90 protein-coding genes and 1 pseudogene (1 of these 91 only partly in view) are annotated in these 100,526 nt (G+C 59.8%); 46 read left to right on the top strand and 45 right to left on the bottom strand.

Annotation, left to right across the window (positions count from 1 at the left end; all coding sequences use genetic code 11):
* A protein-coding gene (locus Q4577_RS04195; protein WP_303468539.1) for an SDR family oxidoreductase crosses the window boundary here: on the bottom strand, positions 1–334 show its 5' end (the start). 374 nt of this gene lie to the left of the window's left edge; the window shows 334 of its 708 coding nt (coding positions 1–334); the start codon lies at positions 332–334; the stop codon falls past the left edge of the window.
* 126 nt (positions 335–460) lie between these two features.
* Here Q4577_RS04195 and Q4577_RS04200 point away from each other — a divergent pair, with 126 nt between their 5' ends.
* Positions 461–1,333, top strand: a complete 873-nt coding sequence (locus Q4577_RS04200; RefSeq protein WP_303468537.1) for a LysR substrate-binding domain-containing protein — start codon at positions 461–463, stop codon at positions 1,331–1,333.
* 19 nt (positions 1,334–1,352) lie between these two features.
* On the opposite strand, the gene Q4577_RS04205 is transcribed toward Q4577_RS04200, so the two are convergent.
* The 9 genes from Q4577_RS04205 to Q4577_RS04245 form a co-directional block, all read right to left on the bottom strand.
* Positions 1,353–2,126, bottom strand: a complete 774-nt coding sequence (locus Q4577_RS04205; protein ID WP_303468536.1) for a pyrroline-5-carboxylate reductase — start codon at positions 2,124–2,126, stop codon at positions 1,353–1,355.
* Between the two features lie 4 nt (positions 2,127–2,130).
* Positions 2,131–3,147: a proline racemase family protein gene (locus Q4577_RS04210; RefSeq protein WP_303468535.1), complete on the bottom strand. Its 1,017-nt coding sequence runs from the start codon at positions 3,145–3,147 to the stop codon at positions 2,131–2,133.
* 5 nt (positions 3,148–3,152) lie between these two features.
* The gene (locus Q4577_RS04215) at positions 3,153–4,628 is read right to left on the bottom strand and encodes an aldehyde dehydrogenase family protein (RefSeq protein WP_303468534.1); all 1,476 of its coding nucleotides are present in this window, start codon (positions 4,626–4,628) and stop codon (positions 3,153–3,155) included.
* Positions 4,629–4,641: 13 nt separating this feature from the next.
* Positions 4,642–5,889 (bottom strand): FAD-binding oxidoreductase, encoded by a 1,248-nt coding sequence (locus Q4577_RS04220; protein ID WP_303468533.1) that lies wholly within the window; start codon positions 5,887–5,889, stop codon positions 4,642–4,644.
* Between the two features lie 56 nt (positions 5,890–5,945).
* Positions 5,946–6,836 carry a 4-hydroxy-tetrahydrodipicolinate synthase gene (gene dapA / locus Q4577_RS04225; RefSeq protein WP_303468532.1) on the bottom strand — a complete coding sequence of 297 codons (891 nt, stop codon included), beginning with the start codon at positions 6,834–6,836 and terminating at the stop codon, positions 5,946–5,948.
* 26 nt (positions 6,837–6,862) lie between these two features.
* Entirely contained in the window at positions 6,863–7,603 is a 741-nt protein-coding gene (locus tag Q4577_RS04230; RefSeq protein WP_303468531.1) for an amino acid ABC transporter ATP-binding protein, read from the bottom strand.
* Positions 7,604–7,616: 13 nt separating this feature from the next.
* Positions 7,617–8,717, bottom strand: a complete 1,101-nt coding sequence (locus Q4577_RS04235; RefSeq protein ID WP_303468529.1) for an amino acid ABC transporter permease — start codon at positions 8,715–8,717, stop codon at positions 7,617–7,619.
* Positions 8,718–8,720: 3 nt separating this feature from the next.
* On the bottom strand, positions 8,721–9,887 hold the full coding sequence (locus tag Q4577_RS04240) for an amino acid ABC transporter permease (protein WP_303468527.1): 1,167 nt from the start codon (positions 9,885–9,887) through the stop codon (positions 8,721–8,723).
* Between the two features lie 84 nt (positions 9,888–9,971).
* Positions 9,972–11,003: a transporter substrate-binding domain-containing protein gene (locus Q4577_RS04245; RefSeq protein ID WP_303468526.1), complete on the bottom strand. Its 1,032-nt coding sequence runs from the start codon at positions 11,001–11,003 to the stop codon at positions 9,972–9,974.
* Positions 11,004–11,139: 136 nt separating this feature from the next.
* Between Q4577_RS04245 and Q4577_RS04250 the strand changes: the two genes are divergently transcribed.
* Positions 11,140–11,871 carry a GntR family transcriptional regulator gene (locus tag Q4577_RS04250; protein WP_303468525.1) on the top strand — a complete coding sequence of 244 codons (732 nt, stop codon included), beginning with the start codon at positions 11,140–11,142 and terminating at the stop codon, positions 11,869–11,871.
* Positions 11,872–11,886: 15 nt separating this feature from the next.
* Here Q4577_RS04250 and Q4577_RS04255 read toward each other — a convergent pair whose 3' ends face one another.
* Complete coding sequence (locus tag Q4577_RS04255) at positions 11,887–12,771, bottom strand: LysR family transcriptional regulator (RefSeq protein ID WP_303468524.1); 885 nt, start codon at positions 12,769–12,771, stop codon at positions 11,887–11,889.
* 136 nt (positions 12,772–12,907) lie between these two features.
* Here Q4577_RS04255 and bla point away from each other — a divergent pair, with 136 nt between their 5' ends.
* The 3 genes from bla to Q4577_RS04270 all read left to right on the top strand — a co-directional run bounded on the left by bla (position 12,908) and on the right by Q4577_RS04270 (position 17,151).
* Positions 12,908–13,789 carry a class A beta-lactamase gene (gene bla, locus Q4577_RS04260; RefSeq protein WP_303468522.1) on the top strand — a complete coding sequence of 294 codons (882 nt, stop codon included), beginning with the start codon at positions 12,908–12,910 and terminating at the stop codon, positions 13,787–13,789.
* 309 nt (positions 13,790–14,098) lie between these two features.
* Entirely contained in the window at positions 14,099–15,853 is a 1,755-nt protein-coding gene (locus Q4577_RS04265; RefSeq protein ID WP_303468521.1) for a thiamine pyrophosphate-binding protein, read from the top strand.
* A 29-nt stretch (positions 15,854–15,882) separates the two neighbouring features.
* Positions 15,883–17,151 carry an FAD-binding oxidoreductase gene (locus tag Q4577_RS04270; RefSeq protein ID WP_303468519.1) on the top strand — a complete coding sequence of 423 codons (1,269 nt, stop codon included), beginning with the start codon at positions 15,883–15,885 and terminating at the stop codon, positions 17,149–17,151.
* Positions 17,152–17,157: 6 nt separating this feature from the next.
* On the opposite strand, the gene Q4577_RS04275 is transcribed toward Q4577_RS04270, so the two are convergent.
* Positions 17,158–18,072 carry a LysR substrate-binding domain-containing protein gene (locus Q4577_RS04275; RefSeq protein ID WP_303468518.1) on the bottom strand — a complete coding sequence of 305 codons (915 nt, stop codon included), beginning with the start codon at positions 18,070–18,072 and terminating at the stop codon, positions 17,158–17,160.
* Positions 18,073–18,173: 101 nt separating this feature from the next.
* Between Q4577_RS04275 and Q4577_RS04280 the strand changes: the two genes are divergently transcribed.
* Complete coding sequence (locus tag Q4577_RS04280; RefSeq protein WP_303468517.1) at positions 18,174–18,662, top strand: Lrp/AsnC family transcriptional regulator; 489 nt, start codon at positions 18,174–18,176, stop codon at positions 18,660–18,662.
* On the opposite strand, the gene Q4577_RS04285 is transcribed toward Q4577_RS04280, so the two are convergent.
* The gene (locus tag Q4577_RS04285) at positions 18,659–19,552 is read right to left on the bottom strand and encodes a LysR substrate-binding domain-containing protein (protein ID WP_303468516.1); all 894 of its coding nucleotides are present in this window, start codon (positions 19,550–19,552) and stop codon (positions 18,659–18,661) included. The two genes, Q4577_RS04280 and Q4577_RS04285, sit on opposite strands and share 4 nt — an antisense overlap.
* Positions 19,553–19,653: 101 nt before the next feature.
* Between Q4577_RS04285 and Q4577_RS04290 the strand changes: the two genes are divergently transcribed.
* The 5 genes from Q4577_RS04290 to Q4577_RS04310 are packed head-to-tail and all read left to right on the top strand — an operon-like array spanning position 19,654 to position 27,590.
* A complete protein-coding gene (locus Q4577_RS04290; protein ID WP_303468515.1) occupies positions 19,654–20,706 on the top strand; it encodes a saccharopine dehydrogenase C-terminal domain-containing protein in 1,053 nt (350 codons plus the stop codon).
* The gene (locus tag Q4577_RS04295; protein WP_303468514.1) at positions 20,699–21,880 is read left to right on the top strand and encodes a pyridoxal phosphate-dependent aminotransferase; all 1,182 of its coding nucleotides are present in this window, start codon (positions 20,699–20,701) and stop codon (positions 21,878–21,880) included. The genes Q4577_RS04290 and Q4577_RS04295 overlap by 8 nt, the downstream gene beginning before the upstream one ends.
* A gap of 30 nt (positions 21,881–21,910) precedes the next feature.
* Entirely contained in the window at positions 21,911–23,410 is a 1,500-nt protein-coding gene (locus tag Q4577_RS04300; protein WP_303468513.1) for an aldehyde dehydrogenase family protein, read from the top strand.
* A 14-nt stretch (positions 23,411–23,424) separates the two neighbouring features.
* Positions 23,425–24,795, top strand: coding sequence for a VOC family protein (locus Q4577_RS04305; RefSeq protein WP_303468512.1), 1,371 nt, complete (start codon positions 23,425–23,427; stop codon positions 24,793–24,795).
* Entirely contained in the window at positions 24,795–27,590 is a 2,796-nt protein-coding gene (locus Q4577_RS04310) for an FAD-binding and (Fe-S)-binding domain-containing protein (protein ID WP_303468511.1), read from the top strand. The genes Q4577_RS04305 and Q4577_RS04310 overlap by 1 nt, the downstream gene beginning before the upstream one ends.
* Here the strand turns inward: Q4577_RS04310 and Q4577_RS04315 are convergent.
* Positions 27,579–28,277: an aspartate/glutamate racemase family protein gene (locus tag Q4577_RS04315; protein ID WP_303468510.1), complete on the bottom strand. Its 699-nt coding sequence runs from the start codon at positions 28,275–28,277 to the stop codon at positions 27,579–27,581. The two genes, Q4577_RS04310 and Q4577_RS04315, sit on opposite strands and share 12 nt — an antisense overlap.
* A gap of 236 nt (positions 28,278–28,513) precedes the next feature.
* Between Q4577_RS04315 and Q4577_RS04320 the strand changes: the two genes are divergently transcribed.
* From Q4577_RS04320 to Q4577_RS04335, 4 genes are all read left to right on the top strand, one after another.
* The gene (locus Q4577_RS04320) at positions 28,514–29,479 is read left to right on the top strand and encodes a TRAP transporter substrate-binding protein (protein WP_303468509.1); all 966 of its coding nucleotides are present in this window, start codon (positions 28,514–28,516) and stop codon (positions 29,477–29,479) included.
* Positions 29,480–29,573: 94 nt separating this feature from the next.
* Positions 29,574–30,104, top strand: coding sequence for a TRAP transporter small permease (locus tag Q4577_RS04325; RefSeq protein WP_303468508.1), 531 nt, complete (start codon positions 29,574–29,576; stop codon positions 30,102–30,104).
* Positions 30,101–31,399, top strand: coding sequence for a TRAP transporter large permease (locus Q4577_RS04330; protein ID WP_303468507.1), 1,299 nt, complete (start codon positions 30,101–30,103; stop codon positions 31,397–31,399). Before Q4577_RS04325 ends, Q4577_RS04330 begins: the two co-directional genes overlap by 4 nt.
* Before the next feature lie 11 nt (positions 31,400–31,410).
* Positions 31,411–31,827: a universal stress protein gene (locus Q4577_RS04335; protein WP_303468506.1), complete on the top strand. Its 417-nt coding sequence runs from the start codon at positions 31,411–31,413 to the stop codon at positions 31,825–31,827.
* A 160-nt stretch (positions 31,828–31,987) separates the two neighbouring features.
* Here Q4577_RS04335 and Q4577_RS04340 read toward each other — a convergent pair whose 3' ends face one another.
* Complete coding sequence (locus Q4577_RS04340) at positions 31,988–33,319, bottom strand: HAMP domain-containing sensor histidine kinase (protein WP_303468505.1); 1,332 nt, start codon at positions 33,317–33,319, stop codon at positions 31,988–31,990.
* On the bottom strand, positions 33,319–33,981 hold the full coding sequence (locus Q4577_RS04345; RefSeq protein WP_303468504.1) for a response regulator transcription factor: 663 nt from the start codon (positions 33,979–33,981) through the stop codon (positions 33,319–33,321). Before Q4577_RS04345 ends, Q4577_RS04340 begins: the two co-directional genes overlap by 1 nt.
* A 208-nt stretch (positions 33,982–34,189) precedes the next feature.
* On the opposite strand from Q4577_RS04345, the gene Q4577_RS04350 reads away from it, so the two are divergent.
* From Q4577_RS04350 to Q4577_RS04360, 3 genes are all read left to right on the top strand, one after another.
* A complete protein-coding gene (locus Q4577_RS04350) occupies positions 34,190–34,957 on the top strand; it encodes a MipA/OmpV family protein (protein ID WP_303468503.1) in 768 nt (255 codons plus the stop codon).
* Positions 34,951–35,919 carry a hypothetical protein gene (locus Q4577_RS04355; RefSeq protein WP_303468502.1) on the top strand — a complete coding sequence of 323 codons (969 nt, stop codon included), beginning with the start codon at positions 34,951–34,953 and terminating at the stop codon, positions 35,917–35,919. Before Q4577_RS04350 ends, Q4577_RS04355 begins: the two co-directional genes overlap by 7 nt.
* Positions 35,920–35,983: 64 nt before the next feature.
* Complete coding sequence (locus tag Q4577_RS04360; RefSeq protein WP_303468501.1) at positions 35,984–37,186, top strand: alpha/beta fold hydrolase; 1,203 nt, start codon at positions 35,984–35,986, stop codon at positions 37,184–37,186.
* A 124-nt stretch (positions 37,187–37,310) separates the two neighbouring features.
* On the opposite strand, the gene Q4577_RS04365 is transcribed toward Q4577_RS04360, so the two are convergent.
* From Q4577_RS04365 to Q4577_RS04375, 3 genes are all read right to left on the bottom strand, one after another.
* On the bottom strand, positions 37,311–37,523 hold the full coding sequence (locus Q4577_RS04365; protein WP_303468500.1) for a glycosyl hydrolase-related protein: 213 nt from the start codon (positions 37,521–37,523) through the stop codon (positions 37,311–37,313).
* Positions 37,524–37,630: 107 nt separating this feature from the next.
* A complete protein-coding gene (locus Q4577_RS04370; protein WP_303468499.1) occupies positions 37,631–38,563 on the bottom strand; it encodes a DNA-binding response regulator in 933 nt (310 codons plus the stop codon).
* Complete coding sequence (locus Q4577_RS04375; protein ID WP_303468498.1) at positions 38,560–41,937, bottom strand: ATP-binding protein; 3,378 nt, start codon at positions 41,935–41,937, stop codon at positions 38,560–38,562. Before Q4577_RS04375 ends, Q4577_RS04370 begins: the two co-directional genes overlap by 4 nt.
* Positions 41,938–42,136: 199 nt before the next feature.
* Between Q4577_RS04375 and urtA the strand changes: the two genes are divergently transcribed.
* The 7 genes from urtA (at position 42,137) to Q4577_RS04410 (ending at position 48,678) form a co-directional block, all read left to right on the top strand.
* The gene (gene urtA / locus Q4577_RS04380) at positions 42,137–43,408 is read left to right on the top strand and encodes an urea ABC transporter substrate-binding protein (RefSeq protein ID WP_303468497.1); all 1,272 of its coding nucleotides are present in this window, start codon (positions 42,137–42,139) and stop codon (positions 43,406–43,408) included.
* 112 nt (positions 43,409–43,520) lie between these two features.
* Positions 43,521–44,447, top strand: a complete 927-nt coding sequence (gene urtB, locus Q4577_RS04385) for an urea ABC transporter permease subunit UrtB (RefSeq protein ID WP_303468496.1) — start codon at positions 43,521–43,523, stop codon at positions 44,445–44,447.
* 16 nt (positions 44,448–44,463) lie between these two features.
* Positions 44,464–45,588, top strand: a complete 1,125-nt coding sequence (gene urtC / locus Q4577_RS04390; protein ID WP_303468495.1) for an urea ABC transporter permease subunit UrtC — start codon at positions 44,464–44,466, stop codon at positions 45,586–45,588.
* A 6-nt stretch (positions 45,589–45,594) separates the two neighbouring features.
* A complete protein-coding gene (urtD, locus tag Q4577_RS04395) occupies positions 45,595–46,347 on the top strand; it encodes an urea ABC transporter ATP-binding protein UrtD (protein ID WP_336623643.1) in 753 nt (250 codons plus the stop codon).
* A 9-nt stretch (positions 46,348–46,356) separates the two neighbouring features.
* Positions 46,357–47,046, top strand: coding sequence for an urea ABC transporter ATP-binding subunit UrtE (gene urtE / locus Q4577_RS04400; RefSeq protein ID WP_303468494.1), 690 nt, complete (start codon positions 46,357–46,359; stop codon positions 47,044–47,046).
* A 21-nt stretch (positions 47,047–47,067) separates the two neighbouring features.
* Entirely contained in the window at positions 47,068–48,297 is a 1,230-nt protein-coding gene (gene fmdA, locus Q4577_RS04405) for a formamidase (protein WP_303468493.1), read from the top strand.
* A 51-nt stretch (positions 48,298–48,348) separates the two neighbouring features.
* The gene (locus Q4577_RS04410) at positions 48,349–48,678 is read left to right on the top strand and encodes a zinc ribbon domain-containing protein (protein WP_303468492.1); all 330 of its coding nucleotides are present in this window, start codon (positions 48,349–48,351) and stop codon (positions 48,676–48,678) included.
* An 83-nt stretch (positions 48,679–48,761) separates the two neighbouring features.
* Here the strand turns inward: Q4577_RS04410 and Q4577_RS04415 are convergent, their stop codons facing one another.
* From Q4577_RS04415 to Q4577_RS04435, 5 genes are all read right to left on the bottom strand, one after another.
* Complete coding sequence (locus Q4577_RS04415; RefSeq protein WP_303468491.1) at positions 48,762–49,841, bottom strand: ABC transporter ATP-binding protein; 1,080 nt, start codon at positions 49,839–49,841, stop codon at positions 48,762–48,764.
* A 10-nt stretch (positions 49,842–49,851) separates the two neighbouring features.
* Positions 49,852–50,676, bottom strand: a complete 825-nt coding sequence (locus tag Q4577_RS04420) for a carbohydrate ABC transporter permease (RefSeq protein ID WP_303468490.1) — start codon at positions 50,674–50,676, stop codon at positions 49,852–49,854.
* 5 nt (positions 50,677–50,681) lie between these two features.
* Entirely contained in the window at positions 50,682–51,575 is an 894-nt protein-coding gene (locus Q4577_RS04425) for a carbohydrate ABC transporter permease (RefSeq protein WP_303468489.1), read from the bottom strand.
* Between the two features lie 121 nt (positions 51,576–51,696).
* The gene (locus Q4577_RS04430; protein WP_303468488.1) at positions 51,697–52,953 is read right to left on the bottom strand and encodes an ABC transporter substrate-binding protein; all 1,257 of its coding nucleotides are present in this window, start codon (positions 52,951–52,953) and stop codon (positions 51,697–51,699) included.
* A gap of 30 nt (positions 52,954–52,983) precedes the next feature.
* Complete coding sequence (locus Q4577_RS04435; protein WP_303468487.1) at positions 52,984–53,751, bottom strand: helix-turn-helix domain-containing protein; 768 nt, start codon at positions 53,749–53,751, stop codon at positions 52,984–52,986.
* An 89-nt stretch (positions 53,752–53,840) separates the two neighbouring features.
* Here Q4577_RS04435 and Q4577_RS04440 point away from each other — a divergent pair, with 89 nt between their 5' ends.
* The 10 genes and pseudogenes from Q4577_RS04440 to Q4577_RS23720 all read left to right on the top strand — a co-directional run.
* Positions 53,841–55,376 carry a sulfatase gene (locus Q4577_RS04440; RefSeq protein ID WP_303468486.1) on the top strand — a complete coding sequence of 512 codons (1,536 nt, stop codon included), beginning with the start codon at positions 53,841–53,843 and terminating at the stop codon, positions 55,374–55,376.
* 139 nt (positions 55,377–55,515) lie between these two features.
* Positions 55,516–56,499, top strand: coding sequence for a hypothetical protein (locus Q4577_RS04445; RefSeq protein ID WP_303468485.1), 984 nt, complete (start codon positions 55,516–55,518; stop codon positions 56,497–56,499).
* Positions 56,500–56,984: 485 nt separating this feature from the next.
* Positions 56,985–58,265, top strand: a complete 1,281-nt coding sequence (locus Q4577_RS04450; protein WP_303468484.1) for an ABC transporter substrate-binding protein — start codon at positions 56,985–56,987, stop codon at positions 58,263–58,265.
* 71 nt (positions 58,266–58,336) lie between these two features.
* A complete protein-coding gene (locus Q4577_RS04455; RefSeq protein WP_303468483.1) occupies positions 58,337–59,227 on the top strand; it encodes a carbohydrate ABC transporter permease in 891 nt (296 codons plus the stop codon).
* On the top strand, positions 59,224–60,075 hold the full coding sequence (locus tag Q4577_RS04460) for a carbohydrate ABC transporter permease (RefSeq protein ID WP_303468482.1): 852 nt from the start codon (positions 59,224–59,226) through the stop codon (positions 60,073–60,075). The genes Q4577_RS04455 and Q4577_RS04460 overlap by 4 nt, the downstream gene beginning before the upstream one ends.
* An 11-nt stretch (positions 60,076–60,086) precedes the next feature.
* Entirely contained in the window at positions 60,087–61,169 is a 1,083-nt protein-coding gene (locus Q4577_RS04465) for an ABC transporter ATP-binding protein (protein WP_303468481.1), read from the top strand.
* A gap of 4 nt (positions 61,170–61,173) precedes the next feature.
* The gene (locus Q4577_RS04470) at positions 61,174–63,936 is read left to right on the top strand and encodes a GH116 family glycosyl-hydrolase (RefSeq protein WP_303468480.1); all 2,763 of its coding nucleotides are present in this window, start codon (positions 61,174–61,176) and stop codon (positions 63,934–63,936) included.
* Positions 63,937–63,976: 40 nt separating this feature from the next.
* Positions 63,977–66,628, top strand: a complete 2,652-nt coding sequence (locus Q4577_RS04475; RefSeq protein WP_303468479.1) for a GH116 family glycosyl-hydrolase — start codon at positions 63,977–63,979, stop codon at positions 66,626–66,628.
* A 39-nt stretch (positions 66,629–66,667) separates the two neighbouring features.
* Positions 66,668–67,618 (top strand): GntR family transcriptional regulator, encoded by a 951-nt coding sequence (locus Q4577_RS04480; RefSeq protein ID WP_303468478.1) that lies wholly within the window; start codon positions 66,668–66,670, stop codon positions 67,616–67,618.
* A 43-nt stretch (positions 67,619–67,661) separates the two neighbouring features.
* Positions 67,662–68,066, top strand: a pseudogene (locus Q4577_RS23720) (alpha/beta hydrolase fold domain-containing protein); the annotation flags it as partial.
* Positions 68,067–68,183: 117 nt separating this feature from the next.
* On the opposite strand, the gene Q4577_RS04485 reads toward Q4577_RS23720, so the two are convergent.
* Complete coding sequence (locus tag Q4577_RS04485) at positions 68,184–69,245, bottom strand: Ldh family oxidoreductase (protein WP_303468477.1); 1,062 nt, start codon at positions 69,243–69,245, stop codon at positions 68,184–68,186.
* Entirely contained in the window at positions 69,238–69,774 is a 537-nt protein-coding gene (locus tag Q4577_RS04490) for a cupin domain-containing protein (protein WP_303468476.1), read from the bottom strand. Before Q4577_RS04490 ends, Q4577_RS04485 begins: the two co-directional genes overlap by 8 nt.
* Before the next feature lie 139 nt (positions 69,775–69,913).
* Here Q4577_RS04490 and Q4577_RS04495 point away from each other — a divergent pair, with 139 nt between their 5' ends.
* Genes Q4577_RS04495 through Q4577_RS04510 form a run of 4 tightly spaced genes read left to right on the top strand, consistent with a single transcriptional unit; the run spans position 69,914 to position 71,714 of the window.
* Positions 69,914–71,005 (top strand): substrate-binding domain-containing protein, encoded by a 1,092-nt coding sequence (locus Q4577_RS04495; RefSeq protein WP_303468475.1) that lies wholly within the window; start codon positions 69,914–69,916, stop codon positions 71,003–71,005.
* Positions 70,984–71,262 carry an ATP-binding cassette domain-containing protein gene (locus Q4577_RS04500; protein ID WP_303468474.1) on the top strand — a complete coding sequence of 93 codons (279 nt, stop codon included), beginning with the start codon at positions 70,984–70,986 and terminating at the stop codon, positions 71,260–71,262. The genes Q4577_RS04495 and Q4577_RS04500 overlap by 22 nt, the downstream gene beginning before the upstream one ends.
* The gene (locus Q4577_RS04505) at positions 71,259–71,417 is read left to right on the top strand and encodes a hypothetical protein (RefSeq protein ID WP_303468473.1); all 159 of its coding nucleotides are present in this window, start codon (positions 71,259–71,261) and stop codon (positions 71,415–71,417) included. Before Q4577_RS04500 ends, Q4577_RS04505 begins: the two co-directional genes overlap by 4 nt.
* Before the next feature lie 3 nt (positions 71,418–71,420).
* Positions 71,421–71,714 carry a GYD domain-containing protein gene (locus Q4577_RS04510; RefSeq protein ID WP_303468472.1) on the top strand — a complete coding sequence of 98 codons (294 nt, stop codon included), beginning with the start codon at positions 71,421–71,423 and terminating at the stop codon, positions 71,712–71,714.
* 27 nt (positions 71,715–71,741) lie between these two features.
* Here the strand turns inward: Q4577_RS04510 and Q4577_RS04515 are convergent, their stop codons facing one another.
* On the bottom strand, positions 71,742–72,452 hold the full coding sequence (locus Q4577_RS04515) for a GntR family transcriptional regulator (protein ID WP_303468471.1): 711 nt from the start codon (positions 72,450–72,452) through the stop codon (positions 71,742–71,744).
* Between the two features lie 154 nt (positions 72,453–72,606).
* Positions 72,607–73,314, bottom strand: coding sequence for an alpha/beta fold hydrolase (locus tag Q4577_RS04520; RefSeq protein WP_303468470.1), 708 nt, complete (start codon positions 73,312–73,314; stop codon positions 72,607–72,609).
* 348 nt (positions 73,315–73,662) lie between these two features.
* Here Q4577_RS04520 and Q4577_RS04525 point away from each other — a divergent pair, with 348 nt between their 5' ends.
* From Q4577_RS04525 to Q4577_RS04535, 3 genes are all read left to right on the top strand, one after another.
* Positions 73,663–74,466, top strand: a complete 804-nt coding sequence (locus tag Q4577_RS04525; protein ID WP_303468469.1) for an ATP-binding cassette domain-containing protein — start codon at positions 73,663–73,665, stop codon at positions 74,464–74,466.
* Positions 74,463–75,596, top strand: coding sequence for an ABC transporter permease (locus Q4577_RS04530; protein WP_303468468.1), 1,134 nt, complete (start codon positions 74,463–74,465; stop codon positions 75,594–75,596). Before Q4577_RS04525 ends, Q4577_RS04530 begins: the two co-directional genes overlap by 4 nt.
* A gap of 135 nt (positions 75,597–75,731) precedes the next feature.
* On the top strand, positions 75,732–76,871 hold the full coding sequence (locus tag Q4577_RS04535; protein WP_303468467.1) for a substrate-binding domain-containing protein: 1,140 nt from the start codon (positions 75,732–75,734) through the stop codon (positions 76,869–76,871).
* Positions 76,872–77,011: 140 nt separating this feature from the next.
* On the opposite strand, the gene Q4577_RS04540 is transcribed toward Q4577_RS04535, so the two are convergent.
* The 17 genes from Q4577_RS04540 to Q4577_RS04620 form a co-directional block, all read right to left on the bottom strand.
* Positions 77,012–78,892: a DUF2264 domain-containing protein gene (locus Q4577_RS04540; RefSeq protein ID WP_303468466.1), complete on the bottom strand. Its 1,881-nt coding sequence runs from the start codon at positions 78,890–78,892 to the stop codon at positions 77,012–77,014.
* Positions 78,892–80,562, bottom strand: a complete 1,671-nt coding sequence (locus Q4577_RS04545) for an ABC transporter ATP-binding protein (RefSeq protein ID WP_303468465.1) — start codon at positions 80,560–80,562, stop codon at positions 78,892–78,894. Before Q4577_RS04545 ends, Q4577_RS04540 begins: the two co-directional genes overlap by 1 nt.
* A 10-nt stretch (positions 80,563–80,572) precedes the next feature.
* Complete coding sequence (locus Q4577_RS04550; protein WP_303468464.1) at positions 80,573–81,727, bottom strand: ABC transporter permease; 1,155 nt, start codon at positions 81,725–81,727, stop codon at positions 80,573–80,575.
* On the bottom strand, positions 81,727–82,725 hold the full coding sequence (locus Q4577_RS04555; protein WP_303468463.1) for an ABC transporter permease: 999 nt from the start codon (positions 82,723–82,725) through the stop codon (positions 81,727–81,729). The genes Q4577_RS04550 and Q4577_RS04555 overlap by 1 nt, the downstream gene beginning before the upstream one ends.
* 66 nt (positions 82,726–82,791) lie before the next feature.
* The gene (locus Q4577_RS04560; RefSeq protein ID WP_303468462.1) at positions 82,792–84,681 is read right to left on the bottom strand and encodes an ABC transporter substrate-binding protein; all 1,890 of its coding nucleotides are present in this window, start codon (positions 84,679–84,681) and stop codon (positions 82,792–82,794) included.
* A gap of 39 nt (positions 84,682–84,720) precedes the next feature.
* Positions 84,721–85,497: a sugar phosphate isomerase/epimerase gene (locus Q4577_RS04565; protein ID WP_303468461.1), complete on the bottom strand. Its 777-nt coding sequence runs from the start codon at positions 85,495–85,497 to the stop codon at positions 84,721–84,723.
* Complete coding sequence (locus Q4577_RS04570; RefSeq protein WP_303468460.1) at positions 85,494–86,516, bottom strand: hydroxyacid dehydrogenase; 1,023 nt, start codon at positions 86,514–86,516, stop codon at positions 85,494–85,496. The genes Q4577_RS04565 and Q4577_RS04570 overlap by 4 nt, the downstream gene beginning before the upstream one ends.
* A gap of 132 nt (positions 86,517–86,648) precedes the next feature.
* The gene (locus tag Q4577_RS04575; RefSeq protein WP_303468459.1) at positions 86,649–87,674 is read right to left on the bottom strand and encodes a LacI family DNA-binding transcriptional regulator; all 1,026 of its coding nucleotides are present in this window, start codon (positions 87,672–87,674) and stop codon (positions 86,649–86,651) included.
* Between the two features lie 158 nt (positions 87,675–87,832).
* Complete coding sequence (locus tag Q4577_RS04580) at positions 87,833–88,675, bottom strand: fumarylacetoacetate hydrolase family protein (protein ID WP_303468458.1); 843 nt, start codon at positions 88,673–88,675, stop codon at positions 87,833–87,835.
* On the bottom strand, positions 88,672–89,580 hold the full coding sequence (locus Q4577_RS04585; protein ID WP_303468457.1) for a dihydrodipicolinate synthase family protein: 909 nt from the start codon (positions 89,578–89,580) through the stop codon (positions 88,672–88,674). Before Q4577_RS04585 ends, Q4577_RS04580 begins: the two co-directional genes overlap by 4 nt.
* Complete coding sequence (locus tag Q4577_RS04590; protein WP_303468455.1) at positions 89,577–89,915, bottom strand: L-rhamnose mutarotase; 339 nt, start codon at positions 89,913–89,915, stop codon at positions 89,577–89,579. The genes Q4577_RS04585 and Q4577_RS04590 overlap by 4 nt, the downstream gene beginning before the upstream one ends.
* Entirely contained in the window at positions 89,912–91,075 is a 1,164-nt protein-coding gene (locus Q4577_RS04595; protein WP_303468454.1) for an enolase C-terminal domain-like protein, read from the bottom strand. Before Q4577_RS04595 ends, Q4577_RS04590 begins: the two co-directional genes overlap by 4 nt.
* Positions 91,072–92,136 carry an ABC transporter ATP-binding protein gene (locus tag Q4577_RS04600; RefSeq protein WP_303468452.1) on the bottom strand — a complete coding sequence of 355 codons (1,065 nt, stop codon included), beginning with the start codon at positions 92,134–92,136 and terminating at the stop codon, positions 91,072–91,074. The genes Q4577_RS04595 and Q4577_RS04600 overlap by 4 nt, the downstream gene beginning before the upstream one ends.
* Positions 92,137–92,140: 4 nt before the next feature.
* Complete coding sequence (locus Q4577_RS04605; protein ID WP_303468451.1) at positions 92,141–93,295, bottom strand: enolase C-terminal domain-like protein; 1,155 nt, start codon at positions 93,293–93,295, stop codon at positions 92,141–92,143.
* Positions 93,292–94,149: a carbohydrate ABC transporter permease gene (locus tag Q4577_RS04610; protein WP_303468450.1), complete on the bottom strand. Its 858-nt coding sequence runs from the start codon at positions 94,147–94,149 to the stop codon at positions 93,292–93,294. Before Q4577_RS04610 ends, Q4577_RS04605 begins: the two co-directional genes overlap by 4 nt.
* Positions 94,146–95,030, bottom strand: coding sequence for a carbohydrate ABC transporter permease (locus Q4577_RS04615; RefSeq protein ID WP_303468449.1), 885 nt, complete (start codon positions 95,028–95,030; stop codon positions 94,146–94,148). Before Q4577_RS04615 ends, Q4577_RS04610 begins: the two co-directional genes overlap by 4 nt.
* Positions 95,031–95,067: 37 nt before the next feature.
* Positions 95,068–96,384: a substrate-binding domain-containing protein gene (locus tag Q4577_RS04620; protein ID WP_303468447.1), complete on the bottom strand. Its 1,317-nt coding sequence runs from the start codon at positions 96,382–96,384 to the stop codon at positions 95,068–95,070.
* 212 nt (positions 96,385–96,596) lie between these two features.
* Here Q4577_RS04620 and Q4577_RS04625 point away from each other — a divergent pair, with 212 nt between their 5' ends.
* The 4 genes from Q4577_RS04625 to Q4577_RS04640 are packed head-to-tail and all read left to right on the top strand — an operon-like array spanning position 96,597 to position 100,331.
* Positions 96,597–97,616, top strand: a complete 1,020-nt coding sequence (locus Q4577_RS04625; protein WP_303468444.1) for a LacI family DNA-binding transcriptional regulator — start codon at positions 96,597–96,599, stop codon at positions 97,614–97,616.
* On the top strand, positions 97,613–98,686 hold the full coding sequence (locus Q4577_RS04630; RefSeq protein WP_303468441.1) for a Gfo/Idh/MocA family protein: 1,074 nt from the start codon (positions 97,613–97,615) through the stop codon (positions 98,684–98,686). Before Q4577_RS04625 ends, Q4577_RS04630 begins: the two co-directional genes overlap by 4 nt.
* Positions 98,683–99,423: an SDR family NAD(P)-dependent oxidoreductase gene (locus tag Q4577_RS04635; protein WP_303468440.1), complete on the top strand. Its 741-nt coding sequence runs from the start codon at positions 98,683–98,685 to the stop codon at positions 99,421–99,423. The genes Q4577_RS04630 and Q4577_RS04635 overlap by 4 nt, the downstream gene beginning before the upstream one ends.
* Positions 99,423–100,331: an amidohydrolase gene (locus tag Q4577_RS04640; RefSeq protein ID WP_303468439.1), complete on the top strand. Its 909-nt coding sequence runs from the start codon at positions 99,423–99,425 to the stop codon at positions 100,329–100,331. The genes Q4577_RS04635 and Q4577_RS04640 overlap by 1 nt, the downstream gene beginning before the upstream one ends.
* Positions 100,332–100,526 lie beyond the last annotated feature (195 nt).

Genomic DNA, 100,526 nt, shown 5'->3' on the forward strand with positions numbered 1-100,526 from the left:
GCACGGAATTCAGGAAATAGACCTCCATGCCTTCATGCCAATCTGCGTCGCTGATTTCGAGCACCGGCGCGCGGGGGCCGTGGCCGGCCGAGTTGACCAGCACATCAATGCGGCCCCATTTTTCCATGGCGGCGTCGACCAGTTTCTGCATGTCTTCGCTGGATTTGTTGGTGCCGGTCAGGCCGATGCCCCCCAGATCCCCGGCCAGTGCCTCGCCTTTGCCGGAGGATGACAGGATCGCAACGTGGAAACCGTCGGCGGCAAGACGGCGGGCACTGTCGGCGCCCATGCCGCTGCCGCCACCCATGATGATTGCAACTTTCTTGTCGGACATGGTCATTCTCCTTTGCGTTGATGTGAATTTCCCTGGGGTCAAAATGGGCTGGCGCGGCTGTTTTGACTAATCAGATATTCTGCGTTAGATCTGTAGATATTCTACTGTCACAACCGGGGCCCCTGCATGCGCAACATCCCTCCCCTGAATTCCTTGAAGGCTTTTGAGGCCGCGGGGCGGCATCTTAATTTCCGATTGGCCGCTGAAGAATTGTCAGTGACCCAGGGCGCGGTGGCGCAACAGGTGCGGTCCCTTGAAAATCTATTGAATATCAAGTTGTTCGAGCGTCATGCGCGCGGATTGTCATTGACCGACGAAGGCCGCCGATACCTTCCGCCATTGCGCAGGGCCTTTGACATGATCGCGGAGGCCACTGAAAATCTTGCGCCTCGGGATGCTGTGGTGACGATCAGTTCGACACCGTCTTTTGCAACACGGTGGCTGGTGCCTCGGCTTGGGGAATTTGCATCCCGGCATCCCGATATTCGCCTGCGGCTGGATGCGTCTTTTGCATTGGCAAATTTCCAGAACGACGGAATCGATATTGCTGTGCGGCAAGGCAAACCGCCCTTTGGTCCGGGTCTTCTGGCCGATCCGTTGTTCGATTCCGAAGTGATTGCGGTGTGCCATCCCGATCTGACGGTTGGGCCGACCGCCATTCGCGCGCCTGTGGATTTGCTGCATCATGTCCTGCTGGAGGATGCGCATGGCCATTGGCCGGTTTTCCTGCAAGCCGCGCTTGGCGATGTGCCGGTAGGCGGTGTCAAATCAATGAATTTCAATCAGACCTCGCTTGCCATTGATGCCGCGATTGCCCGTCAGGGGGTGGCGTTGACCAACCGGGCGCTTGTCGAAGCGGACCTGCGGGAAAAGCGTCTGTGCCAGCCGTTTTCATTTTCCCTCACAACCGACGAGGGGTATTTCGTCGTTGCGCCAAGGGAGCCGCGCCACCCGGTGCTTGTGTCCATCGTGCGGGATTGGCTGATCGCCCAAAGCTGATCCGACCAAAGCCGCGTGATCAGTGCATTTTCCGAATGCGATCTGCGACACTGTCGAGGGCCGCTTCGAGAGCCTGCACGCCCTGCGCGTCCTGAAACACCTGAAACATCTGCGCGTTGAGACCGCCGGGGGTCGTGTGATCGAGGCGAAGTTGTTCGAAACTCTTGTTGGTCGAACCGGTTGCGGTGTCGGCCAGCCCCTGAAACACCCCCGCCAGATAGGCGCGGGCATCTTCGTGGCTGGCACCCTGGGCCTGCATCCACCGGGCGGCGGTTTCGGACACACCGAAGTAAAGTCCCATCAGCGCGCTGGTGGCGGCATAGGCATCGAAGGCTTCGATTGTCTCGGCGACAACGGCCTCGCCCAGGCTGGCAAACAGCGCTTTCACCAAGGGGGGTGCCGGGAAGATCGCGGTGACGCCGGACAGATTCTCTACGGATGGCAATGGGATGGCGCGACAGATTCGGGCTTTGGGATGGGTCCATTCGCGGATGCGATCACTTGGGATCGTGGCGATCAGGCTGACAATCTGGCGGTCGGGGCCAAAGACAAGCGGCGCCAGAACCTGTTCGGCGTGCTGGGGGCGGACGGCAAGAAAGACGATGTCGGCCTCGTCGACAATAGTCTGGTTGTCGTCGCAAATGCGCACCAGCGGCGACAACCGGGCCAGCCCGGCCGAGATGTCCTGGTTCCGGCGGGAGACAAGGATGTTGGATGCGGGGTGGGCCGCGCGCAAAAGCCCGCGCACAATTGCGTCTGTTATGACGCCTGTTCCGATAAATCCCAGTTTCACGTCGTCATCCCCCCCATGTGTCCGACAGGATAAATCCGCTTGGGAACGGATCGCCCGGGTCCAGCCCGATCTGCGAGATCCCATAAATCCAGCATTGGCCGGTGATCCGCACGCGGCTGCCCTTGTAGGGGCCGATCTGGGCCTCTCCCAGCAGTTCCGCGCTGAATTCCCCGTTGATGATCGACCGCGTTATGATCCTGTCGCCCGGTGCAATATCTCCGGTCGCGTGTAACACGGCCATGGTGGAATTGGTACCCGTCCCGCAGGGCGAGCGGTCGGTGCGGGCCGGTTTCAGCGTCGTACAGGTGCGCAGGCCGCCATCCGCGTCGCATGATCGGAACATGACATAGGCCAGCCCATGCAACTGGGCGATTTCCGGGTGTACGATATTGGTCTGTGCGGCGATCAGATCGCGCAGGGCAACACCTTTTTCGGCCAGCTCACGTGCGTTTTCCGGCGCGATACGCGATCCGATCTGATCCACATCCACCAGGGCATAGAACACGCCGCCATAACACAGATCATACACCACGCGGCCCCAATCCGGCGTTTCGATCTCTGCGCCGGAAATCGCAACAAAGGCCGGCGGCATGTCGAGGCTGACGCCCGTGACCTTGCCATCGCGGCAGGCGGCCGTGGCCCGGACCAGACCGGCGGCGGTGTCCAGGGTCACCACGGTTTCCGGTTCGACCATCTCCATCATGCCGGTTTCCAGAATGGCGGTCACGGCGCACATCGAATTTGACCCGGACATGGCGTGGGCCCGATCAGTCTGAAGCACGATCATCCCGAAATCGGCCTCTGGGTGACAGGCGGGGGGGATCAGCACAAAGCTGTGATTTGCCGCGGCGCGAGGTTCGGAGCAGAGCCAGCGGCGCAGGCTGTCATCAACTTCGTTGATATGGGCCAGCTTGGCCGCCATCGTGTCACCGGGGATGTCCAGAACCCCGCCGGTGATGACCCGCCCGATTTCTCCGGCGCAATGGACATCAACAGTCTGAAGCGTACGTTTCCAGCGCATGTGGATTATTCCTTGATATACCAGCCCCAGGGTTCGGAGCGGTCATAGGTCGTGATTTGTTTGGTTTCGAGGTAATTGTTGAACCCCCATTCCCCCAGTTCGCGCCCGATGCCGGATTGTTTGTAGCCGCCCCAGGGGGCCTCGACAAAGGTCGGCTGGGAACAGTTGATCCAGACAATCCCGGCCCGCAGGGCGCGGGCAACCCGGTCGGCGCGCTCCAGATCATTGGACAGAACCGCCGCCGCAAGGCCGAAACGCGACCCGTTTGCCTGGGTGATCGCCTCGTCTTCGGTGGCAAACTGGCGGATGCAGACGACAGGGCCAAAGATTTCTTCGTTCCAGATCCAGGCATCAAGCGGCACATCGGTGAAAATCGTGGGCTCGACATAACAGCCGTGTTCCAACCCATCCGGCACGCCGCCGCCGGTCGCCAGCGTGGCTTCGGTCATGCCCTTTTCAATGGCGGCCAGCACCTTTTCATGCTGGGATTGGCTGACCAATGGCCCGAGAAGAACGCCATTTTCCAACCCGTGCCCGATCTTGATCTTGCGGGCCTCTGCCACCAATCGTTCCATCAACGCGGGATAGATATCCTGATGGACAAGCACCCGGCTGGTGGCTGAACAGACCTCTCCCTGGTTCCAGAAAATCCCGAACAGGATCCATTCGATGGCTTCGGTGATGTCTGCATCTTCAAACACCACCATCGGGGATTTTCCGCCAAGCTCGAGCGAGATGGTTTTGATGTCGCGCGCGGCGGTGGCCATGATGCGCGATCCGGTCGGAACCGACCCGGTAAAGGCAAGCTTGTCGACGCCGGGATGTTCGCTCAGCGGTTGTCCCGCATCCGGGCCAAAACCGGTGATGATATTCAAGACACCGGCCGGCAGCCCGGCATTCTGTGCGATCCCGCCCAGTTCCAGCGCGGTGAGGGGGGTCAGTTCCGATGGTTTCAACACCATGGTGCAGCCCGCCGCCAAGGCCGGGGCAACCTTCCATGCGGCCATGAGCATCGGGAAATTCCACGGGATGATCGCCCCGGCCACGCCCACCGGCTCTTGCACCGCTTTGGATGTGAACTGATCCATCGACAGGGTGATGTCCTGGTCGGGGGTGTTGTCGTGGCGCTCTGCCAGTTCCGCGTAGAAGAGGAAACACGCGGCGGTGTCTTCGATATCCCAGATCGCTTCGGGCAGGGGTTTGCCGTTGTCGCGCACCTCCATGCGGGCCAGTTCCTCGGTTCGGGCGGTGATTTCATTCCCCATTTTGCGCAGAATCCGGGCACGGTCTGCGCCGCGCATCCGGGGCCATGGCCCGTGGTCGAATGCCGCGCGCGCGGCTTTGACCGCCACATCCACATCGACGGCGCTGCCGGCTGCGACCTGATGAAACACGGACCGGTCAGAGGGGTCGACCACATCGAACATGTGACCGGATGCGGGCGCAACCCATGCGCCATTGATGAATAGTTGGTTGTGCATGGTGTGACTTCCTTCAGAAACGGTCAATTCGGTATGGGGACATGTCGATGGCGGGGCGAGTGCCGGTGATCAGATCACCCATCAGCAGCGCAGATGTCGCCGCCTGCGTCAGGCCGAGGTGACCGTGGCCCGTGGCGTAGAACACGCCCGGTGTCCTGGCCGAGGCAGACATGACCGGGATCGTGTCGGGCACGGCCGGTCGGTGCCCCATCCATTCGGTGAAATCCTGCACTTTCAGGTTTGGCAGGGCTTCGCATGCGCGGCGGACCGTGATCCGGGATCGGCGATAGTCGGGGGCGGCGTCCAGCCCGGCCATTTCCACCGTGCCCCCCACGCGGATGCCCCCCGCGGTCGGGCTGACCATGAAGGCCCGGGCCGGCCAGATGATGGAATGCGCCATCTCGATCCCCGGCGCCATGATCTGGGTATGGTAGCCGCGTTCGGTTTCAAGCGGCATCGGTTCGCCCAGCATTCGAGAGAGCCGCGCTGTGAAGGCCCCCGCGCAAAGGATGACTTCGTCTGCGCGCAGAACCTCGGCCCCCAGACGGACGCCGGTGATCCGGGTGCTGCGGTCAAATCCGGTGACACGCGCCCGGCGCAGGATCCCGCCCATGGTCTCGAACCGCGTGACCAGCCGTTTCACCAATCTGCCGGGGTCGGCCACGGTGCGGTTGTCGGGCAACAGAACCGCCTTGGTGATCTGGTCGGTGATTTCCGGTTCCAGCCTGCGAAGGGCGGGCGCATCCAGCACGTCGTAGTCGAAATCGAACCGGTCCAGCATGTCGATGCGTTCCCGGTCGGCCTGAAATTCGGCCTCGTTGGCATAAAGGGACAGGCATCCGGTTTGCGACAGCTGATCCGCGATGCCGAGGTCCGCCATCAATGTCTGGGTATCAACCAGCGCGCGTTGGCACAGGGCCGCGCCGGCGGTTTCCAATCGGCGGACCGCCGAAGGGCGGCTGGCGGCAAGAAAGCGGATGAACCACGGGATCAGGCGCGGCATGTAGCGCGGGCTGACCCGGATCGGGCCTTCCGGGTCGATCATCCAGCCGGGGATCTGCCGCCATGTGGAGGGCCGCGCCACGGGCATGAATTCCGACACCGCAATCGACGCCATGTTGCCGTATGACGCGCCGGAACCGGGGGCATTGCGGTCGACCAAGGTGACGTTTCGGCCCCGCTTTTGCAGGTCATGCGCGATGGCGGCGCCGATCACACCGGCACCGACGACAATTGTGGATGTTGTTTTTGCTGTGCTCATGGCATGCACCTTGGTCGTTGGGTTCGGGGCGGCCGGGACCACCCCGAATACAGGGATCACATGGCCTGGATCGGTGCCAGCGCGTCTTTCAGTTCGGCTTTTTCGGTCTCGGTCAGGGGGCCAAGCGGTGCGCGACATTCGCCCACCGGCAGACCCTGCAACGCGCAGCCATATTTGATTTTCTGCGCGAACTTGCCGCTTTCAAGGATGTTCATCGCGCGGTAGAGTTTGACCATGATGTCCTTGGCCTTGGCCAGTTCACCCGCCTTGTAGGCCCGGTCCAGATCACAGCAGGCCTGGGCCAGAAAGTTGGACGGACCACAGATCCAGCTGTCCGCCCCCCAGAACATGAAGTCGAGCGCGATATCGTCCGAACCGGAGACCAGCTGGATCTTGCCCTCGTAGCGGGTGGCGATGTCGATGGCGCGCTGCAACACGCCAGAGCTTTCCTTGATGCCGATGACACGCGGATTGTCGGCGAAATGATCCATCAATTCGAAACTGATATCGCCGCCGTCCTTGGCCGGGTAGCTGTAGAGCACCAGATTGACATCGACCTCGGCCAGCACGCATTCATAATGCGTGATCAGCTCGTCCTGGGTCGGACGGGTATAGAAGGGCGGCGCCAGCAGAACGTTGTCATAGCCGATTTCCTTGGCCAAGGCGGTCTGTTCGATCACTTCGCGGGTGGCGGGCGCGTTGGTGCCGGCGATCAGGATCTCGTCATCATTGGCGAAATCCTTCACGAATTGCAGGACCTGACGGCGTTCTTCGGTCGACATGCTGAAGTATTCGCCGGTTGATCCGTTCGGCACCCAGCCGGTTACACCCGCCTGGCGGAAATGGGTCAGCAGTTTTTCGAACGCCGCGAAATCGATCTTGTTGTCGGCATCGAACGGCGTGACCAGCGCGGGCATCACGCCCGAGAGTTTTACATTGTAGCTCATGGTTTCATTCCTTCTTTGGGCGGGGCTCAGTGCCCGACGATTTGGCTGAGAAAGGTTTTTGTGCGCGCGTGTTGCGGATTGTCGAAGAACTGGTCCGGCGGGGCCTGTTCAATGATTTCGCCATCGGCCATGAAGATCACCCGGTCGGCGACCCTGCGGGCAAAGCCCATTTCGTGGGTGACGCAGACCATCGTCATCCCCTCTTCGGCGAGCCCGACCATCACATCCAGAACTTCCGAGATCATCTCGGGGTCGAGCGCCGATGTCGGTTCATCGAACAGCATGATGCGCGGCGCCATGCACAGGGCCCGCGCGATGGCCACCCGTTGCTGTTGGCCGCCGGACAGCTGGCCGGGATATTTATGCGCCTGTTCCGGTATCTTGACCCGTTCAAGGTACTGCATGGCGATTTTTCTGGCCTCGGCCTGTCCGATCCTGCGCGCCAGCATCGGGGCCAGGGTGCAATTGTCCAACACCGTCATATGCGGGAAAAGGTTGAAGTTCTGGAACACCATCCCGGCCTCGCGCCGGATTTCATCAATGTGATCGACATTGTCGTCCAGAGCGGTGCCCATGACCTCGATCAGGCCGGACTGGTGTTCCTCCAGCCGGTTGATGCAGCGGATCATCGTGGATTTCCCGGACCCCGAGGGGCCGCAAACCACGATCTTTTCGCCGGGCTGTACCTCAAGGTTGATGTTTTTCAGCGCGTGAAAACGGCCGTAGAATTTGTTCATGCCTTGCATGCGAATGGCAGGTGCGGTCATTGGAAACACTCCTTTAGCGTCGGCCGGTATCGAGACGGCGTTCCAGATAGGCGCCGTAGCGCGACAGCGAGAAGACGAAGACAAAGAAGATCAGCCCGACGAACACGTACATTTCGATCACGGCGAAGTTCCATTCCGCCGTGCCCGACGCGGCGCGCCCCGAGGCCATGACGTCAAAGAACCCGATGATCGTGACAAGCGAGGTTTCCTTGAACGTGATCACGAATTGGTTGATCGTCGGCGGCAGCGCATTGCGGAAGGCCTGTGGCAGGATGACATGGCCGATCCGGTGCCAATAGGTCAGGCCAAGTGCCTTGGCGGCCTCGTCCTGACCGGCCGGCAGGGCCTGCATGCCGCCGCGAATGATCTCGGCCTGATAGCAGGCAAAGAACAGCGCATAACCGACGATCACACGATAGAGCTTGTCCCCGATGGCCCAGTCGGGAAGCACGAAGGGCATGACAATGGCAAAGGTGAACATGATCGACAGCAGCGGCAGCGAGCGGATGGTGTCGATGATCAAGGCCATCGTTTTGGCGATCCACGGCAGATCGGATTGCCGCAGCAAGGCAAAGACGATGGCCAAAGGCATGCCCAGAATGCTGACCGCAGCAAAGATGAACACGGTCAGCGACAGGCCGCCCCAGTTCTGTTCTGTTACTTCGGCCAGCCCGAACCAGCCACCGCGCATCAGGACATAGAAGATGCCAAAGCCCGTCAGCCACAGGATGGGCAGTCGGCGCGTCGACCAGAACCACGGGACGCAGGACAGCACCGCCACAACCAGCATGACGAGGCAGGCCAGACCCGAGCGCCATTGTTCTTCGAAAGGGTAGAGGCCGAACAGGACGATCCGCCAGCGGGTGGACACCACGGACCAGCAGGCCCCGCCATGCAGGTTTTCGCGGCAGACATCGCCACGGTTGGCGCCAAAGGTGGCATCGAACAACGCCCAGCCCAACAGGGACCAGAGCACCCACAAGGTCAGAGCCGCGAAGACCAGCGAGACAACCGCGTCGACGCGGGTGGCGAAATATTTCGCCCGAATCCGCTGCCACAGGGTGGGCGCGTGAATGTGAACGGTATGGGGTACAGTTTCTGCAGTCATGGTCATGCCTCAGATCCTCAGTTGGGTGCCCTTGAGCTTGATCGCGTCATTGACGCGGTTCAGCACCCAGGCGATCGCGTAGTTGATGATCAAAAAGCCCCCCATCAGGATGCCGATCAGCTCCAGCGTCTGGCCGCTCTGGTTGATGGCGGTCGACACAACCATGAAGAAGTCGGTGAAGCTGATGGCGATCCCGATGGTCGTCGCCTTGAACAGCCAGACGAACTGGTTGATCAGGGTCGGCATCACGATGCGAAGCGCCAGCGGCAGGCGCAGGCGGCTGAAAATCTGCCAGCCGGTCAGCCCAAGGGCATGGCCTGCCTCGCTCTGGCCTTTTGGAATGGCGTTGAATCCGGCGCGGGTGATTTCGGCGATATAGCCGGCGCCGTAGATGGATATGGCAATGACACAGGCCATCAATTCGGGCGAGATGCGGATACCCTGTTGGTAGTTCAGGCCCTTTTGCACCGGAATGCTGATCAGCGATGTCTCTGGAATACGGCCCAGCCACAGGGCGGCCACGGCGGCGACACCCGCCACGGCGGTCAACATGCGACGTTCGCGCACGGCCTGTGATCCGTCGATCTGTGACCAGCGTTTTGAGCGCAGGAAAAGCGCCGCGCCGCAGGTGCAGAGGACAATCAATGCCGACACACACACAGAGCCGCCGGTCACGTTCAGCCCCGGAACGTAGATGCCGCGCCCGGTAAAGACCACGCCGCCAAACAATTGCGCGGCTTCGCGCGGCGACGGCAGCGTCAGCAGCAAGGTGTACCAGAACAGCAGTTGCAGGATCAGCGGGATGTTGCGGAAAATTTCGACAAATGTGGTGCCGATCAGCTCTGCCATGCCATTGCCCGAGGTCCGCATCACCCCCACAGTGATGCCCAGAACGGTCGCAACAGGCAGGGCAATCGCGCCCAGAAACAGCGAATTCAACACGCCGACCAGGATCGCCTTCCAATAGGGCGATGAGGTGCTGTAGTCGATCAGCGAAAAGCTGATGCGCCAGCCGGTGGATTGGTGCAGAAAATCAAACCCCGAGGTCAGACCCTGAGCTTCGAGGTTGGTGCGGGCCGTGGTGACGAACACCACAATCATCAACAGGATCGAGCCGACAAAGGCCAGTTGATACCCGTTGTTGCGGACGCGTTTGTTTTTGAGGATCGCGGACATGAAGCGGCTCTCCTGACGGAAACTGCGTGAAGGAAAACGCGGGTGACAGACGCGCTTTGTCTGCCACCCACACCGGGGGGAAGATCAGTCGATGATCATCGGGAAGAAGACCCCACCGTCCGAATAAAGGGCATTCACGCCACGCGGCAGGTTGTAGGGAGAGTTCCTGCCGATGTTGCGATCATAGATTTCGGCGAAATTGCCGACCTCCTTGATCATGTTGTAGGCCCAGTCATCCGACACGCCCAAACGCGCGCCATACCCCGGCGTCACGCCGAGAAATTTCTCGATTGTTGCGGTCGGCGGGTTGGCGCGGATCTGATCGACGTTTTCAGAGGTGATGCCGTTTGCCTCGGCGAACCAAAGCGACGACAGCATCCAGTTCTGGACGTCCAGCCAGTCGGGGTCGCCTTCGGGCACGATGATGCCTTCGCCCTCCAGATCAATCACGTCGGGCAGGATGACATGGTTTTCGGCCCCATTGGGCGCATCCACACGGCCAGCAGCCAGGCTGGGGGCCCATTCGACCTGACCGTCGCAGCGGCCTTCGTAATAGGCGTTGCGCAACTCGTCCCCGTTTTCAAAGGTCAGAAGCTCGACCTCGATGCCCTTGGCCTCAAGATAGGCCGCGGCGGAACGTTCGGTCGAGGTGCCTGCGGCCACACAAAGCGTGCCGCCGCTCAGGTCGGCCATGGTTTCAGCGCCCAGCGAGGCATGCGCCATGGTCTGGAAGGCGCCGATGAAATAGGGGCGGCTGAAGGCGAGGTTTAGTTCGGTATCGCGGCTTTGGGTCCAGCCCGAAACCTTGATCACGACGTCGATGTCACCCGATTGCAGGGCCGGCCAACGCTGGGCCCAGCTGATCGGCACGATCTCCAGATGGCCTTTGGATGTGCCAAAAAGACCAGCCGCCAGAGCGCGGCACAGGTCGATATCGACCCCTTTCCAGGTGCCTTTGTCGTCCACTTCGGCAAACCCAAGAAAGCTGCCGTTGTGGCCACTGCACAAAAGCGAACCACGCTCCAGCACCACGTTCAGACGGCTTTCGGCCTGCGCGGTCTGGGCGGCCGCCATCAGTGCGGCCCCTGCGATCAGCATTTTCATCGTTTTGGTCATTCTGTTTCCTCCCTGTGTCGTCACCGTGTCGACTTATTTCTTGTCGACACGGTGACGACATGTCAATACATTTTGTAGAAGGCGGCAAAAGACGCTACGAAGATACCGACGAATAAAGCCGAGAGATCCGCGCCAAATGCCTGCAACCAAACCAAATCCCGGGACAGCGACCCCGAAGCAGGCCAAGGGGGGCGGCGCGAAATTCGTTTATGAAACGCTCAAGCGTGAAATTCTGACGCTGGAACTGGCGCCCGGGGCCGTGCTGGAAGAAACCGTTTTGGCGCAGAGATTCGCCATGTCCCGCTCGCCGATCCGCGAGGCGCTGGTCAGGTTGACAGCAGATGGTCTTGCGGAAACGCTGTCCAACCGCTCGACCCTGGTGGCGCCCATCAATCTTGCCGAATTTCCACGTTACGTTGAAGCGCTGGATGCCCTGCAACGGATCAACACCCGCCTTGCCGCAAAGCACCGCACCGGCGCAGATATCAAGATGATGCAGGAAACGGCCCGGGCGTTCGACGCCGCGTGTGACGCCAATGATCATCTGCGGATGTCAGAGACCAACAAGGCCTTCCACATGGCCGTCGCGGCGGGGGGCAAGAACCCGTATTTCGCCAAAAGTTATGGGCAATTGCTGGACGAGGGGCGACGCATTCTGCACATGCATTTTGACTATTTGCAGTCCTCGACCACGGACCAGCTGCTTCAGTCCGAACATTTTGACATGATCAAGGCGATCGAAGCACAGGATGTGGCGCTGGCAGATCGGCTGGCGCACGAACATACCCGCCAGTTCCACGACCGGTTCACGAATTTCATGAAGGCGCAGTATCTCGAAGATTTCGATTTTTCGACGTTTGAGACGTAGCCTGCGCCGGTCAGGTCAGGTTGGCCCGTTGTCGTCTGGGCTTTGGCCGGACAGCCATCTTGAAAATGCGTTCATCGCCCGGCTTGCGGGGCGATCCGACGGCCATGCAAGAAAATAGCGCCCCGCCGATACGGTAATGCCAAAGGGCTGTGCCAGCCTGCCCTGTGTGATGTAGTGATCGAACATCGAGACAGGAAGAAGCGCCGCGCCGGCACCAGAGGCCGCCAGTTCCGCAAGGGCGATTGAACTGTCCAGCACCGGCCCGGACACCGGCGGACAGGACAGGCCGGCGGCGGCAAACCATCCGGGCCATTCGGCACTGCGATAACTGCGCAACAGCGTCATTTGACCAAGATCCGCCGGATGCAGAAGGCGGGTTGCCAGCTCTGGTGCGCAGATTGGCGAGAGCGGCGCATCCATCAGGCTGATGGTTTCATGACCCGACCAGCCGCCAGCGCCAAATCGGATGGCCATGTCCAACCCTTCGCGCAGGATCTCGACCCGGTTGTTGTTGGTCGAGATCCGCAGATCAATTTCGGGGTGGGCCCGGCGGAAGGCGGCCAGCCGTGGCATCAGCCAGCCCAGTGCAAAGGTCGTGTTCACCCCGACCTTGAGCACCTCGATGTCGCGCCGCCCGCCGAGGCTGTCGAGCACCCGCGCCATCGCGTCAAAACCATGCTCAAGCACAGGAAAAAGCAGACGGCCCTCATCTGTCGGCACCAACCCCTGTGGGGTCCGCACGAACAATGTGAACCCCAGCAGATCCTCCAGACGTGCGATTTGATGGCTGACAGCGGCCTGGGTGACCCGCAGTTCGATTGCGGCCTTGGTAAAACTGCCCTGCCGTGTGGCAACCTCGAACACGCGCAGGGCGTTCAGCGGCAGGTCGGGGCGGTCCATGGCAATACCTCAGCTAATGGCATGCTATAAGATTTGTCATTTGATGCGCCCAATCAAGGCGAAATATAAGCGGGCCATGACATCACCTGATGAAGATCCCGTCAGCGTAATGTGTCGCACAACAAAGGAACATCTGATGCAGATCCGTCTCACTACCTTGTCGCGCGCAACGGCAGGGATCGCCCTTGGCTTGTCCATGGCCACCACCAGCCTTGCGCAATCCGCCGTCGCGGCGCTGGAACATACCGTCGACCAGATCGAAGCCAGATTTGATGGCCGGGTCGGTATTTCACTGATCGACACAGGTTCGGATTTCAGATGGTCGCACAGGCAGGACGAGCGGTTTCTGATGAACAGCACGATCAAGGCGCCCCTTTGCGGGGCTGTGCTGGCGCGGGTCGATGCCGGAACCCTGTCGCTGTCCAAAAAGCTGGAGATCAGGCAGGGCGATATCATGTCCTATGCGCCCGTGACCAAACAGCGTATCGGTGGGCGGATGACGATTGCAGAGCTTTGTCTGGCGACAATCGACAAGAGCGACAACACCGCTGCAAATCTGCTGATCGAGGAATTGGGCGGGCCGAAAGCGATAACGCAATTCTTTCGCAGCGTCGGCGATATGGAAAGCAGGCTTGACCGGCGCGAGCCGGAGTTGAACCGCTTTGCCATCGGCGATCCGCGTGACACCACGACGCCGGCGGCCTTTGCTCAGACATTGCAGACCCTGCTGATGGGTGACGCGCTGTCGGCGAAGTCGCGCAAGACGCTGGCAGATTGGATGAGCCACGGCGGCGTGACCGCGCAATTGCTGCGGGCCGAGGCGCCGGCGGATTGGCAGATCCTCGACAAGTCGGGCAGCGGCAGCCACACCCGCAATCTGGTTGCTGTCGTGACGCCACGGGGCCGCGCGCCCTGGATTGTCACCCTGTTTCTTTCGGACATGGACGCGACATTTGCGACACGCAACGCCGCATTGCAGGACGTCGGGCGTGCCGTCATCGGCGTTATCGGCGAGTGATGTGATACTGGCCGGGGCGCGCCCAAGCGCCCCGGTCGCAAAACCGACCTGTCGCCAAAGCATCGTTCACCCCTGATCCCCCGCGACCCTGAGGGCCGGTTTTTGCAGGCTTGAGGCCGGCCCCCAGCGGTCGGATTTTTGTCGTTTTCCGACGGCTTTGCGCCGCGAATATCGGCCCCCCCAATCAATTGCATTCCTGTCCCGACAGTTCGACGGAAATGCCGCCCGATGTCGTCAATCTGAGCGTGTCCGCCCAAGACGGCGAGGGATATCAAGGGGGCAACAAGGAATTCGTTGGAGGACAGGCTCGTGAACGGCGCAGATATTTTGGTCAAGATGCTTATCGGCTATGGTGTGGATACGGTTTTCGGCGTGCCCGGGGATACCAATGTTCCGTTCTATGAATCGCTTCAGATGCATGAAGAGGACATCACCCATGTGATGGCACGGGATGAACGGTCGGCGGGGTATATGGCGGATGCCTATGGGCGGTTCACTGATCGTCCGGGCGTGGTTGAATGCCCGTCGGGGGCGGGCGCGATGTATTCCTTGCCGCCGATTGCCGAATCCAATGCATCGAGCGTTCCGGTCATCTTGTTGACGATTGATATCCCGCTGCCGGGGGAAGGGCGCGGCGTGTTGACGGAATTGGATTGCGCGAAACTGTTTGAGCCTGTCACCAAACTGTCGGTTCAGGTCAAATCCGCCGAAAAGCTGCCCGAGATCATTCGCCGCGCTTTCCGTGTTGCCTGTTCCGGGAGGCCGGGTGCGGTGCATTTGCAGATCCCCGAGGACATGCTTCTCGCGGAGGTTGATCTTGAAAAGGTATCTCTGCACATCGAAGAAGACTGCAAAACCTTTCCCGCGTTCCCGACACGACCGGCCCCCGGTTTGGTCGAAGGGTTGATCGAGGCCCTGGAGCGGGCGGAAAAGCCATTGATCGTGTCCGGCGGCGGGGTCATCCGCGCCTGTGCCGGTGATGATATCCTTGCCGTTGCCGAGCGGATGAACATCCCGGTCTGCACCACGATGACGGGGCAGGGGACCATGCCGGACGATCATGAATTGTCGATTGGCGTGATCGGCGACAACGGGTTCCACCCACATGCGAACCGGTCAATGGAAGAAAGCGACTTTGTGTTGTTCGTTGGGTCGCGCATGGGGTCGGTGGTGACGATTGGCTGGACATTCCCCAAGATCACGCTGAGCAAACGGGTCGCGCAGATTGATATCAACCCCGATATCATGGCGAACAACTATGAAAATGTGATGTCGATTGCAGGCGATGCCAAGCTGGTGCTGCGCGATCTTCTGGATGCGGTGCCCGATGGGTTCGATGGCGCAAAACACGCGCCATGGATTGCGCATCTCAACACGTTGCGCGGCAATTTCTGGGACAATGCGCAAGCGCTCTTGAACAATGAAAGCACGCCGTTGCGGCCGGAACGCGCCGTGCGGTGTTTCAACGAGGCGCTTGAGGCCTCTGGCCAGGCTGCGTTGATCTATTCGGATGCCGGCACGCCGACGCCGCATATGACCCGGTTCCTGAAAATCAATGACCCGGCCACTCGGTTTGCAATTCCGCGGGCGTTTGGCGGATTGGGCTCGGCGCTTCCGGCCACGGTCGGGGCATGGCGCGCGGAGCCGACGAAGCGACCGATCGGCATGTTTGGCGACGGGTCTTTCGGGATGACCGTGGGCGAGTTGGAGACGCTGGTGCGGTTGCAAATTCCGGCCATCCTCATCCTGTTCAATAACGGTCATTTCGGGTGGATCAAGGGGCTTCACCGGTTGAAAGGGCACAACCAGTGTTTTGGCGTCGATTTCACGCCGCCCCGCGGACAGGCCATCGCCGAGGCGTTTGACATGAAGGCCTGGACGGCCAAATCGGCGGGCGATCTCGATCTTGCCTTGGCAGAGGCGTTCAAATGGCGCAAAGGGCCGTGCTTTATTGATGTGCACGTTGAATCCATCGCGGATCGTGTTCCGCCTGTCTACTCTTGGCTGAGCAAAAAGGGCGAAGACCCGCTGAACCTTGAGGCCAAAGACGTTGCGTTTCTTTAATCCCGGATGCCTGTTTTAGGAGCGGAGCGATGACCGAGCAAAAGGTGACAGTCCTCGGGGCGGGCATGGTCGGGGTTTGCACGGCGCTGGAATTGCAGCGCCGTGGGGTCAGGGTCACGCTGGTGGACCGCAAGGCACCGGGGCAGGAAACGTCCTTTGGCAATGCCGGGGTTTTGGCGCGATCCTCATTGATCCCGATCAACAATCCCGGCCTGTGGTCGAACCTGCCGAAATTGATTGGCAACAAAAGCACCGCGTTGCGGTATGACCCGATGTTTGTCGCGCGCAACCTGGCTTGGGCCTTGCAATTTTTGACCAATGCCCGCGCTTCGAAATGTGAAGACACGGCAAAGGCCCTGAATGATCTGATCACATTGTCCATCGGATCGCATCTGAAACTGATGCAGGAATTCGGGCTTCAGGATCATTTGTCGGATCAGGGTTGGATGTTCCTGTATCGCAATGAAAAAGGGTTTGATGGGGCGGGGGCGAACCGCGCTTTGATGGCGCGTCACGGCGTTCCGTTTGAGGCGCTGAGCCCCGCAGCGCTGGCAGATCTGGAGCCGGATCTGAAGCCGATCTATGCCAAGGCGGTTTGGATCAAGGGCAGTTATTCGGTCAATAATCCGGGCGCGATTGTTGCGGCCTATGCCCGTGCATTTACAGCCGCCGGGGGCCGGTTGGTTCTGGGCGAGGCCACGACCATGGCGGAATCCGATGACGGGGTTGTTCTGACTTTGGCCGACGGGGCGACACTTGCGTCAGATCAGCTGGCGGTGTGTTGTGGCCCATGGGCGAAAACATTTTTGTCCAACATGGGGTATCGCGTGCGCATGGCATTCGAACGCGGCTATCACCGTCATTTCACCGGGCGCACCGCAGGGGTCAATGCCCTGGGTTTGAACCGCCCGATCTGCGATGCTTCGGCGGGGTTTGTGCTGGCCCCGATGCAGGCCGGGCTTCGGCTGACGTCCGGTGTGGAACTGGCGGACAATCACGCCCCCCAGAACACCGATCAAATCAGTCAGGCAGAGCGCGCGGCGCGGGCGGCGATTGATCTTGGAGAGCGCGTTGATGACCAGACCTGGCTTGGCAGTCGGCCAACATTTCCCGACAGCCGCCCGGCCATCGGCATGGCACCGGGGTCGCGGCGCGTGGCATTGGGCATCGGGCATCAACATATCGGCTTTATGTCGGGGTCGGGCACGGGGCTGATGCTGGCGGATATTCTGATGGGCCGGCCCAGTTGCATCGACGCGACGCCGTTTCGCCCCGAACGCTATATTCGGCGGGCGTAAACGCCATCAATCCGGGTCGACCTGCGGGGCCTCCTTGCGGGCCACGGATTGAATCCAGTCGCGAAAATCCAGCACAGGTTTCGAAACACCAAGCTTGAGCGGATACACCACAAAATAGCTTAGGCCACTGGCCACGGGGCTGCCCATGGGCATGTGCAGGTCCCCGGATGCAATGTGATCCTGCACCATCAGCGTCGGGACAACGGCAAGCCCGACACCGGCGCGCGCCGCTTCGATGACCATGCTGGTCTGCGCGAAACGCGGGCCTGAAATCGTGTCCGCGCGGCGCAATCCCTTGGCGTCGATCCAGCGCAGCCAGCTGTCGGGGCGGTGGGCGTTCTGGATTAGCGGATAAGAGGCATAGCTGTCGGGGCTGACGGTGCTGCCGGTCGGGACCAGACTGGGGGCGGCGACGACGGCCACGGCCTCGCTCATCAGGTGATAGGCATGGGCATCATCCCATGCACCGCGCCCGCGCAGGACCGCAACATCAATGTCCTGCGATTCGAGGTCGCGGTCGTCGCTGATCGGGACAATGGTAAAGTTGATATCCGGGAACCGATTGATGAATGCCTGAATTTTAGGCGTGAGCCAGCGGCTCGCCAGGCTGTCCTGCACGCCGATCTTTAATGAATCGCGTGTGCTGCTGCCGCGCACAATGTCGATCGAGGCTTCTTCTAGATCGTCCAGAATTCGCGTGACATCCGCAACATAATTCCGCCCCGCATCCGTCAGAACCAGCCGCGGTCCGATACGTTCAAACACCTTGATTCCAAGGTGTTTTTCCAGCTGGCTTACCTGTCGGCTGACACCGCTTTGCGTCATCCCGAGGTTTTCGGCGGCGCGGGTGAAACTGCGATAGGTTGCTGCCGCTTCAAAGGCGGACAGCGCGGAAAGGGAGGGGATAAAACGTCTCATCATGAATATTGGTCATGATAAACATATTATTCAACACTTTTCGCATGAAGAGATCCGAGTAACGGTAGAGACATCAATAGTTTCGCAAAAATCAGGGGACCAGCATGCAACATCTCAATCGGGATTCCATTGACCGCAATCTGATCGCGATCTTGCAAGAGGATGCGCGGCTTTCAACATCCGAGATTTCGCGCAGGCTTGGCGTTGCGCGTTCCACAATCACCGAACGGATTGCACGGCTTGAACTTGAAGGTGTTATTCTTGGGTATACGGCGGTGGTCTGCCGCACCGAAGACGGGCAGGAAACCCAGGCTTTTGTGTCGTTGGAATGTGATCGGGTGAAACGCCGCCAGATCATTCAAACACTGCGCCAATATCCCGAAATCAAACAATGCGTTTCCATCAGCGGGCAATACGACATGATGTGCACCGCACATGCGCCCTGTGCCGAGGACATTGATGCCCTGATCGAGGAGCTGGCCGAAATCCCGGGTATCCGCAACATCAGCACAACCATCGTTCTTGCCAACAAATTCTCGTGCAACACGGTGACCGACGTCGCGCCGGTGCGGACATTGTCGCTGGCGTGTTAGGCGCGATTGACCACCTGTTTGCGAAGCCAGCCGGTGAATGCGTTTGCGATTGGTGATGTCTGGCCCAGCGGTGTCGCCACAAAATAGCTTTGGCTGGTGTCGCTGTTGACCGAGGCCAGTTTGACCAGACGCCCATCCGATAGTTCGGATTCGATAAGATAGGTCGGCAAAATCGCCGCGCCCATGCCGGCAAGTGTTGCTTCGATCATCAGGCTGAATTGATCAAAGCGACATCCCTGACGGGTGGTTTCGGAGGGGGGCAATGTGGCGTCGAACTGCGGCCAGAGATGGGCGCGCGACGACAGGTGAAGCAGCGGCAGTTGCAGAATTTCGGCGGGCGTGGTGGCGGGGTTTTTCGACAGCAGGGCCGGGGCCGCGACCGCAACCAGATTTTCAGGGCAAAGCGGCGTCAATTGGGTGCCCGGCCAATCCCAACCGCCGAAATGCACGGCAATATCAATCTTTTCCGCGACCAGATCGAAGGGTTCCGAGCGGCTGTAGATCGCAAGTTGTAAATCGGAATGCAGGGCCTGAAACTTTGGCAATCGCGGCACCATCCAGCGCGCGGCAAAGGTCGGGGGGGCGGCAATTGCCAGAACCTTGGGGCCAGAGCCCGCAGCAATCGCGTGGTGCATGGTGCGGCGTAAACGGTCCAGGTCGTCCGACAGCTCTGATGAAAGCGCATCACCCGCAAGGGTGAGGCGAACCCCGCGCCCCTCGCGGCGAAACAAAGGTGTTCCCACATGATCCTCAAGCTCTTTGACCTGTCGGCTGACCGCGCTCTGGGTCAGGCCCAACACCTCGGCGGCGGCAGTATAGCTTTGGTATTTCGCGGCGGCCTCAAAGCAGCGCAACACTGCGAGAGACGGCAATCTGTCTTGTGAGGTCATCGCACCAATCATTCGTTTTATGAATGATAAAATGAACAAAGCATGAGTTTTATGTCAATCTCATATTTGGTTAGCTCACCAAAAATAAGGAGGCACTGAAAATGAAAACCATCGCAATTCTCGGATTGGGAAAGGTCGGCACGCTGGCTGGTGAACTTTTGCACGCTTCAGGTTTCACCGTCACCGGCATCGACAGCCGTGCGGTCCCGGGGTTGCCGTTTGAGTGCCAATCGCTGGACGTTGCCGACCTTGATGCTCTGCGCGCGGCCCTGACGGGGCAGGACGCGGTTTTGTCGTGCTTGCCGTATTTCCTGAACACGGGCGTCGCACAGATCGCGCATGATCTGGGGTTGAACTATTTCGATCTGACCGAAGATGTGCCAACCACCAAAGCCATCCTTGCGCTTTCCAAAACATCCAAGGGTCTGATGGCGCCGCAATGCGGGCTGGCGCCCGGTTTTGTCGGCATCGTCGGCGCGGATCTGATTTCTCAATTCGACAGCTGCCGGTCCTGCCGGATGCGGGTTGGCGCATTGCCGCAGAACCCGACAGGGCAGATGGGCTATTCATTCAACTGGTCGCCCGAGGGCGTGGTGAATGAATACCTTAACGATTGCGAGGTGCTGGAGAATGGCGAAATCAAATGGGTTTCGCCAATGGAGTGGATCGAAAAAGTCATGATCGGCGGGATCGAGCTTGAGGCGTTCACAACATCCGGCGGTCTTGGCACGATGTGCGAAACCTATGCCAACAGCGTGCCGAACATGGATTACAAGACCATGCGTTATCCGGGTCATGTTGATCTGATGAACTTTTTCTTCCACGAATTGCTGATGCGTGACCGCCGCGAAGAGGCGGGCGAGATCCTTGTGAATGCCAAACCCCCGGTCAGCGACGATATCGTTTATATCCATGTCTCTGCCGAGGGCGAGATTGACGGGCGACTTGAACGGCGCGAATTTGTGCGCGGGTTGAAGCCGGTCGACATTGCCGGGAAACACCGCACCGCGATCGCCTGGACCACCGCCTCCTCGGTTGTGGCGGTTATCGAAATGGTCCGTGATGGCGTGTTGCCGCAGGAAGGTTTCCTGAAACAGGAAGACATCCCGCTCGCGGCGTTCCTCAAGACAGCCAATGGTGCGCGCTATGCTTGATCAAAACCCGGCTTTTCGTCGTGCCGCGCGCATCGACGGGATCGAGATTTCCCAGATTGTGCAGATCGCAGAAGCCGCTGCGCAGATGCGGGCCGAGGGGCAGGATGTGGTGTCGCTGTCGACCGGTGCGCCCGATTTCCCCACACCTGACTTTGTCATCGAAGGCGCGCACCGCGCGGCGTTGGCGGGGCAAACGGGTTACACCGCGACGGCGGGCACCAATGAGCTTCGCGATGCCGTGGCCGGCGAATACAAGGCGAAGCGCAATCAGGTGATCATTTCGACCGGTGCCAAACAGGTGTTGGCCAATGCCATGCTTGCGACGCTGGATGCCGGTGACGAAGTCCTGATACCCGCGCCCTATTGGACGTCTTATTCCGATATCGTTTCGATGGCTGGCGGCACGGTGGTGACCATTCCCTGCCCGATGGAGCAAGGATTCAAGCTTTCGCCTGATGCTTTGGCGGGCGCGATCACCCCCAAAACCCGTTGGTTGATGCTGAACTCGCCGTCGAACCCCACGGGGGCGATTTATACGGTTGATGAAATCAGGGCTCTGGCCGCGGTGCTTGAACACCATCCGCATGTCTGGGTCTTGACCGATGAAATCTATGAACATCTGAGCTATGTTCCGTTTACGAGCTTTGCATCGGCGGCACCTGAGCTGGCAGATCGGACGTTGATTGTGTCTGGCGTATCCAAAGCATGGGCGATGACAGGTTGGCGCATTGGTTGGGGCGTCGGCCCGGCGCCGCTTGTCGCCGCGATGGCAGCGGTGCAGGGACAGGTCACGTCGGGAACATGTTCGATTGCACAGGCCGCGGCCCTGGCGGCATTGCGTGGGGACCGCGCCGTGTTGGCCGAACGGCTGGCGCTGTTTGACTGCCGACGTCAATTGATGGTCGGGGGGCTGAATGCAATGGCTGGCATCACATGCCCGGAACCCGACGGCGCATTCTATGTCTTCCCCAATATCGAGGGGTTGATGGCCAAAGGTGGTTTTGCCACCTGCGGCGCGGCCTGTGACTGGATCTTGAAGACCGCAAAAGTTGCCATTGTTCCGGGATCGGCCTTTGGCCTGCCTGGCCATGTCCGTATCTCGTTCGCCTATTCCCTCGACGATTTGAACACGGGGCTGTCGCGCATCGCAGACGCCCTTTCCACGCTCGGCTGACGCCGTAAGAGAAAAATTGGAGACCTGAAAATGGATCACGCTACCGTACTGAAAAACCTTGGCTTTACCGACGCAGAGCTGACCGGCGGCACGCTGCGGGTGACCTCGCCGATTGATGCCGCCGAAGTTGCGCAATTGGTTGAAACGCCGGCCGCTGACATGGCCGCGATCATCGCCAAATCACAAGATGCGTTCAAGGCATGGCGCAAGGTTCCCGCCCCACGCCGTGGCGAACTGGTGCGGTTGCTGGGCGAAGAGCTGCGCGATGCAAAAGACGCGCTTGGGGCGCTTGTCACGCTGGAGGCGGGCAAAATCACGTCCGAAGGTCTGGGCGAAGTGCAGGAGATGATTGATATCTGTGACTTTGCCGTGGGTCAGTCGCGCCAGCTTTATGGTTTGACGATTGCCTCGGAGCGGCCCGGTCACAAGATGACGGAAACCTGGCATCCGATGGGGCCGGTGGGCGTTATTTCTGCGTTCAACTTTCCCGTTGCTGTGTGGTGCTGGAACACGGCACTGGCGCTGGTGTGTGGCGATCCGGTGATCTGGAAACCGTCGGAAAAAACTCCGCTGACGGCGTTGGCCTGTGCGAAAATCTTTGAACGTGCGGTTGCGCGGTTTGGCGATGATGCGCCGCGCGATTTGGTGCAGGTGGTGATCGGTGGTGCCGATGTCGGGGCGGCGCTGGTCGAGTCGCGGGATGTGCCCGTTTTGTCGGCCACTGGGTCAACACGCATGGGGGCCATTGTCGGTCCAAAGGTTGCGGCCCGCTGGGGGCGTTCGATCCTTGAGCTGGGCGGAAACAACGCGATGATCGTTGCACCATCCGCCGATCTGGACATGGCTGTGCGCGGCATCGTCTTTTCCGCAGTCGGGACCGCGGGGCAGCGGTGCACCACATTGCGGCGTTTGATTGTGCATAAATCCATCAAGGCCGATTTGGTTGAAAAGCTGAAATCTGCCTATGCAAGCCTTCCGGTCGGTGACCCGCGCGGCAACGGCACCCTGATCGGCCCCTTGGTGGATCAAGGTGCGCTTGCAGCGATGCAATCCGCCCTGCAAGCCGCAAAAGCCGAAGGCGGCATCGTACATGGCGGCGAGGCCGTGACCGACGGGGTGCCGGCAGGCGCCTATGTGGCCCCGGCGCTGGTTGAAATGCCGGGCCAGACGGACACCGTAAAGACCGAAACTTTCGTGCCAATTCTGTATGTTATGGAATATGACACGCTGGACGAAGCGATCCACATCCAGAACGACGTTCCACAGGGGCTGTCGTCCTGCATCTTCACTTTGAACCTGCGCGAGGCGGAAACCTTCCTGTCGGCGGTTGGGTCTGACTGTGGCATTGCAAACGTCAACATCGGACCATCCGGTGCGGAAATCGGCGGTGCATTCGGCGGTGAAAAAGAAACCGGGGGCGGCCGCGAAAGTGGCTCTGACGCATGGAAGGGTTACATGCGCCGCCAAACATCAACCGTAAACTATTCCGCCGCGCTGCCCCTGGCGCAGGGCGTGTCTTTCGACATCTGAAGGAAGGTGAACCGATGAAAAGCTTTTGCACCACGGACGAGATCAGATCCCTGTTTTCACAGGCAATGTCGGACATGTATCGCACAGAGGTGCCCCAGTATGGCACGCTGATTGATCTGGTCCGTGATGTAAACGCAGAGACGCTCGCAGCTGATCCCGCGCTTCATGCACGGCTTGCGGCTGCGGGCGAGCTGGATCGTCTGGATTGCGAACGTCACGGCGCCATCCGCCTTGGCACAGCTGAGGAGCTGAGCCTTGTGCGCCGCATGTTTGCGGTGATGGGGATGTTGCCGGTGGGCTATTACGATCTGTCGGTGGCGGGTATCCCGGTGCATTCCACCGCGTTTCGGCCTGTTGAGGATGCGGCGCTCAAGAAAAACCCGTTTCGCGTTTTCACATCGCTGCTGCGGCTTGATCTGGTCGAAGATCGTGACCTGGCGGCCAAAGCCGAACATATTCTGTCGTTGCGCGAAATCGTGACCGCAGATGCCAGGGCGCTGATTGAGCTGGCGGAAACCCAAGGCGGGTTGACCGAAGGCCAAGCGCATAAATTTGTCCGAGAGGCGCTGGAAACGTTCCGCTGGCATTCCGAGGCCACGGTCTGCACCAAGACTTATGGCGCCCTGGTCGCGGCGCACCGTTTGATTGCGGATGTTGTCAGCTTCAAGGGCCCGCATATCAACCATCTGACGCCACGCACGCTGGACATTGATGCGGTGCAGGCGCAAATGCCCGCCCGTGGCATCACCCCCAAAGCGGTGATCGAAGGCCCGCCACGGCGCAAGGCCGATATCCTTTTGCGCCAGACCTCCTTCAAGGCGCTTGAGGAAGAGGTGTTATTTCAAGGGCATACCGGCAGCCACACCGCACGGTTTGGCGAAATCGAGCAACGCGGCGTCGCGCTGACACCCGCGGGTCGTGCCCTGTATGATCGCACATTGACCGCAGTGCGAGCCGAGGCAAGCCGAGATCCGTCAAGCAATTATGAGACGGTGCTGGGCGCTGCTTTTGAAACCTTCCCGGATGATCTGGACAGCCTGCGGCGCAAGGATCTTGCGTTCTTTCAGTACCGGGTCACAGGCCCGGCAAATTACAAGGCCGAAACCGTCGATGATCTGATTGCTGCGGGGGCCATGGCGGCCGATCCCCAAGTGTATGAGGATTTTCTGCCGGTGTCTGCGGCTGGCATCTTTCAGTCCAACCTTGGGGCCGATGATCAATCGAATTATAGCGCGAATGCAAATCAGGCCGCGTTTGAAGAGGCCCTGGGGGCGACGGTGATCGACGAAATGGCGCTTTATGCCGAGATCGAGGAGACAAGCCGGATGGCGGCGCTCTCCGCACTTGGGCAAGACCATCTGATCAAGAAAAGACTGGTGGCATAGTGCCAGACGGGGGAGAGTTCGAGAGCGCATTCGCGCGGTTTGTCACGGCGCTGAATGCCCTGGGTTTTACCGGTGACATGGCCCGCGACATCGCGACCCGCAGCGTGTTTTCAACCGATAATTCGGTCTATGAACTCCCCCCGTTGGCGGTTGTTTTTCCGCGCGACCCGGATGATTTGAACCGGATCGCCACAGCCGCGTCACAGACTGGCGTGACGGTGACGGCGCGCGGGGGCGGGACGGGCACCAACGGGCAATCCCTGACCGATGGGGTGTGCGTGGATTGCAGCCGGTATCTTGCCCAGATTGAAGATATTGATCCGAAGGAAGGCTATGCGGTTGTACAGCCCGGTGTGATCCTTGATCAGCTGAACCGTGCGGCGGGCGCGTTTGGGATGTTCTTTGCGCCCACGGTGTCGACGGCATCGCGTGCCACACTGGGCGGCATGGCCGCGACGGATGCGTCGGGCAAGGGGTCGCGTGTCTATGGGCGCACGTCGGATCATGTTCTGGAAATGGATGTGGTGCTGGCGGATGGCAGCAATCTGAACACGGCCGATGCCGGGGATATTGGCGCAGATGTCCAGGCGTTGTTGCGCCCTGAAGAAGACGAAATCGCACGTGTCTTTCCGGTGATGAATCGCGGTCTGAGCGGCTATAACCTGCAAGAAACCTTGCGGTCAGACAGCCTCGTCAAATTGCTGTGCGGTTCCGAAGGCACGCTTGCCCTGACCAAGCGGCTGAAGCTGCGTTTGCTGCCCAAACCCAAGGCCCGCGCTTTGGCGGTGTTTGCCTATGGCGACATGATGGTGGCCCTGCGGGATGTGCAACGTCTGGTTCAGGCAGAGCCTGTGGCGATTGAATTCATCGACGACAAAATCCTGTCACTTGCCAAGCAAGACCCGGTCTGGGGCAGTCTTTCCAATGTGCTGGGCGATGTTGGCCGACCCGTGCAGGGTTTGAACTTTGTCGAGGTGATCGGCGCCACCAAGGCAGAGGTCGACGCCGGTTTGGCGCGTCTTGAACAGCTGGGCCGCGCCCCCGCCGAGCTGATCAATTTCCAAGTGGTGACCGCCCCGTCGGTGATTGCCGAACTTTGGCAGTTAAGGTCGAAATGCGTCGGGCTTTTGGGCCGGATGGACCCAACCCGCCAAGGCACGCCGTTTGTCGAGGACGCGGCGGTGCCCGCCGAACGGCTTGCTGATTTTGTGACCGATTTTCGGGCGATCCTGGACAAGGAGGGCCTGCAATATGGCATGTTTGGCCATGCCGATGTTGGCTGTGTGCACGTCCGGCCCGCATTGGATATGCGGCGGCCCGAAGATGCGGCCATGATCCGGCGAGTCTCTGATCAGGTGAATGCGCTGGCATTGTCGCATGGGGGATTGATCTGGGGCGAACACGGCAAGGGGTTTCGCGGTGAATACGGGCGCGAGGTTTTTGGCCCGCGGCTCTATGCGGTGATGTGTCGGATCAAGGCGACCTTTGATCCAGAAGGTCTGTTCAACCCCGGCAAGATCGCGATGCCGGACAGTGATCAGCCGCTGACGCCGCTGGACAAAGTTCCGTTTCGCGGGCCGCTGGATGCGCAGGTTTCCTCGGAGTTGAGCCGCAGTTTCGAACTTGCCATCAAATGCAACGGCAATGGCCAATGCATGGGGCAAGATTTCGACGACGCCATGTGCCCGTCGTACAAGGCGACCGGCGACCGGACCCGCAGCCCCAAGGGGCGTGCCGCGATGTTGCGCGCATGGTCGCGGATGCAATCGCGAAACACGCCGGATGCGGATTTGACCGCGCTGGAGACCGCGTTGCATGACAGCCTGTCGGATTGTCTGGGCTGCAAGGCCTGTGCGTCGCAATGTCCGGTGAAGGTCGATGTCCCGAAAATGCGCAGCCGATTTTATGCCGGATATTATGCGCGCCATCGCAGGCCGCTAACGCACCGGTTGCTTGCGCTTTTGGAACCGATGGGGGCGGTCATGCGTGCCATGCCGCTGTTGTCAAACCTCGCGATGCGGGGGGCGTCACCGGTGTTGCGCCGGGTTGGTTTGGTTGATCTGCCGCCCGTCCGGCCGATGCGCAGACCCGCCACGGTGTCTGGCAAGCTGGTTTTGGTCGCAGACAGTTTTCTGGCCACTTTTGACGGGGATGTTCTGGATGCCGCCGCCGAGGTCCTTGTGCGGCTTGGGCATGATGTCACTGTGTCAAAGCCTGTGGCGACAGGAAAGCCCGCCCATGTGATCGGGGCCTTGGGCTCGTTTGAAAAAACCGCTGCGCGGAGCTTGCGCGACCTGTCCTGTCTGGCCGACAGCGGGGCGCAATTGATCGCGATCGAACCTTCGTTTCTGTCCATGTTTTCAAATGAATATGTCGAATTGGGGTTGGATGTTCCGCCGGTCAGATCACTTGATCAGTTCCTGGAGGAAAGGATGCGCAAAGACATCGCCACTGCGCAGAATGCGGCGCTGACCTTGTTCACCCATTGCAGCGAAACCGCCGCTGACCCCAAGGTCGGGGCGCGTTGGGCGGGCATTTTTCAACGCTTTGGGGTGCACCTTGAAATCATGCAGACGGGGTGCTGCGGTATGGCGGGCACATTCGGGCACGAAGCCACAAAAGTGGATATGTCAAAGACGCTGTTTGATCTGTCATGGAAAGACAAGGTGGCCGCCGCCGAAGGACGTGTTCTGGCCACCGGGTTTTCCTGTCGCTGTCAGGTGAAACGTTTTGCCGGAAAACGCGCAGCCCATCCAATCGAGGCGCTGCGCGACATCCTTCGATCAGGCGGTTGAGCCGCTGGCGGCCATCATTAATTTGGCCGCATCCAGCAGATGGAAAACCGGGCGTCCCGTGGCCGCACGGATCGCAGCGGCATAGGGCGGCAAGTTTCCGCATTCCAGCAAGATTGCCCCGACATCCGGTGCATTCTGGACAAGGGATTTCGCCTGCGCCACAACGGCCTGTTCCATTTGGTCGCGATCAAATTCAACCGCTTGCCGGGCGCGGGTCGCCAAAAAGACGCCGGTGAAAACCGGATCGTTTTCCATGCCTTGAATGACCACGTCATCCGGGCTGATCTGCGCGGCCCTGAGCGCCGTTGCCCCAAGCGCAGACCGCGACGCCGTCAGGATACCCACAGGCCCCGAGGTCATTGCGCGCACGCTTGGCAGCATGGAAAGCGCGGACAACATCACCGGTACTTTCACCTGCGCCGCGATGTGCGATTGCGCCGTGATCAGGAAGCCGCAGGTCGATACAATTGCTTGCGCGCCGTTGTCCTGAAGCGTGCGTGCGGCGGTTTCAAAGTTGCGCAGAATGGCCTCGTCCGGCAGGCCGTCCTTGACGATTTTTGTCGCGTCGGCCCCATCGACAACCTTGACCGAAGCCGCAAATGGATAGCTGTCGGGGTTGCCGACATCCCCCAGGATGCGCGGAAACTGCGTGTCCAGCGACAAGATGCCAAGATGTGGTTGGGTCATATTCTTGATGCCCTCAGCAGGGTGCATGGATCAATGCGCGGCATTTCTGGCCGCAGGGTTCAGGGTGATTGTTTCGGCGGCAAAGCTCAAGCCGGGAATGCAGTCAGATTGCTGGTCTCTTTCGTCAAAGTGACGGTATGAAAGAAAAATCCGACAGTAACGGGCTTGGCACGGCGGCACCTTCTGCGCCACGCTTGCAGTACAAAAAGAACAGCCAAACCGTCAGGGGACCAATCATGAAAACAATTCTATCATACACCGCGCTTGCGTCGATTTCGTTGGCAGGGGGGGCGGCGCAAGCTGAAACCTGGGATTTGGCGCTCGCCTATTCCGCGACCAACTATCATTCCGAAATCGCGGCAGCATTCGCAGCCGAGGTCACCGAAAAGACGGAGCTTGATGTCGTCGCCCATCCCGGTGGTTCCTTGTTTGGTGGTTCCGAAATCTATGGTGCCGTGCGCCGTGGGCTTGCCCCCATGGGGGAACGTTTGATTTCCGCACTGGCCAATGAGAATCCGGTGTTTGGGGTCGATTCCGTTCCATTTCTGGCGACGGGTTTTGACGGCGCAGCCAAACTGTACGAGGCATCGAAACCTGCCTTGAAGGCCGCGCTGGAAGAAGACGGGCTTGTGTTCCTGTATTCCTGTCCATGGCCACCACAGGGGTTTTATTCGGTTGTGGAGGCCACGGATCTTGACGCGATCAGCGGTTTGAAATTCCGGGCCTACAATGCCACGACGTCCCGCATGGCAGAAGGTTTGGGCATGGTGCCCACCACAATCGAAGCCGCCGAGCTGAGCCAGGCGTTTGCAACCGGCGTTGCGCAATCCATGATCTCGTCCGGGTCTACGGGATATGATCGCAAGCTGTGGGAACATGTCGGGTTTTACTACGACGTGCAGGCCTGGTTGCCGCGCAACATGGTCTTTGCCAATGGCCGGTCCTGGGACGGTCTAGACGAGGCGACGCAAACCGCCATTCACGCGGCCGCCGCGACAGCAGAAACCGCATGCTGGACCAAGGCAGAGGAACTTTCTGTCTGGTATGTTGAACAATTTGTCGAAAACGGCATGCAGGTCAGCACACTTGGGGGCGAGGTTCTGGATGGGTTCCTGTCCGTTGGCGCCGATCTGCGCGCCGATTGGGAAGAACGTGCCGGTGATGTAGGCGCCGCTATCATCGCGGCCTTCGAAGCCGAGTAACGCGCAACGGGCCTGCGCGCCCGAAAGACCCCGGAGGCTGGCACGGGTAAACCTGTGCCGGCTTCTTCAACCGGTTTCCCAGAAAGAGATTACTATGTGGCATTCTGTTTCATCAGCCCTGAACAGGCTTTATGTCATTGCCGGGTTTTGTTCCGGCCTGCTGCTTGTCGGGCTGTGCAGCATGATACTTTACAGCATCGCCGGGCGGTTGTTCGGCCTGTACCTTGGTGGTGTGAATGATCTTGCGGGTTACGTGATGGCCACCAGCACATTCCTTGCCCTGTCTTACACATTTCGTACAAACGGCCACATTCGGGTGGCGCTGCTTCTCAACCGGGCGACCGGGCCGATGCGCCGGGCGTTGGAAACCCTGTGTCTGGGCATCATGGCCGCGGTGATTTGTTACTTTGCATTCTACATGTGTCGTCTTGTCTGGTTCAGTTACGATTTCCATGAACGCAGCGAAGGCGCGGATGCCATTTTGCTGTGGATTCCGCAGACACCCGTCGCAATCGGGGCGGTGCTGTTTGCAATCTCTGTCGTTCATTTGTTGGTCGAAACCCTGGTCGACTACGACCGCGTCAATCCTGAAACCAGCGACTCTGAAGGAGTGAACGAAGTATGACCGAGTCCCTCGCAATCCTGATTTTTGTCGGCTCTCTTTTTTCACTGCTTGCCTTGGGCGTGTGGGTTGGGGCCGCTCTTTTGACCACGGCCGCCATTGGCCTGGCGCTTTTCACATCGCGACCGATTGGCGATTCCATGGCGCTGACAATCTGGGGCGAGCAGTCGTCCTGGACGTTGACCGCCCTTCCGTTGTTCATCTGGATGGGTGAAATATTATTTCGAACGAAATTGTCGGAAACGCTGTTTCGTGGTCTTGCGCCGTTCATGCGCAAGCTGCCCGGTGGGCTGTTGCACGTCAATATTGGCGCATCCGCCATCTTTGCCGCAATTTCGGGGTCATCCGCCGCGACGGTGGCAACGGTTGGCAAAATGTCGATCCCGGAGCTGCGGCGCCGCAAATATCCCGAACATATGATCATCGGCACGTTGTCGGGTGCGGGCACATTGGGTTTGTTGATCCCGCCGTCGATTGCAATGATCGTGTTCGGGGTCACGGTAAACGAAAGCATCTCGAAGCTGTTCATGGCGGCGATGATCCCCGGCCTGGTGCTGGCGCTTTGTTTCATGGTGTATGTCATCGCTTGGTCCCTGCTGAACAAAGGCACATTCAATCCGATTGCGGATGTCGATACATCGGGCATGGGGCGGCGTTTGCTGGATCTGTTGCCGGTGTTGTGCCTGATCATGGCGGTGATCGGGTCAATCTATACCGGCATTGCCACCGCAACCGAGGCATCGGCCCTGGGTGTGTTCGGGGCAATTGTCTTGTCCGCGGTGCAGCGCACCCTGTCGATCGAGACCCTGAAAGAAAGCATCATGGGATCGGTCCGGACGACCGCCATGATCATGATGATCCTGATGGGGGCGGGGTTTCTGTCGCTTGCCATGGGGTTCACCGGCATTCCACGTGCCCTGGCCGAGGGGATCGAGACATGGGATCTCTCGCCGGTCATGTTGATCGTCATTCTGACGCTGTTTTACATCGTCCTTGGTTGTTTTCTTGATGGGCTCAGTTCGATTGTTCTGACCATGGCGGTCATCGAACCCATGGTGCGTGCGGCGGGTTTTGATATGCTCTGGTTTGGCGTCTACGTCATGATCGTTGTCGAAATGGCGCAAATCACGCCGCCCATCGGGTTCAACCTGTTCGTGCTGCAAGGCATGACGGGGCGCGACATGGGCTTTATCGGGCGCGCGTCATTCCCGATGTTTCTTGTCATGGCGGCCTTCATCGTCTTGTTGTTCCTGTTTCCGGCCATGGCGACATGGCTGCCCGAAGCCCTTAGCAAATAGGAGCGCGCGACATGCCTGATACGATTATCGTTCTTGTCGACATTGCCCATTCGGACTCTGCCGCGGCGCTATTGGCAAAGGCCAGGGCCCGATACGATGGGGCGGATTTGCATGTGGCTTATGTCATGCCTTACGGGTTCTACAGTTATGTCGAACCCTATGTGTCCAAGGAAAGTCAGGACAACGCGGCAGAGCGTGCACATGCGGAGCTTGGAAAACTGATGGCTCAATCCGGTCTGGATGGTGCCCGCCGCCATGTCCTGCGTGGGGGGATCGGCGATCAGATTCTGGAACTTGCCAAGGTGACGGATGCATCGGTTCTTGTGCTGAATGCGGTGCGATCCGGCAGCCACCTCAGCACGCTTGGAACCCATGCCGCGCAAATCGTGCGCCACGCCCCATGTGATGTCCACGTTATGCGGAATTGATGGGGGTGCGGCGGCGCAGCGATTGAACCGCTTTTGATATCAGGCCGCATTGGGTCGCATAATGCAACATGCGGCCCAGACATCTGCCCGGCGGTTGAAAGGTGGTTGCGGGCAAGTCTGGCGCGCGCGCGATCCCGATGCCAAATGCCGCCATCTGAGGTTAGCGCGGCGGACCGCTATGAACGCAAATGCACAGCCCGCCCAAATCGTCGGACATGTCGAAAGACAGGTGCAGCTCCATCGCCACGCAAAGTTCGGAAACAATCGACAGGCCCAGCCCATGCCCGCGATCGGCATGAAAATCGGCCCGGCCACGGGTGTAGCGTTTGGTCAGCCGTTCAATGTCAGACGCAGAAAGCCCGGGGCCATTGTCCGCGATTGTCACCGCAAATCCGTCGACGGTTGCCGCACATGTCACCAGCACCTTGCCCGGACGGTCGCAGTATCTGACGGCATTGCCAACAAGGTTCTGAAAAATGATCTGCAACGACGTTTCCGGCAATGCCACCATCGCCGGTGCATCGGCGATCAACTCGACCTCGGTGTCCTGTTGCAGGGCCGTGGGGGCGTGTTCGATCAGCACCTCTTTCAGGACCTGTCGTAAATCAACCGGCTGGTTGACCTCATCGGCCTGCGACTCGGCAAAGGCAAGGTCCAGCAATTGCCCCACCTGCCGGGCAGAGCGCCGCGCAGATGTGCGTATCTTGTCCAGCTGACCTTTCACATTGTCCGAAACCTCCTGAACTGGCACCGCATCGACCTGGGCGATTATGCCCGCCAGAGGGGTGCGCAATTCATGCGCCGCATTTGACACGAATTCCCGTTCGCGGACCAAGGCGCTGTGAAGTTCCCGCAAAAAGGCATTTGTCGCGTCCGAGATCGGCCTGAGCTCGCTGGGAAGATCCAGATCTATTGGATCAAGCCGGGTGGCATGTCGTTGTGACACCGCATTGGCCAACCGGTGTATCGGGCGCATTCCGACGGTGATGGCCCGCCGGATCAGCCACAGCATAAAGCCCATGACCAGCAGAAAGAGGACCACAGTATAGCCAACGATTTCCAGCGAGGCAAAGTAGGTTTCCTCTTTCAGCACCCCCACCGCGACCACCGCCCCGGTTTCATGGTCTTGCTGGCGTTCCATCAGATATGTGCGACCCTCGATAACCAGCGTGTCACCGGCCAGTGCAGAAATGTCCGGGGCGATGTCGGTCCAGGAGGCATAGGTCACGCGGCCGCCATCATGGATGAACAGAACATATTCGCGGTCCTGCGCAATGGCCAAAGACAGGTCGCGGGGCATATCGGCAAGGGTGCTTGGGTCGGCATCCTTGGCCAGCGTCAACAACAGCTCTGCCGCGTGGCGTGACTGGCTTTGCAGCTCGCTGCGAAACTCCTGCGAGACCAGCAGGAACACCACCAGACAAAGCGAAATGCTACAGGATGCGGTGGCGATGATCACCCGCAGAAAGACGGTTTGCTGAATGCTGTTCATCAATCGTCACGCGCCATGAGATATCCAACCCCGCGTATGGTCTTGATATAATCAGAGCCGATTTCGCGGCGGATCTGGGACACGAAAACCTCGATTGTGTTGCTTTCCACCTCTCCGTTCCAGCCGTACAATTGGGATTCGATCATGGATTTTGTCAAAACGCGGCCCCGGTTTTCGATGAAATACTGCAGCAATTGGAACACCTTGGGTTTGAGCCGAAGCGGTCGATCCCCGATCCTGCCGCTGTTGGCCGCGATGTCCAGCGTCAGATCCCGGTGCCGTAGAAAGCTTGGGGTCCAGCCGCCGCGCCGACGTGCAAGAGCGCGACACCGGGCCATCAATTCGTCCATGTCAAAGGGTTTGGTCAGGTAATCATCCGCCCCAAGGTTCAACGCCTCGACACGGGCGGTGACGGCATATCGCGCGGTAAAGACAAGCACCGGCACGGCGCTGCCAGTGCGGCGCAGGGCGCGCAGGAAATCCAACCCGTCCGCGCCGGGCAGGCCCAGATCCAACACGATCACATCGAAATCGGCATCCGCGTCGCTGGGGGACAGATCTTCGCAGCTGACAAGGTGGTCAAGCTGCACGCCATCCCGGCGAAACCGGATGCCGACAGCATCTGCAATGACTTCGTCATCCTCAATAATCAAAACGCGCATCTGTGTTCCTTTGTCGGATGCCCTCTCAGCGGGTCAAGCTTAACGCAAGCTGAACACCTTTTTTACGCGGCTCAGCCTGGGTTCAGATTCCTGCCCGATAGGGCGGCATCTGAAACGCGGAGCAGCGAACATGACCTTATCAAGACTTCCTCAGTCAACGGCGATTTTGAGGGCTGGGCTCTTTCTTTTGGCGGTTGGGGCGCAAACGATGCAGGCCCGGGCGCAGGAAAGCCATGACTATGGACCGGGCGACACAAAGTTTTCCTTTTCCCTGGGCCTCGGCGCCAGCCAACAGGCCGATTACGAAGGTTCCGACGATTACGAGACCAGCGCCGTGCCGCTTGTGCACCTTGGCTGGAACGATCGGATCACATTTTCAACGCTGGAGGGGCCGACGCTTACGGTCAAGGCGTTTGAATCACACGGCTGGCGCGCCGATGTTGGCCTTGGCTATGATTTTGGCCGGGCGGAAGACGACAACAAGGCCCTGAAGGGGCTGGGCGATGTCGACTCGACCGCCACCTTTCTGGCCAAACTGGAATACGGCGTCGCGCTTGCCACGGGTGATGTCAGCTTTGGGTTGGACGTGGAACGTGATCTGGGTGGCGACAGAGAGGGCACCAGGATCGGTGTCGGGGCGGCCTATGGTGTCGGGTTTGCGGGCGAACGCGGCAAGGTGGAATTCGGCATTCACGCCAATTGGGCCGATGACAATTACATGTCGACGATGTTCGGCATCTCGTCCACGCAATCCGCCAATGCGGATCTTGTCATGGCGCAGCACGATGCAAGCGCGGGATGGAAAGATGTCGGGGTGTCGCTGTCCGGCAGCTATGGTCTGACGAAGAACTGGGCGCTTGTCGGAGAGGCCGCTTACAGCAAATTGTTGGGCGATGCGGCGGACAGCCCGCTGGTCGCGGACTATGGTGCGGAAGGCCAGACCTCCCTCGGGATGGGGGTGTTGTATACATGGTAATTGCAAGGAAACATCCGCGGTTCCCGATGGTTGGCCCGGCACGTGGTCTGTTGTCCGGGGCAATCGCCATTGCGGGCCTGTATCTGTTGCTGGATGCCAAACCCGTTGTCGACGTTCTGTTCTCTTTTGGAGACGAGCCGGTGGAATACTATGATCCGCACGGGTTTCCGTTGGGTTTGGACCGGGTTGTGTCCCTGTCCGAATGGCGGGCGCTGCCCTTGCCCGCCGGGGTGCTTCAGCCCTCGGGGCTGGGCGTGTTCGGCGACGAGGTGTTGATCTCCACCGATATGTCCAGCGTTCACCTTGGCCGGGTCACCCCAGAGGCGTCAAACGTGCAGGAGCAGGATACCACCTGGCTGCGCGGTGGGCCGCTTGCGCTGCGGCAAGGCTATCTTGAAGCGGCGAGTTTCGGCAGAAGCGCGGATGAGCTTTTTGTTGTCGGCGGCAATGATCAGCTTTTCAGGCTGTTCCGAACAGATGATGCGATCACGCTGAACGCCCGGTGGCGGCTTGAGCCGCAAAAGGGTGCGACGGCGGTGCCCGAAGTGGCCGGTCTTGCCTATCGGGGGGGGACCGACACGTTGTTCGCGGCCTTTTCGCCCAATGACGGGCAGGGGGTGGCAATTTCCGAATATGCCACCGATGGCAAGTACCTGCGCCGTCTGAACCTGCACAGCCCGGTCCACGATGCCGCGGTCCTTGGCCTGTTGCTGAACGAGGCCAACGTGGCCGGGATGACGGTGGTCGGGGACCAGTTGGTCGTTCTGTCGGACCGCAGCAGCGTGCTGTTGTGGTTTGACATCGACACCGGGCGCCTGACCCGCGTTTGGGGGCTTGAGGGTCTGCCAACGCTGTCGGGCATCGCGCATGGCGATGGAAAGCTCTTTCTGGCGCAGGACCACGAATATTATCAGGAAACCCCGCCTTTGCGGGTTCTTGAATTGGCGGCGCACCACGACTGACCCGGGCCCCTGGGCATTGCGATGCCTGCGGCCCATGAATTCCAATCTTCTCAGGAGACATCACATGTCAAAACACACACTTCTTATGTTCAGTATCGCGCTTTCAGTCCTTACCTCGGGGGCGACCGGTCTGGTGGCCCAACAGATGGACAGCAGCAAATTTCGCGCCATGGCGGATCTGGACTGGTATCATCCTGTCGAACCGGACAATTGGGTGTATCTTGGCGGTGACGCGGACGAGATCGCAGCGGTTCTGACCCGGATCGAAAAGGCCCAAGGCCCCCGCACCAACCCCGATCAGCCGGACACTCTTCGCGATTTCGGGCCGGGCAACTGGATCTATGAATTCAGCGCCGCCGGCGACCAGGCCATGGCAGAGGGGCGGTTTCAGGCGGCCATGACATATTATCATACCGCGTCGGCCCCCCATACCAACCAGCCCGGCATGGCCGATGCGTTGGAAAAGGCGCGCACCGCCTATGCCAAGGCGATGGACGGCATTGCCATTTACGAGGAAATCGAACTGGAACGCGACGGGCGCAAATTTACCGCGCATCTGCATCTGCCAAAGGGCACAGGCCCGTTTCCGGTTTTGGTTTTCTCCAACGGGTCTGACATGTCCAGCGTGTTGGCGATGACCTATTTCACCGAGCACCTCATGCCCAAGGGGATCGCCTATCTGACCATTGACCTGCCCGGTCTGGGCCGGTCAGATGCCTTTGACATGGCGGATGGTCAGTCGGAGAAGCTTCACCTGACGGCGATTGACTGGGCCAAAAACGATCCAAGGCTGCAAAGCAACAACATCTTTGCGCAGGGCGTCAGTTTCGGCGGCCATTCCGCCGCGCGGCTGTGGGCGCTGCACCCGGAGCTTGACCTGGCCGGGGTGATTTATACCTGCGGTCCGCTGCATGCGCCGTTTCTGGCACCCGCCGAGGCCTATGCCCAGCTTCCGGCCTACACCATGGATGGGTTGAAAACCCGGATCGGCCTGCCGCTCGACACCTCATGGGAGGTGTTTGCAGAAAAGGTCAGAGCCTTTGCAATCGGACAGTCCGGCGCATTCGAAAGCGACCCGATTTCGACACCGCTGTTCGCGGTGACAACCCATGATGATCCGGTGGCCCCGCTGAATGAGATGCGCAGGCTTGCAGATCGCGGCACGGATGTGGAAACGCTGGTGTTTCACGAAGAAGGCCACTGCCCGGAACACAAATACCGAGAGCCGGTCATAGCGGCCTGGATCGCAGGCAAAATCCGTCACTAGCCGGCACGCAAACCTCTGTATCGGGCCGCTCTGCGCGTGCCCGATGCAAAGGGCGGGGTATGTTTAGCCTTTGTTATCTGGCCCACCTTCGGAGTGTTTTACTCTCTGGTAAATCCGGGGCGGTTCAGGTCGTCACCTCTTTGGGACAACAGCGCAATGAAACGATTTCAAAAGGTTTGAGCGGCACAACAACCGAGCGATCGACCACCTCCAGCTGCACGATCTCCTGCTCAGGCAAATCACAGACAAGGACATCCGAAACACCTTGTGGAAATGTCACGATGACGGGGCCACGGCAGCGGCCGGCCTCGTAGATCGTGCGGCCAAGCGTCGGCACAGGCTGGGGCCCCAGTCCCGGAACCCCCAATCTGACGGAGGTGACAATCGACGTGGCGACGCGCGTGAGCGGACCGGCCTAAGGCCCCGGGGCACAGGCGCGATCCGTTACGGGGGGCTGGACCCTTGGGGCGACTGGGGCAGAGCGCCGCTCTGGAGCACCCTGTCCGCCAACACCGCCGCCGAAGTGCGGTTGTCGACGCCCATCTTGTGGAACACCTGTTCAAGGTGCTTGTTCACGGTCCGCGCGCTGACCGACAGGATATCGGCGATGTCGCGGTTCGTCTTGCCATGGGACAGCCAGAGCAGCACCTCGGCCTCGCGTGCCGTCAGCCCAAAGCCCGAGGCAAGCCGCTGGTTTTCGGACTGGCCGCCACCCGACCGCAGGCGGATCATCAACTCGCCCTCGGCAAAGCCGATCAGCGCAAGCGTCATTTCCCCCAGCATCAATGGTCGGGCCTGAGAGACCGGCAGTCTGGCGACCTCGGCCAGCCAGCTTTGCAGACGGTCGCTGGCGCGGCCCGACGGGAACTCGCCGCCGATTTCGTCAAGCGCGCCTGCGGTTCCCCAGGACAGGTGGCCGTCGGGCAGGACGGCGATCACCATCTGTCCGGCATAGTCCAGCGCCGTGCGCGCCGATTGGATGGCGCGGGCGTTCATCACATGCCGGGTGATCCGGGCGATCAATTCGTCGACAACCACCGGTTTGGTCACGTAATCCACGCCCCCGGCATTCAGCCCGGCAAGGATATGTTCGGCCTCTGTCAGCCCGGTCATGAAGATCACCGGCGCAGTCTCGGAAATCGGTGGCGCTTTGAGCCGTCGACAGGTTTCGAACCCATCCATGCCGGGCATGATCGCGTCGAGCAGGATCACGTCGGGGCGCACCCGTTGGGTCAGGCGCAGCCCTTCTTCGCCTGAACGCGCCACCAGCACGGTCATGCCGCCGCCCTCAAGCGCGTCACTCACCAACCCCAGAGTTTCCGGCGCATCGTCGATCACCAAAACAATGTAACGCCCGCTGTCGGCTATGGCTGTCATCTCTCGATCTCCTTCAGCACCCGCGCCACAGCGGTGAGGTCGTATTGCGCCAGATGTCCGTCCAGCTGCCGCCGTAATCTGCCATCCAGTGCGCCAGCCTGGTCAAGCGCGTCAAGCTCGCGCAGCACGCCGGCCGCATGGCCGATGTCCGCCAGTTCAATCAACCGCCGCACCGCTTCGCGCGGCAAGGCAGAGGTCGCGGGTTCCGGTTCCGGCGGCGCATCGAACGTCAGATCGACTTTGAGCAGCTGTGACAGCCGCGAAATCAGATCGTTCTGCGAATAGGGTTTGACGACAAATGCATCATAGAGCCGCTCGCGGTCCACCGGTTGGCGTGCCTCCAGCGCGTGACCGGTGACCATGACAATCGGCGTGGCGCGATATTTCGGCCGCGCGCGCAGCGCCTCGGCCAGTTCCCAGCCGGTCATCCCCGGCATGTCGATATCCAGCAGGAAAAGATCCGGGGTGAACTCATCCACAAAGCTGAGCGCGGTTTCGGCGTCGGCAAAGGGTTGCAGCAGAAAGCCCAGCGGCCGCAGCACCGTTTCCAGAAGCCGCAGATGATCGGCGTCGTCATCGACGGCCATGATGGTTTTGCGGGCGCCTTCGTATCCGGTGGCAGAGGTCGCCTCGGTCCGGCCCCAGCCACCGCTGTGCGACGGCACGCCCTGCACCGATGGCAGCATCAGGCGCACGGTAAAGGTGGTGCCGCGTCCCGGTTCACTGTCTACCGTGATTTCACCGCCAAGGATCTCGACCAACAGGCGGGTGATGGTCAGCCCCAGCCCGGAACCGCCGGCGGATTTCTGGGCCAGCCGTTCGAACGGTTTCCAGATCCGGTCGATCTGTTGCGGGTCGATGCCGATGCCGGTGTCACTGATTTCAAAGCGGGCAATTTCGTTGCGATAAGACACCGACAGGCTGACGGAACCGCCGGGGGTGTAGCTGATGGCATTCGACAAAAGGTTGATCAGGATCTGGCGCAGCCGCTTTTCGTCAAAATCGACCCAATCGGGCAGCTTGCCTTCGGTGGTGATGCCGAAATCAAGCCCCTTTTCGCGGGCCTGCCGTTCAAAGATCGCCGAGACCTGCCCCAGCAGGGCGGGAAGGTCGATGCGGTCCCGGTGAATTTCCAACCGGCCGGCCTCGATCTTGGAAATATCCAGCAGGTTTTCAATCAACCCGGCCAGATGTTCCGATCCGCGCCGGATCGCCTGCACCGCGCTGCGGTTTTTGCGCGGCAGGCTTTCGTCGCGTTCAAGCACCTGCGCATAGCCGTAGATCGCGTTCAATGGCGTTCGCAATTCATGGCTGATGCCGGCCATGTAGCGGGTTTTGGCAAGGTTGGCGGCCTCTGCCTTTTCCTTGGCGGCCTGAAGTGCGGCGTCGGTGCGTTCGTGGGCCCGCACCTCGCGCAAGAGCCGCTGGGTCTGGATGTCCGCCTCGTCGCGGGCCTTGTGGTGGCTTTCGGCGGTCAACAGGAAGGTCCAGACAATGACCCCGATCACCACGAGGACAGAACAGAAGATCACCGCCAAAACCGCGTCGAGCGTGCCGTTCTGTGCGCTGGCCCGGATCAGCAGCAGCAAAACCGCAAAGACCGAGACCGGCACCGAGGTTGCGGCCAGAAAAAGCGCCACCCGCGTTGCCAACACGCGGTAAATCCGGTCCGGCAGATGCTGTTTCATCGCCTGGGTGAACATCTGGCCGATGCGCGCCTGCGGCTTGCAGGCATCGCGACAAGAGGCATCGAGCGTGCAGCAAAGCGAACAGATCGGGCCGGCGTAGAACGGGCAATCGGTGATGTCTTCGGCGTCAAACCGGAACTCGCAGACACAGCATTCGGTTGTCTGGCCCGCAACGCGGCTCGGATTTTGGCCTGCATTCTGGCCTGTATGTTGGGGCTTCTGCGGGGCCAGCTCGGGCGCGGGACGGGCGATGTAATAGCGGCCGCCGGTCCACCACGCGATCAGCGGCGCCATCAGCATGGCCATGCCCAATGCGATCAGCGCCGAAAAGCTTTCGGCCAGCGCCCCGAACACCCCGGTGTAGGCCATCAGCGACAGCACCACCGCGGCCCCCATCGCGCCGGTGCCGACCGGGTTGATGTCATAGAGATGCGCGCGGCGAAATTCGATCCCGCGCGGGCTTAGACCCAGGGGCTTGTTGATCACCAGATCGGCGGTCAATGCGCCAATCCAGGCAAGCGCGACATGGGAATAGAGCCCGAGGATCGACTCGATGGCGTGGAACACGCCCAGTTCCATCAACATCAGCGCAATCGCCACGTTGAAGACCAGCCAGACCACCCGACCGGGGTGCGAATGGGTCAGCCGGGAAAAGAAGTTCGACCATGCGATCGACCCGGCATAGGCGTTGGTCACGTTGATCTTGAGCTGGGACAAGATCACGAAAGCCCCGGTCAGCACCAGCGCCAACAAGGCCGAGGGCATCACCGCCTCATAGGCCGCGTAATACATCCGTGTCGGATCGGTGGCCTGCCGCAGCGGGACCGAGGCATTGACCGCCAGGGTCACAAGGAAGGAGCCGGCCAGCATCTTGGCCACGCCCAGAACCGTCCAGCCCGGCCCCGCCGCCAGCATCGCCGCCCACCAGCGCCGCCGCTCGCGTGCATTGCGCGGTTCGGGCAGGAACCGCAGAATATCCACCTGTTCGCCGATCTGGGCAATCAACGACAACACAACCCCCATTGCGGCGCCGACCATCATCATTGTCGGGCCTTCCGCCCCGCGCACCCCGGTATAGCTGGTCCAGCTGGTCAGCTCGGCCCCGGACAAAGCCAGAAGCGCAAACGGCAGGATATGCAGCCCGATCCACAGCGGCTGGGTCCAGGCCTGGAAGGCTGAAATCTTGGAAAAGCCGTTCACCACCAACGGGATGACCACCAATCCAGACAGAAGATAGCCCAAGGCCACCGGCACGCCGAAACAGAATTCCAGCGCAAAGGCGAGGATCGCGGCCTCCAGCGCGAAAAAGATGAAGGTAAAGCTGGCATAGATCAACGAGGTGATCGTCGAGCCAATATAGCCAAAACCCGCCCCGCGCGTCAGCAGATCAATGTCGACGCCGTAGCGGGCGGCATAATAGCTGATCGGGCCGCCCGTCAGAAACAGGATCAACCCCGCCAGCATGATGGCAAGGATCGCCGCGTCAAAGCCATAGGTCAGGGTGATCGCACCGCCGATGGTTTCCAGCGCAAGGAATGAGATCGACCCAAGCGCAGTATTCGCAACCCGGCCAAAGCCCCAACGCCGCGCGCGCCGCGCGGTAAAGCGCAGGGCGAAATCTTCCATCGTTTCGTTGGCGACCCAACGGTTGTAACTTCTGCGTCCGCCAGTTGCGTGAAATGCCACGACCACACTTTTCCTGTCTTGTACCACCCCTGTCGGAGCGATTGATTTTCACCCGCTGCGGGGCCTGTCCAATGATGGTCGGGAAAAACGCGCACTCCTATACGTCAATCGACGTATACCGCACTGCAGCATTTGCTGTCAGCCTCGGGTCAACACCATTGACCATTACTTCGATCGACAGATCAAAAAGGAGGCACCTATGACAAAATCCGACAATTCACAAGGAACCAAGGGGCTCAGCCGACGCGCTGTGCTGGCCGGGGGCGCGGCGCTGACCGCGACGCTTTTTGCGCCCAAGACATTGCGCGCTGCGGATTTTCCGACCGCAGCCGTCAACACCACCGGGCTGGCCGTCACCGATGACACCGTGACCATCGGCATTCTGCATTCGGTCACCGGCACAATGGCGATTTCGGAAACCGGGTCGGTTCAGGCCGAAAAACTGGCGATCGAACAGATCAATGCCCAGGGCGGTATCCTTGGCCGCAAGATCGAATATGTCCAGGAAGACGGCGGTTCGGATTGGCCGACGTTTGCCGAAAAGGCCAAGAAACTGCTGGTGCAGGACAAGGTCGCCTCGGTCATGGGGTGCTGGACTTCGGCCAGCCGCAAGGCGGTTCTGCCGGTGTTCGAGCAGTATAACGGCATGCTCTATTATCCGACCTTCTACGAGGGCCTCGAGCAGAGCCCGAATGTCATTTACACCGGCCAGGAGGCGACACAACAGATTATTGCCGGTCTCGACTGGGTCAATAAAACCAAGGGCGCCAAAAGCTTCTATTTGCTTGGCTCTGACTACATCTGGCCGCGCACATCGAACAAGATCGCGCGCAAGCACATCGAAAACTACATGGACGGCTGCAAGGTCGTGGGCGAAGATTACTACCCGCTCGGCCATACACAGTTTAACTCTGTGATCAACAAGATCCGTCTGAAGAAGCCGGATGTGATCTATGCCATCGTCGTGGGCGGGTCCAACGTCGCATTCTACAAGCAGCTCAAGGCTGCGGGCATCGACATGACCAAGGAAGATCCGATCCTGCTGACCATTTCGGTCACCGAGGACGAGATCCGCGGAATTGGCGGCGAAAACATCGACGGCGCCTATGCCTGCATGAAATACTTCCAATCGCTGGAAAACGACAACAACGCCGAATTCGTGGCCGCCTTCAAGGAAATGTGGGGCGAGGACATGGTGATCGGCGATGTGACACAGGCCGCCTATCTTGGCCCATGGCTGTGGAAAGCAGCGGTTGAAAAGGCCGGTTCGTTCGATGTCGACAAGGTGCGCGAAGCGTCGCCCGGGATCGAATTGCCAACCGCGCCCGAAGGCTATGTCGAGGTCCATGAAAATCATCACCTCTGGTCCAAGACCCGTGTCGGCCTGGCCAAATCCGATGGCCAATATGAAGTGGTGTATGAGACCGCCGATCTGGTCGAACCCGATCCCTTCCCCGAGGGCTATCAATAAGCCCCGACGTCGCAGGGGAATGCCAGTTCCCCTGCACTTGACCCTGCGCCGCACCGGCGCGGGGCAGCCTCTTGCCACATATTCCTTCCTGCCACATTCGAAAAGGTGAGCCATGTTCTCCGAATACACGACCAGCGAGCTCGGTGCGATTTTCGCCATGCAGGGCTTTGCCGGTCTCATCCTCTTTTCGGTCTTCGTCCTGATGGCGCTGGGCCTTGCGATCATCTTTGGCCAAATGGGCGTCATCAACATGGCGCATGGCGAATTCATGATCCTTGGGGCCTATGTCACCTATTTGGTGTCCAACCTTTTTGGCGATCATATGCCCGCGCTGTTTTCGGGCTATTTCTTTGTGGCGATGATCCTCGCCTTCATGGCGGCGGGGGCGTTGGGGATGTTTGTCGAATGGGCCATGATCCGACATCTTTACAAGCGCCCGCTTGATACCTTGCTCGCGACCTGGGGTCTGAGCCTGATCCTGCAACAGATTTACCGGTCGGTTTTCGGCGCACGCGAGGTGGGCGTCACCATTCCCGATTGGATGATGGGGTCGATGCCGCTGACCGATATGATCGAAGTGCCGATCAACGGCATTTTCGTGATGATCCTTGCGGTGGGCATTTCAACCGGCGTTTACATCATGATGTACCGCTCGCGTTGGGGCCAGCAGGTGCGCGCGATCAACAACAACCGGCAGATGGCCGATGCCGTGGGCATCAACACCGCGCTGACCGACCGGATGACATTTGGCATTGGCTGCGGCGTGGCCGGGGTTGCTGGCAGCGCCTTTACCATGATCGGATCAACCGGACCGACAGCGGGCCAGCAATATATCGTCGACACGTTTCTTGTGGTGGTCTTCGGCGGCGCCGGCAGCCTTCTGGGCACCATCGCGTCGGCCTTTTCGATCAGCCAGGCACAATCGATCATGGAGTTCTTCCTCTCTGGCTCGATGGCCAAGGTACTTACCCTGCTGACCGTGGTTGGCATCCTGATGCTGCGCCCACAGGGGCTCTTTTCCCTCAAGCTGCGCAAGTGACCCGGAGGATAGACAGATGAAAACCCACACCCACGCCTTCCTTTCCCCTCGCGACATGATCGGTTTTGCCTTGCTCGCGGCGGTGGTCTTTGTGGTCTTCCCGATGCTGCTGGAGCCATTTCGGCTCAACCTTTTCGGCAAATACCTGACCTATGCCTTTGTCGCGGTGGGCCTTGTCCTCTGCTGGGGTGTCGGCGGCATCCTGTCGCTGGGTCAGGGCGTCTTTTTCGGCCTTGGCGGCTATTGCATGGCGATGTTCCTCAAGCTTGAGGCCTCAAGCCCCGAAAATACCGCCATTCAATCCACCCCCGGCATCCCGGATTTCATGGATTGGAACCAGCTGACCGCCCTGCCGTGGTGGTGGGAACCATTCAACTCTTTTACCTTCACCATCTTTGCGGTGATCGCGGTGCCGGTGCTGTTTTCCTATATCATTGCCGTGGCGATGTTTCGCCGCCGCGTCGGCGGGGTCTACTTTGCCATCATCACCCAGGCCATCGCCGCAATCCTGACCATCCTGATCATCGGCCAGCAGGGGTTTACCGGCGGCGTCAACGGCATCACCGATCTGCGCACCTTGCATGGCTGGGACATCCGCACAGACGAGGCCAAGACCGCGCTGTATTTCGTCAACGGTGCGTTGCTGTTTGTCGTGCTGTTTGCGGCGCAATTCGTGCGCAAATCCAAACTTGGCCGTCTGTTGATTGCCATGCGCGATCAGGAGGACCGGGTGCGGTTTTCCGGCTATGACGTCGCCAACTTCAAGATCTTTGTCTTCTGCCTTGGCGCGGCATTTGCGGCCATCGGCGGCGCGATGTTCACCCTTCAGGTTGGTTTCATGTCGCCCTCTTTTGTCGGCATCGTGCCGTCGATCGAAATGGTGATCTTTGCGGCGGTTGGCGGCCGGTTGTCACTGCTTGGCGCGGTCTGGGGCACGCTTTTGGTGAATTGGGCCAAGACATCCTTCTCGGAAAGCTTTCCCGAACTTTGGCTGCTGGGTCTTGGCGCGCTCTTTATCACGGTGGTCATGGCCTTTCCCAACGGTCTGGCCGGTGTCTGGGCCGAACAGATCGAGCCGCGTCTTCTGAAACTCACCCGGCGCGGCACCAAGCCGATGCCCAATGCCACCCCGGCGGAGTGATCTCTGATGCTTGATATGACCAACCCGAAATATGTGCTGATGGTCGAAGGGCTTACCGTGTCCTTCGACGGGTTCAAGGCGGTCAATGACCTGTCGTTCTATGTCGAACCCAATGAATGCCGCGTGATCATCGGCCCCAATGGCGCGGGCAAGACCACGGTGCTTGACCTGATCTGCGGCCGGACCAAGGCGACCTCGGGCAATGTTGCCTTCAAGGGCGCGGACCTTTTGAAAATGCGCGAGGATCAGATCGTGCATGCCGGGGTCGGGCGCAAGTTTCAGACACCTTCGGTTTATGAGGATCTGTCGGTTTTTGCCAATCTTGAGCTGAGCTTTCCCAAGGGCCATGGCGTTTTTGGCGCGCTGTTTTTCAAACGTGATGACGAGGTCAAGACGCGGATCGAAGAGATCGCCGAGATGATCTTTCTCAGCGACCATCTGACCCAAAAGGCGGCCTTTCTCAGCCACGGCCAGAAACAATGGCTGGAAATCGGGATGCTGCTGATTCAAGACCCAGAGCTTTTGATGCTGGACGAGCCGGTGGCCGGCATGTCGGTGGCCGAGCGCAAGAAAACCGCAGAGCTGCTCAACCGGATCATCGCGGATCGCTCGGTCATCGTGATCGAGCATGACATGGGGTTTGTCGCCGATATCGCCACCCGCGTCACCGTTTTGCACCAGGGCAAGGTGCTGTCCGAAGGTTCGATGGATCACGTCCAGAACGACCCCAAGGTCGTCGAAGTCTATTTGGGTCACTGAGAGGTCAACATGCTGAATATAAACGAACTCCGGTCGTCCTATGGCGAAAGCGAAGTGCTTCACGGTCTGAACCTCGATGTCGCCCCCGGCGAGATTGTTGCGATCATGGGGCGCAACGGCATGGGCAAGACGACGCTGATGAAATCGCTGATGGGGCTGGTGCCGCCGCGCCATGGCACGGTCAGCATCGACGGCACCGATGTCACCACGCAAAAGCCGCACCAAAGGGTCGCCAGCGGCATTGCCTATGTGCCGCAGGGGCGGATGATCTTTTCGTCGATGACCGTGCAGGAAAATGTCGAAACCGGTCTGACCGTGACCGGCGAACGGTCGGTGCCCGAGGATATTTATGAATTGTTCCCCGTGCTGCTGGAAATGAAGGGCCGCCGTGGCGGCAACCTGTCGGGCGGGCAGCAACAGCAATTGGCCATCGCGCGCGCGCTGGCCTCAAAGCCCAAGGTGCTGCTGCTGGATGAGCCGACCGAAGGCATCCAACCTTCGATCATTCGCGAAATGGCCCGCACGCTGCGCCGTATTCGCGACGAAAAGGGCCTGTCGATCATCGTGTCGGAACAGGTTCTGAGCTTTGCGCTCGATGTCGCGGACCGGGTGGTGGTGATCGAAAACGGCGCCTTTGTCCACGACAGCCCGCGCGAAAATGTCGACGAGGCCAAAGTCTCGAAATTTCTTTCCGTCTGAACCAATACAGGGAGTTTTACCATGGCAGACACGCTGATTTCCGTCGATCTTTCGGAAAGCCCACATACCAATGAAAAGGTGCACAACCGTTGGCACCCGGACATTCCAATTGCCGTCTGGGTTGAGCCGGGCGATGATTTCAAGATCGAGACCTACGACTGGACCGGTGGGCAGATCGCCAATAACGACGATGCCGCCGACGTGCGCGATGTCGAGCTGGAGCAGGTGCACTATCTCTCTGGTCCTATTGGCGTCAAAGGGGCCGAACCGGGCGATTTGCTGAAGGTTCACATCCTGGACATCGGTGCCAAGGAAGAGATGAACTGGGGCTTCAACGGTTTCTTTTCCAAACAGAACGGCGGCGGTTTCCTGACCGAACATTTCCCCGAAGCGCAGAAATCCATTTGGGATTTCCACGGTATGTTCACCAGCTCGCGCCACGTGCCGGGGGTGAAATACGCCGGGTTGATCCACCCGGGTTTGATCGGCTGTTTGCCGGATCGCAAGATGCTGGATATGTGGAACACCCGCGAGAAGGGGCTGTTTGACACCGATCCCGACCGCACCCCGCAATTGGCCGCGCTGCCGACGACACAATCCGCCCATATGGGCGCGATGAAGGGCGAAGAACGCATGGCCGCCGCCGCCGAAGGCGCGCGCACCGTGCCGCCGCGTGAACATGGCGGCAACTGCGACATCAAGGATCTGTCGCGCGGCTCTACCTGCTATTTCCCGGTCTATGTCGACGGCGCGGGTCTTTCGATGGGCGATTTGCACTTCAGCCAGGGTGACGGCGAAATCACCTTCTGTGGTGCGATTGAAATGGCTGGCTGGCTGCATATCCAGGTGGAGGTCATCAAAGGCGGGATGGAGAAATACGGGATCAAGAACCCGATTTTCAAACCCTCGCCGATCACGCCAAAATATGACGATTACCTGATCTTTGAGGGTATCTCGGTCGATGAAGACGGTGGCCAGCACTATCTGGACGTTCACATCGCCTATCGTCAGGCATGTCTTAACGCCATCGAATACCTCAAGAAATTCGGCTATACCGGGGCGCAGGCCTATGCGATCCTTGGCACCGCACCGGTGCAGGGGCATATTTCGGGGGTGGTTGATATTCCCAACGCCTGTGCCACGCTTTGGCTGCCGAACGAGATCTTTGATTTCGACATCATGCCCGGCAGCGACGGGCCGACGAAGCATTTCGACGGCTCCATCGACATTCCGCTGGCACCCGATCTTTAACCTTTGACGGGCGGGCCTTTGTGTCCGCCCCTTTTCGCCCAGGAGGCGCAAATGCCCTATTACGATTATCTCTGCGAGACCTGCGGCCCGTTCACTGAACAGACCAGCATGGCCAATTTCGATCAGCCCTGTGATTGCCCGGACTGCGGTGTTTCGGCCCGCCGCGCGATTTTGCGGGCACCGATCCTGGCCAATATGGACGCCGGCCGGCGCACCGCCTTTGCCACCAACGAACGCGCATCACATGAGCCAAAGTCGACGCGCAGCCACGGACCCGGCTGCGGCTGTTGCTCTGGCAAGAAGAAACCCAGCCGCACGCTGCATCGTCCCGACGGTTCCAAAAGCTTCCCCTCGGCCCGGCCCTGGATGATTTCGCACTGATTTCGGGTGGCTTTGCGGCGATCCCGGTTGGGCATGTATGATGGTCTGCGGGAAACAGACCATCATACGGGTTGCCTGCGCCCCTAGTAGATCGCGGCGCTGGTTTCCGTATCAAAGACATGCAGCTGTGACGGCGACAGGCGGATTGTCACCTGATCGCCTTTGACGGGATGGTTGATGCCGCCGACGCGTACCAGAAGGCGGGCATCGCCAATTCCCAGACTAAGAAGCGCATCCGCCCCCAGCAATTCGTCCAGCAGCACCTGCGCTTGATAACACAGCGCGGCATCGTCCGGGGCACCGGACACCAGCTCTATATGTTCGGGGCGCACGCCCAATCGCACAGCAGTGCGGGCCCCGGTATCCACGGGCAAGGCGGGCAGCGACAGGCTGCCACAATCGCTGCGCCAGCCGCCGGTGTCGTCACGGGTCAGGTCGATGAAATTCATCGCCGGGCTGCCAATGAAGCCCGCGACAAATTCATCCGCGGGCGTGTCATAGACCTCGCGCGGGGTGCCGACCTGGGCCACAACGCCACCGTTCATGATGACAATGCGGTCGGCCAGCGTCATCGCCTCGACCTGATCATGAGTGACATAGACCGACGTGGCGCTTAACCGTTCATGCAGCTCCTGCAACTCCATCCGCATCTTCACCCGCAGCTTGGCATCCAGGTTGGACAGCGGTTCGTCGAACAGAAACACCTTGGGCGTGCGCACGATGGCGCGACCGATGGCAACCCTCTGACGCTGGCCGCCGGACAGGGCGGCGGGTTTGCGGTGCAGGTATTCGGTCAGACCCAAAAGCTCGGCCGTGCGCCCGACACGGTCCTGAATTTCGGCCGCAGGCACCTTTTGCAGTTTCAGCGCCATCGCCATGTTGTCGAACACCGATTTATGCGGATAAAGCGCGTAGTTCTGGAACACCATCGCCACGCCGCGATCTTTGGGGTCGACGTCGTTCATCCGTGTGCCGCCGATCATCAGATCGCCCTTGGTGATGCTTTCCAGCCCTGCGATCATCCGCAGCGTCGTGGATTTGCCACAGCCCGAGGGCCCCAACAGCACAAGGAACTCGCCCTCCTGGATTGTCAGGTCGAATTGTTGCACGGCCTCGACGTTGCCATAGGATTTGCCGATACGGTCCAGTTTTACTTCGGTCATTGTCGGGGTCTCACTTACCTGCGCCTGCGGTCAAACCGCCGACGATCTGTTTCTGGAAGATGGCTGTGATGATCAGGATCGGCACAATGGCGATCACGGTGGCCGTTGAAATCGTTTCCCAAGGGAAGGCATATTCGCCGGGATAAAGCGAGATGCCGACCGGGGCGGTGCGCATCGCGTTTTGTGTCATCAACACCAGCGCCAGCGGGAATTCGTTCCACGAAAAGATGAAGACAATCAATCCGGTCGCCACGAACCCCGGCCAGCTGAGCGGGATCACGATTGACCAGAAGATGCGGAAAAAGCCCATGCCATCCATGCGCGCGGCCTCCTCAATTTCGGGGGGGAGCGTGGCGAAATAGCTGGCCAGCATCCAGACCGTGAACGGCAGGAACAGCCCGGTATGGGCGATGATCAGCCCGGTATAGGTGTTGAGCAGCCCGAGGCTGAGGAAGTTCTGAAACAGCGACGGCAACAGCGACACCGGCGGGAACATCGACACCGCAAGGATGAAGACCATCAAAACGCCCGCTTTGCGCATCCCCAGCCGCGACAGGGCATAGCCCGCCATGCCGCCAAAGCTGAGCGCGACAATCGTACAGCCAAGCGCCACGATAAAGGAGTTCAGCACATAAAGCAGAAGTTCCGGCGAATTGGTGATGATGTTGATATAGTTTTTCAGGGTGAAAGGATCGGGCAGATACTGTGGCGGCCAGGCATAGATGCCTTCGGTGGTTTTGAGCGAGGTCAGCACCAGCCAGATGATCGGCAGGAAGGAAATCACCACCGACAGGATCACCAGCGTATACAGGCCGAAACGGGGACGGGTTTTCATGGCGATCAGTCCTTGTTCCGCAGGGTGAGGATATAAAGCAGGCTCATCGCGAAGATGACGAGGAACTGCACCACGACGATGGCCGCGCCATAGTTGAATTCGATGAAATCGAAGATCACCTTGTAGGCATAGAGTGACAGGCTCTCGGTCGCGGTGACCGGCCCACCATCGGTCAGGTTAAAGGGCAGCTCGAACGTGCGCAGCGCATCCATCGACCGCACGATCAGCGCCACGAGGATCGGACCCTTGAGCATCGGCAGGGTGATTTCACGGAACTCCTGCCAGCGGGTCATGCCGTCCATGCGGCCGGCCTCATATAGGTCGCGGGGAATGGATTGCAGCCCGGCAAGGATGATCAGCGCCATGAAGGACGAGGTTTTCCAAACCGCGACAACCACCATCGACCCCATCGCCAGCGTTTCATCGCCCAGCCAGTTGATCGGCCGATCCACGATGCCACTTTGCAATGCGGCGGCGTTGAAGAGGCCGTAATCGGTGTTGTACATCCAGCGCCACATCAGCGTGTTGAGCGCGGTGGGCAGGGCCCAGGGGAACAGCACGGCCAGCCGCGCGATGCCCTTGAAGCGGAAGTGTTCGTTCAGCAGCACCGCAAGCCCGATGCCCATCGCCAGCTCCAGCGGGATGGAAATGGCGGTGAAGGTCAGCGTCACCCAGAGCGAATTCCAGAACCGTTCATTGCCTGCCAGGGCGGCGTAATGTTTCAGCCCGACAAATTGATAGGGTTCCGTGCCGTCAATGCTGGATTGGCCGAAGCTCAGCACAATGGATTGCAGGATCGGATAGACGAGGATCGCAATGATCACGATCATCGTCGGCGTGATAAAGGCCATGCCCGTCAGATGCCTGCGCCTGTCGAGCGGTGAGGAGATGCTTGTCATAAATCCACCGTTTGGGTGTCAGCGCCCGGCCCGGCGACGCAAAGGCCGCCGGGAGCGCAGGTTTCGGTTGTTGGCTAGATCACTTGGCCGGCTTCACGCGGCCCGGATCATTCAGCCCGGATCATTCAGCCAGGAGGGCTTCGATCTGGGTTTGCGCGTCGGTCAGCGCCTCTTCGACCGACTTCTGACGGTGCAGCGCATTGGTGATTTCCAGCTGCATGATTTCCGACACGCGAGGGTATTTGGCACCCGATCCCGCCGAGGGGCGGACCACGCCGAAATCATAGTTCTTGCCGAATTTCGCCAGCACTTCGTTTTCGGCCATCGACGGATCGTCATAGACGCTTGGGATGGTGGGCGCGCGATTGTCCTGGACCGCGGCGACCAGCTGTTTTTCCTTGGCAGTGAAATCCGCAAGGAATTCGGCGGCGGCTTCCTTGTTTTCGGAATTCGGATTGATGCCCAGGAACCAGCCCCCCATCGTGGTGGAATTGGCCTCTTCGTGGCCCGCGAAATACGGCGTGCGGGTGAAGTCGAATTTACCGGCGACGGGGCTGTTTTCTGCGCTTAGCGGGGCATGTACAAAGTCCTGCACCATCAGGAATGCGGCGCGACCCTGTTGGAACAAGGTGCGGGCATCATCGGGACGCGCGTTCAGGATCGACGCAGGCGTCAGGCGGTGTTCATGCACCATATCAACCATGAATTGCGTGGCTTCTATATTGGCCTGCGAATTCACCGCAACATTGCCATCCGCATCATAGAAACCGCCGCCATTGCCATTGGTAAAGGCCAGCCAGTTCATGAACAGGCCTTCGATCTTGGCCCACATGGACACGAAACCGTAAAGCTGCGGGTTGCCTTCGCCGTCGATGATGGTTTGCGACGCAGCCAGCACATCTTCCCAGGTTTTTGGCACGTCCAGATCGTATTTTTCCAGCAGATCGGTGCGATAGAAGAAATGGATGCCATCGGCATAAAGCGGCAGCGCATGCACCGCGCCATCCACGGTCGAGGCCGCCAGAAGCGAGGGGTTGAAAGCGTCAATCGTGGCGTCATCCAGCAGGCCGTTCAGCGGCTGAAGCCAGCCACGCTGGGCGAATTCACCGGCCCAGATCACATCCACGGCATAGATATCCGGTGTCGGGCTCTTGGCGGTCAGACCGGTAACGTACAACTTGCGGGTTTCGCCGGGGACATCCGACACCTTGTTCCACTCGATGCTGACATCGGGGTTTGCGGCGGTGTAGCTTTCGATATTGCGTTCGACCGCCGGGCCATAGCCGCGCGAGCCGATGGATAGCACAAGGTCCTGGGCAAAGCCGGGCATCGCGGTTAGGGCCGCTGCTGTGGCCAAGGCTGATATGGTGAATTTCATGGTTGTCCTCCCTTAGATTGTTGATGCGTCTCAGCCGGTTTTGGCCGGATCGCGAAACGCGTTTTCGATTGTGGTTTTCTGGGCCATCAGGTGGCTGCGCACATTGGCGACATGCTGGGTTTCGTCGCGCACCGGTGTGGCCGCCTCTGCCACGGTCAGCAGGCACACCATGTTGCCGTCGGGGCCATGGATGGCGACGCAATAGCGGCGGATGCCCTTGGCGTTGCCCATCATGTCATATTGCATATGGGCCGGATCGACAGCGGCGATCATCGCGTGCGCCTCGGGCCAGTCCAGCGGCCGCCGGTCGACGCCGGCGGTATAAAACGCCCCGGTGTCCCAGGATTTTTCCAGCGTTTCCACCGGGCGATGCGCCAAGGCCAGCCGCGAAATTGAATCGAGCTCATAGGCGCCGCGCATGAACCCCGGAAAGGCCCGCAGGCGGATCGCCTGTTCCGGGTGCTGCTGCACAATGTGCCAGAGCATGTTGTGGCCGCTTAGCACAACCACCTCGGCCGCGACGGTCAACCGATCGCTCAGCACCGCGCAGGCCTCGGCCAGCAATTCAGGGTCAAGCCCGGGGCAATGCAGCCGCCGCTGGAAGCTGAAATTCGCCATGATCTTGCGGGCGGCGGTGCGGTGCACCAGCCCCAATTCCTGCAATTCGGTGATGATTCGATAGCCGGTCGAGGCCGGAAGCCCCGAGCGTTCGACGACCTCTTGCGCGCTTAGCCCGTCGGCTTCGGGGCCGGTCAGGGCCTCTAGAATTGCGATCACTCTGCTTGATGTACCGGACATTCTTGATTCCTATATCTGGATTTGTTACTACCATATTTAAGAAATGGGTCAACAGTTGACCTGAGAAACACAAAGGGACGGAGCCGCACATGAGACCAAATATCCTGTTTATCATGTCCGATGATCATGCCTCCAAGGCGATTTCGGCGTATGGTCATGGCATCAACCAAACCCCCGGCATCGACCGAATCGCCAAAGAAGGCATGCGGCTCGATCATTGTTATGTGACCAATTCGATCTGTACCCCGTCGCGTGCTGCGATCCTGACAGGTACGTATAACCATGTGAACGGCGTGACCACGCTGGATACCCATATCGACAACCGCTGGCCCAATGTGGCGAAACATCTGGGGCAATCGGGGTATCAGACCGCGATGATCGGCAAATGGCATCTGGGCGAGGGCAAGCCGCATGAGCCGACCGGATTTGATTATTGGTCTGTGCTGCCGGGGCAGGGGGATTATTTTGATCCCCTGATGATTGAAATGGGCGAGGACCGGACAGAACCCGGCTATGTCACCGACATCATCACCGACAAAAGCCTGAACTGGCTGAAAGAGCGTGACACCGACCGGCCATTTTTTCTTATGTGCCATCACAAGGCGCCGCACCGGAATTTCGAACCCCACCCGCGCGACCGCGACATGTTTGACGGTCAGGACATCAAGGTGCCCGCCACATATAATGACGATTACGCCAATCGCGCGCGTGCCGCGGAACAGGCGCGGATGCGGGTGCGGATGGATCTGAAATATGCCGATCTGGGGCTGATCCAGCCCGAGGGCGGCGCAGAGGTGGGCGAACGTTGCACCCCCGGCGATGTGGATCGCCGCGTGCCGCACCCAACCGATCCCCGCGATCTGGTGCTGATTGACCGGCACACCGGCGAAAATTTTACCTTCGAGACCGAAGAGGAACTCGCGCTGTTCAAATACCAGCGCTACATGAAGCGCTATCTGGCCACGATCAATGCGGTGGATGAAAATGTCGCGCGCATGTTGGATTGGCTGGACGAAGAAGGTTTGGCCGAGAACACCATTGTCATCTACACCTCGGATCAGGGGTTTTTCCTGGGCGAACATGGTTGGTTCGACAAACGGTTCATGTATGAGGAATCGCTGCAAATGCCTTTCCTGATCCGCTATCCCGCCGCCATCGCGCCGGGATCGGTGGCCGGTGACATTGCCACCAACGTCGATTTCGCGCCCACGTTCCTTGATTACGCCGGTCTGCCGGTGCCGAGCTATATGCAGGGGCAATCAATGCGCCCGGTGCTGGAACAGGATGTTCCAGAAAGCTGGCCGCAAAGCGCCTATCACCGCTATTGGATGCACAAGGACGAACACCACAATGCCTGGTCGCATTACGGGCTGCGCAGCCATCGTTACAAGCTGATCTATTGGTATAATTCGGATCTGGGCCAACCCGGCGCACATGGTCCCGATGAACCCCCGGAATGGGAACTGTTCGATTGCGACAAGGATCCGCTGGAGCTGATGAATGTGGCGGATGACCCGGATTATGCGGATGTGTTTGATGATATGCTGGCACAGTTGGATGCGCGTATGGCCGAAATCGGCGATGTGCCCGAACATGACAGCATCGGTGCGCGGCGGGCGGCGTGAGCGGCTCGCTTCACGAAGTGTGATGGCCTGCGCTTTGGTTTAGGGTCAAGACCCATTGATCCTGCGCCAGAGGCGTATGATTAATGGGGGCTGCCCCTCGCGCGGGTGCTGACCGACACAAAATTATTGGACCCTTTTGATGACTGCTTGTTCGTCCACGCCGATGCCTTCGCGAATTCCGGTGCAATCCCGGTTTTGCACGGCCCAGATCAGCCCGCTTGGTGCGATCCTGCATGATCTGTGGTTCAACTTGCCCGGTGGGCGGGCGTTCAGCCCATTGGCCGAGGCCGATTGGGCCGGGAAGGTCGCGCCCGGATCTGTGCCGGACCTGTCCCCGCATCTGGTCGAACTGGGCGGCGAATGGCCCTGTGTGCCCTTCGGTACCTCATCCGCCGATCCGCAGCACCATGGGTTTTGCAGCAATGCCGATTGGACGCTGGAAGAGACCGATGGCCGCACGGCGCGGCTTGCCATCACCTATCCTGACGGCCACGACATCGCGTCGGTTCGGCGCGAGATCCGGTTGTGCGATGACCGGCCTGCGGTGGAATTTCTGCTGGACATCACACCCGCCCGCGACTGTCTTTTGCCGATCGGGTTGCATCCGATTTTCCGGGTGCCTGACAGCGCGGCGGGCGGCAGTCTGGTCTGGCGCGGTGGTGAACAGGCGACGACGATCCCGGCGGAACTTGCACCGCCGGGCATGGCGCTTTTGCCGGGAACGACCGTGACAAAAGGCGGGGGAATTCCGACCCGTGACGGGGCGAATGTGACCTTTCCGGCGGAATTTACCCAGCAACGCGAAGCTTTGGTTCAGATCTGGGACTGCGATGGGCAATTCGAACTGCGCTACGGTGCCGAAGGGGCCGGCGTGCGTTTGACCTGGTCAACGGAAGATTTTCCGCATTGCCTGTTGTGGCTGGCCAACCCCGGCGCGCCGATCCCGGGATTGGGGCAATTCACCGGTTTGGGCGTCGAGCCGGTGTCCAGCCTGTTCGACCGGGGTGTCATGCCCTTTGATCCGGTGCTTGAGGGCCGCAAGGCCGGGGTCGAGCTGCGGGCGGGGCACATCTGGCGCACGCGCTATGAAATCAGCGCCTTTGCCTTGGGGCAAGAGGCCTGATCGCGCCCATCGCCGCGGGGTGGGTTTACCGATTCCGGGCGGAGCGGGCGGTACAGATACGCCATCTGCATCCCTCGGGCGTCGTTGGCCGTGATCCGGTCAGGGGGAGCGCGGCGATAAAACTGTTGTGGAACCGACCTTCCGGCGCGTTCAATCTGGCACGATGACCTGCGGCTGTTTTGGCGGTCTGTCGGGTGGGATGCCGTTTGCTGTGCGCCGAATCTAACTTTCTGTAATTAAGACGAAAATCCCCTGCCGCCAGAGCAGCGCAACATTACGCGAAAGTGGTGAGATCGGATTGTCCGCCCTGCGTGACAGATGCGGGTGTCCGGTTTCTGTTGGCACTAGACGCTCCTGATCAGCTGCATATCTGCACAAAATTATTTTAAACATTTGGCTTGACGCAGCTTCATTTTCGTCGCTAATGTTTAAAAAAATAAAATACACTTCACGCATATTTCATCAATCAAATGGGAGGAAACCAAATGTACAAAACCATGATGGGCGCGGCGATTGCTGCGGTGACGGCAAGCACGGCCTTGGCCGAATTGAACGCCGATACCGAAGGAACACTAAAGATCTTTATGCGGGACTCGCCGGATTTTGTGGTGGCGGCGGATGCAACAATCGCCAAGTTCAAAGAGCTTTACCCCAACGTGACGCTTGATATCCGTTACAATACGCCAGCGGGCGATTGGGCCGGATACACCAACAAATACCTCAATCAGGTTGCCGCCGGGGACGCGCCGGATGTGGTCGAGACAGCCATCGAAGGCTTTGAGATGATCGCATCAACCGGGTTGCTGGCCGATCTTGCGCCGCTGATCGAAGACAGCACAGAGCTCAGCAGTGTTGTGGCCGACATCGATCCCAACCTTCTGAACGCCATGAAATCGCGGTCGACGGGCGAATTGAACTACTATCCGTTGCAGTGGAACAACGTGGTGATCTACTACAACATCGACCTGTTTGATGCCGCCGGGCTGGAATATCCCCAGGCTGGCTGGACATGGGAAGAGTTCGCCGAAACCGCAAAGGCGTTGACGGTTCGCGACGATTCAGGCGCAGTCGAGCAATGGGGATACATGATCCCCGGCAATCAAAATTTCGTGCTGAGCCCCTGGTTCTTCAACAACAATACCGACAAACTGACCGAGGACTGGACCGCATCGAATGCAAAGGACCCGGCGTTTGCGGAATCAATGGAATTCCTGCACAGCCTGATCCACGACCACAAGGTATCGCCGACCTACGAAGAGCGGCTTGGCACCGAAGAATTCATTGCCGGACAGGTCGCGATGTTCAGCTGTGGCCATTGGTGCGTGCCCGCATTGCGTGACGCTGGATTGAATGCCGGCATCGCCATGCCGCCCGTCGCCAAAGAGGGCATGGACCCAGTGACAGTGTTCGGCATTGGTGGCTTGGGTGTGCTCAAGGAGTCGCCGAATATGGAGCTGGCTTTGGAATGGCTGCGGCTGTTTGCCGGAGATGATTTCCAACGCACCGCTTCGGAAAACCTGTTTTCGATCCCGGCCACGAAGAAGTGGGCAACCACAGAGGCTTATCTGGCATTCCCGGCCAACGCGGAAATCTACTATGACTCTGCGAGCCGTGTCCGTTCCGTAACCGCGCCTTCGAATTTCCGCCAGGTCGAAGACATTTTCCTGCGCCATCTCGCCGATTACATGACCGGCAATGCCGAATTGGAAGATGCTGTATCATCCATGGACTCGGAATTGACGCGCGCCATGCGACGGGCCCGCTAACCACGTCTGGCACCCATGGTGCGCGCAGGTGATGCGCGCACCTTTTCAGCCCCATAATTCGTGAGTTCCAAATGCTCGTAAAATCAATACAGCGCCAGCAGGCAATTGCCGGCTATCTCTTTGTCGCGCCTGCATATGTCATCTTTCTCTATGTCATGCTGGCCCCCATCGTCATCACAGTGGTTGGATCGTTCTTCTACGTAGAGCGTTTCAATCTGAGCTTTGAATATGTCGGGCTGGAAAATTTCCAATGGGTACTTTCGGATCCGCTTTTCTGGAAAACCGTCAAAAACACCATTGTTTTCGTGCTCTTCGCGGTGATCGGCAATGTGTCCCTTGGGCTGTTTGCCGCGGTTTTGATGAACCGGGCGCTGCCCCATTGGGCGCTCTATGTGTTCCGGTTGGTGTTCTTTTTGCCCGTGCTGGTGGCGGTGTCTTCGGTCGCCTTTGTCTGGCGGGCGCTATATTCCACTGACTTCGGCCTGATCAACTATTACCTTTCCAAGATCGGGTTGCCCGCGATCCATTGGCTGACCGATGCCGATATGGCGCTTGTGTCGATCGTGATTTTCGATGTGTGGAAGTGGTTCGGCTTTTACATGATCATCTTTCTCGCGGCGCTGCAAAACGTGCCCCGTTCCCTGATCGAAGCCGCAAAGATTGATGGCGCGCGCCCGCGCAGCATCTTTTTCAAGATCACCCTGCCGATCATTTCGCCTGTGATCTTTTTTGCCACGACCTATGCAACGATCACCGGGCTTCAGGTCTATGACTCGGTGCGTGTCATGACCAACGGCGGCCCCGGCGACGCCACCCGCGTGACCGTCATGTATATGGTGGACGAGGCTTTCAACGGCGGTGATATCGCCACCGGTGCTGCGGCCTCTGTGGCGCTGCTTGTCATCGTTTCCCTTGTCGCAATTGTCCAGTTTCTGGCTGGCCGCAAGCTGGTGCATCAATGATCCGTACATATTTCCAAACCGCCAGTTCGTTCGAAAAACGCGACTGGATTGCCATGCTGGCCTTGATCGTGATTGCGGTGTTTGTCGGCATGCCCTTTGTCTGGATGTTTTCGACATCTTTGCAACCCGGCAAGGGGCTGGTCCTGCCGCCGACCTATGTCCCCGAAGACCCGTCGCTTGACGCATATCGCAATCTGTTCACCTCGCGCGTGCCGTTTTTGCGCGCCTATTGGAACAGCGTGTTCATCGCCGTCATGACCACCCTTGGGGTGCTGGTCAGTTCCAGCCTTGCCGCCTTTGCCTTTTCCCGGCTGGAGTTCCGGGGCCGGGCGGTCATGTTCGCCCTGATCCTGATGAGCCTGATGGTCCCGGCCAGTTTCGTGCTGATCCCGCTGTTCTTTCAGTTCGCTTCGATCAAGATCCTGGATTCGATCTGGGCGCTGATCCTGCCAACCCTGATTTCGCCGCTGGGCGTGTTCATGTTGCGGCAGTTCATGGTCAGTCAGCCGGTCGAATACGAAGAGGCGGCGCTGATCGAAGGTGCAAGCTATTGGTCGATCTTTCGGCGGGTGTCCCTGCCACAGATGGCACCGGCAATGGCATCACTGGGCATCATCACCTTTGCATCAAGCTGGAATAACTTCTTGTTGCCACTCGTTTTTGCCCAGAACCAGGGACAGCTTACCTTGCCCTTGGCCATCCTGACCATCGCCACAACGGGTGAATACACGGATATCGCGGGCATCATGGCCGGTGTGACATTGTCACTGGCGCCATTGTTCATCGTTTTCCTCTTTGCACAGAGATTCATCGTCGAGGGCCTGACCGGCACCGGGATGAAAAACTAGGAGTTGCCGAAATGGCGTCAGTAGAAATCAATAATCTCGTCAAGAAGTTCGGTGAACTCGAAGTCCTGCAGGACATTTCACTGACCATCCCCGACGGAGAATTCGCCGTGATTGTCGGGGCCTCCGGCAGCGGGAAATCTACCCTTCTTCGCCTGATTTCGGGCCTGGAGGGGATCAGTTCGGGGACGATGAAATTCGGCGACCGCGTGGTCAATGATCTCGCGCCGGTCGAACGCGGCGTTGCCATGGTGTTTCAGAGTTATGCGCTTTATCCGCATATGTCGGTGTTTGAAAACATGGCCTTTGGCATGCGCGAACGCCGCGAGCCGAAGGAGCAAATTCAGCAAAAGGTCGAAGCAGCGGCGAAGATCCTGCAAATCGGACATCTGCTGGACCGCAAGCCGAAGCAGCTTTCCGGCGGCCAGATGCAACGCGTGGCCATCGGACGTGCCATCGTGCGTGATCCGTCGGTCTTTTTGTTTGATGAGCCGCTTTCGAACCTTGATGCAAGCCTGCGTGCCACCATGCGCGTCGAGCTGAAGAAACTGCATCGCGAATTGGGGGCGACGATGGTTTATGTCACCCACGACCAGATCGAAGCCATGACCATGGCGGACAAGATTTTCGTGATGCACGAGGGCAAGGTCGAACAATTCGGCCCCCCGCGCGAGGTGTTCAGCAAACCCGCTTCGGTCTTTGTGGCGACCTTCATCGGATCGCCAAAGACCAGCATTTTGCCCTGCCGTGCCGAAACCCCGGACGGGGCGCAGCTGCGCATGTCGTTTGCCGACGGAGAGACCCTGTCGACCAGCATTCCAGAAGGCGCCGCAGTGTCGCGGCTTGGCGATGTCAGCCAGGTCGGGGTGCGGCCGGACGATTGGCAAATCCTGCCGGAAACGGCCCAGGGTTTGGATGTAAGGATCGCAAATCTCGAAGATCTTGGGGCGGAATTGCTGCTGCAGGTCGACAGCCCCTATGGCGAATTCACGATCCGACAGCCGTTCAGCGACATGCATGCTGTTGGCGATCAATTGCGGCTGGGCATCAAGCCCGGGACCGCACATCTATTTGACAGCGACGGAAAAAGGGTCTGAAATCATGGACTTCGGAAGTCATTTTACCTATGCGCATGACGCACAGGAACATATCTCTTTTCCGCTGGGCGGGCTTGGCGCGGGCTGTCTTGGCCTGTCCGGCCGGGGCCGGCTGGTTGATTGGGAAATCTTCAACCGACCAAACAAGGGGTCGACACATGGATTTTCGCACTTCTTGTTGCGTGCGGAAAAGGACGGGAAAATTGTCGACAGCCGTATCCTGAACGGCCCGATTGATCGCAACCGATCGGGCGACATGACCGGAGAGCGGTTTTCGTCCTTCGGGTTTGGCGTCAAGCGCGAATACCTTGCCGGGTTGCCGCATTTTCGCGAATGCGTCTTTCGCGGGTTCTATCCGGCGGCGGAGATTGATTTCATTGATCTAGACTTCCCCGGTTTCGTGACAATGCGTGCGCTCAGCCCCTTTGTGCCCGGCGATACCCGGACCACGGCGCTGCCGGTGGCGATGTTCGAAATTGCGGTGCGCAACACCACGGAAGAGGCGCTTGATTTCACCCTTTTTGGAACGCTGGCCTCTGATCCGAATTGCCCGCAACAGGCGCGGGTTGTGTCCCGCGACGGGGCCGGCAAGACATTGTTCTTTGATCCGAACCCCGAGGCACAATCCGACGATATGGCGCATGGGGCGCTGGCGCTTTCGATGCTGGATGGCGATGTGTCGCATCAGCACTACTGGTATCGGGGCCATTGGTTTGACGCCTTGCAGAAATACTGGAACGCGGTCACGACGCCGGGGGCCTTGCCCGATCGGCAGTATGACGGGGCGCTGGTGGCAGGGAAGGGCGGTTCGGTAAATGACCGTGATCACGGCACGCTTGCCTCGCGGATGCGGGTCGACCCCGGTGAAACCCGGAAATTCAGGCTGGCGATCAACTGGCGGTATCCGAATTTCGAACGCTATTGGGACTCCAACATTCGCACCGCGCCGAACGACGGCTCTGTGCCGGATCGGTGGACATTGCAACATTCGGTCTGGTGGCCGACAATTGATGCTGCGGTCGATCAAACGGTGTCGGACTGGTCGCCAATGTGGCAGCAAACACGCAAATTTGCCGAGGTTCTGCGCCAAACGGATCTGCCGGACCCGGTGCTGGATGCCATCAGCTCTACGATCAGCACGCTGAAATCGCCCACGGTCACCCTGTTCAAGGACAGCGTTTTTTATGGCTTTGAAGGCAGCCATATGCAGGAAGGCTGTTGCGAAGGCAGTTGTACCCATGTCTGGAACTACCAACAGGCCTTGCCCTTTTTGTTTCCCGATCTGGCGCAAAGTCTGGTGGCGACAGATTTCGAGTTTCTGCAAGATCCCGACACCGGCGGGCTTGCCTTTCGCACGCCCTTGCCTTTGGGCGCGGTGCGCAATCTTGACCGGGCGGCGGTGGATGGCCATTACGGCACCGTTCTGCGCGTCCTGCGCGAGGCCAAGGTCACAGGTGACGACAGCTGGCTGCGGGACAATTGGCAGCAGGTGAAAGCGGCAATCGGCTTTGCATGGCACCCCGACAATAACGACAAATGGGATCCCGAAAAGACGGGGATCATCACCGGACGCCAGCACCATACGTTGGATATGGAATTGTTCGGGCCGAATTCCTGGCTGACCAGCTACTATCTGGCCGCGCTGAAGGCGGGCGTTGAAATGGCGCAGATGGTCGGCGACACCGAAGCGGCGCAGGACTTTGCCGCGATCTTTGACCGTGGCAAGGCATGGGCTGACAGCAATCTGTTCAACGGGCGGTATTACGGCCAGAAACTGGATCTGAACGACAAGGCCCTGTTGCTTCAATATACCGACACAAACCACCCGATCATGGCCGACAACGATGCCGATCATACGGCGGCGGATGGCCCCGCACCTGTCCGCGCTGTCACCGCAGACGCCATTTACTGGAACGAAGAAGCCGGCGAAATAAAGTATCAGATCGGCGAGGGCATGGTCATTGATCAGGTGACAGGCTGTTGGCTGGGCGCGCTTTGCGGTGTGAGTGAGGTGTTCGATCCCCGGCAAGTGTCCGCATCGTTGAACGCCACATTTGCCGAAAGCTTCCGGGCCGACCTGCGTCAGACCGCCAATCCATGCCGTGTCTATGCGGTGGATGGCGAGGGGGGGACGCTGATTTGTTCCTGGCCAGAGGGGACACATCGACCGGATATTCCGCTGCCGTATTCACAGGAAACCCAAGGCGGATATGAATATGCGTTTGGTGGTGCGCTTTTGATGGCGGGCGAATTGCGCAAAGGCGTGCAGGTGTTCGAGGCGATCCGCGGACGGTATCGCGGATGGAACCGCAACCCCTGGAACGAGGTCGAATGCGGGTCGAACTATGCCCGTGCAATGGCCAGCTATGCCGCGTTGCCGCTGATGTCCGGCTTTGACTACGACCTTGGCAAAGGTCGCATGGGCTTTGCCCCAAAGGTTGACTGCTGCGGGCGTTTCCAAAGTTTCTGGGCGCTTGGCGGGGCCTGGGGGCAGGTCCGGGTTGAGGAAGGCATGCTTCGACTGTCGGTCTTTGGCGGCGGGCTGCGTTTGCGCGAATTGACCTTCGATGGCAATGCCGATCAGGCGACGCTCTGTGTGAATGCGGATGCGATCGCAGTCACCTCTCGAACGGCGGATGCCTTGCGGTTTGACGATGTGCAGCTGCGCACCGGGGATGAGCTGGTGGTGTCCGATCTGGGCCCGCGCAAGGGCGCGACCATCGCAATAGACACATTGTCAGCCACGCCGGGCAACTGCGGCTGCTGACATCGCCCTGGGCGATCTTCAAAATTTTAGGAATATGATGATGACGGACTTCAGTTTTTCCGGCGATACCGCACGCCATGTCAACTTCCCGCTGGGCGGAATCGGCACGGGCAGCATTGGTCTTGGCGCCGACGGCAGGTTGAGCGATTGGGAGATCTTCAACAAACCGAACAAGGGGGGCCTGAACGGCATCACCCATTTCGCATTGCGCGCTGAACAGGGTGGCGAGGTTCTGGATACCCGTATCCTGCACGGGCCGTATCAGGGCCCGCTTGCCGGGGATCATACGACGTCGAGTTTCGGCTCCTATGGTTTTGGTGTGCCACGTGAGCGCATGGCCGGCTTTCCCAGTTTTGCGAAAAGCCGCCTGACCGGTCCCTATCCAATTGCCACGGTGGATTTCGAAGACAGCCATTTCCCCGGCGCGGTCCAGCTTCGGGCCTTCAACCCCTTTATCCCGATGGACAGCAAGTCATCCAGCGCACCAATCGCGATGTTCGAAGTCACAGTGCGAAACACAAGTGATCATGACATTGATTATACGCTCATCGGATGCATGGGGTTCGCATTCAAGGACCGTGCAGATGTCGAGGTCCAGCAGCAGGACGGTTGTACCCAGCTTGTGGGCCGGGCGGGTACGGATCGCAATAATGTCGATTATGGCGAAATGGCCCTGACGATAGAAGGCGATGACACCAGCCATATCCATAACATCTATCGCGCGACGTGGTTTGATACGCTTGAAATGCATTGGCGCGACATCACGCGGCCCGGTCGGCTGAAAGATCGGCAATATGGCGATGCGGAATGCACCCTGCCGGGGGGGCGGTATACCGTGGCCGAACACGGGACGCTGGCCAGCCACTTTACCCTGCCTGCCGGTGCGCAGCGGACCTTGCGGGTCGCCATTTCGTGGTTTGTCCCGAATGTGCAAAAGGATTGGGAGTCTGTGCTGCCTCTGCTTGACGCGCCCCGCCCCGTTGATCCGGTTTGGCGCAATTATTACGCCACTGTCTGGACCGGTGCGGCGCATGTCGCCCAGGATGCCTTTGCCCGGTGGCAGGATCTGGCCGGACCGACCCGGGATCTGCAACAGGTGTTGCGTGACATGACCATGCCACATGTCCTGCGCGAGGCGATTTCGGCGCATCTGTCCACGTTGAAAACACCCACCACATTGCGGCTGCAGGATGGGACGTTTTATGGCTGGGAAGGTTGCGATGTCGGCAAGGGCAGCTGCGAGGGCAGTTGCACCCATGTCTGGAACTACCAGCAGGCGTTGGGCTTTCTGTTCCCTGACCTTGAACGCAGCATGCATGAGGCCGACTATCTTCATAACCAACTGCCCGGATCGGGTGGCATGTCGTTCCGTCTTAGCCTGCCTTTGGGTGTCGGCATTTCCAGTTTCCGGCCCTGCGTGGACGGCCAGATGGGGAATGTGTTGAAAACCTATCGCGACTGGAAAATGTCGGGCGATACCGAATGGCTTCGCAAATGGTGGCCCCATGCCAAGGCGGCGCTGGAATACGCGTGGCACCCGGACAATTATGACCGGTGGGACCCGGATCAGACCGGCGTGATCCAGGGGCGGCAGCATCATACCCTGGATATGGAGCTTTTTGGTCCCAATTCCTGGCTGACCGGGTTCTATCTGGCGGCTCTGGATGCGGCGGCCCGGATGGCGGATGCCCTGGGCGACACCAATAGCGCCGAGACATACCGGGGTATTTTTGCCAAGGGCCGCAAATGGATAGATGAAAATTTGTTCAACGGCGCCTATTTCGTGCAAAAGGTCGATCTGGACGACCGGGGCCAGCTGGATGTCTATCAATCAGATGATGCGGCGATCAGTGCCAACAACCTTGGCGGCACCGTCTATGATGTCTATTGGAGCGAGGAGTTCCAGGAGCTCAAATATCAGATGGGCGAGGGGTGCAGCATTGATCAGGTTCTTGGTCAATGGCACGCAGACCTTTATGGATTGTCATCGGTGTTCGACGACGCCAAAGTGCGCTCTGCCCTTCTGTCGGTCTATCAGCACAATTTCGGCCCGCTGGCCGAGGTGGCCAATCCGGCGCGGGTCTTTGCCGTCGGGGACGAGAAAGGTACGCTAACCTGCGCATGGCCAAAAGACGTGCGATACCCGGTGTTCCCGACACCGCACACCCATTCGGTCATGGGCGGGTACGAATATGCATTTGCGACCCATCTCATGATGATTGGTGAATTCGACAAGGGGCTGGAGGTGTTCGAAGCCGCGCGCGCGCGATATCGCGGCCACAACCGGAACCCGTGGAATGAAATCGAATGCGGATCGAACTATGCCCGCGCCATGGCCAGCTATGCCGCCGTGCCGATCCTGAGCGGGTTCGAATTCGATCTGACACAAGGGGCCATCGGATTTGATCCGAAGATGTCCGAGGGCCAGCGGTTCATGTCGATCTGGTCTGCCGGATCGGCCTGGGGGCAGGTCACGATCACATCGGGGGCGGCAAAAATCACGGTATTGGGCGGGCATGTGGCCCTGAAGACAATCCGTATTTGTGGCACGCCGTTTGATGTCTCTGCATATGTTGAACAGGCGGACAACACAGTTATGGTAGAGCTGTCGGCGGGCAATTCGCTGGACATTCATGACCCCGCCATTGATTTGGCGCGCGCCCGTGACGTTGACACACATATGCGCCGATGATTGATAAAGGCACCAAGTCGAAATTCAGGAGCGGCAGGCATGGCGCGTAGTGACGAACGTTTCAAGGAAGCCTTTAACACCGTTCTGGACAGTTGCAGCGAGCTGGGGATCGGTGAACAGCTTCCTTCCGAGGTCGCACTTGCCGAAGAGCTGAATGTCAGCCGCACAATTGTCCGCGCTGTGTTGGCGCAATTGGATCGTGATGGGCTGCTGTCATGGAGTGGACGGGAAAAGACGATCCTGCGGTTGCCGACCAAGCGGGATCGTCACGACCTTGCCGCGCCGCCCCCATCGGACGAGGAATTGGAACACCGGTTCTTTGACTGGTTGTTGCGGTTCGACATTCCCGCCGGGACATCCCTGAACGTTGCCCAGCTTTCGCGGCAGTTCGGGGTGCCGTCCTATAACATGCAGGAATATCTGGCTTCGTTGACCCGCTTTGGCCTGGTCCGCCGCCGCCGCCCCGGTGGCTGGGTTCTGATCGGGTTCACCCCGGATTTCGCAATGGAATTGTCGGATTACCGAAGCCTGCATGAGTTAAGCGCAGTCAGTTTGCTGGTGCATCTTCCCGATGAACATCCGGTGTGGTCGGAAATCGAGACGCTCAAAGATCGTCACATTCGCCTGCTGGAAGACATTGATGAAAAGTATCACGATTTCTCGCGGCTCGACGAGGAATTTCATGCCCTGATCAGCAGCGTCACGCGAAACCGGTTCATCAAGGTTTTTCAGAGCATTATCTCGATGGTGTTTCACTATCACTATTATTGGAAAAAAGACACCGAGCGCGAGCGGAATGAAGCCGCGATCAAAGAGCATCTGGCCGTCATTGAGGCGCTGCAAAACCGGGACGAAGATGCCGCCCTGACGGCGGCCCGCGAACATCTCGAAACGGCCAAGACGACGCTGCTGGCCTCTATCCGTCACCATCATGAAACGGATGTGACACTGTCCCCGCCGCCCATTTCCGGGCCAAAGAGTGGCACGTGATCCGGCGGGGCTGCTGAGCGCCTGACGCGGGGCAGAAGCGGCCAGATGTGCGGTTGTTGCTGTCGATTATGCGCTTGCACCGGAACGGTTTTTTCCCGCGGCGATCGAGGACGCGCTGGCCGCCTTTGATTATGTCACCACACAGGCGCAGGCACTTGGGCTGGACAGGGATCAGACCGCCATCGGCGGTGTCAGTGCCGGGGCGAATATCGCGGCGGTTCTGGCCATTGCCCTGCGCGATGCGGGCGTGGCCCCCTGTGGCCAGATCCTGCTGTATCCGGCGACCTCATTTGTCACAGACACGCAATCACGGTTGCATGTCGATCCGCCCTCGGCCTTGGTGGTGACTTGCGGCCATGACCCCTTACGCGACGAAGGTATCGCCTATGCCGACACGCTTCGCAGCAGTGGTGTCGATGTCCGGCACCGCCATTTCCCGGGGCAGATCCATGGGTTTCTGACCATGGGTGGCGTGATGCCGGAAATTAGTGTTCTGATTGGCGAAACCGCAATGGCCCTGCGAAAGATGTTCGCAAAAATGCCACTCCAGGTTTTCGCCCCCGGATCACCCCCCAAGCGGCGCCGCTTTGAAATCACAGGAGTTCGCAAGCACCCGGATATCGTTCAGCAGCGCCCTTGGGACCGGAATGCCGTCGCGGCGGCGTTTGCACATGGTTTCATGCTCCAGCTCGCCGGGCAGGAGCATTCTGCTGTCCTTTTCCCACATGGGCGAGGCTTTTAGCGTCGCATAGAGCGATTGCATCCGGTCTTCGAATGCGGCGCGGCCCAGGAAAACATCGGGATCAAGCACAATGAAGGTGTGGCTGGTGTCGCTGGGGGCGTCTGGCGCGGAATACATGCTTTTCAGATCGAATTGGAATGCACCGCCAGAGATGACGCCGCACAGGATATCCACCATCAGCGACATGCCAAAGCCCTTGTGCCCGCCAAGCGGCAGCAAAAAACCCTTGAACCCGACAAAGGGGTCATCCGTCGGGCGCCCTTCTTGATCGGTGGCCCAGCCCAGCGGGATCTTCTCGCCCTTTTTTTGGGCCAACAGAAGTTTGCCCCCGGCGACGGCGGACATGGAAATATCAAGGATCATCGGAAAATCGAGACCGCTGGGCGCGCCAAAGGCCAATGGATTGTTGCCGGTGATCGGCTTTGCCCCGCCCGGCACCACAAGGTTTGGGATCACGTTTGTCATGGCGATGGCCACCATGCCGGCATCAACCGCCTGTTTGATATAAAGCCCGGCGGCGCCGAAATGGTTGGAATTGCGAATGGCGACGGCCCCGATGCCGTTTGATCTGGCAAGCTCGATCGCGCGGTCGGTGGCGCGATGGCCGGCAACATAGCCAAGGGCCGCATCGCCATCCCAGACTTCAAATCCACCACGCCCGCCAAGCCGTTGCATGTTCGGGCGTCGGTTCACCGCACCGGTGATCAGCCTCTGGGCATAGATCGGCAGGCGCAGAAGCCCGTGACTGTCGACGCCCCACAGATTTGTCTGCACAAGATCGGCCGCACAAAGCGCGGCGTCTTCCTGTGACAGGCCCAGATGTTTCAGCAGATCGCCAAGGTAGGTTTCAATTTCTTCGGCCGGGATCAGAACGTCATCAGTCATTTTCCGTGTCTCCATGTGCGGTGAACATGCCAAGCGGCGCGGCGCTGACCATGACCGAGGCAAAGACGCAAGGTTGGTCGGAACGGTTGTGCCAGGTGTGCGCGGTGCCGCGCTGAATCAGAACGTCACCGGCCCGCAAAAGCGCCTCGTCCTGATCGGTCACGGCCACAACTTCACCGGACAGGATGATGTTGTAATCGACGGTTTCATTGCGGTGCATGGTGGGGTCTTTTGCGCCTGCAACCTGAATTCCGGCGGCATCAATCTTGTCGAAATCGGTGTCGACGTCGCTGGCGCGGCTTTGCTGATCGGGCATCAATTCGACCATTCTGAACCGTGTTCCGCCGTGCGGCGGGTGATGTCGGACCGGGCGCGCGCCGGCGTCTTCGCTGCCTTCATTCGACGCAAGGGGGCCGTCGGTTTCCCACAGCTCAAAGAAGGTCAGCGCCCGGCCCGGCTGGACAACAACGGTTTCGGGCGGCGCGTTATGAAGGATATACGACTGCCCGTCCTTCGAATTGGCAGTCACTATCCTGTTGAATTTTAACGTCATGTGGCCCTCGCATGATCTGTTGCATTTTTGTTATGAATATTGTTGACAAAATGTGCGCCAATTGTAAAGCTAAATTTGACCAAGGGCGATCAGGCACTTCCGGGAGGAATTTGAGATGCCAGTTTCCATCATTCGCCGCACAGTTGTTGCCGGCATTTGTTCGGGTTTGGTGCTGTCGGGCGGGATCGCAGGCCCGTTGGATGCACAAGACAAAAAGCGCTATGCAATGTTGGTGCGGGTGCTGGGCAACACGGCTTTTGAATTGGCGCGCGTCGGCGCGCAGGAGGCCGCAGATGAGCTTGGGGTCGAGTTGATTTATACCGGCCCGACCGAAAACACCGCCGAGGGCCAGGTGGCGTTGATCAATTCACTGATTGCCCAGCGTGTCGATGCCATCATTCTGACCGCCAATGATGCCACGGCCCTGACCCCGTCGCTGCAACGCGCCATGCGCCGCGGCATCAAGGTTGTCACCTGGGATCAGGGCGCCGAGGCCGAGGCCGGCGCGCTGCATGTTGCCTCTGCCACCAATGCGCTGATTGCGCTTGCGCCGGTAAGGATCGCGCTGGAACGGACCGACGGCGGCGGTGATGTCGGGATTATCTCTGGTCCGGCCAATTCGACGACACAGAATGAATGGGTCGATGAAATGATCCGGCTCACCACCGAAGACGAGATCTATCAAGGTCTGAACGTGGTTGAGGTCGCATACGGCGACGCGCGGTCGGACAAAGGCTATAACGAGGCGCTGGGCCTGGTGAACAAATACGAAAACCTCGAAGCGATCGTTGCCTATACCTCGGTCGGTATTGCGGCGGCATCGCAGATGGTGCGCGATCAGGGTCTGGTCGGCAAGGTCAAGGTCACGGGCCTCAGGTTTCCTGCTGAAATGGTGGAACATGTGAAATCCGGCGCAACGCCGACCTTTGCGATCTGGAACATGGTTGATGTGGGTTACACAACCATGCAGGCCACGCATGATCTGATCATGGGCGAAATCACCGGTGCACCCGGCGAAACGATCACGGTCGGCCGTATGGGCGACATCGACATCGGTGCCGACAATATCGCCGTGATGGGCGAGCTGTTTGTCTATGACAACACAAATGCGCGAAAGCGCGGCTGCCCTGATCGACGCGGTCGGGAACGGATCGCGCGCGGGGCCCGGCAGGGGGGAGGGGCAGCATGCTTGAGGTTGCAAACCTGAAAAAAACGTTCGGGGGCATCCATGCCTTGACCGGTGTCTCGCTCACGGCGCGCCCGGGGCGGGTTCTTGGGTTGATTGGTGAAAATGGCGCGGGCAAATCGACCATTGTGCGCTGCCTGACCGGCATTCATCGCCCCAGTGCCGGTGACATCCGCATTGACGGCAATGCGCAGGACTTTCGCCGGCCACAGGACGCGGCGGCGGCGGGATTGCTGGCGGAACCGGCACGATCTTTGGCGTCACGCTGGCGGTTTTGATCATCGGCTTTCTGATCTTCGGTCTATCGCTGATGAATGTGCCGGGGATCGTCATGAATATTTTTGTCGGCATGATGCTGATCAGCTCGATTGCATTGCCGAAAGCGCTCACCGCCGTCAAAGGCATGATACCCACCAAACCAAAAGGACAGTGAACGATGCCAACCTATTACATCACCGAGGATGTCACCCGCGAAGGGATGATGACCATTGACGAGGCACCAGAACGCGCCAAGGGCGTCGTTGCCTTTGCCGCATCCATGGGGGTGACGGTCGAAGAATTCTCTTACTGCATTGCGCATTTTGATTTCATCATGAAGGTCACAGCCCCCGACGATGAAACGGCGGCCGCGTTCTGTATGGCGGTGCGCCGCACCGGCAATGTCACCGCCAAGATGACACGCGCCTTCACCCCCGATGAATGGGGCGCCATGGTCGCCAAGCTGCCATAAGGTCGGGTTTCCGCCGGGCAGATCGGCTCAGCTGGCGTTTGCGCGTCGGTTCAGCCAGGTCTGCTCGGCGGGGGTGCCCGGTTTGCGGCTTTCCTGATGTCTGATCAGATATTGGGCGCGGTATTGTTCGATCCGGGCCAGATCGAAATGGGCCTGGATCGCAGCGGCAAGCGCGTCGTGATCCGTGCCCATCATTGCCTCGATGATTGCTTCGTGCTGGGCAATGACATTGTCCATCATCTGGGGATCAACAAATTTCATGGTCGTGATCAGATGGGTGCGGGTCGCATAATCCTGAATCGCGGCTGCCAGCGTTTTGTTGCCACAGGCCGAATATTGCAGGCGGTGAAATTCATTGTTGAGATGCAGAACCTCGCGGAAATGCGCGTCGCGTGTTGCTGCCCTGTGCTGAAGATGGATCTCTCGCATCTTGTCGGTGATCTCGGCCGGTGCGGGCAGGGTCATGATCGTCACGGCACGGATTTCCAGCAGCTCGCGCAGTTCGAACAGCTCACGCACCTCATCTGGATGCGGTTCGCGCACAAAGACGCCCCTGTTGGGCACACGTTCGACAAATCCGAATTCTTCCAACTGGCTGAACGCTTCGCGCAGGATATGGCGTTTGGTGCCGTAACGCTCGACCAGGCTTTCCTCGCCCAGTTTGGTGCCAAAAGAGAATGTGCCGATTACAATGTCCTCATATAGCTCGGCCAGGACCGAGTGACTTTGAGTCGGCATATCAATCTCCTTCGCGCGAGAGCATCGGGGCGCTCCGGCCAATCCGCAGCGGTGCTCATGTAATTATTGTCAGGATAGACCGGCACGGGATTGTCGACAAGATTGTTTTGCGCCCCGCGCCGGGAACAGGGCATTGATCCGCGTGCTGGTGCGCCTATCCAAGGACCTCGCTCAATCCCGACCTGATGGCTTTTGCGACATGCTCTGGCGATTCCAGAAGGGCGAAATGCCCCAGACCCGGCAGGATGCGCACCGCAGCGTTGCGCGCCTGCGCCCCAATACGTTCGATTGGGCCGGGCGGGGTCATCTGATCCTCGGCGCCGGTGACAAAGACAAGCGGCAGGTCCGTTGCCACAAGCTGTGCGGTGGCATCGGGTCGGCAAATGGCCAGCTCGGTCTGATCCGGCATCAGGTCGATGGTTGACTGCGCCATGCTGACAATCATGTCACGCACCCGCGTTCCGCGATCGGTGGTCATCGCCGCCAGATTTTCATCGACCCATCCTTCGCCGTCACCGGCAACCACACGGTCGCGCACGGCCCGGCGTTTTGCTGCGTTGTCGGGAGCATCGGCAAGCGGGTTGAGCGCCAGAAGCACAACAGCGCGCGCCGCATGAAGCGCCCCAAGGTTTTGGGCCAGAACCAGCGCGCCGAGGGAAAATCCAATGGCAATGTCGCCGGATGTGACACGGCGTTCAAGCTGCGGTGCATAAGCGGCGGGTGTTGGCAGATCGACCCGAAACGGCAGGCGCGCCGCGCCGCCGATGTCGAGGCAGTCCAGAACCGGGGTGAACACCGCAGGCGTGCAAAGAGTGCCGGGCAGAAGATGCCAGTTTTGCATGGTTTCAGATGTCTCATTCATTCCGCAGAACTCCCTCTTTGGAAACAGGTTTGGCCCCGGTGGCGCGGTCGGTTGTGCCGGATTCGTAGCCCGGACCGGGGGGGGGTGCAAGCCGACCGAAGCGGCCTGGATCAGTGTATCCATCCATGATGGCGCTCCTTTTTGTTGCGGCATGTGGTCGTGAAGTTTTGAATTAAATCACAGTGTTACGTTGTAATTTGATCCCGTTCTTGTAGTCATTTCCAGCGATGAAAATCGGCCCCAGTATAGTCGCCGCAACAATGTGGCAATAATTGTTGACAAAAATGTAGATGATGCAACAATGAATTCCCAGAGCAGTGATGTCGCTGCGATTCCAGGGAGGATGGAATGGAAGATGACAGGGGTGCAGGGCAGGGGGCTGATCGGTCTGTTGCGCCGATCGTTTCAATGCGGGGGATCGTCAAAAGATTTGGCGGGGCAGTCGCGCTGGGGGGTGTCGATCTGGATGCCCATGCCGGAGAGGTTCTGGCAATTGTCGGCGATAATGGCGCCGGCAAATCGACATTGATCAAGATCCTGACCGGGGTCTTGAAACCAACCGAAGGGCGCATTCTTGTCGATGGTGAGGCCGTCGCCCTGAACGGGCGCAGTCATGCCATCGAACTTGGGATTGATGCGGTTTACCAGACGCTGGCGCTGGCCGGTGATTTGACGCCCGCCGCCAATATTTTCTATGGCAACGAATTGACCAAATCCGTTCTGGGCATTCCGATCCTCGACAATGCGCGTATGCAGGACGAAGCGGCAAAGGTGCTGTTTGAACGGTTCGGCACGCGTTTGCCGGACATGTACGCCCCGACAGACAGTCTTTCGGGCGGGCAGCGTCAGGCGGTTGCCATTGCCCGTGCGATCTATCACGCGGACCTGCGTGTATTGGTCATGGACGAGCCGACCGCAGCCCTTGGGCCACAGGAAACCGCGCGCACGCTGACGCTGATCAAGGCGCTGCGGGAACAGGGTCTGGCGGTGCTCTTGATCTCGCATTCTCTGGACGACGTGTTTGATGTTGCCGACCGGATTCAGATCATGCGCCGGGGGCAACGTGTTGGCGTTGTCCGCGTCGATGAGACCACCACCGAAGACGTGCTCGGCATGATTGTCGGCGCCAAGGCAGAAGGGGCAGCCGCATGACCGATGCGACCACAGCCAAGGAAAACATCCGGCCATCGACATTGATGGAGCTGGCATCGCGAAACCTGTCGGTGCTTGGCCCGGTGTCGATGATCCTGATGCTTATGGCGTTCATGCTGGTGGCTGAACCTGCCCGGTTCTTCCGCGCCTCCAACTTTGAAATCGTTCTGCTGGAGGCGGCGTTGTTCATGCCGATGGCGGTCGGCATGACATTTGTCATCGCGCAACGTGGTATCGACCTGTCGATTGGATCGGTGGCGGCGCTGAGCGCGTTGATCATGGCCTTTCTCATCAAGGAATATGGCTTTTCGCCTTATGTCGGCATTGTCCTGGCGATCTGTATTGGTGCGACGCTTGGCGCGATCAACGGCATCGTTGTCACCAAGCTGAATGTGCCTGACCTGATTGGCACCATGGCGATGGATCTGGTCTATCGCGGGATTGCGCTTGTCCTGGCCAAGGGATTGGTGCTTGCGAAATTTCCCGAAATCATCACCACAATCGGGCGCGGGCGGATCGAAGGTTTCTTGCCGGTGCCGGTGCTGATCGGTCTGGCGTCGATTGTTGCCGGGCATTTCGTGCTGACACGCACCTTTTTCGGCCGCTATGCGCTTGGCATCGGTTCCGATCCAGAGGCGTCTGAAATGGCCGGCATCGCGGTGCACCGGCAACGGATATTTGCCTATGCGCTTATGGGGGCGCTTGCGGGTCTTGCCGGTGTGATGCTGGCGGGCAAGTTGAACTCGATCCAGGCGACATCGGCAAGCTTTCTGAACCTGCATGTCATTGCTGCGGTTGTGGTGGGGGGAACGTCGCTCTTTGGCGGTCGTGCGTCGATGTTGGGCGGGCTCTGCGGGGTTATTCTTCTGGCGATGATCACAAATGCGACGATCATCTTGCGGATCGAATTCTTCTGGCAGTCGGTTGCGGCCGGCGCCGTGATTGTCATCTCGGTTGCGGCATATTCCTGGCTGCAAGCCAAGGACAAGGACGGCAACGGCAGTATCCTTGCGGCGATTGCCACACGCCAGAACCTGTCGATCCTCAAGTTTCTGGGGGGCCTGATCGCGGCGATTGCAGCGCTTTTGATCCTTGGATTTGCCTTCGGCACCAGTGCCGCAGCAGCCTGAAGCGTTCACCGATTATCCCGGCTCATCCAGCGCGTCTGACATTTCAGAACCCGGGCGCGTTGGATGATGCAAGGGCGCGCATGCAAACCGCGAACCGTACCTATCAAACCAATTTGAATACCAAGGGAGGAACTTATGAAATCTATCGTGACCTATACATTTGCCGCCGCGCTGGCCGCAATTGCGCCAACATGGGCGGCGGCGCAGGAACTTCCGCTTTTCACCCTGCCCGATGACGACGAGCGCGAAGTCTGGCGCCCTGAACAAGTCACCAAATCCGGCACGCTGGAGGCGCTGCAAGCGGCGGTTGCCGGTGCGCCGGTCAAAGTGTCGGTTGCCATCGAAAATCCGATCCAGATCGCCCTGGTGTATCCTTCGGCGGATACCTCGGACTTCTTCAACCGCAACTACATCGCGTTCACCTCGCGGCTGAATGAATTGGGCATTCCCTTTGAAACGACAGAATTCGCCACACGCATGAACGAGGGCGAATTGCAGAACCAATTCGTGGCGCAGATCGTCAATGACGCCGACCTTTGGGATTTCGTCATGTACGCACCATCAGAGCTGATGGCGCAGGGCGACAATATTCAGCGTCTTGTCGATACCGATGGTTTCACCACCATGATCTGGGGCAATCACACGCCGCTGAAGGATCTGACCAAACAACCGGTCACATGGTTCAACTTTGACTCGCCCTCGGGCGCCAAGGCGATTTGCGAATTCATGATTGCGGAACTGGGCAACGACAAACCCTATGCCCTGATCCGTGGCATTCCCGGATCCATCGACAATCTGCGGTCACAGACCTTTGCCGATTGTGTCGAGGAACACGGCAATTGGGAAAAAGTGGCCGAGCAATATGCCGATTTCAATCGCGAAAAAGGCTATTCGGCGATGGAGCAGATCATGACCGCCTTTCCAGAGGTTGAGGTGATCCACAATGCCAATACGGCGATGGGGATCGGCGCGGTCGAGGCACAGATCGCGGCTGGCAAGACCGACAAGTTCTTTACCACGGCCTGGGGTGGCACGTCGCTGGAACTTGACGCGATACGCGCCGGAACGCTGGATGCGACCCCGATGCGGGTGTCTGATGACATCGGCGCGGCGGCGGCTGAGGCCATCAAAGCGGTGATTGAGGGGCGCGAGGCAGAGTTGCCGTTGGTCTTCCTCGGGCGGATGAATATCGCGCACAAGGGACTTTCCGCGGCAGAGCTTGATGCGCTCGAAAACGAGGCGTTCCGCTATTCCGGTCTGGCACCGGTCAAGTAATCTCCCTTGGTCTTTCTTTGATGTAAAGAAGGCCGATCAACTCGACGACCGCCTTGGCGGTCGTCTTTTTACGTTTGCTCAACGTCCTGGGGGGCTGAAATGTGCCGGTCGCGCCTTGGCCGGTCCATGGCGGCATGGCGTTATCCCTGGGGCCAATCCCAAACGCGAATGACCTCACCACCCTGGCGCATTGCGTCCAGTTCGGCCTTGGTTGGCAGGTCGGTCGGAACCTCTGGCACGGCGGTGCCGGTCTGGTGTTGGCCTGCGTAAACCCATGCCGCCAAGGTGAAATCACCCGGGTCCAGCGTACAGGTCAGCTGCGGCACCCAGGTGCGGGGCGTCAGCAGGTTGGTGTTGGGTTCGGGGGCCGCAACGCGCGGCACACGGACCTCGGAACCGTTCAGACACAGCGGCAGATTGACGATAGAGGACATATCCGTCGCCGTTGTGATCCGTGCCAATGTGGCGCTGAGGTCGGGCTGCAAGGCCGGGCCGGGGGTCGGATCATCGCGGCGCAGGGCAAAACCGCCTTCAACCGTCTGAACCCGCCGTTTGGTGTGAATGCGGTGGATGCGCAGATGCCCGGGCGGGCGGGCCAAAAGCCAGGTTTCCACCTCAACCTCGGGCATAGGTGACCATGCAGAGAACAGCCAATCCGCCCCGATCCGCGCCATGCTTTCGCTGGTGCGCACAGCGGCCAATTCGCCCCGTTCGGAAAACGCCAGCATGTTGTCAAACGGGCCGTTTTCAAACGCCCGGCCTTCGGTTTCGACGCTGAAACCATAGCGGGTGGAATAGGCGAATTTGTTGTATTTCTCGGCGGTGCGCCCGAATGTCGGCGATTGCTGGCCGCCGGCCAGAACGGTCACATCGCCCTGATGTTCGAACTTCACCATGCCGGGTTCGGGCAGGCTTATCACCTGGGGGCGGTGCTGTGGCGGGGTTTCCCCGGCCTGCCAGAACGGGTGATCTTCTGGCAGGGCCAGCGGCGCAAAGGCCTTCATCGCCCAATAGGGCGAACCGGGGGAATTATAACGCTCTGCCATCGACAGTTGTGGATAGCCATAGCCGATGGTCAGCACGCCGCGCGGATCAGCGATCGGTTTGTCCGACCACCAGCGCAGGTTGCGCGCCCAAAGCCCGCGAAGTTCGCCCCAGGGCAGGGCCTCTTCGCCCGCCATCGCCAGCGTGCCCCAGAAACCGGCATGGGCAAACCGATAGGTCAGCGAGCGGCCATAGGGCAGCGCGGCACCGTCGGCGGCGTACCAATGGGCAATTTGCGGCGCGAATTTCCGGGCGCGGTCGCGGAACCGGTCACGGCGGGCCTTGTCGCTGTCCGGGCCATATTGCGCATAGATCAGCCCATAGAAATGCATCGCAAAGGGAATATAATGATCGGCCTGGCGGGATGATCCGTCACGATACCAGCCGTTGCCCATGTCCCAGCCTTCCAGCCGGTTCAGATTGCCCTCGATGATCGACAGGTCATGATCCACGCCGACACGGGTCAGACCCAGCGACACCAGCACATGGAAAAAGTTCCAGTTGTTGGGCGCCGGGTTCTGTTGCAGTGAATTCAACAACCAATCGCGCAGGGTATCGCGGCCGCGCGCGCTCATCCCGTCCCAGAAAACCTCAGGCGCGAGGGCCAGCGCATAGCCGATAGCGGCGCTTTCGACCATGCGTTGATCGCGGTCGGTGACGGGGCCCCAATATTCGGGATGCGCGGGGTCAGATCCGTTTTGCAATCCGGTGACGAATTTCTCGATCCCGTCAAACTGTCCACCCCCGGCCAAAAGCGGCGCAAGACCCCAGAACGGGCGCACCAATCCCTCCAGATCGGCGGCGGTCGCGTGGAAATGCGCGCCCGTCGCGCCAAGGGTCACACGGGCGCAGCCGGGCGAAAACGCATCAAGCAACGGCGCGGTCAGGTCCGCAACCGCGCGCTGTGCATCGGCGCGGCTGGCGAAGGGGTTGCCCGCCATGGGGTTGGCCATGGTCTTGGTTGGGAAATCTTTCATCATGCCACCAAATGTCGTTTGCGCGGGTCGGGGATCGGCACTGCCGAGATCAAGCGCTGGGTGTAGGGGTCCTGCGGCGTATCGCAAATCTGAACCGCGCTGCCGGTTTCGACCACACGGCCCTTGTGCATTACCGCCACGCGGTCGCAGAAATAGCGCACCACGCCGATGTCATGGGCGATAAACAGGATCGCAAGGTCCAGCTCGTCGCGCAAATCAAGCAACAGGTCGAGGATCTGCGCCCGGATCGAGCCATCAAGCGCCGAGGTCGCCTCGTCCGCGATGATCACCCGCGGATCAAGCGCGATGGCACGTGCGATGCCGATCCGCTGGCGTTGGCCACCGGAAAAGGCATGTGGATACCGTTCCATCGCCGAGGGCGGCAGGCCGACCCGTTCCAGCAATGCACCCACCCGTTGGCGCAGGGCAGCGCCCTTGAGCAGGCCGTTCACCAACAGCGGCTCGCCGATGATCTGTTCCACCGTCATACGTGGATTGAGCGAGCCGTAGGGATCCTGAAAGATCATCCGCATCTCGCGGTAGACCTGTCCGTCACGAAAGCTGGCCTTGTCGGTCAGATCAAGCGGGCCGTCATCGCGACTGTGATAAACTGCGGTCCCGGCTTGCGGTTGGAACCGCCCCATAAGCACCCGCGCCAGCGTCGTTTTGCCGGACCCGGATTCCCCAACAATCCCAAGGATTTCGCCGCGCCGCAAGTCGATCGAGACATTGTCCAGCGCCTGCACCCCGCCCGAAACCTTGCGGAGCAGCTTCTTCTTGGTGGGAAAGGCCAGCGACAGCCCATGGGTTTCGATAAGCACCTCGTCCGAGGCGGGCTTGGCGCGGCCATGGGGCGCCTCATCCAATCCCATCGAGGCCTTGAGCAGCTTCTTGGTATAGGCATGGGTCGGGGAATGAAACACCTGATCTACCGCGCCGGTTTCGACCACCGCACCATGCAGCATGACAACCACCTGATCTGCGATTTCGGCCACCACGCCCATATCATGGGTGATGAACATCACCGCCATGTCGCGGGTTTCCTGCAAGCCTTTCAACAGCTTCAGGATCTCGGCCTGGGTTGTCACATCTAGCGCCGTGGTCGGCTCATCCGCGATCAGGATGTCCGGTTCACACCCCAGCGCCATGGCGATCATCGCCCGCTGGCGCATGCCGCCGGAATATTCAAACGGGTATTTGTCGATGGCATGATCCGGATCGGCAATCTGGACGGCGCGCAGGGCGTCGATGGCCTTGTCGCGCGCTTGCGACGGGGTCACATCCTGATGCAGCAGGATCGCTTCGATGATCTGTTCGCCAATGGTGTGCACCGGGCTGAGCGACGACATCGGTTCCTGAAAGATCATTGCAATCCGCGCCCCGCGCACGGCGCGAATTTCGGCACCATCAGGGTCGAGGCCAGAAAGCTCGATCTTCTGCCCGGCCTGCACATCGACAAGGTTGATCGCGCCGGATTTGATCACCGCCGGTTCGACGATGTTCAACACTGCTCGCGCCGTCACCGATTTACCGGACCCGGATTCCCCGACAAAACACGTGGTTTCCCCCAGTTTCAGATCAAAGCTGACGTCGGAAATTGCCGTCGTCTCGCCCTTGCGGTGGGGAAAGGCCACCGAGAGGCCGCGAACTTCGAGAATGGTATCATTCATGATGCGTTCCTCACTTTGCATAGGGGTCAGCGGCGTCGCGTAGCCCGTCACCGATGAAGTTCATCGCCAGCACGGCAATCACGATGGCAGCCCCCGGCAGAAGCAGCCAGGGCGCGGTGGCCAGGGTGCGAATATTCTGTGCCTCTTGCAGCAAAACGCCCCAGGAAATCACCGGCGCCTGCAGGCCGAGACCGAGGAAGGAGAGCGCGGTCTCGGCCAGGATCATCGCCGGCACGGCAAGCGAGGCAGCGGTGATGATGTGGCTGGTAAAGGCGGGCACCATGTGCCGCACGATTACCCGCAGGTGCGAACAGCCGTCATAACGTGCGGCGGCGACGTAATCCTCGCCATTGAGGGCAAGGAACCGACCCCGCACCACCCGCGCCAGTTCCGTCCAGCCAAGGAAGGACAGGATCAGCGTGATGGCGAAATAGGTCTGCAAGGGCGACCAATCCGACGGCATGGCGGCGGCCAGCCCCATCCAGAGCGGAATGGTCGGCAGCGACCGCAGGAATTCAATGGCGCGTTGGGTCACGGCATCGAACCAGCCGCCGAAATACCCCGCCGCGCCGCCAATGATGACGCCGAGAAACAGGCTCATGATCACGCCCACAAGTCCGACAGACAGCGAAATCTGTGTGCCGTAGACCAGACGCGAGAACATGTCGCGGCCCAGCCGATCCGCACCAAACAGATAGAATGGATCGCGGCTGCGCTCTGGTCCCAGCAGGTGGATGTCGGTCGGGATCAGGCCAAACAGCTTGTAGTCCCAGCTGCGCTTGAAGAAGCTGAGATAGATCTTCTTTTCTTCGTCAATCACAAAGGTGCGGCGCAGGGCCTCGGGCTCGATCTCGACCTTGTAGCCATAGACATAGGGCCGAAGGGTCCAGCCGCCGTCGGTGCGGTCAATGAAATGCAGCGCCTGCGGTGGGGCATAGGTATAGCGCGCCTTGATGTTGCCGGGGTCGTTCGGGGCCACAAAACCCGCGAAGATCGCGACAAAGACGAACAGCGCCAGCACCCAGAGGCTGATCACGGCAAGACGGTGTTTCGCGAAACGGCGGCGGATCAATTGCCATTGGCTCTCGGTGCCGTGGCTGTGGTCGATGCGGGGGTCAACCTCGCCCACGGGGGCGGGGGAATTTGCGGATGTTGTGAGGGTCATCAGTTGGCTCCCACCATGCCAAGCCGGATACGCGGATCAATCCAGGCCAGCAGAAGATCGGAAATCAGGGTGCCAACCAGCGTCAACAGCCCCATGAACATGATCAGCGCGCCGGCAAGGTACATGTCCTGGCTCAGAAGTGCGCGCAACAGGATCGGCGACAGGGTTGGCAGGTTCAGCACGATGGCAGTCACGAAAGACGATGAAATCACCGTCGGCAACACCCAGCCAATGGTAGACACCAGCGGATTCATCGCCACGCGCACCGGATAGCGCCAGATCAGCCGACGCCGGGTCAGCCCCTTGGCGCGGGCGGTCAGCACATAGGGTTTGTTCAATTCGTCCAGCAGGTTGGCGCGCAGCACCCGCACCAATTGCGCGGCACCCGCGGTGGAAATCACCAGGATCGGTGCCCAGACGTGGCTGGCGAAATCAAGGAAGCGGTCCAGCGACCAGCGGGCATTCATGTATTCGGTCGAAAACAGCCCGGTAATGGTCACGCCGAACCAGTTGTAGCAGATGTACATCAACACCAGCGCAAAGAGAAAGTTGGGAATGGCGAGGCCAAGAAAGCCAAGGATCGTGGCCACGTAATCGCCAATCGAATATTGGTTCACGGCGGAATAGATGCCGATGGGAACCGACACGGCCCACATGACCACCACGGCGGTCAGCTCGACCCCCAGCGAAATGCCAATCCGCTGCGAGAAGATCTCGGCAACCGGGGTCTGCATTTCAAAGCTGTAGCCAAAGTTGCCGCGCAGGATTTCCGACAGCCAGGCCAAATATTGCACAAGAACCGGTTGGTCCAGCTTGTACCGGTCACGCAGCGCGATGATCGTGTCTTGGTCGACGTTTTCCCCCGCCGCTGAAAGGCTGGCAATATAGGAGGTGACAAAATCCCCCGGTGGCAGCTGGATCACGACAAAGACGACAACGGACAATGCCAGTAGCGTCAAAAGCATCGTGACCATTCGACGGGCCAGATAGGTCAACATGTGCTCCCCTCCCTTGGTGCGGCGTATTGGGTCGGGCGCGGACCATTGGCCAACGCCCGACTGTGATTACTTTTTGTAATAAAGCTGCGCGGTTTCCATCGGGCCGGGCTGGGGATAGACCCACGTATAGACCTGACCCTCAGGCACGTTGCCCAGGTTTTTGTTGGCAACAATATAGCCATCCGCCGGAAGCACAGTGCCCATCACATAGAACTGGTCCGCCGCGATCGTGAGGATTTCGTCAAAGATCGCCTTTTGCGCGTCTTTGTCGGCGGTTGCGATCAGTTCCAGATAAAGGTCCATCTGCTTTTGCACCTCTGCGGGGGGCGCTTCGGCCAATGTGCTGCCGCCAGCCATAAAGTATTGTGCCCATTTTTCGGCAAAGGCGGATTCAAGATTGAACGGGAAATAGAACCGCGGATCAAGCAACGCATCGCTCATGCCGCCATCACCCCACCAGACATGCATGTCATGCGTGTTGTTCTGAATGCGTTCATATACCAGGCTGCGTTCGGCATTGCGCGCATCAAGGTCGATGCCGATCTCTTTCCACTGTTCGGCAATCAGCTGGGCAATATCATTGAACTCGGTCTGATCCGACGGCGAAAACAGCTGGATGCGGATCGGCTCACCGTCAAAACCAAGCCGGATGTCATCGCCATTGCGTTCGGTCAGGCCAAGCCCATCCAACAGTTCATTTGCGGTGTCGGGATCGTAATCGGTGAATTGCTTGGCCAGGGTTTCGTTATAGAATTGCGACGACGGGCGCGGCGCGGCCTGATAGGGTTCGCCCTGTCCGGCAAAAACCACATCAATGATTTCTTCGCGGTCCATCGCCATCGACAATGCGGTGCGGAAGGCCTTTTCGTTGTAAAGTTTGCGCTTTTCCGGGTCTTCGTGCGTCAGGTTGAGCTGAAAGATCGCGTGGTTCATCCGCGCATCAGTGGTGGATTTCAGAGTATAGCCACCTTTTTCCTGTCCGTCGAAAATCACCGGCTTGTTGGTCACAGTGGCGAAGTGACGGTTGGAAAAGTCGATCTCGCCATTGATCACTTTCAACACGATGTCTTCGACATTCTCGGTCTGAACCATCTGCACATTGTCGATGTAGGGCAGCTGATTGCCGTCGGTATCGACCTTGAAGAAATAGGGATTGCGTTCCCATTCGATCAATTGGTTCAGCCCATCATAAGGCGTGACCTGACGCCAGGCGAACAGCAGTGGGCGGTCCTCATCCACGAAGTTGAAGAAGCAGCTTTGCTCCATCGCCTGCGTCCAGCTGTCAAAACCCGCCGCCTGGGCGGTTTCATTCGCCTCTGGGTTCACGTCGGGGAAATATTTGCCACAATAATGCTTGGCCGCGTTGACAATGAATTGCCCTTCGACCGAGGCCAGTCGTTCGAGAAACAGACCGTTGGGATCGCTCAGGGTGATCTTGAAGGTAAGCGGGTCAATGACCTCGCCGCTCATCTTGGCCCATTCAAACCCGTTGGCCTTGCGCCCGCCATAGGCCGGGCTGCGCATCACGTTCAGCGCGAACAACAGATCTTCGGCGGTAAAATCTTCGCCGTCGGACCATTTGTGGCCTTCGCGCAGATAAAAGGTGAATTCGGTCGCGTCTTCGTTGACTTCGAACCGTTCGGCCACGTTGGGCACAACCTTGGTCCATTCATGGTCATAGGCGACCAGCGGCTGATAGCCCACGGTGCGGCGAATCCAGCCGGTGTCATAGGTGCCTTTGAGCGCCGAGCGCCAGGTGCCGCCATAGCTGCCCACGGATTCCAATGGCGTGACAACCATCGGGTTTTCCGGCAGTCGCGCGTCGACTGGCGGCAGGTCGCCGGCGTCAACCGCGGCCTTCAACGTCGGTGCCTCGGTATAGTCCTGCCCGAAGGCCGGTCCGGCCAGCGCCACCAGCGCCGCCAGTGATATCCCGGTGAAATTCATTCTCTGCATTTGGGTCTCCTCCCTTGAAGTGCCTAAATTCTTGTTTGTCTACTGACGGCAGAGTGCCAGCAGGTGGTGCACGTCGTCCTGAAATTGGCTTTCGGTATCCGCCCGTACGAATTCAAGAAAACCACTGCGCGGGTGCGGCCAGCGGGGGGCGGGCGTCCATGCGTCGAACAGCGCGCGCCAATCGCCGACCCCCTCGGCCAGCGGGCGACGTTCCTGGCCCTGATCGGTCATGATCCAGAAAAAGACATGCAAATCGCCCAAGTGCGGCGCGAGCATTGCCAGCTCCTCCAGCCAGCGCGCGCGCCCCCGTCCCGGAACCGGTTGCCAATAGCTGAACAGGTTGTCGTGATCGGCGGCGGCAAACAGCGCCAGCGTATCCTCGGCCTCTTCGGTCAATGTGTTGCGGTGATATTCGACGCTGACGGTGATGCCGTCCATGGCCGCCATCCGGGCCATTTCGTGCAGGTCGCGGGCTGCGTTTTCGAACGCCGCCGCGCCCGCGTCGGACCGCTTCGCCTCTCCGGCCCAGACCCGAATGTTGCCCGCGCCAAGCGCCTTGGCCGCTGCCAGAACCATGCCAAAGTCCCGCATCGCATCCGGCGTGCCGGCACGGACATAAGTACCATAAGAAACCGGCGCGACGCCCCGCGCACGGCAGAGATCGCCGATGCGGCGGGCATTTTGAGGGTCGCCCGGCGGCACATGTTTGTCAGCACCCCATTCGATCACCGTCACGCCATTGCGCGCCGCCAGGTCGATGACCTCCTCCGGTGTGAGCGCGCGAAACGTGACCGAGCAAAGACCGGGGCGGATCATGCCACCCGCTCCCAATCGGCCATAATGACCTCGTTCAAAAGCGGCTCGCCCCGGGCAAAACGCGCAATGTCGCTGATGACCAATTCGGTCATATCGCAAACCTCGCAGCCGAAAGACCCGGCGATATGCGGCGTGATCGTCACATTGGGCATGTCCCAAAGCGGCGATGTGTCGTGCAAAGGTTCGGGGTCGGTCACATCCAGCACCGCAAACAGCCGCCCATCGGCCATTGCGGTTTCCAGCGCCGCAGAGTCGATGATCCGCCCGCGCGCAGTATTGATCAACAGCGCCCCGTCCCGCATCCGGGCAAATTCCGCCGCGCTGAAGCTGCGTTCCGTGGTGGGCAACAGCGGCTGGTGCAGGCTGACCACGTCGCTTTGCGACAGGAGGACGTCCATGGATACCTTTTTCGCCCCGAAGCCTGCGGCGGTTTCGGCGCTGACAAAAGGGTCATGAAGCAGGACGGCAATCTGATGGCGGCGCAGATCTTCGGCCACCCGGCGTCCGATCCGGGACGCGCCGATGATGCCGACGGTTCGCCCGGTGTTGCCGATCGTCCCGGCAAGTTTTGTGCTGCGGGTTGCGATGCGCGACCGCTGGCTGTGATAGACGCCGCGCCATTCCTGGACCCGTTTCAGATGCAGCAGGATATGCGCCAGGGTGAATTCGGCAACGGGGCGGGCATTGGCCTCGGCACCGCTGATCACGGTCAGGCCGGACGTGGCGGCATCACGGTCAAGGATGCCTTTGACCGTCCCGGCCAGATGCGCCACCAGTTTGAGCCGCGGCATCTTGCGGCGCAATTCCGCGTCAATCGGATTGGACTTCCAGCCGGTCACAAGGATGTCGACCTCTGACAGATGCGCCACAACAGCGGCGTCGTGCAGATTTGCAATGGGTTTGGGGTGCAGCAGGTTGGTTGCCGCCGCCAGTTTCGCCATTTGGTCAGCACCACAGGGGGCGGGAAAATGGATGTCGAACTCTTTTGGTGTCAGTTGAACCAATGATGAAAAGCGCATCCAAACCTCCCTGCGACACGTCCGGTCGAAAGTAGATTTGCATTGTTTGCACGTTAATGCAAGAAATTCCTATTTCATGCAAAAATCTTGCATAAAACTTGCATTGCCGCTTAACTGACTGACAATTCGCAGTTAAATACGTTCCGCCACCGTTTCCGCCTGTTTCAGGATCACCTGCGTCAGGATTTGTTGTGCGGGTCGGTCGGGCTGGGCGCTGCGCGTACACAGAAGGCGAATCGCCTCGTGCCCCAGATATTCCCAATCCACGATCAATGTGCTGAGCAAGGGCGAAGAGAATTCGGCCAGCGGTAAACCGTTGAATCCAAGGAGCGACACCTCATGCGGGACGTCGATGCCGCGCATCCGCAATTCTTGCATGACCGAAAGCGCAACACTATCCGCGGAACAAAAGACAGCGGAATAGGGCAGGGGCCCTTTGTTCAGAAGGCGTTTCATGATGATCTGCGCGTCCTGTTCGGTCACGTTTTCCATCTCGATGAAGTCGCAATTCAAGCCTTCAAGCTCTGCCTGATCAATCGCGGTCAGGAACCCCTGGGTGCGCGCCGCCAGGGTCGCCCGACGTCGTGTGCCCAGCTGAAGAATGCGCCGATGTCCCATTTGCATCAGGTATTGTGCGGCCAGCCGCCCGCCCTGATAGTTGTTTGGCGCGATCTGATCATGGGTCATCGACGGGTCGAGCCCGTTGACAAGCACCGCCGGATGCCCGGTTTCGTACAATCTTTTCAAAAGATCCTGCGATGGATCGACGCCGGCAAACAGAACGCCGGTTTCCGACCCGCCCAGAATGCTTTCGGGGATGTTGCCGTCCTGGCCCAACAGGGCCAGTTCGATCCGCAATCCGTATTGGCGGGCGGCTTTTTGGATGCCGGTCATGACGAAATGATAGATGGAACCCGACCCCGAATTCAGATCGACCTGCTTGAGAAACAGCAAGGCGCGCTGCATCCGGTGATTGACGATTTCGGTGCCATCGGATGGCAGGGTGATGGGCGTGCCAAGGTCGGCAGCGGCGCGCAGCACCTTTTGCGTTGTTGTGGGGCTGATCCCCGGCGCGCCGGACAACACCCGCGACACCGTCGAAACCGACACGCCCACCGCCTGTGCGATATCCTCTTGTCTGACTTTGGATTGCCGCATCTGCTACTCCCGCCTGAAGGTTTCATCGGGCGAAAACATGAATGCCCTCCCTGTTCTTGATCGAAAGGGAGGGCAATGCAAGTTTTTTGCATGATTTTGCGCAATCTTGGCGGGCGGCGGGGTGGTTCGCCCGCCGCAAGACCGGCGGGGGGCGTATTCTATCCCTGCCGGACAACCTGATGCTGTTCGCCCAGGCCCGCGATCCCCAGGCGCATTTTGTCGCCTGCCTTCAGGAACTTGGGCGGTGTCATGCCCAATCCGACGCCCGGCGGTGTCCCGGTCGAGATGATATCGCCCGGCTGCAATGACATGTAGCGCGACAGATAGGACACCACATGCGCCACACCGAACACCATCGTTTTGGTGGAACCGTCCTGCACCTTTTCGCCGTTCAGCTCCAGCCACATGGACAGGTTCGCGGGGTCTTCGACCTCGTCACGGGTCACCAGCCACGGACCGGTCGGCCCGAATGTGTCGGCCGATTTGCCTTTGACCCACTGACCGCCGTGTTCAAGCTGAAAGGCCCGTTCCGACACATCATTGATCACGCAATAGCCGGCCACATGATCCAGTGCGTCTGCTTCGGAAATGTTTTTCGCCTCTTTGCCGATCACGACGCCCAGCTCGACCTCCCAGTCGCCTTTTTCGGCACCGGGCGGCAGGATCACGTCGTCATTCGGGCCACAGATCGCCGAGGTGGCCTTCATGAAGATCACCGGCTCTGTCGGCACCGCCATGCCGCTTTCTTCGGCATGGTCGGCATAGTTGAGACCGATGCAGATGAATTTGCCGACGCCGCCGACGCAAGCGCCAATCCGGGTGCCCGCATCCACGACCGGCAGATCACCGGCGTTGACAGCGCGCACCCTGTCGAGGCCCGCAGGCGTCAGTGTGTCGCCGCCAATGTCATCCACCACGCCAGAGAGGTCGCGGATCGTGCCGTCGCTGTGCAAGAGCGCCGGGCGTTCGGCGTTTTCGGGGCCAGTGCGGAGAAGTTTCATGCGGTTTCCTTGTGTCTTTCTACGGGTTTCGCGGTGCGGCGGAGCAGCCGTTCCAATTCGCTGAGAGTGATCTCATCCGGTTGCGCGGTGGGCGGCCGCACGAGGGTGTTGGCAAAGACACCGTCCTGTTTCAGCAGCGCCTTGTGCACGTGATAGAACATATCGCCGGACTGAAATCCCAACCGGCTGACCGGCAGGATCTGGGTTTCGATGATCTGTGCGGCGTCGTCTTCGCGGCCTTCTTCCAATGCGGTCCAGACGGCCATGAATTCCGCCGCCTGGCTGGCAAAGGGCATCGTGCCACGCGCGCCACGCCGGTGTTCCTCGACCAGGGTGCCGCCGCCCGCGCCGCCCAACACGGTAAGCTTGCCCGCGACCGCGCGCACCATGGCACCGGCCTGGGCCACGGTGGGGTTGGTTTCGACCTTGATGGTATCGACCAGCGGCACGGTCTCGGCAATGCGCAGGGCCAGCGCGGGCGAGATTGGCGCTTGCGGCACGTCCTGGAGGATGATCGGCAAATTGGCCGCCTCGGCGATGCGCGACAGATGTTCGATCACCGGGTCAGGCCCCAGCGCAAAGAAGTCCGGCGGCCAGATCATCAGTCGATCCGCCCCGGCCTCTGCGGCCTCGGTTGCCAGTTGCACGGCGGGCGCGGTGCCGGGGGCCGAGGTGTTCATGATCACCGGCACCTGGCCTTCGACCTGATCGACCACGGCGCGCAGGATCTCGCGGCGCTCGTCCGGGGTAAGTTTGAAGATTTCGCTGCCGATGGCGATGCCGATGCCATGCACGCCGGTGGCAAGTGTGGCATCGACCTCGCGGCGCAGGCTGGCATAGTCAATGCTCAGATCGCTGCGGAACGGCGTCAGAAGGATGGGCACAATGCCCTCGATTCCGGTCATGTCTCGGCCTCCATGGTGGTGTCGAGCGCGAAAACCTCGCGCAATTCGTGGTGGACAGGTTTGTGATCGGCGCCCTCGGTCTCCATCAGCGGTGCCATCTCGCGCCACCAGCGGGCTGTCACTCCGCTGGGGGGGGCGGTTGTGCCGGTAAACGGGCGATCACGTTCCTGAAAGGCAAAGATCGTCTGGCCAGAGCGATAGAGAAAGAAGCGTATGATGCCACTGGATTGCATCTGCTCCTGCATCTCGGGCCAGATCGTGGCGTGGGCGGCCTCATAGGCGGCTTCGGCCCCTTCGCGCAGCTGCATGGTCCAGGCACGGCGATAAAGCGTCATGCCGCAATCCTGTTGTCGTCGATGTGATCCCAGATGATCTCATATCCCAGCCCCGGCGCCTGCGGCAGGTGCACATAGCCCTCACCGTCCATCGGATCGCAATTGCGTTTCAGATAGGGATGCGGCGCGTCGTAATCGACGCCCGGCGCCAACAGCCCCTTTTCGTACCATTCGCTGGTATCTTCCGATGTCGCGCCCATGACCTGAAGATTGCCCCAGCCCGCCATGTGGATCTCGCAGCGTTGGCCAAAGGCCTCGCAGACCACGGCGGTCTTGCGGCATCCGGTGACGCCGCCACGGCGAATGTCCATGCGGCTCATGTCTGATGCCCCCTGAAGAATCCATTCGGCGCGGGTAAAGACACCCCCGGCGGCAATTTCGGGCGCAAGGATCGGGATCGACAGCTCGCGGCACAGGCGGCGATAGCTTTCGACCCTATATTCCGGCATCGGATGTTCGAACCAGTAGAAGTCGTTCTTCTCCAGCTCGCGGCCAACCTTTATGGTCTCTTCGATGGTGTGATAGGTGCCCCAGACATCATACATCAACACCATGTCCGGCCCCACGGCCTCGCGCACGAGGTTGATGGTTTCGATGTCAAAGCGGATGTTTGACGGGCGGCCATTGGTGGGTTTGCCGGTTTCGGGGTTCCAGAAGTAATGCGGATGGATCTTGTAGGCCTGATAGCCCTGGGCTTTGCATTCCAGCGCATGTTCGGCATAGACCTGTGGCAGGCCGATATTGGGATAGGTCGAGGCATAGGCCGGCACCTTGTCACGCGCCCCGCCCATCAGCTTGTAAACCGGCAGGCCCGCATGACGGCCCGCCAGATCCCAGAGCGCGCAATCAATCACGCTTTGCGCCACTTCGGGGATGTTGCGCACCCACATCCATTTCCAGATCAGCTCGCGATCCAGCGGATCGGCACCGAGGATCATGTCGCGGACCTGGCCCTCGATCAGGCGCTGTTCGTCCGGCCCCATGCCATCCTGATCGCCATGTTTGCCACCGCCAAGGAAATAGCCGGTCAGACCTTCGTCGGTGTCGATACAGGTGATCGTCTGATGCACCTCGGCCTTGGGTTTCAATTGCGCATGGCCAATATCCCAGCGGTCGGCATGGGTGCGAAACCGGATTACGCGGACATCGGTGATTTTCATTGATGCCCTCCGCGCAGGGCCTCTTCGGTTTTGGGGTCAAACCCGTGCAGCTTGCCCGGCATGACCGAAAAATGCACCAGATCGCCGATCGACTGGCTGACACGCTCGCGCGTGGTCATGATGATCGAGTTGGCGCCCGCGCGCAGCGTCAGCTGGGTTTCCGCGCCGGTGGGTTCGATCAACGCGAGTTTGGCGGGGATGCCCGTGTCAGACAGGCGGATGTCCTCGGGGCGGAAACCGGCGGTGACGGGCTGGCCGTGGCTGAGCGGCACCGGGGCCTGACCCAGCGGTGCGCCGTCTTCGGTTTCCAGCATCGCGCCATTCGCCCGCGCGGGGATAAAGTTCATCGCAGGCGAGCCGATGAAGCCGGCAACAAAGATACTGGCCGGATTGTCATACAGCTCCAGCGGGGTGCCGATCTGTTCGACATGGCCACCGCGCATGACCACAATCCGGTCGGCCATGGTCATGGCTTCGATCTGGTCATGGGTAACATAGATCGTGGTGGTTTTAAGCCGCTGGTGCAGCTCCTTGATCTCGGAGCGCATCTGCACCCGCAGCTTGGCATCAAGGTTCGACAGGGGTTCGTCAAACAGGAACACCTTGGGATCGCGCACAATGGCGCGGCCCATCGCCACCCGTTGACGCTGCCCCCCCGAGAGCTGGCGGGGATAGCGGTCAAGCAGCGGCGTCAGGTCAAGGATCTCGGCGGCGGCGTTCACCTTGCGGTCGATTTCGTCCTTTGGCTGTTTCGCCAGACGCAGCGAAAACGCCATGTTCTTGGCGACGCTCATATGCGGGTAAAGCGCATAATTTTGAAACACCATGGCGATGTCGCGGTCTTTTGGGACCAGCGTGTTGATTACGGTTTCGTCGATGGCGATATCGCCGCCCGATATGGTTTCCAGCCCGGCAATCGACCGCAGCAGGGTGGATTTGCCACAGCCCGACGGGCCGACCAGCACGGTGAATTCACCGTCGCGAATATCGAGGTCGATGCCATGCAGGACCTCGACAGCGCCATAGGATTTGCGGATGTTTCTAAGTGCGACAGAGCCCATGGGTCTATCCTTCCTTGGTTTCAGTTGCGGCGGGGCCAAAGGCCTCCTGCACATGTGCGGGCGGGCGGTGGCCCTTGGGGTCACGGGGGGTGGCGACGCGGCCGCCGGTCAGGTCAGGGCGCGGGGCCATCAATTCGTAAAGCGGCGAGGTTTCGCCACGGTCGACGCATTCGACCAGCGCGTTTGTTTGACGAGCTGCGGCGATAGCCAGCGCCCAGGGCTGTTCGCAGGTGTTGTGGAGGATGACCGGCACCTGCGCCGCTTCGGCCATGTCGAGGATGCGCAGCGCCTCGGTCACGCCGCCGGCCCAGGCCACGTCCGGTTGCAACACCCCCACCACGCCCGAGCGCAGCAGGTCGGCGCAATCGGCGCGCGAGAAGGCAAAATTGCCAAGCGCCAGCGCGATTTCCGGGTCCATTTCGCGGCGGATCTTCTGCAATCCGTCGATGTCCTGTGGATGGATCGGGTCTTCGATCCATTTGACGTTCAGATCGGCCACGCCTTCGGCAAAACGCAGGGTGTAATCCGCGTCCCACGCAAGGAAGGCGTCGATCATGATCGGCACGCCTTCGCCTGCGGCCTCGGCAAAGCGGTGCATCAGCGCGATGTTGGCTTTCAGCCCCTCATCACCCGATTCCGGCCCATATGGCGCTGCGGCCTTCAGCCCGTGAAACGGCCCGCCGGCAAAGGCCTCGGGGCGCGGGGTTGTCATGTAGACGGGGAGGTCGTCTACATCCGCGCCGCCGAGGATCTCTAGCAGCGGCTCGTTGGCGGCTTTGGCAGATAGATCCCAAAGCGCGATATCAACACCAGCCACCGCCATCATCGCAAAGCCGGACCGGTCGTTGGGCAAGAGCGACGCCGCCATCTGGTCATTGAGCAGCGCCAGATCCTTCAGATCTTCGCCGACCAACAGCCGCGAAAGATGCGCATTGACGATCATTTCGACGATTTCGCCACCATTGGTGCAGCCCCAGCCGGTGCTGCCGTCTTCGCCCGTGACCCGGACAAAGACCTTTTTCGTGGGCCACATCCAGCTTGCCCTCTGCTCGGCAAAGCGGGGAAAGCGGGACATGGGCGCGGCGACGCGGCTGGTTTGCAGCTTCTGGGAATTGAAGCCGCAATCCACGGCCCGCGCAGTGATCGAGGTGATCTTCATCCCTTGACCGCCCCGGCCAACAGACCGCGTGTGAAGTAACGCTGGCCGAAGAAGAACACCAACATGATCGGCAGGGCCACAATGGTTGCGGCGGCACCGACATATTGGAATTCCAGCGTGAAGAGTTCGACAAAGCTGGCCAATCCGATGGTCACGGTCTTGTTTTCATTGGATTCCAACAGGATCGAGGCAAAGGCGAATTCCGACCATGCGCCGACAAAGTGCCACATCGAGGCGGTGATCAGCGCCGGCGTCGCCAGCGGCAACACCACCATGACCATGCTTTGCAACCGGCTGGCACCGTCGATCATGGCGCTTTCTTCCAGTTCCTTGGGGATCTCACGCAGGGATGACGCGATGATCCAGGTCGCAAACGGCAGACCAAAGGCGGAATAGAGCAGCACGAGGCCAAACAAGCTGTCCTGCAATCCGATCATCGACATCAACCGATAGGTCGGCAGCAACAGCGCCGCGCCCTGAAACATCCGGCTGATCAACAGCCCGCCCAGGATAAGGTCGCGACCGGGGAAGTTCAGCCGGGCAAAGGCATAGCCCGCCAGCGTGCCAAAGACCAAAACGATCACGGTCGAGCTGATGGCGATGAAGAAGCTGTTGCCGATCAACTGCGGCCAATCCAGCAATTGCCCCTTTTGGTGGGTGGGTGAAAACAGCGCCTTGTAAGCATCCAGCGTCGGCGATTCCGGCCAGAAGGACACCGGCAGCTGTGCCAGCTCTGCCTGTGTCTTGAACGACGCAAGGAACAGCCAGAACACCGGAAACAACACATAGAGCGAGATTATGAGGCCGACAAAGCTGAGGAAAACCCAGTAAAGCGTGCGGGGTTGTTCGTTCATTTCTGACCCTCCGACGCCCAGGAGCGGCGATTGACATAAAGATAGAGCGCCACGATCGAGGCCAGCATCACGAGGTTGATCACCGACATGGCCGAGGCGACGCCCCAGTTGAAGAATTCGAAGCTCTGTTGATAGATGTAGGTCGCCATGATCTGGCTGGCATTGGCGGGGCCGCCGCCGGTCATGATCCAGGGCAGGGCGAATTCCGCGGTGATCCAGATCATCGAAATCACGGTCACGGCAGTCAGCGAAAAGGCGATATTGGGCAGGGTGACAAAGCGGAACCGCTCGACGGCATTGGCGCCATCCATCCGGGCCGCTTCGACCTGATCATCCGGCACAGCGCGGATCGCGGCGCACAGGATCAGCGCCACCAGCGGCATCTTGCGCCAGATCAGCACCACCACCAGCATCCACATCACAAGGTCAGGATCACCCATGAAGGAAATCGTGCCCTCGGTCAGCCCGCTTTGTTGCAGGGTCTGGCCGATGATGCCCACCTGTCCGTGCAGCATCCATTTCCACGCCATCGCCGTCACCACATCGGGCAACACCCAGGGCAACAGGATCAGCGCGCGCAACCAGCCGGTCAAGCGGCCGTCAATTGCCAGGAATGTCCCCACGCCCAAGCCCACGGTGACACAAAGAAATGTGCCACCGAGAATCCAGATCGCGGTGTTTTTCAGAACCAGCCCAAAGACCGGATCAGCGGCCAGCGCCTTGAAATTTCCAAGCGTGCCAAAGCCGCGTTCCATCCCCATCACCACCTGGGTGAGGCTGAGCGTGGCCACGTTGTAAGTGGGCCCGACAACAAACGCCACGACGGCGGCCACCACGGGCAAGATCAAGGCATACGCCAGTAAACGATCGCTTCGCAGCATCGTCAGGCCCTCCTTTTTATTCGAGTGTGTTGACGGCTTAGCCGCGGATCAGGTCGATCTGGCCTTGGGCGGCCGTTGTCGCTTCATCCAGGGCTTCCTGCGGCGTCTTCTGGCCGAGGATGGCCTGTTGGATCGCGGTGCCAAGCGCGGATTCAATGGCCGAAACGCCAATGAAACGCGGCATCGGTGCGCCACCCTGGAACAGGCTGCCCTCGTCATAGGCCTTGACCCAGTTCGGCCAGGCTTCTTTCAATTCGGCATTGTCCCAGGCGGCCTTGCCGGCCGGAATGCGCGCGATTTCTGGCTGGCCGCCCCAGATTTCGAGCTGATCGTTCTGTGACCAGAAGTCGACATATTCCATTGCCGCTTCGGGGTTCTTTGACCGCGACGACACCATCAGCATGGCGGTGCCATCCATGATCGCATTGACCGGCTCATAACTGCCGGTGGGGGCGTCGGGTTTCGGCATCGGCACGCCGGTCCAGCGCACATCGTCGTTCACACCCCAGGGCGTATTGAGCCAGGAAAGCCCGATCCACATCGCCGACCGGCCCTGACCAAACAGCTGCGCGGTGTCGCGGAAGAAGGTTTCGGTCAAGGAGGTGTTGGCGGGGGTCGAGCCGTCCGAGATCAGATCGACATAGAATTGCAGCGCATCGACAACACCGGGATCGTTCAGCGTGACCTTGCCGCTTTCCTCGTCAAAGATCCGACCGCCATTGGCATAGGCGAGACCTTCGAAAATGTTGATGTCCACCGGTGCCGTGGTGGCCGGGAAGGCGATGCCGGGGAGGTCGGGCTTTGTCATTGCCTTGGCGTATTCGCGCAGCTCGTCCCAGGTTTCCGGCGGACGGTCAAAACCGGCCTCTTCCAGCGCATCAAGGTTGATCGCCAGGAAGCTGGCCATATCCACATAGGTCGGCAGCGCATAGAGTTTGCCGTCATGCATGCCCGATTCCAGAACCTCGGGCACAATGCGGTCTTTCCAGCCCGCCATCTTGTCCCCGGCAATGTCGTCAAGCGGCTGGATCATGCCAAAACCGGCGAATTCGGGGATGTCCTGCCCAAAGGCAATAATCACATCAGCCAGACGGTTGGTCTGAAAACCGGCCAGGATCTTTTGACGGCGGATTTGGCCGTTGAAATAGGAATACTTCAGGTCGACATCCGGCTGAGTTGCGCTGAAGGCATCATTGCGCTGTGCCCAGACTTCGACCTCTTGCGGCGTGCCGCCGAATTTCCAGACCGAGATCTCGCCATTGGCGGCCAATGCGGGCGTGCCCGGCAAAAACGTGGCCGCGCCGACGGCGGCGGTGGTGCCCAGGAACCTGCGGCGGCTGATTGAATTTGACATGTAGTCCTCCCTCTAGTGCCGTGAATGGCGATCCGCGAGATGCGGCAGTTTCGAATGACATACGAGTGTCATTCGCTATTGACGGACGTTATGGGCAATGATACTCGTGTGTCAATGGCAAATTTGCTGTATTGTCTTTACCGCCGCCGTGGCGCACCCTCGGCCGGTGGAAATTACCAACCCAGCAATCAAACGCCGGAAGGAGGCCGCTTATGGCGCAGGTCAACAGCAAGAAAGTGACGCTCAAGGACGTGTCGAAAGCCTCGGGGCTGTCGCTGATTACTGTGTCGCGCGCATTGCGCCAGCCCGAAACGGTGCATGCCGACACGCGCGCCAAGATCCAGCGCACCATTGATGAAATCGGCTATATTCCCAACCTCACGGCGCGCTCGCTGGTGTCGCAGCGGTCAGACATGATTGGCGTTGTCGTGCCGATCCTGGCCAGTTCGCTTTTTGCCGATTTTGCACAGGGCGTCAGCCGGGTGCTGGAGCCGAAGAAGCAACAAATGCTGCTCGCGGTGTCCGACTGGTCGCCGCAGAAAGAAGAAGAAGCGGTGCGCACCTTTATCGCCCGGCAGGCCGATGCGATCATTGTCACCGGCTTTTCCCATACCGACACCACGCGCAAGCTGCTGGATAAATTCAGCGGCCCCGTGGTCGAGGCCTGGAACCTGCGCGAGGATGCGATTGATACTGCCGTGGGATTCGACAATTACGCCGCTGCGGTCGAGATGACCCGCTATCTGATTGAGCGGGGATATGAAGATATCGTCGTGATCGGGGGATCATCGCAAAACAACGACCAGGCGGCGGACCGGACGCGCGGCTTTGTTGATGCGATGCGCGGGGCGGGGCGCAGTGTCACCGATGACACAATCGTCGAATTCGAAAACCCCGCCACCATCGAGGGCGGAATTGCGCTGATCCCCAAGCTTTTGGCGCGCAAGAAAAAACCGGATGCCATCTTCTTTCTCGCGGAACTTCCCGCCCATGGCGCGATGCTGTGGTGTCTGTCGAACGGCATCAGCGTGCCAGATGACGTGGCCATCGCCGGTTTTGGCGATCTTAGCCTTTCGGCGCTGCTGCCGGTGCCAATGACCACTGTCCAAATCAAGGGCCGTGCCATCGGGGAACGCTCGGCCAGCCTGGTGATGGACCGGCTGGAGGGCAAGGCGGAAAACGCCGCCACCCATGACATCGGCTATCACCTCCAAATCAGGGAAAGCACATGACTTCATCCAACGGCCCCGTCCGGGCCGCGATTATCGGCGCCGGGCATTTCGCCTATCGTATGCACATTCCGGTTCTGGCGGCGCGCAAAGAGGTTGTCCTCGATTCCGTCTGTCGGCTTGGGCGCAAGGAACTGGATCTGATCGCCGATGAATTCGGCTTTGCCTTTGCGACCGAAGACTGGCGCGCGGTGCTGGACCGCGACATCGACATCGCAGTGATCTCTTCGCCGCATAATCTGCACTATGAACAGGCCAAGGCGTTCCTTGAAAAGGGCTGTCATGTGCTGGTGGAAAAACCGATGTGCCTTGACCCGGCCCAGGCTTGGGATCTGGTCAGGGTGGCAGAGGCCGCAGGGCGCGAATTGCTGGTGGCCTATGGCTGGAACTACAAGCCCGGTCTTGATGCGATGCGCGACATGGTGAGCCAGATCGGAGAGATCGAACATGTGGTGTGCCACATGGCATCCTTTACCCGCAGTATCTTTTCCGGCGGGCGGTTGGCCAATTGGAACCACATCGCCATTCAACCCGATCGCAGCACATGGGAGGCCCCGGATCAGGGTGGAGGCTATGCCTATGGCCAGCTCTCGCATGCGCTTGGCATCCTTTACTGGCTGACCGATCTGCGCTGTGCTTCGGCACGCTCTGTGCTGTTCGAGGCGCCTTCGACCATCGACCTGCATGACGCGGCAGCGGTCCGGTTTGAAAACGGCGCGACCGGCGTCTTTTCCGGCAGCTGCGGGGTGCCGAACGGCCATGGATTCGAGGTCGACATCCGCATCTATGGCAGCCATGGTTCGGTGTTGTTGGACATCGAGACCGAGCGATTGGTGCTGAAACTTCCCGACGGCGAAACCCATGTCGCAGAGGTGCCGGAAGGCGCGTGGAAATACAGCTGCGAAGGGCCGGCCAATCGGCTGGTCGACATCGGGCTGGGGCAGGGACGCAACGAAAGCCCCGGAGAGGTCGGCGCGCGCGCCGTCGAAACGCTATTTGCCATCGTCGCCTCGGGCAAGGCCCGAGGGGCGGAACAGATTATCACACAAGACCAGAAGGCAGCCGCAGAATGACCGATTTTACCAACCAGACCGCCATTGTCACCGGGGGCGCGCAGGGCATCGGCCGTGCGGTCGCCAATCGTCTTGCCCAGGGCGGTGCCCGTCTGGTGCTTTGGGATCGTGACAAGGCGCTGGCCGACACGGCCGCTGCGGAAATCGGCGGCGGCGCATTCGCCTGTGAGGTCGACGTCTCGGACTGGGCCAGCGTCGAAGCGGCGATGAAAACCACGCTCGACACCGCTGGTCGCGCCGATATCCTTGTGAACTCTGCCGGGATTGCGGGCTCAAACGGGCCGCTGGCCGATTACCCGGTCGAGGAATTTCGCCAGATCACCGAAATCAACCTGCTTGGCACCTTTCACGTCAACCGCGCCGTTGTGCCCGCCATGAGCGAACAGGGCTATGGCCGCATCGTCAATATCGCCTCGGTCGCGGGGAAAGAGGGCAACCCAATGGCCAGCGCCTATTCCGCGTCAAAGGCCGGTGTGATTGGATTGACTAAGTCGCTGGGCAAGGAACTGGCGGACAAGGATATTGCGGTGAACTGTGTGACGCCCGCCGCCGCGCGCACGCGGATTTTTGACCAGATGAAACAGGAGCATATCGACTATATGCTGTCAAAGATCCCGCGTGGCCGGTTCCTTGAGCTTGACGAGGCCGCGGCTATGATTGCCTGGCTCTGCTCAAAGGAAAACAGCTTCACCACCTCCTCGGTCTTTGATCTTTCGGGTGGTCGGGCGACGTATTGATGGCGCATTGGCTGGACGGGATCGCGCTGGTCGACGCCCATCATCATTTTTGGGAGCTGTCGCGCTTTCCCTACCGCTGGCTTGCCCCCGATGCGCCGCCCGCGCGTTTCGGGGACAAGGCCGGTATCCGCCGGGATTTCCTTCCGGCGGATTACCGCGCGGGTTTTGGCGACTTGCCACTATCGGCAAGCGTGCATGTGCAGGCCAATTGCGGCGCGGCTGATCCGGTGGACGAAACCCGCTGGGTGCAGGATTTGTCAGACAGCACCGGCTGGCCGACCGCGATTGTGGCCGAGGTCGATCTGACCACACCAGAGGCCGAGGCCCAAATTGCCGCCCATCTGCAATCGCCGGCCTTGCGCGGCATCCGCACCCCGGTCGCCTGGGATGACGCGGGGCGCTGGCGGGTGGCGAACCGGCCCGGTGTTCTTGCCAATGACCGGTTTCGCGGGGTTCTGCCCTTGCTGGAAGAGGCCGGTCTGTGCCTCGAATGTGTGGTTGTCCCGGCGCAATTGCGTGACGTTCTTGACCTCGCGCGTGCCTTTCCCGGCCTGACGATTGTCCTGAACCATTTTGCCACGCTGGAACCGGACCAACCGGGCAATCTGGCGGATTGGCATACGGGGATTTCGGCGTTGGCCGAGGCAAAGAATGTCTTTGTCAAACTTTCCGGGCTCTGGACTGTTGACCGAAACTGGCAGGCCGCTGCCCTGGCTCCGCATGTGACGCATCTGCTGGCCAGCCTGGGACCAGAGCGGGTGCTTTATGGCTCTAACCTGCCGGTTGAGGCAGTCAATTGCCCGCTTGGACGCCAGTTCGAGCAATTGCAAATTCTGTTGGCAGATCAGCCCAAGGCCAGCCTGCGTGCCATATTCTCGGACACCGCGCGACGGGTTTACCGGCTGTAGGCGTGTGTGCTGCCTGTTCCGGCATGATGCTGTGGCGTTGCTGCGCCTGCTTGTGGATTGTGGCCTTCTGCGTGCCCCGGCGGAAAATAACATAATCCTGATTATGGGGCGCGGCCTCTGTAGCCGCAAAGCTAAAATGTCACCCATGAGCAATTCAGGAATGTCACTCTCCCCCAAAAGACTAAGGGAGATCGG

Origin of the sequence: Marinovum sp. 2_MG-2023, from assembly GCF_030548265.1 — a bacterium.
Taxonomy (GTDB): Bacteria; Pseudomonadota; Alphaproteobacteria; order Rhodobacterales; family Rhodobacteraceae; genus Marinovum.

Coding starts and splice junctions, on each gene's coding strand:
- Q4577_RS04460 (WP_303468482.1), top strand. CDS start 59,224: ATGATCCGTACATATTTCCAAACCGCCAGTTCGTTCGAAAAACGCGAC.
- urtC (WP_303468495.1), top strand. CDS start 44,464: ATGAAAACCCACACCCACGCCTTCCTTTCCCCTCGCGACATGATCGGT.
- Q4577_RS04595 (WP_303468454.1), bottom strand. CDS start 91,075: ATGAAAATCACCGATGTCCGCGTAATCCGGTTTCGCACCCATGCCGAC.
- Q4577_RS04520 (WP_303468470.1), bottom strand. CDS start 73,314: ATGAATGAGACATCTGAAACCATGCAAAACTGGCATCTTCTGCCCGGC.
- Q4577_RS04280 (WP_303468517.1), top strand. CDS start 18,174: ATGCAACATCTCAATCGGGATTCCATTGACCGCAATCTGATCGCGATC.
- Q4577_RS04340 (WP_303468505.1), bottom strand. CDS start 33,319: ATGAACAGCATTCAGCAAACCGTCTTTCTGCGGGTGATCATCGCCACC.
- Q4577_RS04550 (WP_303468464.1), bottom strand. CDS start 81,727: ATGACCCTCACAACATCCGCAAATTCCCCCGCCCCCGTGGGCGAGGTT.
- Q4577_RS04315 (WP_303468510.1), bottom strand. CDS start 28,277: ATGACCCAACCACATCTTGGCATCTTGTCGCTGGACACGCAGTTTCCG.
- Q4577_RS04500 (WP_303468474.1), top strand. CDS start 70,984: ATGCTTGAGGTTGCAAACCTGAAAAAAACGTTCGGGGGCATCCATGCC.
- Q4577_RS04440 (WP_303468486.1), top strand. CDS start 53,841: ATGAGACCAAATATCCTGTTTATCATGTCCGATGATCATGCCTCCAAG.
- Q4577_RS04610 (WP_303468450.1), bottom strand. CDS start 94,149: ATGAACGAACAACCCCGCACGCTTTACTGGGTTTTCCTCAGCTTTGTC.
- Q4577_RS04370 (WP_303468499.1), bottom strand. CDS start 38,563: ATGACAGCCATAGCCGACAGCGGGCGTTACATTGTTTTGGTGATCGAC.
- Q4577_RS04485 (WP_303468477.1), bottom strand. CDS start 69,245: ATGACTGATGACGTTCTGATCCCGGCCGAAGAAATTGAAACCTACCTT.
- Q4577_RS04580 (WP_303468458.1), bottom strand. CDS start 88,675: ATGAAACTTCTCCGCACTGGCCCCGAAAACGCCGAACGCCCGGCGCTC.
- Q4577_RS04480 (WP_303468478.1), top strand. CDS start 66,668: ATGGCGCGTAGTGACGAACGTTTCAAGGAAGCCTTTAACACCGTTCTG.
- Q4577_RS04250 (WP_303468525.1), top strand. CDS start 11,140: ATGCCTGCAACCAAACCAAATCCCGGGACAGCGACCCCGAAGCAGGCC.
- Q4577_RS04555 (WP_303468463.1), bottom strand. CDS start 82,725: ATGTTGACCTATCTGGCCCGTCGAATGGTCACGATGCTTTTGACGCTA.
- Q4577_RS04635 (WP_303468440.1), top strand. CDS start 98,683: ATGACCGATTTTACCAACCAGACCGCCATTGTCACCGGGGGCGCGCAG.
- Q4577_RS04305 (WP_303468512.1), top strand. CDS start 23,425: ATGAAAAGCTTTTGCACCACGGACGAGATCAGATCCCTGTTTTCACAG.
- fmdA (WP_303468493.1), top strand. CDS start 47,068: ATGGCAGACACGCTGATTTCCGTCGATCTTTCGGAAAGCCCACATACC.
- Q4577_RS04430 (WP_303468488.1), bottom strand. CDS start 52,953: ATGAAATTCACCATATCAGCCTTGGCCACAGCAGCGGCCCTAACCGCG.
- Q4577_RS04255 (WP_303468524.1), bottom strand. CDS start 12,771: ATGGACCGCCCCGACCTGCCGCTGAACGCCCTGCGCGTGTTCGAGGTT.
- Q4577_RS04565 (WP_303468461.1), bottom strand. CDS start 85,497: ATGATCCGCCCCGGTCTTTGCTCGGTCACGTTTCGCGCGCTCACACCG.
- Q4577_RS04330 (WP_303468507.1), top strand. CDS start 30,101: ATGACCGAGTCCCTCGCAATCCTGATTTTTGTCGGCTCTCTTTTTTCA.
- Q4577_RS04630 (WP_303468441.1), top strand. CDS start 97,613: ATGACTTCATCCAACGGCCCCGTCCGGGCCGCGATTATCGGCGCCGGG.
- Q4577_RS04470 (WP_303468480.1), top strand. CDS start 61,174: ATGGACTTCGGAAGTCATTTTACCTATGCGCATGACGCACAGGAACAT.
- Q4577_RS04515 (WP_303468471.1), bottom strand. CDS start 72,452: ATGCCGACTCAAAGTCACTCGGTCCTGGCCGAGCTATATGAGGACATT.
- Q4577_RS04475 (WP_303468479.1), top strand. CDS start 63,977: ATGACGGACTTCAGTTTTTCCGGCGATACCGCACGCCATGTCAACTTC.
- Q4577_RS04510 (WP_303468472.1), top strand. CDS start 71,421: ATGCCAACCTATTACATCACCGAGGATGTCACCCGCGAAGGGATGATG.
- Q4577_RS04200 (WP_303468537.1), top strand. CDS start 461: ATGCGCAACATCCCTCCCCTGAATTCCTTGAAGGCTTTTGAGGCCGCG.
- urtE (WP_303468494.1), top strand. CDS start 46,357: ATGCTGAATATAAACGAACTCCGGTCGTCCTATGGCGAAAGCGAAGTG.
- Q4577_RS04215 (WP_303468534.1), bottom strand. CDS start 4,628: ATGCACAACCAACTATTCATCAATGGCGCATGGGTTGCGCCCGCATCC.
- Q4577_RS04455 (WP_303468483.1), top strand. CDS start 58,337: ATGCTCGTAAAATCAATACAGCGCCAGCAGGCAATTGCCGGCTATCTC.
- Q4577_RS04420 (WP_303468490.1), bottom strand. CDS start 50,676: ATGAAAACCCGTCCCCGTTTCGGCCTGTATACGCTGGTGATCCTGTCG.
- Q4577_RS04300 (WP_303468513.1), top strand. CDS start 21,911: ATGGATCACGCTACCGTACTGAAAAACCTTGGCTTTACCGACGCAGAG.
- Q4577_RS04320 (WP_303468509.1), top strand. CDS start 28,514: ATGAAAACAATTCTATCATACACCGCGCTTGCGTCGATTTCGTTGGCA.
- Q4577_RS04210 (WP_303468535.1), bottom strand. CDS start 3,147: ATGCGCTGGAAACGTACGCTTCAGACTGTTGATGTCCATTGCGCCGGA.
- Q4577_RS04230 (WP_303468531.1), bottom strand. CDS start 7,603: ATGACCGCACCTGCCATTCGCATGCAAGGCATGAACAAATTCTACGGC.
- Q4577_RS04295 (WP_303468514.1), top strand. CDS start 20,699: ATGCTTGATCAAAACCCGGCTTTTCGTCGTGCCGCGCGCATCGACGGG.
- Q4577_RS04450 (WP_303468484.1), top strand. CDS start 56,985: ATGTACAAAACCATGATGGGCGCGGCGATTGCTGCGGTGACGGCAAGC.
- Q4577_RS04560 (WP_303468462.1), bottom strand. CDS start 84,681: ATGCAGAGAATGAATTTCACCGGGATATCACTGGCGGCGCTGGTGGCG.
- Q4577_RS04285 (WP_303468516.1), bottom strand. CDS start 19,552: ATGACCTCACAAGACAGATTGCCGTCTCTCGCAGTGTTGCGCTGCTTT.
- Q4577_RS04325 (WP_303468508.1), top strand. CDS start 29,574: ATGTGGCATTCTGTTTCATCAGCCCTGAACAGGCTTTATGTCATTGCC.
- Q4577_RS04245 (WP_303468526.1), bottom strand. CDS start 11,003: ATGACCAAAACGATGAAAATGCTGATCGCAGGGGCCGCACTGATGGCG.
- Q4577_RS04270 (WP_303468519.1), top strand. CDS start 15,883: ATGACCGAGCAAAAGGTGACAGTCCTCGGGGCGGGCATGGTCGGGGTT.
- Q4577_RS04615 (WP_303468449.1), bottom strand. CDS start 95,030: ATGCTGCGAAGCGATCGTTTACTGGCGTATGCCTTGATCTTGCCCGTG.
- urtD (WP_336623643.1), top strand. CDS start 45,595: ATGCTTGATATGACCAACCCGAAATATGTGCTGATGGTCGAAGGGCTT.
- Q4577_RS04335 (WP_303468506.1), top strand. CDS start 31,411: ATGCCTGATACGATTATCGTTCTTGTCGACATTGCCCATTCGGACTCT.
- urtA (WP_303468497.1), top strand. CDS start 42,137: ATGACAAAATCCGACAATTCACAAGGAACCAAGGGGCTCAGCCGACGC.
- Q4577_RS04605 (WP_303468451.1), bottom strand. CDS start 93,295: ATGAAGATCACCTCGATCACTGCGCGGGCCGTGGATTGCGGCTTCAAT.
- Q4577_RS04625 (WP_303468444.1), top strand. CDS start 96,597: ATGGCGCAGGTCAACAGCAAGAAAGTGACGCTCAAGGACGTGTCGAAA.
- Q4577_RS04540 (WP_303468466.1), bottom strand. CDS start 78,892: ATGAAAGATTTCCCAACCAAGACCATGGCCAACCCCATGGCGGGCAAC.
- Q4577_RS04435 (WP_303468487.1), bottom strand. CDS start 53,751: ATGTCCGGTACATCAAGCAGAGTGATCGCAATTCTAGAGGCCCTGACC.
- bla (WP_303468522.1), top strand. CDS start 12,908: ATGCAGATCCGTCTCACTACCTTGTCGCGCGCAACGGCAGGGATCGCC.
- Q4577_RS04465 (WP_303468481.1), top strand. CDS start 60,087: ATGGCGTCAGTAGAAATCAATAATCTCGTCAAGAAGTTCGGTGAACTC.
- Q4577_RS04410 (WP_303468492.1), top strand. CDS start 48,349: ATGCCCTATTACGATTATCTCTGCGAGACCTGCGGCCCGTTCACTGAA.
- Q4577_RS04590 (WP_303468455.1), bottom strand. CDS start 89,915: ATGACGCTTTATCGCCGTGCCTGGACCATGCAGCTGCGCGAAGGGGCC.
- Q4577_RS04220 (WP_303468533.1), bottom strand. CDS start 5,889: ATGAGCACAGCAAAAACAACATCCACAATTGTCGTCGGTGCCGGTGTG.
- Q4577_RS04535 (WP_303468467.1), top strand. CDS start 75,732: ATGAAATCTATCGTGACCTATACATTTGCCGCCGCGCTGGCCGCAATT.
- Q4577_RS04545 (WP_303468465.1), bottom strand. CDS start 80,562: ATGAATGATACCATTCTCGAAGTTCGCGGCCTCTCGGTGGCCTTTCCC.
- Q4577_RS04235 (WP_303468529.1), bottom strand. CDS start 8,717: ATGACCATGACTGCAGAAACTGTACCCCATACCGTTCACATTCACGCG.
- Q4577_RS04290 (WP_303468515.1), top strand. CDS start 19,654: ATGAAAACCATCGCAATTCTCGGATTGGGAAAGGTCGGCACGCTGGCT.
- Q4577_RS04525 (WP_303468469.1), top strand. CDS start 73,663: ATGGAAGATGACAGGGGTGCAGGGCAGGGGGCTGATCGGTCTGTTGCG.
- Q4577_RS04575 (WP_303468459.1), bottom strand. CDS start 87,674: ATGCGGCAATCCAAAGTCAGACAAGAGGATATCGCACAGGCGGTGGGC.
- Q4577_RS04415 (WP_303468491.1), bottom strand. CDS start 49,841: ATGACCGAAGTAAAACTGGACCGTATCGGCAAATCCTATGGCAACGTC.
- Q4577_RS04345 (WP_303468504.1), bottom strand. CDS start 33,981: ATGCGCGTTTTGATTATTGAGGATGACGAAGTCATTGCAGATGCTGTC.
- Q4577_RS04600 (WP_303468452.1), bottom strand. CDS start 92,136: ATGGGCTCTGTCGCACTTAGAAACATCCGCAAATCCTATGGCGCTGTC.
- Q4577_RS04360 (WP_303468501.1), top strand. CDS start 35,984: ATGTCAAAACACACACTTCTTATGTTCAGTATCGCGCTTTCAGTCCTT.
- Q4577_RS04530 (WP_303468468.1), top strand. CDS start 74,463: ATGACCGATGCGACCACAGCCAAGGAAAACATCCGGCCATCGACATTG.
- Q4577_RS04425 (WP_303468489.1), bottom strand. CDS start 51,575: ATGACAAGCATCTCCTCACCGCTCGACAGGCGCAGGCATCTGACGGGC.
- dapA (WP_303468532.1), bottom strand. CDS start 6,836: ATGAGCTACAATGTAAAACTCTCGGGCGTGATGCCCGCGCTGGTCACG.
- Q4577_RS04275 (WP_303468518.1), bottom strand. CDS start 18,072: ATGATGAGACGTTTTATCCCCTCCCTTTCCGCGCTGTCCGCCTTTGAA.
- Q4577_RS04585 (WP_303468457.1), bottom strand. CDS start 89,580: ATGACCGGAATCGAGGGCATTGTGCCCATCCTTCTGACGCCGTTCCGC.
- Q4577_RS04620 (WP_303468447.1), bottom strand. CDS start 96,384: ATGTCAAATTCAATCAGCCGCCGCAGGTTCCTGGGCACCACCGCCGCC.
- urtB (WP_303468496.1), top strand. CDS start 43,521: ATGTTCTCCGAATACACGACCAGCGAGCTCGGTGCGATTTTCGCCATG.
- Q4577_RS04445 (WP_303468485.1), top strand. CDS start 55,516: ATGACTGCTTGTTCGTCCACGCCGATGCCTTCGCGAATTCCGGTGCAA.
- Q4577_RS04240 (WP_303468527.1), bottom strand. CDS start 9,887: ATGTCCGCGATCCTCAAAAACAAACGCGTCCGCAACAACGGGTATCAA.
- Q4577_RS04640 (WP_303468439.1), top strand. CDS start 99,423: ATGGCGCATTGGCTGGACGGGATCGCGCTGGTCGACGCCCATCATCAT.
- Q4577_RS04570 (WP_303468460.1), bottom strand. CDS start 86,516: ATGCGCTTTTCATCATTGGTTCAACTGACACCAAAAGAGTTCGACATC.
- Q4577_RS04350 (WP_303468503.1), top strand. CDS start 34,190: ATGCAGGCCCGGGCGCAGGAAAGCCATGACTATGGACCGGGCGACACA.
- Q4577_RS04355 (WP_303468502.1), top strand. CDS start 34,951: ATGGTAATTGCAAGGAAACATCCGCGGTTCCCGATGGTTGGCCCGGCA.
- Q4577_RS04495 (WP_303468475.1), top strand. CDS start 69,914: ATGCCAGTTTCCATCATTCGCCGCACAGTTGTTGCCGGCATTTGTTCG.